Genomic DNA, 115,343 nt, shown 5'->3' on the forward strand with positions numbered 1-115,343 from the left:
CCTACGTGAGCGACGATGTGGTTGGCGTCGAAATTGGCGGCGCGGTTAAGAACGTCGTTGCCGTCGCTTGCGGTATGATGACTGGCGCAGGTTTCGCTGAGAACACCCGCGCAGCTTTGATCACGCGCGGCATGGATGAAATGAAAACGATCGCCGATGCCCTTGGTGGCCGCCGCGAGACCGTGACCGGTCTGTCCGGCGCGGGCGACTTAACCTTGACCTGCTCTAGCCCGACCTCGCGCAACATGTCGCTGGGGACGCAATTGGGGCAGGGGATTCCCCGCGGGGAATGTTTCGAAGGCCGCCCCGTGGTGGTCGAAGGCGAGGTTAATGCCCGCTCTGTCGCCCAACTGGCGGACAAGCTGGGTCTGGACCTGCCAATCTGCAGGGCTGTGAACGCCATTCTGCACGAGGGCGCCCCGCTGGGGCAGACTTTTGCCGAATTGTGGTCGCGTCCGATCGAGGCGGAGCCGCGTGCGATGGACGTCTTGTTCGACCATCCCGCCAACCCCGCCGCAATTGCCAACTTAGCCGAGAGGATTTCATGACTGACACCCTGACACTGGACCGCCCGAAGATCGCAGAGAAAGACTTTGTTCTGGCAACCGATCTGGATGGAACGTTTCTGGGGGGTGAGCAGTCGGATCGCTCTGCCCTGTATGACTGGATCGAGGACAACCGCGACACCGTGGGTTTGATCTTTGTCACTGGCCGCGATCCCGAGTTCATCTTTGAACTCTGCGAAACCCAAGGTGTGCCGCGCCCCGAATACGTCGTGGGCGATGTCGGCACCACAATTGCAGAAGTGACCGACGACGGCCGGATTGCACCGATCCCCGAGTTGGAAGAAGAAATCGCCGCTGCCTGGGGCGAAAACACCGCGACACGCGTGCGCATGGGTCTTGACCCGATCATGGGGCTCAAGCTGCAGCCAACGAAATTTCGCTATCGGATGAGCTTTGACTACGACCCGCTGAAATTCGATCCGCTCGCGTTCGAGATTGTCGACCAACTGGGATTGGATCACCTGATCAGCGCCGAGCAGTTCTTTGACGTGCTGCCGAAGGGCGTCAGCAAGGGGCCGTCGATCCTTCGCCTGCTGGAGCATCTTGGGATCGAACAGCGCAAGACACTCGTGGCTGGCGATACCTTTAACGACCTGTCGATGCTTCAGACTGGCTTGCCCGCCGTAGCTGTTGGTGGCTCTGAAAAGGGTCTGCTCGAGGCCGTCAAAGACATCGAGAGCGTTTACCAAGCCACCGCAATTGGCGCGGCTGGCATCCGCGAAGCCATTCGCGAAATGAATATGCACCCCGCGGCCTAAGACCCGCCGACCTTACGGAACAGAGGAAAGGACGCCCAAATGCAATCCGATCTCGTGATCGTTTATCACCGCCAACCCTACGAAGAAGTCGAGGAAAACGGTGAAATCGTCTTCAAGGAAAATAAAAGCCCCAATGGCATTGTCCCCACGCTGAAGAGTTTCTTTGGCAACGTGGACAAGGGCTCTTGGGTCGCTTGGAAACTTGCCGAAGACACTTCGAACCCTGATTTCGAACCCGTGGTCGAGATTGAGGATAAATACGGCAAGTACAACGTCACGCGTCTGCCGTTGTCCGCAGAGCAGGTGCGCCAGTTCTACCACGTCACCTCGAAAGAGGCGTTTTGGCCGATCCTGCACTCTTTCAAAGAGCGCTATGACTATGACCCTGTGGACTGGCCTAACTTCCGCGAAGTGAACTGGCGCTTTGCTGAAGCGGCCGCCGCCGAAGCCGCGCCCGGTGCCCTGGTTTGGGTGCACGACTACAATCTGTGGCTCGTGCCCGGCTACTTGCGTCAGATGCGTCCGGACGTGAAAATCGCCTTCTTCCATCACACGCCCTTCCCCAGCGCGGACGTGTTCAACATTTTGCCGTGGCGCAAAGAGATCGTCGAAAGCCTACTGCACTGTGACGTCGTCGGCTTCCACATCCCGCGTTATGCCGCAAACTTCGTTTCTGTGGTGCAGAGCCTCACCGATGCTGACGTAACTGAGCGTGTCCGCGTCGAAGATGACCTGATCTCCGAAGGTACTGCCCTGACCGAACGCGCTGTGGCGACTAAGCTTTCCATCGACGACCGCGAGGTCATCGTGGGTGTGGCGCCTGTGGGTATCGATATGGACTATATCCAACAGGTTGCTGGGTCCGAAGATGCAGCCAAGAAGAAAGCTGAAATTCGCGAGGAATTGGGCGACTGCAAGTTGGTTCTCTCGGTGGGTCGTACAGATTACACCAAGGGCGGTGTCCAGCAATTGAACAGCTTTGAGCGGTTGTTGGAGCAGCACCCAGAGTTGCGGGGTGAAGTGCGCCTGCTGCATGTGTCGGTCATGGCGAACCGTGCAATGACCGTTTACCAAGAAATCCAGTCTGAGATCGAGGAAACTGTAGGTCGCATCAATGGCCGGTTCGGAACTTTCGACTGGACACCGGTGACCTTGGTGTCACGTGCGATCCCGTTTGACCGCCTGATTGGCTATTACCAAGCGGCGGACGTGGCGTGGATCACACCGCTCGCGGACGGCATGAACCTCGTTGCCAAAGAGTTCGCGGCATCCCGCCTTGATGGCGATGGCGCTCTGGTCCTGTCGGAATTTGCCGGCGCTGCAGTAGAGCTCAGCAGCGCGGTGCTGGTCAATCCGTTCTCGAACCGTGCAATGGACGAGGCGATCTATATGGCTCTTCAGATGCCCGAAGAAGAACGCCGAATTCGCATGAAAGAACTTCGCCGCGTGGTTGATAAGTACGACATCGCCGAGTGGGGCGAAGAGTTCGGTCGCCAGATGTCGCGAGTTAAACGCGGGCTGCCAGACGCCGACCGCAACGCCGCATAACCGACAAGGGGCCGATCAAGCGGCCCCTTTTCTTTATCCGAAAATGAAGTCGGAGTTGGCCAGATCGTCGACATCCGTCTCCACGAAGATGACTTTACCCTCGCCGTAATTCAGGATTGCATGATCGCCCTTTTGGCGGAAGGTCAGGTCGTCGAGGCCGTCTGTCGAAATATTCTGCAGCAGAATGCGGTCGAGCCCTGCTTCGAAATCTACGACCCTGTCGCGCCCGTCATAGGCGTTGAAGACAAAGGTATCGCGACCTGCGCCGCCAAACAATTTGTCGTTGCCGGTGCCGCCGGTCAGCGTGTCTCGTCCTGCATTTCCCTTCAGAATGTCGCGTTCGGCGCCGCCATCGAGCCAGTCGTTCTGTTTCCCACCAAAAAGGCGGTCTTTCCCTTCGTCTCCAACCAGAGTGTCGTGCCCCGCGCCGCCGAATAGCTTGTCGTTTCCGTTCAACCCGTAAAGCTCGTCGTCACCAGCACCGCCGATCAGGCGATCATAGCCACCTTCACCGAGCAGCGAGTCATTGCCGGCGTTGCCAATCAGCGTGTCGTTGCCGCCGTTGCCGATGATCAGATCATTGCCTGCAAAACCATCTAAAGTCTGGCCGGAATAACCTTCGTTAAACAGCAAATCGTTGCCCGCCAATGCCAGAGGAACGATAGAGCTAATCCCGTCCATATGAGCCTGCACCGACGCTTCGGAGAGGCCGGATTGCGACGCATAAATCAGTCCGGCTTCGTCCCAAGTGTCCAAAGGTTCCCAAACATAAAGGATCGAAGTCACTACCCCGTTGTTGCTCTGGTTGTCAGACAAGCCGTTGCCGATCAGACCAAGCACCTCATCATCGCTCTGGTACGCCAGAACTTCATCTGCTGAGAGTTCGATTTCGTAAGTGATACCGCCGAACTCCAGGGTTTCCACGTCGGTCCCCCCAGGCAAAACAGACGGCGCGGTGTCGCCAACCCATGACGTGGACGGAGGGACAAGCGCATCTGAGGTAATGTCCATGCCATAGACCGTGACGACAGATGAGAAGACGTCGAATACTTTGATTGTGGCCAAAATTGCCCCCTTGAGAAGCGTAAAATGCGCTGAGTTTTTCGTCTATAAATTGTAAAGACCCACCACGCAAATCACGCTTTTTGGGGGTTGGCGGTGATAGCAGGCCAATGAAATGGCCATCCGCCAGTCAGAGGAAGCTCATGTGATTGTCGAGAGAGATGTCGTCCACCGCGATGTCCCACAGCAGAATGGTGCCTTTGCCATAGTCGATCAGGACGTCTGTCCCCTGCTGTTGAACGGAAATGTCTGATGCGCCTTCTGCATTCTTCCTGAACACCAGAATATCGTCGTCTGTGAAGTCTGTGATGGTGTCGTTTCCAGCGCGGCCTGTGAAAATGAATTTGTCTGCATGCTTGCCGCCGGTCAGGAAGTCGTCCCCTTTGCCGCCTATCAGAGCGTCGCGACCAGCGCTGCCGTAGAGCGTGTCATTCCCGCCTTGGCCTAAAACGCGGTCCTTGCCTGCATTGCCAACGAGCAGGTCAGCGCCGCGACCGCCTGAGATGTTGTCTTTGCCTCCCATCCCCCAAATGCTGTCGTTCCCTGCGCCACCGCTGAGGGTGTCATTACCCGCACCAGCAACAACCGTGTCGTTCCCCTTGTTGCCGCTGATGACATCGTGCCCGGCGTCACCCCAAATCCCATCGGCGCCTGCGCCGCCAATTACGGTATCGTTTCCGTCCTGCGCCAGAACTGTCACGCCCGGTCCTGCGATCAAGATTAGGTCGTCGCCCGACAGGACCTCAGGCGTGATTTCCTCTCCCGCGTCCAGATGGCCAAGCAAAGTTTGCTCGCTGACAGGATCTTTGGACACAAAGAGCATGGAGTAGTCGCCATTGTATGCTGCGAACGATGTCATGGACCCATTGTCATCTTCATCATCCGAAAGCGCACTGCCCGTGATGTACAGGGACTCGTTTCCAGCGACGAAGCCGATTTCTTCGTCATAAGAGAATGTTACACGATATGTATCGCGCCCAACTTCGTAGGTTTCGTCAATCGTCCCACCCTCCCAAACTTGAGGAGAGGCGCTGTCATCCCATCCGCGGGGAAAGGGAACAAGGTGCCTGTCTGTAATGCTAGCACCAATGGTTAGAATAGCGGTATCGGCGACGTCGAGGACGTTGATAATGGACATAAAATGAACTCTCCAAACAAAAAACAATGTAAACTACTTGTTAAACTTTTAAGCCCGCAGCTGCTGCTTGGCAAAGTTCCCAGAGCGGAGGGGAGGTAAGGATTCCATTACCGCAATCTCTGGCTGGACCTTGGGCGCCGTTTAGATAACCTGCGCCAGAATTTTCGGAGGAGGTCACCATGGCACAGCAGTCGGTAGATTTTGACGGGCTCGTTTCGGCGGCATCAGAGCGGCTCACGCTGCCTGGACGCCAGTTCATTGGTATTGCGGGCGCTCCGGGGTCGGGCAAGAGCACAACCGTCGAACGGCTTTACGATGCGTTGATCACAAAGCAGCCCGATGCTGTGGCGATCCTGCCGATGGACGGTTTTCATTACGATGATGCTGTGCTGCATGACATGGGCCGCCGTCCATGGAAGGGCGCGCCGGATACTTTTGATGTGGGCGGCTTCGTCTCGGTGCTAAAGCGTCTGCGCGACCCGAATGAGACCCGCGTAGCTGTCCCTGTGTTTGATCGGGATCTGGAGATTTCGCGCGGGAGTGCGCGGATCATTCCGGACGATGTGAAACTGATCTTGGTCGAGGGGAATTACATTCTACTCAATCGCGCCCCTTGGAACGCGCTGGAGAAGTCATTCGATCTGACAGTGATGATTGATGTCCCCGAAGACGAACTACGTCGCCGTTTGCGTGCGCGGTGGGAGCATTTTGGTCTGAGTGAAGACGACATCGCGCATAAGCTGGATGGAAACGATCTGCCCAACGGGCGGGCTGTGATCCATGAAAGCCGCGCGGCGGATCTGGTCTATCAACAGCTGTCGGACAGCGTTTAAGCGCCAATACATAATGTGTCCTGCCGATCGGTGGAGATAACCGGCAGGACGGAGGGGAGCCTTTAGCCGAGCGCCTTTTTGGCGGCTGCGGTGATTGCTTCGAGCATGACGTGGGCCGAGGCCGCACCGGGATCGACGTGACCGATCGAGCGTTCGCCAAGTTTGGCCGAACGGCCACGGCGGCTTTCGATTTCAGCGGTGTAGTCACGGCCGGACTTGGCGCCTTCGGTTGCGGCGGCCAGACAGCCGATCGCGTCCGCGTTGTCGGCCAGAGCCTCTTTTGCCTTGGCAACAGCAGGAACCCACGCGTCGATCATGGTTTTGTCACCGACCTGAGCGCCGCCACGGGCCAGAATACCTGCGCACAGGCCGTCTACCCAAGCGACCATCGCGCCAGCATCAAGGTTCAGGCGATCTGACACACTTTCACCCGCTTTGCGGAATGCCGAAGCGTAGAGCGGGCCCGACGACGCGCCGACGGCATCAAGGAAAGCCTTGGCCATGATCTCGCAGGTCTGGCTGATGGTTTTCTCGTTGTCGTCGGTCACCAGTTTGCCGCGAACGGCGGTCCAGCCGATGTCCATGGTCACGCCGTGGTCGCCGTCCCCGATCACGCCATCCAGCTCGGACAGCCAGTCGCGCTTTTCGTGGATGGCGGCCCCAGCAGCCAGCATCATGTCCTTGAACATTGCGGGGGTGATCGGCCCGTCCGCGTTCAGTTTGCTGGTGTCGATCGTCTCTTCTTCTTTGGCGACATCCGCGTGGCGGCGGGTGCGGGTGCCCTTGGGCTCTAGCGAGCCGGCGACGGTCAGGCCGGGGGTGCGGCACGGGGTGTCCAGAAGGGTCTGCAGGTCATCGTCCAGCTTTATCAGAGTAATCGATGCGCCTGCCATCTCCAGAGAGCTTACGTATTCGCCAACCCAACTGTGGTGGATGTCGATACCCTTTTCGCCAAGGATTTCGGCCACGCGGCGGTGGATGATGTAGAGTTCCAGTTGGCCAGTCGCGCCGAGACCGTTGACCAGAACAGCAACTTTATCACCCGATTTCAGACCCATATCGTCCAAGATCGGCTGCATTAGCTCGTCCGTCACCGAGTCTGCGTTTTCCAGCTTGCCGCGGCGGATACCTGGTTCGCCATGCACGCCCATGCCGATTTCCATCTCGTCATGGCCGATCTCGAAGTTCAGCTTGCCGGTCTGGGGCATGGAGCAGGCGGTCAAGGCAACGCCCATGCTGCGGGTGTTGGCATTCGCAGCCTGAGCGGCGGCATAGCACGCCTCTAGGTCACGGCCATGTTCAGCAGCTGCGCCTGCGATCTTGAACACAAAGAAGTCACCCGCGATGCCGCGACGCTCGTTCTGGCGCTCTTTGGGGGCAGAGGCCACATCGTCGATGACCTGAACCGACTTGGTGGGGATGCCCATGCCTTCGCACTCTTCGGCAGCCATGTCGAAGTTCAGCACGTCGCCGGTGTAGTTGCCATACAGGAACATCACGCCAGCGCCGCCATCGACGGCGCGTGCCGCATCCATGATCTGCTCGGGCGAGGGCGAGGCAAACACGTTGCCCACAGCCGCTGCGTCCGCCAAGCCGCGGCCGACGTAGCCAGCGAATGCAGGCTCGTGGCCCGAGCCGCCGCCGATCACGATGCCGACTTTGCCGTCCCGAGGGCCGTCCACAGCCACGACCGCGCGGCCCGTGGGGCCTTCGACAGTCAGGATATCGGGGTGCGCGGAAACCATGCCTGCGACCATCTCCGAGATGATGTTCTCGGGGGCGTTAATCAGTTTTTTGGTACGGATATCTTCGGTCATTGGTCGTTCTCCTCTTAGCGGCCTTTGACGAATTCTTTTGCAGCAGCAACGGTTTGCTCGATCCAAGGCTGCTCTTGTGCGCGTGCCTCTTCCAGACCGGCGCCGATGGGCAGCCAATGTTCTAGGAGAACGCTCATGTCTGCGGGGCAGTGGGTCAGCTGGTCCAGAATCCACGGGATCGGCGCGCGGCCCTGACCCAGCGGGGTGCCGTGGATGCGGAAACCAACGCCATAGGGATCAGGTGTGATCTCATAATCCTTGAGGTGCAGGTTGATCGTGTAGGGCGCAAGCATCTTGATGGTCTCTTCAGGCCATTCGTTCGCACAGATCGAGTTCGCAACGTCCAGACACACCCCCAGCGTCTCGTCGTGGATGGTGTCGAGCAGTTCGACCATCCGCGGCGAGGGGTAGTTGAAGTGGTTCTCGATCGCGATGCGCATGCCAGCATTGCGGGCCTTGTCCAGCAGGGGGCGCAGCTGTTCCGCCAGATCGGGCACAGACATGTGGCCATCGGCTTCGTCCAGCGCGACGCGCATGATCTTTGCGTGCAAACGCTGGCCGATTGTCAGGTAGCGCTCGACTTCATCTGCGTCGAAACACTGTGTGCCGAGCTCGAGCGCGATCCCTTTGGACTGCGCGACCTCGTACAGTTTGTGATGATCCGCTTCGGAGTATTTATCCAGCGGCATATTGTCGGCATATTGCACGACCTCGAGCCCTAGTGCCTCGGCACGATCCAAGAGATCGAATGCGTTCAGCGGCGCGGCAGGCTGTTGGTCCTTGATTCCGATAGACCAGCGATAGGCATAGCTGCCCAAACCCAATTTCATTGGTACTCTCCTCCTCGTCGCACGGGAAAATGCCGCGCTTTCGTCGTCGCAGAGTGTTATCGCGTGGGCGGAACGGGGGGAACGGGCCTTGTTTTAAGAATTCCTAAAAGGTCTGTTAAGCTGAGTTGTCACAAAAAGACCCTGCCGCGAGGGCAGGGCAAGTTGGGGTCGTCCGTTGGGGAGGTTGGAGTTGGCTCACATCAGAAGCAGGGGCGCTTCGTGCGCTTTGACCGACTGGCGAGCCAGCGCGGACATCTGCATGCCTTCGCCGTCCACATGGGCCAGTTCGGGGAACAGTTCCAGAATTTCGTCTTTCGACGCTTGGGACAGGGTGTCCATCGCCTGCATGCCGGGGTGGAAGCTCTCGCTAGGGCAACCTTCTGCAAAGACGATCTCGTGTTGGTCGAACAGCATGTGGTGATAGCCGATCAGACCGCCGCGCTGCTGGGTGATGCCATTGTGGCCGACCAGAAACTTGGCGGGCACCAGCACTTCGTGATCCCCCAGCATCAGCTCTGCCTCGGCCGAACGGATCCACATCCGGTGGTTTGGGGAGACAACAAGCTCGCGCTCATTGCCCAAAGCACCCGCGGGGATATGGATCGGTGCGTTCTTGCCCGTTGCACGCACGGTACGGTTTCCCAGCCAGCGCACTGGCTTGTAGCCATTGTCCATGGTCAGGATGCGATCATCAGGCAGCAGCAGCTCGATCGGGATGGCGCCACGCTTGGTGGTGATCAGAGTTCCCGCGCCAAAGCAGATGACTCCGGTGGTTTCAACCGTCAGCTCGGTCGAGGCAACCGCCGCTCCCCCCAGTTCAAGGCGCAGGTTAATGCCGGCGATGATGGCGCTGTAGTCGGTGCCGTTGATATTACCGTCCAGGGTGCCGTCTGCTTGGTCCGCCTTCAGCATTCCGAGTTCGGTGGTAAAGCTGTCGGTCCCGACTGCATTCACGGCTGCCAGAGTAGAGGCATTATAGAAATCGGTTAGGTCGACGAAGTCATTATTGGTCGCGTCACTATCCAGCGCGTCACCGGTATCGTTGCCGAAGTCTGTGATGGTGTCTGCGCCTTGGCCCGATGTGTAGACAAAAGTGTCGTCGCCATCGCCGCCTGTCAGAGCATCATCGCCAGCACCACCGTCGATGGAGTCATCGCCCGTACCGCCGTTGATAACATCGTTATCGTTGCCGCCGTCAACGACATCATTTCCGCCACCTGCAGTGATCGTGTCGTCGCCGTCGTTGCCATTGATCGTGTCTGCATCGTTCGTGATGACATCGCCATCGCCGTCAATGTAGCCAACTTCCATGTCTTCGCCGGTGTTGTCACCGTTTACGATCCCGTCCGAAGCCGTGCCAAGGTTAAGGCTAATGTTCGCGTCTAGCTCGATTGAGTTGAGCAAGCCACTCGCGAGGGGAAGATCCTCTGGGACGTAGAAATACACGCCAGCGTTTGCGCCGCTGGCGACCTCTAGAACGTAGAGTTCACGGCCATCAAGAACAACGCGAATAGGGAACGAGACGATCGAAGTCGCGATGATCCCGCCGCCGATGTAATTCGCGGCGGTGGCTTCGGTATCACCCTCGAATTGGATCGTGAGATCGGTATCAGTCGAAGAAGCGGTGTTGTCTCCGCTAGAGAGCGACGCGTCGCCGGCGAACGTAAGATTGCTAAGTACGTTGAGAGAAGTAATCCCTCCAACGCCCAAAGCTGCAACAGAACCATCAAACTCGTACAAACCACTCAGAAGATACTGTGCCATACGCCAGACCCATCATTTGATTTGTTATAACGGTCTAACGGGTGCCTGCTTTAGATAGTTTCAGTATCTTTGCGTTTTTGTAGATCAAAAGATTGATGCTGCCGCTCAGGGCGTCAGAATTTCAAGTTACAGGTGCAACTTTATGGTGAGCTTTAGGTTCGTGCCTAGTCCAATGTTATAACGATTATATTTCCATATATCTGATTTTGATGGGAAAAGTGTATGTCATCACTTAAAGTAACTTGACCTAAGGTTGAAATGGAGTCGATTGCAAAAATCGAACTTGAAAGGTCCAAAAGGAAAATTTTCTTGTTGTGCATTTTTGGTTTTACGTAAATGCAAAAATATAGCGCTCTCTTCGGGGTGGGTTGGGTCGCAAAATGAAAGTTGAGCTATCTAATAAGGCGGTGGTTTTTTGGTCGTAAGAAAACGGCGCGCAGGGCTCGCGCGCCGTTTAATCGATGTTGGTGACGGTGAGAGCTTAGTTCAGCGGTGTGACCGGACCTAGGTTCATGAAAAACGTCTCGCCCGAGCTGTCATCTACGCCATCATTATCGGTCACGATCAGCATGTTTCCTTGGCCGTCAAAGGTCAGGCCCTCGACTTTATCGACCACGTACCCAGCAGGAGCCTGCAAGTCGGGGATCAGATCGCGCACAACCTCTTTGCTGACGACCGGCAATTCGCCACCGAGCAGCGCGGGCTGCAGGTCAGCGACCGCCACGCGGGTGACTTGCTTGATCTTGGCTTCGGCACCGATCTGGTTATCACGCTCGATCAGGTAGACGGCGTCGCCATGCAACGTGATTTCCGACAGACCAACCCAGCCGGTTTCAGCGGCTTCTTTGGGGTAGTGGACTGCGCCCCATTCCTCGGTCTCGAGGTTATAGGACACCAGCTTGGTCATGTTTTCGGGATCATCTTTCCACTCGCGCTGAACCGCCATCCACAGAGTGTCGCCAATCAGCGTCAGTCCTTCGAAGCCAAAGCGCTTCTCGACTGCCATCAGTTCTGCGGGCAGGCCAATTTCGTCCTCGATCTCGCCTTCGGCGTTCACGTGATACAGGGCATGAGGGATGACGCGGTCGGTGCGGCCTTCGCTTGCGATCCAGAAACCACCTTCGCCGTCAGTGGTGATGCCTTCCATGTCCAGCTTCTGGGCGGGCTTGCCCGCGCGGGTCACGCGGATGGCTTTCTCGATCTTTGCGGGGGATTGGGTCGCGTCGATCTGAAAGATGGTGGGCTGGTAGCCATAGAAGCTATCGTTGACCGCGTAAACCTTGCCATCGGCGTAGGTCATGCCGGACAGCGCGCCCCAGCCGATCAGCTCGTCTGCGCCCGCCGATGTGATGGTCGGATAGGCTGCAGGGGCATCTTGGTATTCAAAGATGGTCACGTGGGCGCGGGCGCCCCCGTCCTCGATCAGGTCCGCCTCGTTCGCGGTGGCCAAGATGCCCCGCTCGGGGATCGCGACCGCACCTTCGGGGCTGATGCCCGAGGGCAGCATTTGCTTCATCACAGGGTTCGCAGGATCGGTAACGTCATAAACCGCAGCCAGCGATGCCCGCTCGATCAAGACAAAGGCGTAGGTGGTGTCGCCAAAGGTCGCGACTTCCATGCCCTCGGGCTCTGCGCCTTTGGAGTCAGAGCGTTTGTCAGGGTAGTGGCCGGTCTGGATCACGGCGTGCTCCATTGTGTTGCCGCTTTCCCAGACGACGGTGCCGTTCTTGTGGAATACGGTCACGCCGCGTGCGCCGCCATCCATGTCGCCTTCGTTCGCGATAATGAAATGGTCATCGTCGATCCACCCAAGGCCATCGGGTTCGCGCAGGCGGCCCATCTGCTCTTCGGTGAAGATCAGAGCGCCGCGCTCGTCAGTGGCGTCGATGTCGGTCAGGTCTACTGCGCCCGCCGAGAAGTGGTTCACGACCGTGCCATCAGCACCAATGATGACAATGGCGTTGTTTTCTTGCAGGGTTACAGCGATCTCACCCAGACCGTTCACGTCCGCAAATTCAGGCTCTGGGTCGTTCGGCGCAATCTCGGTCAGGCCGGTGACCTCAATCTTTTGCAGGCCATCACAAACAGCTGCGTTGTTCTTAAGAGGCAGCTTGACCATGAAGCCCGCAGGTTCCTGACCCACGCGGCCGTCGCCTAGATCTTCGTCGCGCTCGTTTTCGATGGCGAGGGTCACAAAGGAGTTGTCCGCCGATTTTGCGATCGAGTCCGGCTGGCCACCCAGATCACATTCCGAGATGATCTCGCCCGAGGCGACATCCATCGTCACCAGTTTGCCCGAGGGCTGTGTGTAGCTTTCGGAGGTGTTCACGCCGATCAGTGCGGTTTGTCCTGCAACGACGACAGAGGTTGGCTCGCCGTTCATTTCGACGTTGCCAAGGGGCTTGGGCGCTTTGGGGTCAGTGATGTCGATCCGGCCTACGACGCCCAAGGGGCTGTCGGTGTAGACCAGAGTCATGCCGTCTTCGGTTGCCGAAATAATCTCGGCCGAGGTTTCGCGGCTCTGATCTTCGCCTTCGGCCATGTTCAGCGGTGTGGCAAAACTGGCAATGCGATTGAAGTTCATTTCAGCGGCAGCTTCGTGCGCAAAGAGTGCGATGGCCGCCGTCAGGCAAACGCGTGTGCGGTGCATTGGAGTATCCCCGTTTGGACTTGTAATCGCAAAGTCCTTGGCTGCGGGGCGTATCGCTGGCGTTAAGCTTTTGTGAAGAATAGGTGACGATCCACGCGGCTGCCGCGTTTATTGGCGGGCGTCATCGATATCGCGGTTCAGGATCGTGCTTTCTTCTTCCTGAATGGTGCAGCCAAGGCTGCGCAGCATGTCAGCTGTTTTGTCGTCATGGGCGCTGCCCTCTTTGCGCATCCATTCAGAGAAGAGCCTGACAATACGTCGGTTCGTGTGGCGCGAAGGGCAAACCAGCCAGTAGGTCGGCACCTTAATCACTGCAAAGGCGCGGGACAGGGGCACCAGATCGCCGCGCTCGAGCTCGTTGATCGCCAACGTTGCGCTTTCCAGAACCACGCCTGCGCCGTCTGCTGCGACCTGAATCGCCATATTAGACCGGTCGAAGCGCAGCGGGTAAACCATGCGTCCCCCCATCGCACCGTGCCGGGCCAGCCAGAAATCCCACCGGAAATGGGTTTTGACCGAGTCGATCAGACGGGCTTTTAAGAGCTGGCCAATCGGGTCGCCTGACTGCTCCTTGAGTTCCGCCAGATAAGAGGGTGAGCACATCGGCAGGACGAAGTCGTGGACCACGGCCTCTTGGTGCAGGCCGGACCAGTCGCCCGCGCCGTAGCGCAAGTCCAAGTCTACAATCTCTGTCTCGAAATCCGAAAAGTCTGGCGCGCCATCGACGCGCAGGTCCCAACCCGGATTTGCATCCAGAAACCCCTTGAGCCTTGGGGCCAACCAGCGCACGCCGAAACTGGGGCTGACGCGCATGATAAAGTGTCGGTTTTCACGCTGGCGCACGATGGCGCTGCGCACGTCGCGCATCATGCGAAAGGCTTGGGTCGTGGTTTGAAACAGACGCTCGCCATCCAGTGTCAGGATCAACCGGCGTTTCTCGCGGCGAAAGAGACGCACGCCGAATTGTTGTTCTAACTGCCGGATCTGCTGACTGACCGCCGAGGCCGAAACGCCTAGCTCTTCGGCAGCCTTCGACACCCCGCCCAAGCGGGCGACGGCCTCGAAATAGTTCATGGCATTTAGGTTTAGATCGTGACCCATGGCGCCCTCCGGATGGGCGGCTTATGGCACGGATCAGCGCCCGATGGCAGACCTTATTGCGATACGCGCTGGCCCCGTAGAGCAACGATCTGGCCGACAGCGCTGGCGGGTGACACGGTTCGGAACATATCCGAAAGCATTCGGAGATCGGCGCGGATGCCCGCAAATGGGCCGTATTTCTGTGCCTTGAACGGGCTTGCGACATTTGGCCAACGCACCACAGCGACCGAGAGTCCCTTGGCAATCCATAGGCGATTCAGGAACACCTCGAGTCCGAAGCTGCGCAAATTGGCGATCCGGTCTATGTGATCCACCAGCAGTGCACGCGGCATGATCCGCTCACCCGAGATGTAATCAAGACCGATCCAATGCCACAGGCGCGGAGCATTTCGGCGCAGGGACAGGGCGACATCTGACTGCCCCTCGCGCACGGGAGCGATCAGTGCGCTCAGCTCTGTTTCACTGAGCCCAACCAGATCGCTGTCCAGAAACAGCAGGTGCGCGCCCTGCGCAATTGCGACACCCGCAGCGACTGCGCGAGATTTGCCGCCATTCTGGGGCTGTCGGACCAAGCGAAATGCCGGATGCCCTTTTGCCGCCTGCTCCGCAATTTCGGAGGTGCCATCTGTCGAGCCATCATCAATCACGATGACCTCTGTGATGTCGGGATGTGGCAGGACAGCGCGCAAAACGTGCGTGATCCGGTCCGCTTCGTTATAGGCAGGGATGATGCATGAAATGCTCATTTGCAGGCCCTCAGCCGGAGCATCCATGCCGCCAGCGCGATGGCCATAGCAGCCAGCACCGCGAGAGAGGCATTTGAAAGCCACAGATAGATCAGGCGATAGGTGTGCCCGATCAAATACCCTAGTGCGACAAAGGCCAAGGTTTTCGGGATCGTTGCCAAGGTATTATAAAGCATAAAGGCTGCAAAAGGCATTCGGGCCAGTCCGGCGGCTACCAGCACCGCCGCGCCTGCCACGTGGGTCAACTTGCCTAGGGTCAAAATGCGACCCCCCTGATGGCCGAACTTGCGGGACATAAGCCGCAGGCGGCCTTCGCGCAGACCGACGCGGCGCAGCCACGTCGCAGGCAGCAGGTGCAGGCCCCAGCGCCCCAATGCATAGAGCAGCGCGTCACCCGCTAAATCTGCCAGTACGAGGACTAGGATCAACTGAGTTAAATCGAACAGCCCGCGCTGCGCCAGCCATGCCGAAATTACCGAGACAATTGGCCCTTCGAGCACCGCGATCGGCGCGACCACCCACAGGCCGTGGGTCGCGATCAGGATCTGGATCGTGGTCAGGTCGATCATGCGCGGCTCGGTTTTGCCGGATGACTGACGCGGTTTCCGCGCCAGATCAGTTCCCTTTGCGTCCACGTTGCGGCCCAAATCACTGGGATCAAAACGTCTCGCAGAACAAACGCCGCAACATCGCGAAACGAGGCAGGCCAACGCGCCAGCCATGCGAGCGCCCATTCTGCGCCATACCAGACGGTCAGAGTCGCCAGCAGCGCCCAAGCGGGCAGGGCGCCAGACTCCACCAAACCTGCGCAGATCAGCGTAGGAAGCAGGGGGCCTTGGACCATCTCCAAGAGAAACAGAGGCAAGAAACCTTGTCGCCGGATCAGGGACCAGCGCAACTGCCGCGCCCACACTTGCCCGAAACTTTTTGTCCCGATCGGCTGCACATAAAGCCGCTGAGCAACGCGAACGCGCTTGCCCTGATCACGGATCAGTTTGGTCATCGCGACATCCTCGGCCAGGTCGCGGCCCAAGGCCTGCAAGCCACCGCCCGCATTGATGATCGAGCGCTTCCCGTACAGTGTTTTACCCTGCGCATACCCCAAACCGATTGAGTCTGCGGCCAGTTGCCAGCGGCCTTGATGCGTGTTCAGAAACGCGCATTCGACAGCAGACCACAGGTTTTCGGCATGGCTCCCTGCTGCAGGCGACGTAATGAGCCCCACCCGATCATCCTGCCAGCGGGCAACCAGCTGTCGCAGGTAATCGCGCGGTAGCAGTAGGTTGCTGTCTGTCATCACGATGTGGTCGGTATAGGCCGCCAGATAGCCCTTTTGCATGTTGTTAATCTTGGGGTTGCCGGTGATGTGGGCCTCTCCGACCATTAGTTTAGCGGGCACGTGGGGGAAGTTGGCGATCAGCTTTGTGACCAGAGCACAGGCGGGGTCATCGGCCCGCGCGGCGCAGAAAATGATGTTGTAGTCGGGGTAATCTAGCAGGAACGAACTGCGCAGCGTCACTTCGTCAAAGGCATCAAGCCCGCAGACGGGGCGCAGCAGAGTTATCGGGGGCAGGTCGGTATCCGAGTCAGTCCGCCTTGGCGGGCGGGTGTAACGCAATCCGGCCAGAACCACGGTGGCCAAGTGCAGTGCCAACAACGCACCGAATGAAATCATGAGAAAAAGTGTCATCCTGCCACCTCGGCCAGTACGTCTTCGGGTTCAAAGGTTTGTGCCCATAGCGCGTGGGCGATGGGCGAATAGTCCAGCAGTTCGAGTGTGCCGTCGAAGGTTTCGATGACGGCGGTCATGCCATCCACCCAGTCTCCACAATTGGCAAAAGTCTTGCCCTCCCAATCGCGTAGTGCTGGTTTGTGCGAGTGGCCGCAGACAACGCCATCGGTGCCTGCCTCTGCTGCCAGCGCCAGCGCCTTGTGATCAAAGACATAGCCTGTGCTCATCAGCTTGTTCGAGGTCGCGATGATCCACTCTACGGGCGTGCTTTGGTCAGGGCCAATCGACCAAACCTGCCGGTACCCGCTGTCGAGCCAGCGCAGCCAGCTGTCCAATCGGCTGCCGAGCCGGGTCATGAAGTGCTGCCGCAAGAGTCGGTTGTCACACTGGTCGCCATGCAGAACCAGATAGGTGCGGCCATCGGCGGCCTCGTGTACCAACTCGTTTTTTATGTCCCACCCGCCATCTGGCGCATCTGCGCCCGCTCGCATCGGGGCATCGTGATTACCGGGCAGATAGGTGATCTGCGTGCCGGTGCGTGCTTTGCGGCGCAGTTCGGCCAAAATAGCGTCGGCCGTGTCGCACCAGTGGATGCGGCCGCCATGCCAGATGTCCAGAATGTCGCCGACCAGATAAATCCGTTCAGTCGTCAGGTTTCGCAGGGCGGCAAGAATAGTCGCCGGATTGGCGGCGCGCGCCCCCAAATGCCAGTCAGACAGGAAAATGCTGCGGCAGCGAATATGAGTGTCGGGCTGGATTTCTTTGAACGGTAGCATCGTGTTTCGCGAGCTCGGTCAGGGAAAGGATCGGGTCTGCTAGCGCTCTTATCCCCCTGCGTTGTATCGGGAATATGACGATTGGCGTTCACACGACTGTCACATGGGCCGCGCGGGTGCAGGCGCAGCGCCGGCCCGCGCGGCCTCAGGCGCCGACTGGCATGCGGCTTGCAAGATACCCGCGACCCATTCGGCTAGGTTTCTAAAACTCTACGCCTCGCGCCGTTTGCCCAACTAAGCCTCGCGTGATGGCGCCGATTGAAAGACGAAGGAAGAACAATAATGTCCACGGCAAATGATGCCCTCGTGACCAAAGACGTATCTGCAGCGCTGGACCTTCTGTCCTACCCTGTGATGATCTCTGATGCGGACTTGATCATCCGCTTTGTGAACAAGGCCGCCTACGAGATGTTCGGTCTGATCGAGGCTGACTTGCGTGCGGCGCTTCCGGCTTTTGACACAAGCGACATCATTGGGCGCTCGATCGATCTGTTCCACCGCGCCCCCGCCAACCAGCGGAAAATGCTTGCGGGTCTGCGCAAAACCCACAGCGGCGCATTCAAGGTTGGTGGCAAGGCTCTGGCATTCAAGGCGACGCCACAGTTTGATGAAAATGGCAAAACGCGCGGGTTTTACGTGGAGTGGTCCGACCGCACAGAGATTGAGCGTGCGCAGTCCCAGACCCAAGCCTTGTTGAATGGTGTAAAGACCCTGACCGAAGCCCACGCTGCAGGTCAGCACAGCAAGCGCATCGAGCTGAATGCCCTAGAAGGTGAGTATGCGGACCTTGCGGCTGCAACAAACCTCATGCTGGACGGCCACGGCCAGATCAAGCAGTCGATCATCGAAACGATCGAGGCCTTTGGCCAAGGCGATTTCGATCATCCCTTCCCCTCACTTCCTGGCGAAGGTGGGGCGATCACCACGGCGATCGAGCGCGTTCGCGGCTCCTTCCGGCGCGTGATCTCTGAAATTGACACCCTCTCGAATGCACTGGTCAGCGGTGATTTGACTCGCCGCGCCGATGCGAGTGCCTACGAAGGGGCTTACCGCCAGATCATTACGAATTTCGAGCGGTCCTTCGATGCGCTGAACGCCACCATCTATTCGGTCAAAGAGCAAGTCGCGCAAGTGTCCGAGGCGATCACGCAGGTCACCCGTTCGGCTGGTAGCTTGAACGACAACGCGCAGGCACAGGCTGCCGCACTCGAAGAGATTTCGGCCACTGTTGAGCAGACCGATAACATGGTGCGCTCCAACGCCGAGGCGTCCAAGAAAACCGTGACCTCTGTCGGGTCGACTTTGTCGATCATCACGTCAGGCGAGGGCCGCGTGACTGAAATGGTCACCGCCATGGAAGACATCCAGAAATCTTCGGATGACATCAGCCGTATCATCAAGGTTATCGACGATATCGCCTTCCAGACCAACCTGCTGGCGCTGAACGCAGCGGTCGAGGCTGCGCGAGCGGGCACACATGGTCGTGGCTTTGCAGTCGTGGCCCAAGAGGTTCGGAACCTTGCGGGGCGGTCAGCCAAAGCGGCCAAAGAGACCGCCGAACTCATTGAGGATTCGACATCCAAGGTAAACTCGGGCGTCGAACTGGCCAATGACACGCGTTCTGCCTTTACCGAGATTTCGACCAACATTCAGGAGATCGAGAGCGAGGCACGCCGTGTGCAGGATGGCAGCATGGATCAGGCGCGCGGTACACAGCAGATCGCGCAGGCGCTGGGTGAGCTATCCATTGCCGGATCGCGGATTACCAATCAGGCGGACGAGTTGAATGCCGCGGCGATTCAGATGCAGGGCGCAACCCGTAACATGTTGGACAAGGTCGAGCACTTCAGCCTGCGCCCGACCCGCAGCACGGCCACTGCAGGTGCGGCGATGCCGGACTTGTCGCAACTGACGCCCGAAATGATGGCGCAGATCCAGCGGATGATGGCCGCGCGCTAGGCGGCTTTAGCGCGACTGCACCTCGAGCCTGAAGGACTGCGCGCCGACACCCAAGCCTTTTGGGGCGGGCGGGAAACGACCCGCCCTCTCGACCGCTAGCAAAGCGAGGCGGTCGATCTTTTGACTTCCGGACGAGTTTGCCAGCGCGGCGCCCTGTAGGCGGCCATCGGCCCCGATCGTCACACGCACAGTGGCGGCGCCGCGCCCCGCGCCCCGCGGTACATTCCGCGCAATCCGCGAATGGATCGCTGCACCCCATTCCCGCATCAGGCTTGTTTTCTTGGATTTAGACAGGCCAGCTTGCTCTGACGTCTTCGCCTGTCCTGCTGCTGTTCCGCCCCCTTGGCCCGCTGCCTTGGCCGCATTCGAAGCCCGCGATGACACGCTGGCGGTTTTGCGCTCTGACTGCGGCTTTGGGTCAGGCTTTGACGCTTGCTTCGGAGCGGGCGGTTTGGGTGCAGGCGGCTTTGGGCGCGTGATGGGGCGCAACGCTTCGGTAATCGCGGGCTCGGCCTCTGGCGGAGGCGGCGCAGTTTTCTCGACCTTGGGCAAATCGGGTGTGGCTGGCGATTCTGTCATCTGCGGCAGGGCAATCCCCGGTGTCTGCACCTGCGGTATCTCTGGCAGGCTCGTCTCTGGCAGCGAAGGGGCAGGGGGCGCAACAGGGGCGGCAATGGTGAGTTCAGGCACAGTGACGTCGGGCGGTGTTTCCCATTCCTCGATCAGCATCGCGACGGCTTCGGAACTGGCGGTCAGGTACAGCAATTCGGTGCCTTGGTTGCCCGCCGCTTGCGGCGCGCCCTCGGGCATTTGAAACACAAAAGCAAGGGCATGGGCCCCCACCGCAATCGAAAAGAATGCCGTAAACTCTGCCAGTCGTCGCATGGATTAAGCCCTTGCTCCTGCCATTTGAGGAAGAATGAATGTGGATTGGTCTGGCGGCGCGACCCCGACCCGCAATGGGCAGCCATAAGCGTGACTGAGGTGGTCATCGACCAAAACCTCCCGCACCAGCCCTTGGGCTGTGATCTGACCGTTGCGCATCAGGATCATGTGATCCGCGAACATGGCCGAGAGGTTGAGGTCGTGCATAACCGCAACCACGCCGCCGCCTTGGTCCGCAAAGTCCCGCGCGATTTGCATGACCAAGAGTTGGTGCCCGATGTCCAGACTGCTGACCGGTTCGTCAAGGATCAGCCAACGCGGGGCACCGTTGGTGCTGATCGGCTGCCAAACCTGCAAAAGAACGCGCGCCAATTGAACGCGCTGCTGCTCTCCGCCCGACAGGTCACTGTAAAAGCGGCTGGCGTAGCCCTGCAGGCCAACGCGGTGCAGCGCATCAAAGGTGCGGTCTGGACCACCCGCGCCGATCCCACCCATCTGCCCAAGGCGGACCACTTCGGCCACCGTGAACGGAAAAGCGAGGACAGTGGACTGCGGCAGAACTGCCCGCATCGAGGCCAACTTCCACGCGGGGGTCTGGGTGATATCATGCCCGTTCAGTGTTATCTGGCCATCGAACGCAGTCTCTGCTGTCAGGGCACGAAGCAATGTCGTTTTACCTGACCCGTTTGGCCCGACAATCACCGATAGCTGAGCGGGGGCAAAGCTGGCGGAGACGCCGTGCAGAATTTCTTTGGACCCTAGTGTGACGTGAATGTTTCGGGCGATCAGCATCTTATCCTCCCATCAGGGCGCGGCCGCGCAGCAGCAGCCAGAGGAAGAAGGGCCCGCCCAAAGTTGCGGTAATGATGCCGATGGGCAGCTCTGCTGGGGCCACGATCACGCGGCTGATCAAGTCCGCCAACAACAGCAGGCTCGCCCCCAGAAGCGCGGCATTGGGCAACAGCTCTTCGTGGTCGGGGCCTGAAATCAGGCGCAGCAGATGGGGCACGACGATCCCGACGAAGCCGATCCCGCCGCTCACCGCCACGGCAGCTCCGGTGGCAGCGGCGGTCGATAGGATCGCCAGACGCTTCAGACGTTGGACGGGCAGGCCGATGTGATAGGCGGCTGCCTCTCCCAGAGCGAGGCCGTTCAGCCCGCGCGCCAAAGGCCGCGCGCAGAGAAGACCCGCGATCATCAGGGGCGCGGCAGCCATCAGCTTGGTCCATGTCGCACCGGCCAGCGATCCGAGGCCCCAGAAGGTCAGGTCGCGCAGTTGGGTGTCGTCGGCAGCATAAATCAGCACGCCAGAGAGCGCTCCGGCGAGGGCGGAAATCGCGATCCCCGCCAACAGCAGTGTGGCGATTGTCGTCACCCCACGCCGCGTCGCGATCGCGTACAGCACCATGATGGTCCCCCATGCTCCGAGTGCGGCAGCAAGCGGGACGAGCCAAGGGCCGAGCGCGCTCGCAAGCCCAAAAGGCAGAGCCGACCCCAGCACGATCGCGATGACAGCGCCCGTCCCTGCACCTGCGCTGACCCCGACAATTCCAGGGTCGGCAAGAGGGTTGCGGAACAGACCCTGCATCACTGCGCCGGACACAGCGAGCGCAGCCCCGACGACAATCGCCATCAGCATACGCGGCAGGCGGATGTCCCATAGAACCACCTTGGCCGCCAAGGGCAGCTCTGCGGGGGTGACAGCTGCGACGAGTGCGTCCCACAAGGTGACGCCTGTCGCGCCCGTCGTCAGGCTTAGGACGCAGCAGGCCAGTAGTGCGACCCACAGCACACTGCGCACGCGAACCGCGATGGCGCGGCGTGGGGCAATATTGTCAGGGAAAGCAACCATCAGCCTGCCTCTTTGACCGAGTGTGCCAGTTGACGCGACAGATCACGGATGGCGTCGGGGGTGCGTGGGCCAAACCCCAGCAAGTATACGCCGTCCATGCGGATGATCGCCCCATTCTGCGCCGCTGGAGTCGCACCCAGAGCTGGGTGGGACTGGATCGCAGCGTCGTTGATCGCGTGCTCCCCAGCGCGGGCCATCATCAGGATCACGTCTGGGGCGGCGGTCAGGACTGCCTCGTCGGTGAGCTGCTTGTAGCCGTCAAACGCCGTAATCGCGTTTTGCGCACCGGCGAGGGTGATGATGCCGTCGGCTGCGGTTTCGCGGCCCGCTGCCATCACACGGCCCCCTTGCAGGGACATCACGAACATGACGGATACATCATGATTTGCAGCGTCCGCTTGGGCTGCGGCCAGTTGTGTCTCGATACGGTCCGCAAGTGCATCGCCCTGATCCTCTAGCCCCAAGGCGTCTGCGATCACGTGGACCTTTGCAGGAATCGCTGCTGCGTCGTAGCCGCTGGGAACCGTCACCCACGGGACACCTGCGCCAGTCATCAGATCAACTGTTTCCGCTGGACCCGCGCCGGATTCGGCCAGAATGAGGGTGGGATCAACGGAAAGGATACCTTCGGGGGCCAAGCGGCGGACGTATCCAACGTCAGGCAACGCCTCGGCCTGCGCGGGATGGGTCGAGGTTTGATCCCGTCCAACCAGCAGATCACCTGCCCCCAACGCATAGACGATTTCGGTTACCGCCCCGCCAAGAGACAAGACGCGCGGGGTTTCTTCGGCCACTAGAGTGGTTGGCAGCAGGGCAATGAGGGCAAGCCAGCGCATCACAGACCCTCCGCCGCTGTGGGCAGGTCACGGACGATGTGGTTCCAGCCCTCGTAGAAATCCTCATCACGGGTTCGGACCCCGAAAATTTGCAGGATCAGCCCTCCCATGGCATCAAAAGCCTCGACCGACAGGGCAGTGCCGCGACGGGTGGGCTTTTCGACAGCGTACACCTCGGCGATGGGGTCGGTCTTGAGGTGCAGGTTAAAGCCGGGATCAAGGATGTTGAACCACGGGCCCATGACCTTGGTGGTTTGCGGGGTGCCTGTGTGGATCTGGATACAGCCGTGGTTCCCGACAAAGGTCATCACTGGCACTTCTTGGACGGCACTTTGTTCTAGCGCGGTCAGAACGGCACCGGCGTCCAATTGCCGGACAAAGGGCGCACCCGCGACACGATATGCCCCAAGGCGGTTCATCTTTAGCCGGTCAACGAGGCCCAGAAACTGATGGGTGTCAGTCATGGCTGCCCATTGCTCGCGCAGACGGTTGGCTTTGTCGTGGTTCTCTTTGGCAGGCTCAATCGCGCGACGCGGCTCAAAATCCCCCACGGGGGCCGCAACACGCAGCTGTTCGACTACGTCGGCCCATGGCTCGGCGTCCGAGGCGGCGGTCAGATGGACCTTGTGCATTGCATCGCCCGCCGCATCAAAGAATTGCAGCGAATGACGCGGCCCATCGTCGGTGTGACGCTCGACCGCAAAACCGCGCACAAAATGGCGGGGGAAATAGCGCATGTCGATCGGGCGGTTCAGGATCATGCCAGCGCGTTCTCCGGCGCGGTATTCGCCATACTCGCCGTGCACTTCGCTGACGACATGCTCATTGCGGGTCAAAGCCATGACCTGTCCGAAACGCGGCACTTGGGCTAGCGCGGCTGTCAGATCGGCGGTGATTGGCGTTACACCCTCGCCGATATGGGCGTCGAGCACAGCGGCCTCTGACAGTCCATGGGTGGTGGCGAAGTCGCGGATACGCTGGTTCGGGTTTTCCGTGCGCAGGGATCGGATGTCTGCGGCGGTCAGGTGAATGTCTTTAGGCATGAGAAGGCACCCCGTAGAACGGTAGATTGGATTAAGTGCCTAGCTTCGCCGCTGTGCATGAGGGAACACGGGCAATGCGGGGTAAATCAATAGTTGACAATAATAGTAAGAAAAAATATCCGGCGCAAGTCTGATCCGCAAATGATGCGGATCACATCCATGATATCTTTCACTGCCAGCCCCGTGCCAGCGCTGTAACCTTCTGATCAAAGGGGACTGCTCTATGCGGACTTCTCTCTCTGTACGTGTGGCATTGCTGGCCAGCTGCGCGATGTGTTTTTCGACTGGCGCCTTGGCCCAAGACATCACTCTGGACCCTGTCGTTCTGGCCAAATCCAAACGCGAGGTGCAAACCGACACCGCCATTTCCGAAACCGTTGTGACCGAAGAAGAGGTCGAGGACCGGCAGGCCGGCACGATCGCTGAACTGGTGGATACTGTGCCGGGCGTGACTCTGGTCAACGGCTCTAGCCCCCAAGGGTCGGGTATCAATATTCGTGGCTTTGGCGCGAACGGCACCTATGGCAGTGACCAAAAAGTTCTGATTCAGGTGGACGGCGCGAATGTCGGGTCCGAAGAACTCTACCGCATCGGTACACAGCTCTACACTGATCCATCGTTGTACAAAGAGGTTACGGTTGTGCGCGGCATGGCGGGAACCTTTGAGTACGGTTCGGGCGCCATTGGTGGTTTGGTGCGTCTAGAGACTAAGGACGCCTCGGACTTTACCGGCGGCGAGCCGGGCTTCAAACTGCGCCAGACCCTGCAATTCGGATTGAACGGCGGGCAGTTTGCGAGTTCCAGCGTGCTGGCGTGGCAGCCGTCCGAGGATCTGGAGCTGCTTGGGAACTACACCTATCGCAGCCAAGAAGCGCAGAAGGACGGGAATGGCGACAATGTCAGCGATGACGGCTACGAATTGCCTTCTTGGGCGGTCAAAGCGCGCTATCGCTTTGGTCAGGATCGCGCCCACGCCTTAATGTTCTCGATGGCGGAAACCACGTCCGAAGAGACAGACGTGCCCTACAACAGCTTTGCCAGTGCAACAGACAATTTCGGCAATGTGGACCGAAGCGTATTCTCGGAAACCCGCACTCTGCGCTACACCTATGATGCGCCAGGCAATGACTGGCTGAACCTGACGGTTGAGCATTCGCGGGCCGAACAGCAGATTGAGTCCAGCTACGTGTCGGGCAGTTCTGTGCTCGAGGCGAACCCCTTCGTGTGGCCGAACTTGCAGCCGCTGGTGAATGCAGACCAGCACTACGTCACCGCCAAAACTACGGTGAAGAACCAGTCGCTGTTCCAGACTGGCGTGCTGAGCCACGATCTGCGCTACGGCTACGAGCACATCCAGAAAGACCGTCTGGATGCCTCGTCTGCGCCGGGGGGTAACGATCTGCGCGATGCGTTCTTTGTGGTCGATGACATTCAGTGGGGCGGCCTGACCCTGACGCCCGCGATCCGCTATGAAAAACAGGCGATCCGCAGCGATTACGGCGACTACGCGAACGAGGCGCTGATGGGCGGGCTGTCTGCGCGGTATGCCTTTGACAATGGGATGACGGTGTTTGGCAGCGCGTCCTATTCCGAGAACCTTCCGATCCTCGACGATCTGACCAATGCCGATTACATGGAGCGCAGCGAAAAGGCGCACACCTTTGAACTCGGTGCGGCTTATGAGCGGAGCAGCCTGTTTTCTGGTGGGGATAGTGCGGCGATCAAGCTGACCCACTATCGGACCGAGGTGTGGGATGTGACCAGCTACTCGGGCGTGACCAACATCGCTCTGCAGGGCTACGAGCTGGAGGGCTCTTACAGCACGGACAGTGGGTTCTACACTGACGTGAACAGCACGTGGAGCTTTGGCCGTGACACCACTGACGGTGCCGAGAATGATTGGCAATACACGCCCGCAAACACGCTCAGCGTCGCTGTTGGCAAGCGTTGGGGGCAGGAGTTCGACCTAAGCTGGGAAGTGGTCGCAAACGCTGAGCGCGAATTTAACGACGTGACCACCGACCAAAGCGTCGTCCACAATCTGCGCGCCACCTATCGCCCGCAAAGCGGCGCAATGGAGGGCTACGAAGTGCGTGTGGGGCTCGAAAATGCGGGGGATCTGGACTACACGCCTTACCTCGCGACGCGGTCTGCCCCCGGTCGCAATCTGAAGCTTACACTGACCAAGACGTTCTAAGGTTGGCCCCATACCTGACCACGAAAGCCAGCATTACACGTGCTGGCTTTTTGTTTCTGTATGAAACAAAGACAGTGTCTGAAAGGCAATAAATACGGGCAGATGACGCCATCTTTCGTTGACGGATGCTCGCCCACAGACCAATCTCATAGCCAAAGGATGCAACGGGTCTCAACGAGGAGGGGCCCCTTGTAGCCAATTTTGGGATTGGAGGATTTTTAATGAATATTCAAGCCACGATCGGGAAAGACCAAGAGTCTGTGGCCGGCGTTATTTCTTACCTGACACGCATCGAATTCGGCGAGGGCGCTCTTGCGAAACTGCCCTCGCTCTTGAACGAACTGGGTGTGACCAAGCCGCTCATCTGCACGGACAAGGGGCTGGTGGCCACTGGCTTGATTGCGCGCGCCACTGCAGAGCTGAAGCACCACGCTGTCTATGATGGTACGCCCGCCAACCCAACCGAAGAGGCCGTGTTGGATGCTTGGGACGTGTACCGAACCAATGGATGTGACGGGATCGTCGGAATTGGCGGCGGGTCCTCTTTGGACTTGGCCAAGGGCGTTCGTATCCTGACAGGCCATCCGCCGCCTTTGGGGCAATACGCAGCGATCAATGGTGGCGTCACCCGTATTCACGGCAAAATCCGACCGCTGATCGCCGTGCCCACAACCGCGGGCACAGGCTCCGAAGTGGGGCGAGGGGCTGTGATTATTACCGCAGATGGCCGGAAATTGGGGATTTTGTCGCCGTACAATCTGCCTTCGATCGCGCTGTGCGATCCAGAGCTGACCTACGGGCTGCCGCCAATGTTGACGGCCGCAACAGGCATGGACGCGATTTCGCACTGCCTCGAGACGTATATGGCACCTGCCTTCAACCCTCCGGCCGAGGCGATTGCCCTGCATGGTCTGGACTGCGGTTTGCGCTCGATCGAGGCGGCCACCACCAATGGGCTGGACCGTGAGGCGCGCCGTGACATGATGGTTTGTGCGTTGGAGGGGGCAATGGCCTTTCAAAAGGGGCTCGGGGCGGTGCATGCTCTGACCCACCCGCTCGGCGCCATCCGCGAACTAAACCTGCACCACGGCACGCTTAACGCAGTTCTGATGCCAGAAGTCTTGCGCTTTAATCGCCCCGCCATCGGTGACAAGTGGGACGAACTGACAAAACGGATGGGCGGCGATCCCGCTGAACAGTGCGCAGCGCTGAACCAGCGGCTTGGCATGCCGTCGGGACTATCTGAAATGGGCGTGACTCCGGCGATGATGGAAAAAGTCTCTCAGGATGCGCTCAAGGATCACTGTCACGCCACGAACCCACGCAACGCAACCCAGCGCGATTATCTAGAAATCCTAGAGCGCTCTGCCTAAGCGCTAGGGGGCGCGCGTCACAGCGCCCCCGATTGACCTTGGTCGCCGTTCCGTCAAAGATGAAGAGACCCCTGCGCCAGTGATTTTGGCGCGACTGACATGACGGCGGAACAGGCGAATGGATGCTGGCAAGGTTGTTGTTTGGGTATTTGGTGCGACGATTGCTGGCCTAACGGCCTATAATTTCCGATACGAGATCGGGGATCTTCTACATTTTGAACGGCGCGAGATTTCGGCAGAGATCACGTTAGATAATCGCTGTGAATTCCGCGACTCCGTGATGATCGTGCGCGACCAGGACACCGATGCTTTTGCCAAGTTCTACGGGGGTGTCGCGATCCTGAAGACCAAAGAACGAAATCGCGTGCGGCTTGAGTTCGACCCCAAATACGACGACGTCGAGTTCTTTGGCACAGAGTTTCCGGCTCAAGAAAAGTTGACCTTAATCGCGGACTGCAAGAATGCCCGCAAATACATCTTCTTCTGACGGTTTAGCTAAAGAAGCGGCCTCTGGCGTCGATCACACATTTGATCAGGATGACGACATAGGCCGTATCCACTGCGATCAGCAGCAAGAAGGGGCGAGTGAACAATACACCGATCCCGACCACGACCGCGAACATGAACAGAACAATCAACGGCCGCGGGACGCGGAGTCCCTTGGGTGACAGGGTCTTGAGTGTCGAGATCATCAGCAGCGCCGAAAACGCTGTCCAAAGCGCCACAAGGATCGGCACCGCGTTGGTGTCGACGACTTCGCCAAGCCAGAGGAAGAGGGGCAGCAGAGCCAAGTACGCACCGCCGGGTGCGGGGACCCCGATGAAGTGGGTGCTGGTCTTTTCGTCGTCCAGCGCCTGCCCCTTCATCACGTTAAAACGGGCCAATCGCAGGCAGGTCGCGGCTGCAAAGATCAGAACGAAAACCCAGCCAATTGTGCCAAGCTGGTTCAGGATGGATTGATACAGCAGGACACCGGGCGCAACGCCAAAACACAGGAAGTCAGAGAGAGAATCCAACTCGGCGCCCATCTTGGACGTCGCATTCAAGCGCCGCGCCAGCAGGCCATCCAGCCCGTCCATCAAGGACGCGAGCAAGATCAGGCCCACAGCCCCGATGTAGTTTTCGTCCATAGAAAACCGGATCGAGGTCAAGCCAAAGGCCATCCCTGCCAGCGTGACCATGTTCGGCAGCAGCAGCAGGAAGGGGACTTTTTCGGACTGAACCGGGGGGCGTGGGCTGTGATCTGTCATGGGATCAGGACTTTGCGTTCAAATCCGCGAGAACGGTCTCACCGGCGATCATAGTCTGGCCGATTTGCACCTTGGGCTCGACGCCGTCGGGCAGGTAGATGTCCAGACGCGATCCAAAGCGGATCAGGCCAAAACGCTCGCCGGTCGCCAGCGTCTGCCCCTCTTTGGACCAGCACAGGATGCGGCGTGCCACGAGGCCCGCGATCTGTACGACACCGTAGCGGCGACCGTCTTCGAGTGCGACTGTCAGGCCGTTCCGTTCGTTGTCCTCGGACGCTTTGTCGAGCGAAGCGTTCAGAAACTTGCCGGGACGGTACGCGACCTTTTCCAAGGTTCCTGCTGCGGGCAGACGGTTCACGTGGCAGTTGAACACCGACATAAAGACCGAAATGCGGGTCATCGGCTGGTCGCCCAAACCCAATTCAGCGGGCGGCACAGCGGGTTCTAGCAGCGAAATGATCCCGTCCGCAGGCGAAATCATCAGGCCAGGCTGCGATGGGGTGACGCGCACCGGATCGCGGAAAAAGTAGTAGACCCAAACGGTCAGACCGACGCCGATCCAGCCAAGCGGCTCCCAGATCAGAAAGAGGATTACCGTGATCGCGGCGGCAATCGCCACGAATTTGCGCCCCTCGGGGTGCATCGGTTTGACAAAGGTCGAGAGCATGGAAACAGACATCGGGGCCTCTGGTGCTGCGGGTTTGCGGCGTCCTAGCCTAAAATCTAGCGGGATGTTAGTGGGTTTGAACAGAATGCGGCAGAACGAACGCAGGCGCAATCAGTTGCAAGGGGCGATAATGCACAGAATCCCCGACCCCGCGGGATCGTGAACTGTGTTCATGGGCTAAGCTTGGGGGAAATGGCACGAGATTCGGCCAACCCAAGTGCGGATTGGCCGGAAATCGAGTTCTTTAGCCGCGACCGGCGAGCGTTTTCATCGCATAGTAAAACTTGTCGCCTGCCATGCGGCGCGCCTGAAGTTTGACTTTGGCCAGAAGCGCTGCCGATCCTTTGGAGCCGCTTGCGCTGCGCATCCGGATCGGGCTGCCGTCGTGGATCATGCTTTGCGTTGCCACGCACAAGACAGGACGCTGCGAGATTTTCTGAATCTCGGCTGCGTCGTACGCCTCGCTTTCGATGAAGAGGTCAGCGCCGGTTTCGACGTAGATTCGTGCCTTGAACGCAGGCGAGTTCGCTTTCTCTTCGTCGGTCTGGGTCATGATCAGCTTGCCGTAACGCACACCGTTGTCACGCATCCACGCCTCGGTTTCTGCGCGGTATTTTTCGTGGCGGCTTGTCACCAGCCACGCAATCTCGCCGGAGGTGGCATGCAACTTCTCAGAGGTCTGCAAGAACTTGCGATAGGCTTTGCCGTCATCGTCCTCGTGCGCCTCGGGGTTGCGGCAGAGCACGCCGTCAATGTCGACGCAGGCGTTCTGAAGCACGGCGTGGTGCATCATGTTCCACTGGCACACCGGAGACAGTGAATTGGTTTCCAAAACCACATCCACATCGGGGTGTTTAGCGACCTGCGAGTAGACCGAGCAGAACACGATATTGCCAGGGACTCCTTCGAGCGCGACCCGCGCCTTTTTGAAAGCGCGGCCCGAGCCAACAGTATCGTCAATCACCAGCACTGTCCGCTGCTCTGACATGGCTTTGTCCACGTCTGGTGCGTCTTTGGTCGCGCCATAGCCAAAGACTTTGCCTGACACGAGTCCGTCCAGATCGGTAAGGGGCAGGTTCAGCTGTGTCGCGAGCATTGTCGCAGGCAACATGCCTGAGCGGGGAATCCCGACGACCAGATCAATTTTGTCAGGCAGTTTGCGTCGGTTTGCTAAAATCGCAGCCGACATGTCCTGAACACTAATAAATTTCATAAAATCGCTCCTGAAAAACGCGAAGCAGACAAGAATAAGCCAGTCAACCTTAGGTGGTGCGTCGATCTATTGCAATTTCAAACTCGGGGACAAGGTGTTTAGTACAGCGCTTTACTCGCTTTGATGAGATCACATCGGAACTGTAGCGCGAGGCCAGACGCGATGGCTCGTAAGGTATAACGCGTCTGGATCAAGATTAAGGCGCTGTGATATATACAGTTTCTCTTGGGAGATGTCAGCGTGCGCTTGCCACGAGCGTTGCTGCGATGTCCATTTCGGATTTGCCTGCTGCTGCTGCAATTGCGCTCAAAGTTTCATCTTCGGAGTTTACGGAGTATCCTGCGCTTTCCAATGCGGCGGTCAGATCTGCCGAGTCTTGGTGCAGAACAGATGCAACTTCAGCGACAGAGCCCTTCATCACCATTGCAGACAGGGTAAACGCGGCGGGGCGCCCGCCTCCGCCTTCGCCGCCGACGGGAACCATAAAGATTGCTGCTGCCACGATCGATACGCCCATCGCGATGCCAAAGGCCGCGCGCTTGAAATAGGCGGTCATGGGGCGCCAGTTTTTCCACATGTGCAGCACAAAGGGTATGATCAAAACCATGCTCAGCCATTCATGCATCCCGTGAAAGCCGGACGGCCCGATGTGAAAGAACAGAGCAACCCCTGAAATCAGGGAAACAAGGAAGAGGCCGGTAATAAACGGCGTGGCATAGCGCATCAGTGTCGATTTCATAAAAACGATCCTTCTTGGGTGCGGGAATTGCTGGCTACCGCCAAAAATCAGGTTGTTTTGATGAAACGCGCAAAACTGGACTTTCCGTCGCGTATCGCGCGGAAATGTCTGCTTAACCTGCAGATAATATTCAGGTTTATGGACCTTCGGTGATCTGGAAGGACGTGCTGGCGCTGCGCCCTTTGGCGTCAATCACAGTCAGCCTGCTGAAGCCCGCACCAATTTGAGGCACCGTAATTTGCCGTGCACGCGGATTCACGTCTACCGGCGCGCCATTGGCGAGCCACGTAAACGGCGGTGCTCCGTCCTGAAGTTTGGCAAAGAGCCCTTCGGGAAGAGCGGTGAGCTTTGCGCCTTCGGGTGGGAAGATAAGCTTTGGGGCGTCGAAATCCGGCAGAACACTGCCGTTGCGCGGAACAAATTCGCGCAGGTTCGGCGGCAGTGCTGCACCCGACAGTCGCAGCGTGTCCGGCGGTGCAGGGCGCAAAGGCGTGGGCCGGTTCGTCGCGCGTTGGTAGGCCGAAAACAGCAATGGTGCCGCGAGATCACCGCCAAAAGCGCCGGGCACGGGGGTACCGTCTGGTCGTCCCATCCAAACTCCGACCACGAGTGCCCCGTCAAAGCCGATGGCCCACGCATCCCTGTGTCCGTAGCTCGTCCCTGTTTTATAAGCGAGCGTTCTGCGCGGCGCTCCGGCGGGCGGGGGCAAATCCGCCAGAATATCTGCCACCTGCCATGCCGCACGCGGTGCCATCAGTCTGTGAGCCGACGCCGGAACATCGGCTTGCCGCCAATGGAGGGGCATGGGCCGCCCCAACCGTGCGAGCCCGCCATACAAGGTTACCAGATCCTCGAGCGTCAGGCCGATGCCGCCGAGGGCGATCGCCAGTCCAGCCTGCCCTGACGGAAGTTTCGGATCGGTCCCCGCGGTGCGCAATGCAGACATCAGGCGGGCGGGGCCAATCGACTCGGTCAGGGCAACCGCGGGGATGTTCAGTGAGAGCTGCAGAGCCTTGCGGAGTGGCAGAGGTCCACGGAAAGACCCGTCGAAATTCTGAGGGGCATACTGGCCGAAACGCATGGGCCGATCGTCAAACATCGTCTCGGGATGGGCGATGCCTTGGTCGAAGGATAACCCGAAAATCAAGGGCTTCAGGGTCGATCCGGGGGATCGAACCGCCCGCGTCATATCCAGATAAGCTGCGCCGCCGATTGCCTCTTCGTATCCCGCAGAGCCAACAGAGGCCAAGACTGCGCCTGTGCGGTGATCGGCGACCACGATTGCCAAGGACACACCAGAATGTTGGTTTTTGACAGCCTCTTTGGCGAGTTGTTGGAGTTGCGCCTGCAGGTCAGCACGCAGCGTAGTGCGGTGGATCGCAGCGTCCGGTCGTTCCAAAACGGCGCGGTCCGCGAGATGGGGCGCCAGCATAGGCATGGCCGCCCGCCGCTGCGGCAAAGGTGCCGCGCGGGCGGAGGCGACCTGTTCGGGCCGCAGTCTTCCTTCAGCGAGCATCCGGTCGAGGACGCGGGATCGAGCCGCGAAGGCCGCATCGTAGTTGCGGTCGGGGCGCCGCGTCTCTGGCGATTGGGGCAGAGCAACGAGCAAGGCGGCTTCGGATGGAGTCAGGCGTTTGGGCGGTTTCCCGAAATAAAGGCGCGTTGCGGCGGCGATCCCTTCGATGTTCCCTCCGTAAGGCGCGCGGGTCAGATACAGGTTTAGGATGTCATCCTTCGTCATCCTGCGTTCCAACGCCCACGCCACACGCATTTGCCGCAGTTTGCCCTGCAAATGGCCTGTCCCGCTGTTCTCAATGAGCCTCGCGACCTGCATCGTTAGGGTAGAGCCACCAGAGACCACGTCGCGATGCCAGATGGCTTGGCCGAGTGCGCGCGCCATGGCCCACAGGTCGACCCCCTTGTGCTGATAGAAACGGCCATCCTCGTAAGCAACGAGCATCTTTAGAAAATCTGGGTCGACCCCGGCCACGCTGGCCTCAAGCCGCCAACGTCCGTCATCCACGGTATAGGCGCGTAGCAATTGCCCGCTTTCGTCCAGTACCTCTACAGAGGTTTGCTGCACTAAGGGGGGCAAAACTGTGTCTGCAATCCATTGGTCAAAGCGGTCGCGCACCCCTGCGAGCAGGGTTAGCACGACGGCTAATCCCAGCAGCGCGTATCTCATGGTGTGACAGTGATCCGGGCGGTTTCAGAGACTGCGCGATAGCGTGGACGGTACATGTCCTGCACGCTCGCGGCCGGGGCGTGATAGCCCCCTGGGGTGACGGCGCGCACGATATAGGCCAGCCTAAATCGTTCGGGGCGTGTCCAGTCAACTGCCGCGACAAAGCGATCGCTGCGGAACTGTGTCATGCGTGTGTCAATTGGCTCGATCCAAGACAGGCTACTGACATCCCCGCTGCGGATCAGGCTTGGATTGTCGATCTCGAATCCAGCGGGCAACGGATCATCGACGATCAGGCGGGCCTCGTGGGGCTCGGTTGGTGTGACCTCTAACACGACTGCGTAACGATTACCGGATACAAAGCTGCCCGTTGTGACCTCGTTCCCGTCCAGATCAAAGATGTGCCGTGTGATTTGGTAGCCATAGCCCCCGGCAGGGAAGGGAACTTCTGGCACCCCGAATGTAGTCAGCGTCAGGGGCGTGTCCGCGCCTGTGTTCGTGATCTCGACTGGATCGGTTTCTTCGTCGCCCTCTGCTAATTGCACGAGGGGGCCACTGACGGGCGCACCATCGATCTGAAGCGCATTTGTTTCGGGGTCATCGACCAAAGCATGGGCCGCGAGCAAGGTCCAAGCCGCCTCTTGGGTCGAGCGTGGGTCCGAGGCGCGGGTGACAGCCATGGTCAGCGCCTCTTTGTCGATGACGGTGCTGCCCGCTTCGGTCGCGAGCGCGAGGAGGGCCGCTGTATCCCGCAATGTGGTGCCGTAGTCGCTCCGCATGGCGGTGGTGACTGCGGCCGTGCCAATCATCTGGGCCGACTGCCGGAACATCTGGTCCGCGCGGGTTTGATCGCCGTAGGCGGCCAAAGCGGCACCCAGCTGCGCTGCCGCCAGCGGGGTGGCGAAATCCTCGGCCTTCACGTCCGCATAATAGCGCAAATCACCCATATTCGCGGCCCCTGCGCGGGCCAACACCATAAGGGCGTAGGCAATATCCTGACCGCCCTCGTCAAAGTCGGTAGCGTAGTTCACCTGATTACGTAGGTTATCCAAGGCGGAGCGCAGAGCGCGTTGTGGCACGTCGTGGCCCGCCATATCCGCGCGAGTCAGGAAGTCGGTCACGTAGGCATCGAGCCAGAAATCCCCGCTATCGGCATACCACAAGCCAAAGCCACCATTGCTGGACTGGCGCGTCAGAATCTCGGTGATCGCGTGGTTCACTTTGGCGGATAAATCCTCGGCCTCGGTCATCTCAAGAGCGTTCGCCACTTGATCGAAATAAAGCAGTGGCAGCGCGGCAGAGGTGATTTGTTCAGTGCACCCATAGGGATAGCGGTCGAGGGTGGCGAGCAGGCCTGGCGCGTCAAAGGTTGCCAGAGGACCAGCCGAAAGCACCGCGCGGCCCGTGCCCTTGCGAAGCCCCGCAAAGACGTCATCGCTAAAGGTGAAGGTGTCCCCAGCGGCCAGTTCAAACCGGCGCGTTGTCGCAACCTCTGGGTCGTTTGCACGCACGGGCATCCGAAGCAAACGTTCCAGCCGCACTCCATCCGGCGTGGTCAAAGCAACCTTTATTTCGGGATCGCCGACGGCAGAGGCGCTCAGCAGGATACTGATCGACTTGCTGTCTCCCTCGCCGAGCGTGATGGTCGCAGGGTAATCCCCCAGCAGAATACCTTCGGGGGCGGTGACCTCTAGCGCCATCTCGCCTGATGTGCCATCGGTATGGGTCAATTCCAGCAGCATGGTGCTGGTGTCGTTCGGGGCCAAGAAGCGCGGCAGGCTCGCACTGACCACCACGGGATCGCTCAGCGTGACATCGGCTTGGGCGCTGCCCACGCCTTGGGCCCCCCACGCAATCGCCATGAAGCGCAGTTGTCCGTCAAATGCAGGGATGTCGAAGGTCACCTGCGCTTTGCCCGTCTCGTCCAATTCGACAATTCCTGTGAAAAAGGTCACAAGATCTTCGGTCGGGGGCGGGCTTTGCATCGACATCGCGCCAGCGGCGTCGCCGCCGCTACGGACCGTTCCGCTCGCGCCGTTCAGACTGTCGATCAAGCGGCCGTAGATATCACGGATTCCAACGCCAAGGCGGCGCTGGCCAAAGTAATGCGCTTCTGGATTTGGCGCGTCGTATCGGGTCAGGTTCAGAATACCCACATCAACCGCAGCGATTGTCGCATAAAGCGGCTTGTCGCCCGCATTCTCGACTTGCAAGTCAACGGTCAGAGGGGCTCTGGGGCGGGCGGTGTCGGGCACGCTCAGGGACACTTCGAGATCGCGATCTTCTGGATCGACTCCTGCATGGGCCAGTCCTAGAGCGCGAGTGGGCATCAAGCTTTGCTCTGAGTCCATCGGGCGGACGACGCTGGCGGTCACATAGGCGCCCGCCCCCCAACCAGATGTCACTGGCAACGAAACTATATTTTCGCCCTTTTTGACTTTGACCGCCTTCATGTCGATCAGCCCTTCGCCAAGGACGGTAATCAATGCGGTGCCTGCGTAGCGTGGCACGAGCCGTAGCTTCGCCGTGTCGCCTGCGGCGTAGCGCTCTGCGTCCAAGGACAGTTCGAGCGTGTCGGGCGTGCTGGCGGCATCGGCGGCGGCGTACCATCCGGCGTCAAAGGCAACCGAGGTCTCTAGATAGCCCGCGCCATCATTTCGGGAGACCACCAATTCGTATTCGCCCCATGTGATGGGGTTTGTAATCTCAACTGGCTCTAGCCCCAGTTCGGCTGTCCCTGCGGCGATGCGGGGGCGCGTGGTGATCGGCTCCCAGTTCCAGTCACCATAGAGCTGGTACCACTGATACGTCGTCTCGATCCGGTTCAGGGTCCACGTGACCGGCATGGGCATAGGCTGACCGCTGGGATTGAGCGCGATCACGTCAAAAGCCGCTTCGCTGCCCTCGGACAGAGTGCCGTCAAAGAGGGGCTTCACGCCGATCAAAGGCGTGGCAGGGGCCAGATCACGTACGATCTCGCGCTCGACCGGTCGGCCTGACCCTTCGGTCATCTGCGCGGTGACTGTCAGTTTCAACGGGCGATCTGCGGCCTCAACCGACGGGAGCGTTATTGGCAAAGAGGCCATTCCCTCGGTGTCGGTGCTCGTTCCGTTTGGCAGGGCGGCATAGGCGGGGGGCAGGGGTTCGTCATGGCGGCCAAAGAAATAACCTGGATAGTCTGCCAGACCGTCGCGGGCAGTCACACGAAGCGTTCCGCTGATTGGCAAGCCGCTCGCTGGCGCGCCGAAGAGATACATTGCATCGACATCCAGATTGGCCATCTCACCCGCCCGCAAGAGCGGCGGCAGACTAAGGCCGAAGTCGAAGCGTTCGGGTAGAAAATCCTCGACCAGAACCTTGGTGCTGGCCAAGGCTGGAGCATCTGGATCGCCAAAAATTTGCAGTTCCCATGTTCCGCGCGGCGCAGTTTGACTTATTGGCAGGTCAAAAACATGCCCGCCCGCTGCACCTACCCCTGACAGAGTCCGGCTGTATTCGACCCCGTCAGGACGGCGCAGAAGCGCGGTCAGCGGCAGGTTCCAGATCACTTTGGCTTCTTCGTCACGGGCTAGGGCGGTCGCGCGAATTCGGTCGCCCGCACGATACGCACCACGATCGGTCGCTAGGAAAAGGTCAACTGGGCCCGCAGGTGGCCGCCCCGCGACCCCCCTGTCTGACAGGTCAAACTCTGGATCGAGCAAAGACAAGAAAGCGATGTCGCTGTTGCTACGCGCCATGACAAGCGCAGGTTCGGCGCCTGACGTGCCTCGGAGCAAACCACTGGCAAACCGCGCGTAGCCGTCCTCGTCCGTTTGAGCGGTGCCAAGAATGGCGTTTGACCGCGAGATGAGCGTTAACCTGACTCCGCGCCGCGCCGTGCCATCGGTCAGGCTACGGGTAAAGACATGCAGGCCGTCGACACCGCTCAGTGTTGTCAGTCCCATGTCGGACAGGACAAACCACTGGGTTGCGGCAGCTTCGGGATCGCCTTGGATACTGGCTTGCAGGGCGTAGATACCCGTGGGCTGACCCGCCAGAGCCGACTTCATTGGCAGGCGCGTGAGGACGCTCTGGTTCAGTTCCATCCCAACCTCTGCGCTGCCCTCCCAAATCTTAGCGCCGACGCCGTTGGAAAGGCGGCGTTCTTCGTATCCGTTCAGCGGGCGCCCGAAAATCCGGTCCTGAATGGCGGGCATCAGATTGCGATCGCTCACGTGATAGAGTGTCAGGTCAATAGACTGGGTGTTAACCGTTGTGATCGGAATGGCTGGATCTGCGCCGCGTGGCAGTACATAGGCACGACCGGTAAAGGCCAAAGACGGGCTGCGATCGCGTACGTACATTGTCAGATCAACATCGCGCTGTAGTGTTTCGCCGCTCGCGGCTGGCAGGCCTTCGCGCAGGGTGATCCGGTAGCGCGCGCCGTGGGTCACGCCTGTGACGCAAAGGCGATTGGCATCCGCTTCGGCGGCAAGGCCCTGCGTCGCGCTTCTGACAAAATTGGCGTAATCGACACCGCCCTCAACCAGTGGCTCGGAAAATTCGGCACATATGCGTGGTTCAGCAAGATCGCTCTCGACCGTGTTGCCCGTGATCCGGAATCCGTACCGGTTGATCGCATGTTCCAGTAGATCGGCGGCTTCGTCTCGGGGCTGTGCGTCTTGGGCCAGTCGCAGGGCAGGGATCATGCGGCGACCTTCATACATACCCTCGAGCGCAAGCGCCATTTGATACAGGGCGCTGGCGCGCGTGCCCGCGTCTGACGCATAGAGGTATCCGTTGATCGCAGCGCTCAGCGCGTCACTGCGCAAGCTCGCGCCGCGGCTGCGCTCTTTCTCTGCGGCGATCAGCGTGAGGCGCGCGTACTCGGTCCAAAGGCCCGCGCGGTCCGTGAGGGCGATCGCGGAACCGATAAACGACATCGCAACGGCGATCTCTCCATTTTGCTCGCGCTGCGCGGCTGAGCGCGTGTAATCCTCGACCGTGAAGTTGCCAGGCGCGTAGCGTACCCCAATGTCTAACGCGAGTTCCGTCGCGCGATTCAGCATCGTCTCGTCCAGAAAGGCTAGATCAGCGCGCGCCGTTTCAGCAGCAATTAATGTCGCGGCTGGGGTAACAATGACCTTGGCCGAAAGCGCCCCGTCATAGGGAGACTCCTGGGTCACTCCGGTCTTTGGAAAGCACGATCCCGTGCGCGTATTAAATGTCAAAGCGATACATTGTGGATTGGACAAACAGGCCCTTTGGCAGGAGTCGAAATCCGTATCGAAGACAGCCTGCAAATCACCGCCATAGTAATCGACGTTTCGCGCGACGTTCAGGCGGCGCTCGGGCAACGCTTCGGCCAAGGCGGTCAGAGGGATCATCAATCCCAACAAGAGAAGAATTCCTCTGAGCATGTTCTTACCTTTCGCTCCCCACCTTTTGCACAATCGTCTCATACAGAGGTTTGCGAAGGCAAGTCATGAAGACTAGACGCAAAAAATCTACTTTATTTTATTGACGATTCCGAACTCGAGGCGGCAAAGGCGCCGGATTGGTTTCTGACCGTTAGTACAGCTTATGCGTGTTTTGAAGTTTCGCGGTTCTTCGAGAGTATGCAGGCAGAGATTGGCTGGAATTTGCGATCCGGCTCAAAGCTAGGTGCGCGGCCGAAGTCCGCGCTGCTTTGGTCCCAAAGGAATGCTTCCAGAGACGCCTTGTGCTCAGGCCCTGCGGTTAAGGTGGCTTCTAAGCACCAAGGCAGTCCATCCGTTCTACCTCCATGTGATCGCCACGGGTGAGATATGCCCAAATCGAACGCGTGCGAATCTCTGAGTTTGACTGACAGGACCGTTTCGCCACCGTGGACAAAACTCGCGTCTTCGCTGGCGTCAGTTTTTGATCAGGCCTTGGAGGTATTTTCCGTACTCGGTTTTTTTGTAGGTTTCGGCGTGCTGGCGCATGTGGTCGTCGGTGATCCAACCCTGCAGGTAGGCGATTTCTTCGGGGCAGCCGGATTGCATGCCTTGGCGGACCGATAGGGTCCGGACAAAGTTGCCTGCATCGAGCAGGGAGCCATGTGTTCCAGTATCGAGCCACGCGTAACCCCGGCCCATCTTTTCGACCGTTAGAATTCCCTCTTTGAGATAGCTTTCAAGCAGGGTGACGATTTCCAACTCACCGCGAGCAGAGGGCGCGACTTGGCGGGCGCGGGCAGGGGCTTCGCCGTCGAGGAAGTAGAGTCCGGTGACCGCGTAGTTCGAGGGCGGGACCGCGGGTTTCTCGATGATTTCACGGGCAGTGCCATCGGCGTCGAAGTCGACCACACCGTAGCGCTCGGGATCGGCGACGTGATACCCGAACACCGTGCCACCCTTTGATTGAGCGTCTGCGCTTTGCAAGACTTCCGGCAGCCCGTGGCCAAAGAAGATGTTATCCCCAAGGACCATAGCCGAGGGCGCGCCGTCCAGAAAATCCTCGGCAAGAATATACGCCTGAGCGAGCCCGTCGGGTGAGGGTTGCTTGATGTATTCGAGGCTTAGTCCCCACTGACTCCCGTCGCCGAGCAGGCGCTGGAACTGGGATTGGTCTGCGGGGGTGGTGATGATGCAGATTTCGCGAATGCCCGCGAGCATCAGCACTGACAGAGGGTAATAGATCATCGGCTTGTCGTAGACGGGCATCAGCTGTTTTGACACAGCGAGGGTCAATGGGTAGAGCCGCGTGCCGGAACCGCCGGCGAGGATAATGCCTTTGCGCTGGGTCATTCGATGACGTCCAATTCTTCTAAAACGGTGTTCAGAGCCGCTTTCCAGTCGGGGCGGCGCAGGGTGAAATTCCGCAGGCTATCGCAGTCCATCCGCGAATTCAGAGGGCGCTTGGCAGGGGTCGGGAAATTAGAGGTTGGAATATCGTTGATCGCAACATTCCGGCCCGCCTGACGGAAAATCTCGCGGGCGAAGTCGGCCCAAGATATATCAGGGGTGCCCGAGAAGTGGTAGGTGCCGGTGCGGGTTGGGTCGACCATGAGTGCCTCGGCCATGGCCATGGCGGCATAGGCGATGTCGCGGGCGGGCGTCGGGCCGCCGATCTGGTCCGAGACCACGTTCAGCATGTCCCGCGTATCCGACAGGCGCAGCATGGTTTTGACGAAGTTGTTCCCGTGCGAGGAAAACACCCAAGAGGTCCGCATGATCGCGTGGGCACAGCCACTGGCGCGGATGCCCTCTTCGCCGACCAGTTTGCTGCGGCCGTAAGCGTTTGCCGGAGCGGTAGCATCGTCCGGACCGCGCGGGTCGGTGCCGCTGCCGTCGAATACATAGTCGGTCGAGATATGGACCAGCGGGATGTGCAGCTCGTCGCAGGTGCGGGCCATGGCAGCGGGGGCGTGGCCGTTGATGACCGTGGCCAGCTCTTCTTCGCTCTCGGCCTTGTCGACGGCGGTGTAGGCCGCCGCGTTGATCACCGCACGGGGGCGGTTGTAGAGGATCGCGTCGATGCAATTGGTCGGCGCGCTCAGGTCGCAGGCCGCGCGGTCCAGAAAGGTCGCGTCGGGGATCAGCCGCCCCAATTCGCGCGCCACCTGTCCCGATTGGCCGAAGACAAGGATCATGCCTTGACCCCCAAACGCTCGCCCACCCCGTGGCGGTCCTGTAGGGCACGCCACCAGCTCTCGTTGTTCAAATACCAGTCGACGGTCTGCCCCAGACCCTCTTCGACGGTGACACTGGGGCGCCAGCCGAGTTCCTCGCGGATGCGCGAGGGGTCGATGGCATAGCGCGCATCATGGCCCGGACGATCAGTGACAAAAGTGATCTGGTCCGCGTAGCTGCCCGCCTCTTTGGGGCGCTTCTGGTCGAGAATGGCGCAGAGGGTTTTGACCAGCTCCAGATTGGTGCGCTCGTTCTCGCCGCCGATGTTGTAGCTGCGGCCCTCGGCGCCCTTTTCCACGACCAGCAGCAGGGCATCCGCGTGATCCTCGACATAGAGCCAGTCGCGGATGTTTGAGCCGTCGCCATAGATCGGCAGGGCTTTGCCCGCGAGGGCGTTCAGGATGATCACGGGGATCAGCTTCTCGGGGAAGTGATAGGGGCCGTAGTTGTTCGAGCAGTTGGTTAACACCACCGGCAGGCCATAGGTCTCGTGCCAGGCGCGAACCAGATGATCGCTGCTGGCTTTGGAGGCAGAATAGGGGCTGCGCGGATCATAGGGCGTGTCTTCGGTGAACTGCACGCTGGGATCATTGGGGAGCGATCCAAAGACCTCATCGGTCGAGATATGGTGGAAGCGGAAGCTTTCGGGCTTGCCCTGAGCAGTCCAATAGGTGCGCGCGGCCTCCAGCATGTTGAAGGTGCCGGTGACGTTCGTCTCGATGAAGTCCGCCGGGCCGTCGATGGATCGGTCTACATGACTCTCCGCCGCCAGATGCATCACCGCATCTGGCTGGTGCTTGGCAAACACCGCATCCAGCGCGGCGCGGTCACGGATATCCACCTGCTCGAAGGCATAATCGGGGCTGTCCGCCACCATCGCCACATTATCGAGGCACGCAGCATAGGTCAGCGTGTCCACATTCACGACTTGATGGCCACGGGACATGGCCAAGCGCACCACGGCAGAGCCGATAAATCCTGCACCGCCTGTGACGAGAAGCTTCATGGGAATTCCTTGGTCTTAAAAAGGGGTTTTGAACTCGGAGAGCGGCACGGCGGCCGCGTCTTTCTCGGACAAGACAGGGTCGATCCCCACATCGGGCCACTCGATCCCGCAGCTGTCCCAGCGCACGGCGCCGTCACATTCGGGGGCGTAGAAATCTGTGCATTTGTATATAATCTCGCTGTCCGGCTCGAGGGTCATGAACCCGTGCAGAAACCCTGCGGGGATCATAAGCTGTTTGCCATTCTCGAAGCTCAGCTCGACCCCGAACCACTGCCCGTAAGTCGCACTGCCCGATCGCACATCGACCGCCACATCAAAAATCCGCCCACGCCCGCAGCGCACCAGTTTGGCCTGCGCATGGGGCGGGCTTTGGTAATGCAGCCCCCGCACGGTCCCGACCTGCGACGACAGCGAATGATTGTCCTGCACAAAGGCGTAGTCCAGACCCTGCTCCGCAAACGCCCGCGCGCTCCAGCTCTCCGAGAAAAAACCGCGGTGGTCCCCAAATCGACGAGGAGTCACAAGGATCACGTCGGACAAAGGTGTCCGCTCAAAATCAGTCATAAAAAAGGCCTGTCTTCTCACTCAGGTCAGCTTGTCGAAAAAAGCTTCCACCTTTCAACAGCATAACTCAACAAAAATACTGACAGTTTTTAAATTCCGTTTACGCGACAGAAATACTGTATTTTGAATGTAACTATCTAAAATATCATAATGAATCCGGCCTTTTCAAAGGCCGCGTGCTGATGCTTCGGATGGATGCGCTTGCACGGGGGTTTTGCATGAAGGTCGGGTGCAGGGCTTTTTGTAAGTCTGATTAGAATAAAGTACTCCGGCCTAATTTTTGCCGTATTTTCGCCCTGAACGCGCCGAAACATTGAGGCGATCTACAAGGGATTGTTCCATACCGTTTCGGTGTTTTTGTGTAGGTTGGCCATGTTAGGCGGATTGGTTTCTGGAATTATTGCCGTGTATTCTTCTGCGCTGCTTCTGTGGTGCTTGGGAATTGCGTTCGGCACCACCGGTCTGATCGCGAGCGTCTTTGGCGGCGCGGTCTTTGTGATCGTGTCATTGCTGCCAAGGCGGCGCCCTTCCTCCGCAGAATCAGAAACAGTCAGTTGCCCGCGCATACTGTGATGCGCAGGAGCGGAATTATGCCTTTCAGTTAGCCGCTCGCCGGAGGGCTTGGCGCTTGCGCCGGGCTCTCCGGTACTTTCTGGCAGGGTTCTGAAAACCCGCTCTTTTCCAATAGTAGTCGATGCTGATAGACCGTTCCCGATGCCCGTGAACATGAAAGACGGGTCCAGATTTGAAGACGGGATACAAGAGATGAAATTTGTTGTCGCTGGCATTGGGTATGTGGGCTTGTCGAACGCTGTTCTGTTGGCTCAGAACAACCCGGTCGTTGCAGTCGATATCTCGGAACAGCGGGTGGCAGATGTGAACGCCCGCAAAAGCCCGATCGTCGACGCAGAGCTCGAAGAATATCTGGCCAGCAAAGACCTCGATCTCACGGCGACCACAGACCTGTCGGGCGTAGCAGCGGATGCGGATTTCGTCATCGTGGCGACGCCGACCAACTACGATCCCGTCAACAATTACTTCGATACAAGTAGTGTCGAGGCAGTGATCAAGACCGTTCTTGCCGTCAATACCAAAGCCGCAATCATCATTAAGTCAACGATTCCAGTGGGTTACACCGATCGTCTTTCTGCGGAACTCGGCACGGATCAGGTCATCTTCAGCCCTGAATTCCTGCGCGAGGGCAAGGCGCTGTATGATAACCTACACCCCAGCCGGATCGTTGTGGGTGAGCAAAGCGAACGGGCAAAGAAATTCGCGGACGCTCTGCTCGAGGGCGCGATCGAGAAAGATGTCGATGTCTTGTTCACCGGTTCGACCGAAGCTGAAGCGATCAAGCTTTTCGCGAACACGTACCTCGCGATGCGCGTTGCGTATTTCAACGAGCTTGACAGCTATGCGATGGCGCTTGGCCTCGACAGCCGTCAAATCATTGAGGGCGTCGGCCTAGACCCTCGAATCGGCAGCCATTACAACAACCCAAGCTTTGGGTATGGCGGCTATTGCCTGCCCAAAGACACCAAGCAGTTGCTCGCAAACTATTCGGAAGTGCCGCAGAACATCATTCGCGCGATTGTAGATGCAAACCGGACCCGTAAGGATTTCCTATCCGATAGCATCGTCGCCAAAGGCCCCAAAATCGTGGGTATTTACCGACTGGTTATGAAGGCTGGATCAGACAACTTCCGCCAAAGCTCGATTCAAGGCATCATGAAGCGGGTGAAGGCCAAGGGGATTGAGGTCATTGTTTACGAGCCTGTGCTGGAGGAAGATACATTCTTCCACTCGCGCGTGGTCAATGATCTGGATGCCTTTAAGGCCGAGGCAGACGTGATCGTGGCGAACCGTATTACGGACGATATTTCCGATGTTGCGGATAAGGTCTTTAGCCGCGATCTGTTCGGTTCTGACTAAGCTACCCTAAAACGGAACGAAGTTTGGCAAGCGGGTCAGGCTTCGTTCTATTAAATCCTGTAGTCTGGCATCTGCTTGCGCGATGACTTCTTGCGGATAGATCGGTGTCACATAGCGGACCAAAGCGCCATCGGTGCGGCCTTGGATGAGGCTATCGCTCAGGACAGACAGCTTTGCCTTAAAATCGTTGGTGAGCCGTTTGCCACGCTGTTCGAACCAGTAGTAAACGAGTTGCCGTGCGGTCCCGTTCTGGATGATCGCGCGGTTGACTGAGAATGCCCCATACATTCCCGTAGTTTGTAGCGTAAAGGGCGCAATCTCGTAGATTTCCCAACCTGACGAAGGCAGACAAACCTCGGGGGAATGGATGCCTTGGCCTTCGGTCTGGCGAGCATAGTATGCCACGAACATGTTCGCTGCGCGTCCTGTGTCCGAGGTAACGAAATGCGCGTTCAGATAGTCGTCTGCTGCAAGCACACGCTCAATTTCGGGCTCGAGCGTCGAAGTGCTCCCATGCCAAGGTCCGATCTCTCTTGGAAAGAGGACGAATGGCTCGCGGTGGATCGTTGTCGTCGCCGTGCTTGGCCAAAGGACCCAAGTCGCGGCTAGCCCGATCGTCACCGCCGTGATCCCGTAGACTGCGCGCGATGCTGCAATCTGGGTGACGCGACTGGCAATTGGCAGCAGTCCGTCGAAATCTAGATCAAGCGCATCAAGAAGGGGGCGGGGTGTATGTTCCGTCCTCTGCAAAAGCCACGCCATCGCGAAGAGGATAGCGATACAGGTCAGAAAAATGACCCAGCCTTCGAAAAAGTGCAAAAAGCCTTCGGCTTGCTCGATGCCATAGCTATTGACCAACAACCCAATGATCCCGATCCGCACGGAATTCATAGCGACCGTCAGCGGTGCAGCAGACAGCAAGAGTATGGCTTTGTGCCAGAGCGGCCCTTTGTACAGGATTGAAAAGAGGTACGAAAAGCTCAGAATTGGGAACAGATAACGCAGGCCAGAGCAGGCTTCGGCAACCTGCAGTTTGTAGACCCCAAGGTCGATGATGTTGCCCTCTAAGTAAACAGGGACACCAAACGCACGCACAATCCAAACGCCCATTTCAGAGCTAACGCCCTGCAAGAATGTCGTTAGGTTCCAGTATAGGAACTGCGGTAGGGGCAGCATAAAGATCAGATGAAACACGGGCAGCATGTGCAAACGCCCACGTCTTGCGCCGAAATAGGTCAATACGAGTCCCGCCATCCACAGGATGAACCCATAGGTGACGATATCGGGAATTCGGGTCACATTTCCAAGAAGGGCGACCAATAGCGCAGCGAGCGTCACGCCGATCCCGAGCGCGCGGTCTTTTGGTGCAGGGTCAGCAGGAGGCAGCTCTCGCAGTTCGCGCAGGAACAGATAGAGCGAGATGATCGGGATCAGTGGCCCGTGGCTGTATTCAGGTCGGCTCCAGGCGTCCAATAGATCCGCAAATCCAAGCCAGAAGATTGGCAGCGAACTGAGCGAGAGCAGGAGAATTCCCCAAAACCCGCCCGAAAAGCGGCTCTGCCCGCCGCGCATAGCGCGTGCTTCTGTCGATGAAAATGCCATCGTGCCTACCCGAAAAAACTCATAAAAAACGCAGTCACCCTAACAGAGTAGACTGACTGCGCCTAATGAAACCGGAACCAATGTTGCCCCATCAGGCAAGATTGTTCCTAATATTCGGTTAATGTAGGATCAGTGGCTGAACGTGAAATCGCGGCTGATCTGCATGTAGACCTTGTTTGAAATTGCGTCATCAAGGCCTTCTTGCATGTTGCGTCGCTGGCTGACGCCCGTTGTCAGAACCCAGTCGCGTGTCAACTGGTGGTCGTAATCCAGCGACAGATCGGCCTGCCACGATGTTGGGTTGCTGCCGTTCAGGTAATCAACCTCTCCATAGTTTCCGTTTAGCGACAGTTGTGACAAGCTGTTGATTTCGTGGGTCCACGCGGAGCCAAGGGTCGACACGACGCGGTCGCCGCCAGTGTCCGTGGCACTGACGTCACGCATCAGGTTCATCCCGAAGGTGCCGCGCTTGAACTCGCGGCTGTAGGTCATCTGCCCGATCCAAGTGCTATCACCGGATTCATTTTGGCTCAGGCCGAATTCGCCTGCCAATGCAGCGCTCGGCATTTCGAAGGTGCGCGTAAAAGTCAGGGCATCGCGCGCGCCCGTGGCGGCGATCTCACGATCGAGATCGATACCAATTTTGCCGCGGATCAGTTCCTTGTCGTAGCCAAGGTTGAAGGTCGCGCCCGCTTCCTCCTCTTCTAGGCCAGAGGCCGTGGTCGAGACCGTGGTGTATCCCGTGGCAAAGTTGAGTGTGCTCGTCGGGTCGATGGCATAGCTGATCCCAGCTTCGCCGCTGCGGGTCTCGCGTTCGGTGTTTTGCAGGTTGTCGGCCTCGTGGTACTTGTACCGAAGCCGCGCGTTCATCGTAGTGACCGGAGACAGCCGAAGTCGCGTGGCCAAGCTTCCGCCAGCGGTGCTGCTGTCGTAATAGGTCGGCGCGGTTGTGTCGTAGTAGCGCACATCCCCGCGCTCGGCAGAGATGTCGAGCTCAATCGGCATGTCCTTGAGCAATTCCAGCGTGACCGACTGATTCAGGAGACGCTGCCGCCCGTCGTCCGGCGTGATCGTGACTTCGCCTGTTTCGGGGTCGTAAATCGATGAGACCGAGGTGACGTCCTGCTCTTCGGCACGGCTAACGGCGCGTAGAGTACTGCCAGCGCCCTCGCGCTGGTAGAACAGACGCAAGCTCGGATCTGTGACATCTTCAACGGAGTCGTTTGGCTCTTCGGAAAAGGTCAGAGCGGCAGAGCCGTCGATGTCCAACTGTTCGATGCTGGTCCGGCGGCTGATGCCCGCGCTTAGGGTCGTGGCAAAGGTGTTGGTGTCGCCCTCGGACGGGCGGTCCATCGCGGCATTGCTTTCGCTGCTTAGTTCAGAGGAGATGCCAAATCTCGTCTCATTGCCCAACGAGCCGTCCTCTTGAGCAGACGCCGTACAGGCCAGAAGTGTAACTGTTGAAAACGAGAATACTTGATAGAGCCGCTGACTCGACCTCATCGCCTGAACTTTCCTATGCGCAGGTGATCGCACTGGATCGACCTACTATGCTGCCTCAAACGCCCTAATTTCCAGAGCTCCCGCTATTTTGCGGGTTTGAAGCAACTTTATTCGAAAAGCCGCCGTTCGGGAACCACAATTACATCTCCTTCTTGGAGAGGTGTTGCCCCAGAGATACCCCGCCCCCGTTTGTAGTCGAAGATATACGTCGTCTCGAGGCCCGTTTTGGGATTAACGCGGCGCAGTTCGATACGGTTTGTCGCTGCGAAACGGCTAAAGCCGCCGGCGGTCGCGATAGCCTGCAGGATGGTAACGCCTTCTTTGGTGTCGATGTCCAAACGGCCAGGTGTGTTGATTTCCCCCATAGCGTAAACACCGTAGGTCCGGATGATCGGGACGGTTGGTGCGCGGGGTGGAGCTAACGACGCGACACTGACAAAAACGTTAGGCGAGACATTAAAGTTCGGCGCTAGTTGCGATACGATCGCAGATTGCACGGCGCCGACGGTTCGTCCTGCAGCACGGATCGTTCCCGCAAACGGAAAGGTTATGTTGCCGTCAGGTAGAACCAGAACCGGACGGCTCAGGTTTGTATCTTCGAGGACTTCGATCTGGAGGGTGTCGCCGGCTTTGATCCGGTAGTTATCAGCAGTCGCGCCTGACCCGATGGCGGAGAACGCCAGTACAAAAGCCAAAAACGCGAGGCGCAGGACACTGCGCAGGGTCCGGAGAAATGCCATCTTTTTTCCTCGTTAAACACGGCGGGGATGAGAAGAGCGCTGTGGCAGATCGCTGCAAAGTCGCCGCTTTACCTAAACAAAAGCCTTTGCAAGTATACGTTATATCAGCTTTCGAATAAACAACTTAGACGCAAGCCTCGCCGCTTTTCTGCAAATCTGCGATGATATTTGCTTACTCGGTGACGATCTCTGTCGGGGCGGCTGCCAAAGAGGCCAGCGCGGCTGTCACCAGTGCCTGTAGTTCTGGCATTTCGTCCTGATGATCCATCAGCAATTCGGAGGCATATACCAAGGTGCTTTGAGCGCTTTGTGCCTGACCCGCCGCGACATACGCCATGCCCAAATGGTATTGAACGGTTGGATCGCCGTTCAGCGCAGAAGCCGCCGGCTCCAGATGCTCCAGAGCCTGCGCGACTTCGCCCCGTTTCAGAGCGATCCAGCCATACGTGTCCTGATAGGGGGGGTAGGTCGAGCCCTGCAGTCGACGCGCGATCAAATAGGCACGATTCAGGCTGTCCGTATCATCGCGTTCGGTGGAAAGAAGGCTTGCCAAGTTGTTTGCGATCATCTCTTGGCCGCTGTCTTGGGCGTATAGGTCTTCGTAAATGGCGATTGCCTGATCCGTCTCGCCGATCGCCTGCATATGGCTTGCGTGTATCCATTTCAGACCCGCGTCTTGGGGCAGATGATCTAGTGCCTCTTCGATCACCGAAAGGGCAGTTTTCATCTCACCAGCGCGCTGGTGCAGATTGTACATGGCCATCCATGCGTCTCTGAGTGTTGGGTCATCTGTGACCAACGAGCGAAAGAGCGCGATGGCCTCCGCGTCCTGATGGATGTGCCCTAATGTGGTTGCATAAAGGAAAGAGGCAACCGGATCCTCTGGCTGTGCGGTGTAAGCCGCCTTGGCGTAGTTCGCAGCTTCGGCCATCTGATTGTCTAGGATCATGCTCCGGATCACCATAGCGGCACCGGTCGTGTCGTTGTCCAATTGGTTCTCGACAAACTGCATCAGCTCTTTGGTCTTGCGGCGCTGGATCAACTGCTGCCCTTCGAGCTGGTCTGCAAGGTGTGCCGCCGCGTCGCTCCGAAGTTGTCGCATGCGGTGAATATCTTGCGTGACGCGGCCCCAATCCTCCATCGCGATGTGGATTTCCGTGAGTGTGCCAAGGAGTTGGAGATTGGTATTTTGACGGCGCAACGCTTCCAGCGTCAGGTTTTCGGCGGCGGGCAATTGGCCTTGGGTCCGCAGCACCTCCACCATCTTTAGGGTTAAGGCGGGATCGTAACTTGCAGACTCAACCGCCCGCATGAGTACGTCTGACATTAGGTCTTGGCTGCCTTCGCGCTCGTATGCGCGCGCAAGGGTCGCCAGAACCAGCGCGTTATCGGGTTCTTGATCCAACGCTTTGCGCAGCGTGATTACCGCGTCGCCTGTCTTGTCCTCATCAATCAACCAATCGCCCTGCATGCGCAGCGCATCAACCTGTGCTGGGTCGTGCTTCAAGACTTGGGTCACAAGCTTTTGGGCCGCGCTATGCTGCCCCGTTTCACTCAGGATAGCGGCAAGGGCGATGCGTGTGCGGTCGGTAGCTTCGCTTTCGGGGGCGTCTTTGAGCAAAGCCTTTAATTCCAAGGTCGCCTGGTCTGTCTCACCCAATTCATAGCGCAGAGCCGCACGAAGCGCCTGAAAACGCGCGCGATGCGCAGCGATGTCGAAGGCCTCAGGTTCGGAGGAAAGTGATTGGTTCAAGTCGGTCAATGCGGCCTCTGGTCCGCGGGTTTCCTTGATGTACGCAATCAGTAATTCGCGTGCTTCCGGCTCGGTCCCCGTTTGCTCTCTTAGCCAGCGTTCTGCGTCGGCCAAGCGACCTTGGCGCGTATACCAATTCACGAGCTTCACACCTAGGCTGGGATCTTCGGGAAAGTTCTCCGCCATTTGGAGTAAGGCGTCTTCCATCCCTCTCAGATCCCCGAGTCGTTCGAGCGCCATGAGGCGCGCGCGATGGATCGGTAAGCTTTTTGAATGAAACTCTAGGGTCGCATTTGCTTGATCAAGCAATCTGGACCAGTGTCCCCCCTCGATCAGGCCTGCCATCACTGTTTGGGCGGCATAAAACTGGTCTGGGTGATCTTGAAGAATTTGATCGGCACGCGTGATCGCGCTCTGCTGTGTCTGCGCATCTTTCGCGCGGAGGGCAAGTTGGTAGTCGACAGCCGCGTCGATCGCTCGCGCTTCTGGGGTGTCGGGCAGCAACGTGGCCGCATTGGACGCGTACGGCTCGGCTTCTTCGTATGAAAAGCTTTCCATCAGCAGACGCGCAGTTACAAGTTGCGCTGCGCCATCCTCCGGCTGCTGCTCGACCAAGCGCATGTACTGCGCCAGACCCTCGGCCACTTCGCCTGCCGCGATTACAGTGTCCGCGTAGAGCCGCCGTGCTTCCAAATGAGTGTTCTTCAGCTTGAGTACATTGCGAAGCTCAATCAGCGCTCTTGGTGAATCGCCATCGGCCAATAGGGAGAGGGCGTTTTGGTAATGCTCTTCAGCGCGTTCCTCGGACGAGTCACAAGCGGTCAAAGTCAGGATGAGAGAAAGGGCAAGGAAAAGTCTGATCACTGAAAAGCGTCCCTGAAGAATGTCTATTGGGGGTCAGACCCCGGTCCCTCTCAGCACGACGAAAATAGTACTGAAAAGAAGGCGAAGATCGGTACGAAAGCTGAGTTTGTGCAGGTAGGCGTCGTCATACGCAGCCCGATCGATAAAGCTGGTGCTGTGCCTGTCGGACACTTGCCATGGACCAGTGAGCCCGGGACGAGTCAGATAATACGCGCGACCGGGATAAAAGGCGGACTGTTCCACCATCATTGGGCGCGGACCGACAAGGCTCATTTCACCACGCAGGACATTTAGCAGTTGAGGCAACTCGTCGAGCGAGGTTTTGCGAAGAAACCGGCCAACCATCGTAATGCGAGGATCGTAGCGCAGTTTCTGATGGGTTTCCCACTCTTCGCGCGCATCCGGATTGCGCGCCAAATAGTCTTCGAGCCGCTTATCTGCGTCGTGCACCATGGTGCGGAACTTGAACATGCGAAAGATCCGCCCGTGCCGCCCGACCCGGCGTTGAGTGTAAATCGGATTGTATCCGTCAAAGGAGATGAGCGCGCTCAGTCCCAGCGCGATGGGAAGCAAGAAAGGCGCAGCCAGCAACAGGAGCATTCCTGTGAGCCAAATGTCGAAGGCGCGTTTGTAATATAGGGCATACGTTTGATCCGGCCTTAAGTAGGCTGGTGGAGGACTGCTTACGTAGCCCAGAGGCTGATCTTGGGAGGCCGAAAAACTGTCTGATAAGATCATGACACCCAACTCATTAAACACAAAACAGGACCAGCGACGATGCTCGCCCGATAGAAATCGATACGGAGCCGACACAATTCGTGCCGAGAAACATGCAAATTTGGTTAACAATGAACCATAAATGTACTAAAATAGTATTTGCGGGTATGGCCGCATTTAAATCCTCTGATTTTACGTCTGATTTTTCAAGAAATTTTCGGATGAACGCGTTTCTGTGTTGAGTTTTCGGGCTGCGTGAGGCCAGAAAATTTAAATTAAATCAGATGTTTGTTGGATTTTTGGTGCGCTGTGGTCCAGCGAGTTTGGGTCCAACCGGTCAAGATAAATCGCGGCGTATTTAGATTTGGTTAATGGCGTGATTTCAGAGCGACTGTTTTCTTTGAGTTATCAATCAGAGACACTATGAAATTGATATTTATTTGCTCTGTTGCATTAATTGTAAGTTAAGCACAATATTGCCTTGTTATTCGTGTGTGTTTCGCGGGTCAGTGTCGTGGTTGTTTTGTTTCTTCGCCATAGGGATTTGAATGCTGCGCCTGATCTGGCGCTGCCATTCCGCATTGGGTGGGGCGGCTACGCCTGCAGGACTGCGACCGACTATCGCCTTCCGTATTCTCGGGCGAGGTGACGTGTTAGCTGATTTTTCCAAAAGGTTTTTGTGTATGTCTTCCGGTGCCATGTACGCTGCCCATTTCGGGTTGAAGCAGCGCCCGTTCACCCTGCTTCCTGATCCCGACTTTTTGTTCTGGTCCCCTGAGCATCGCCGTGCGTATTCGGTTCTCGAAATCGGAATTTTGTCACGCGCGCCGATCACGCTGGTCACGGGTGAAATTGGGTCGGGAAAGACCACTTTGCTGCGACAGTTGATGAACCGCATGGAAGAGGATCTGTCGGTTGGTCTCATTTCGAATTTTGCCGGTGCGCGGGAGGACCTGATGCGCTGGGTGCTGAATGCCTTTGGCCTTCAGGTGCCTGAAGATCATCCGGACGATGTGCATCGGTATCAGGTTTTTGTGGATTTTCTAGTGCAGGAGTATGCGAGCGGACGACGTGTCATTCTGATTATCGACGAAGCGCAGAATTTGTCCGTCGACGCGCTTGAGGAGTTGCGCATGTTGACCAACGTGAACTCGGTTCAGGATGAGGTGTTTCAGCTGATCCTCGTGGGTCAAGCCGAACTGCGTGATCGCATCCTGCGCCCCAAGCTCAAGCAGGTCGCGCAGCGGATTGCCGCGAGTTTCCACTTGGGGCCTATGCGCGGCGAGGAAGTGCAGGATTACGTGCGTCACCGGCTGCAGTCAGCTGGCGGATCTGGCGATGAATTTTCGGACGGCGCGCTGGTACTGATCCACAAAAATACCGACGGAATTCCGCGCTTAGTCAATCAGTTATGCGATTTGTCCCTGATGTACGCTTGGACGGATGACGAAGAAGTTGTGTCGGCCGAGACGGTCGAGGCGGTGCTTCAGGACAAGGTGTTCTTTGGCGCGCAACTTTTGGGTGGGGCTCAGAAGGAGCAACAAGCTTGATGCACGAAGTGAAGTACGCGTTTGCGATCTTTCTCAGACGATTGCCATGGTTTTTGGTGGTGGCAGGGGGGATTTCCACCCTCGCTATTCTCACTGCAATCAGTTTGCCGCCGGCCTATGTGAGCCAGGTGCGACTTCTGGTCGAAAGTTCGCAAATCCCAGGAGATCTGGCCGAATCGACGGTTCAAACCTCGGCACAGGAGCAATTGCAGATTTTTGAGACGCGATTGCTGACACGGGCAAACTTGCTCGAGATATCGCGCAGGATTCAAGTGCCTGAAAATGTTGGTGAAATGTCGCCGGATCAGATTGTCGATGCCATGCGCGCGCGGACGAGTATTCGCATCTCAGGCGGGCGCCAGGAGGCGACGCTGATGCTCATCAGTTTTGAGGCAACTGATGCGCAGAAGGCAGCAGGTGTTCTGAACGAGTATCTGACTCTGATTTTGCGCGAAGAGGCGCAGTACCGCACAACGCGTGCGGGGCAGACCCAAGAGTTTTTCGACCAAGAGGTGAAGAGACTAGGATCTGAACTGAGCGCTCAGAGCGCGAAAATCTTGAGCTTTAAGAACGAACACGCCGATGCCTTGCCGGAAAGTCTGGAGTATCGCCGAACAGTATTGCTGAACCAGCAAGAACGGCTGCTGCAAATTCAGCACGAGATTACCAGTCTGAGTGAGCAGAAAGAACGGTTGGTACAGGTCTTTAACTCAACAGGCCGGGTGGAGACGGGGGCGGCGCAAACGCCTGAAGAAATGCGTCTTAGAACGCTAGAAGCGGAGCTGAGCGGCCTTTCGTCGATATATTCCGACAACCACCCGCGTGTGCTGGCGCTGAAGGCTCAAGTCGCCCAAGCGCAAAAGTTGGTGAGTGCTGGCATCGATCAGGACGATGCGGCGGATCAGGATCCGGCGCGTGCCATGTTTAGCTTGCAGATGGAAGAAGCGGACACACGCCTTGCCTTCTTGGAAGAGCAAAAGGCGCAGTTGGAGGCACAGATGCAGACTTTGACCGAGAGCATCGCTGTCACTCCAGCGAATGCGATCGCGCTAGATGCATTGGAGCGCGATCACAGGAACATTCAAGAACAGTATAATCAAGCGGTGGATCGTTTGGCGCGTGCCTCGACCGGCGAGCGGATTGAGGCGCTGTCGCGCGGGCGTCGGATCACGGTGGTCGAACAACCAACGGCTCCCTCAGCTCCGACCAAGCCGAATAGGCCGTTGATCGCGGGCGGTGGCACCTTCTTGGGCATCGCGGTCGGCCTCGGGCTTATCTTTGCGCTAGAGATGCTGAACCGTACGGTGCGTCGCCCGGCTGACCTCGTTCGGCGCTTGGGGGTCACACCCATTGCGACCATTCCCTATTTGCGCACACGCCGCCAGAGGATGATCCGGCGGCTGTCCTTTGGGGCTGCGGTTTTGGTTGGGGTCACGGTGATTCCGGCGATGATCTACTTACTGCATGTTCATTACCTTCCGCTCGACCTGATTGCGGCGCGGGTCATGGACAAACTGCATCTCAGAGGCTGAGGAGACGGCGATGGAACGACTACAGGCCGCCTTGCAGAAGGCGCGAGCACAGCGCGAAGGCGGAGCGGCAGAAGCGCCCCGCCGCAAAGCGCGCGGGAGTGTGATACCAACTCGCCGTCGCCGTTCCTCGGTGATCGACGACGTTTGGCAGACTCTGCCAGAGCTAGAGGTGAATACTGACGTGTGGCAGCTTCACCGACTTTTCGCCTTCAAGGGCGGGGCGGACGCAGCTCCGTTTGACCTGCTTCGAACGAAGTTGCTGCGGCTTGTGCGTCAACATGGCTGGAAACGAGTCGCGATCATTTCCGCGAACGCGGACGCGGGAAAATCGACAACGGTCGCAAATCTGGCGCTGTCCTTTTCCCGTCAAAAAGACCTGCGGACTTTTGCTGTCGATTTCGATCTGCGGCGGCCTTCGATGGCGCGTCTGCTGGGCCAGCATCTGCAGACCAACATGGGGCAAGTGATCCGCGGAGAAGTGGCGTTCGAGCAGCATGTCCGTCGGCTCGGGACAAATATGGGCTTTGCGATGAACGACCTGCCGGTCCACCAACCCGCGGAACTACTGCAGAGCGCAAGGACGGCGGAATTGATCGGTCACATTGAGGAAAAATACTCTGCCGATCTGATCCTGTTCGACATGCCGCCGATGATGGTGGCAGACGACGCCCACGGTTTTCTGCGCTTGGTTGATGCGGCTCTGATCGTGATTGAGGCAGAAAAAACACCTCTTAAGCAGATAGATATCTTGGAGCGTCAGGTGGCAGATCTGACCAACGTGGCGGGGATCGTCTTGAATAAATGTAACTATTCCGACGAGTACACCGGCTCTTACCATGACTATTACTAGGCGACCCTTCGCCGCTGTAATCATTCCCCATTTCAATGATCATGAACGGTTGCAGCGGTGCCTTGGGGCACTTTGGCATGCTGGCGTCCCAGAGGACATCGAGGTGATGGTCGTGGACAATGGTTCGTCACCTGCCGTTGTGGTTTCAGGTGAATTTCCGGGGCTTCGATTGGTGGTAGAGCCGCTCAAAGGTGCCGCAAACGCCCGCAATCGCGGCGTCGCAGAGACGACCGCACCGCGCCTGTGGTTCTTGGATGCTGATTGCGTTCCCGCGCCGGACTGGCTGGATCAAGCGCGTGTGGTGTGTGATCGCGCGAGTATTGTCGGAGGCGAGGTCGAGGTTTTTGATGAAAGCGTGGGCCGCAGAAGCGGCGCGCAGGGGTTCGAAGCGCTCTTTGCCTTTGATTGCCAGGCATATGTCGAACAGATGGGCTTCGCTGTGACAGCGAACTTACTGACAACGCGAGAACTTTTCGAGCGCGCGGGGCCTTTCATCGATGGCGTGCCAGAGGACAAAGAATGGTGCTATCGCGCCATTCAGGCGGGCGCGAACATTGTCTACGAGCCGCGTTTGCGCGTGGGGCATCCTTCGCGGTCGGATTGGACGGCGTTGCGGCGGAAATGGCGGCGTTTGACGCAAGAAGCATGGTCAGATCAAAGGCGAAAGCCCTACGGAAAACTCCGATGGGCAGTGCGCTCCGCGTTGGTCATGATTTCAGGGATCGCGCATCTACCCCGAGTTGTGAGCACTGACAAACTCTGTGTGTCTGAAAAAGTTCTCACGGCTCTAACGCTGCTTCGCCTGCGTGCGGTGCGTGGGCTCTGGATGATTGGGCAAATCACTGGCGCGCAGCCGTAGCGCGCGGCGCCTTTTTTGCCGCTTAAGAATTCTTCACAAACACTCTGCTGGATTTCCAATGCCCTTGCGGCAACAAAGAGGTGCGGCATGCAGATTTCAGTAGGCGCTAGCGTTTCAACTCACCGCCACGTTCAGGCCGCCGTTCGGCCCGCCGTGTTATTGGCGATGGGGCAATCCAACATGGTGGACCGCTCAGGGGCAGATACAACAGCGGTTTGGCCAAGTCAGGTCCAGGTTTTTGATCCTTCGTCAGGCGCCTTGGTGCCGCCGACCAAGAATCTGACTTGGTTGCCAAGTGTCCCCGGTGCGACCACGGATTTTGACAGGGGACCGGGCCATGCGGTGCGCGTCTTTGCAACACACTGGTGTCAGGCTCATCCGGATCGTCCGCTCTACATTTTGCCAGTTGCGCGAGGCGGTACGGGTTTCAAGGACGAGTGGTACGCGGATGGTACCGGGCCGCTCTACAATGAAACAACGCGACTGTTGGATGTGCTCCTTGCTCGGCACCCAAAAGCTGAAATCATTGCCGGCATCATGCAAAACGGAGAGCGGGACGCGGGCCAGAAGAATGCGTGTTATCAGTGGAATGCGGTGGAATTGATTGCACGGCTTAGGGAGCGCTATGGAGCGGAGTTGCCATTCGTTTGGGGTGAACCAGGGAACTTTAGTGGCACGTCCAGCTCTGATTTTGACCGAGTGCGCGCGCAGATCAGAGCGCTGCCCTACTGTGTGCCTGCCCTGTCGACAGCGCGAGCGCAGGATGGGGCGCAGTATGACAGTTTGACGGACATCGGCGATGGCATGCACTTTGACCGCGCGGGGCAAGAAGCGTTAGGTCAAATGTATTTTGAAGCGCTTTCAAAGCTGTCTGGTGCGGTGTCGCATGCGGCTGTCGCTTTGGTTTGGCAAAGTGCGGGCATCCCCGATTGGAACAGCTTTGACGTTGCCGCGTATGACATCCAGTCGGGTGACCAGCTTCTCGTTCTGACAGCGGCGCACCGATCAAGTGGCAATGCCTATCCCGACAGTGTTTCGTTGAACGGTCAAACGACGCAGGTGCTCTATCGCGGTGTTCAAGAGGTCACGACCCGTGTGGCGCTCTCTGCGTCAGTGGTGACGCTTTTCGAGACGCCAGAAACGCCTCTGGTTTCCTTACAATGCAGTTGGGAAAAGCAGCCGTTAGGCGGTGCAATTTCGATTTGGCGCATTCGGGGGCGTGAAATCGGACTGCCGCAGTTAGATATTGGTACGGGTTCTTTGACTCTGGAGGGTGCGAGCGGAGGAGTCGTGGCAGCATTGGCATATGGTGTTGATACCGCGGGCGAATTGGGGTTTTCGGGTCTGGATCACGTTTCGGTTGAAGGTGCGGGAAACGTCTACGCAACCTCTTTTGCGGCGGGTCTGGTGGCTGCCGTTGGCACCGTGACAATCACACCACAGAGAATACCGAGCCATGGATGCGGGGTGATTGGCGTTCCGATCACATCCTGACGTTTTAGCCTTTTTTTAACCAAGGCAACGCAGTCTTTGACCGGAGTTCCCAGTCGGAGGCTGCACCCTTGGCGATTTCCTACAGACCAGACATTGATGGGCTTCGAGCAGTCGCTGTGGTGCCCGTTGTTTTGGGACATGCCGGTCTGCCGGGTTTCGCGGGTGGATTCGTCGGTGTGGACGTTTTCTTTGTCATTTCAGGCTTTCTCATTACCGCGCTGCTCCGTGATGAGTTGCGCGAAGGGCGATTTTCCCTCGCAGAATTCTATCTTCGGCGCATGCGACGGCTCTTGCCCGCACTATTCACTGTACTGGTCGCGACGGTTTTGATGGGCTGGCTCTTGTTGCCACCCAAAGGGCTAGAAGCCCTCGGGCAGTCTGTTCTTTCCGTCCTGATGCTGGGGTCCAACGTCTGGCTTTGGCAAAACACCGGCAACTATTTCGGCGCGGCTGCAGAGATCACCCCGCTGCTTCACACATGGTCGCTTGCGGTCGAAGAGCAGTTCTATCTTTTCTTCCCCATTCTGCTCATTGGGCTGCTCCGTTTCTCAACCAAGACAGCCGCTTTTCTGCTTCTATTCCTGACCGGGGCCGGCTTCTTGGGGGCTTGGGAAGTCACTGGGAAGCATCCCACAGCGGCCTTCTACCTGATGCCCGCTAGGGCTTGGGAATTCGGCGTGGGCGCTCTGCTTGCCATAGCCCCGGCACGACTGGGACACCGGGTTGCCGCTGTCGCGGTTGGCACCGGTTTGGCGATGATCTTTGGTGCGGTCATTGCTTTTGACGCAGGCACAGAGGTGCCCGGCTATCACGCACTCTTGCCGGTCTTTGGAGCTGCATTGGTGATTGCAGGCGGGGTGCGCGAAAACAGCGTATCCAAGGTGCTGGGAAGCACCGCTTTTGTGGCGATCGGCCTGCTATCGTATAGCCTATATCTCTGGCACTGGCCGGTGCAAGTTGGGCTCCGGCTGCTCACAGGTATCTACCATCTTCCCATCGTGCTAGGGCTAGTGTCGATCGCTATCTCTTTTGCCCTAGCATACCTGACCCGCCGCTGGGTCGAAGAACCTATGCGGAGGCACCGCAGTTTGCCCGTGACAGCGGCTGTTTTGGCCCCAATTTGCGTTTCGCTAGTGTGTCTTTCTGTGGCTGCATTGCGCAGTGGTGGCGCGCCCGCTCGGATCCCTTCAGACGTGTTGGCGGTTTACGAAGCAGCGACACAAGCGCCCGCGCTGCACGCCGATTGCATGTCACGCGGCGCGATGGACGCGCCATGCACTCTGAATTTTCCGCAGCGAGTGCCCCGGGTTTTGGTCTGGGGCGACTCCCACGCGGGCGCTGCGCTGCCTGCATTCTCGGAGTGGGCAATCGTCACGGGGCGCCCGACCGTTGCAGCGACCAAAGCAGGGTGCCCTCCCATCCTTGGCGTGAACCGGAGTGACCGTGCTTCTGAGCATGGGTGTGCTGCGAAAAACGCCGCGCTCATGGCTTGGCTGCGCCAGAACCGGTCTGTAGAAACCATCATCATACATGCGAGATGGCCGCTGATGCTTACCGGTGGACGCGCGCCCGGAGAGGCGGGCGGAGAGTTCCGCCTCGCATCGTCTGATGGTCAGCGTATCGAGGCTGCATCGGCGCTCTCTGCCACTGTCTCGAACCTCCGTATGATGGGCAGGCGCGTTGTCCTAATCGGTTCTGTGCCCGAGCTTGGGCTGGATCTGCCGCAAGCCTATCTGGCGCACAGCAGGACGCTAGGAAGTTGGAGTGAGGTAGACTTGCCCCATAATCCGATGCCTCGCTTGGCTTCAGCCGATGCCGCTCTGGCAAGAATCGCAAGAAAGCACGGAGCTGAATTCATGAGCCTCCGCGCGCCGGATGAAACAGCACAAGACCTCACCAGCCTTCCATTACTGTATGCGGATGATGACCACCTGAGCCCAGAAGGTGCGCGGCAGCTTGTCTTGCCTGCTTTGATGAACGCTTTGCCAGCGTCTCAGCCACAGTCGCCACCGATTGCGGTCCTGTCGTCCGTCCGCAAGGCAGAGAACGCTGCACAATTGTTTGGACCCCATTGATTTTAAGGCATAAGCTCAGCCCATTGTTTCTCATTTTCCGGCGGGTATTTTCCCGCGTCGGACGGGTGTCCAGTTCGATGTTTCAAAACTACCGACTGATCTGGGGCGTGCTGCAGGGCGCAGAACGAAAGCGTTTCCTAACCCTGATCGCTCTGTCGGTCCTGATGGCTGCGTTCGAAATGGGTAGCTTTGCCGCGATCTTCCCTTTTCTGGCGCTTGTCGGTGACCCGAGTTTGATCGCAGAGCGCGGCGAATTTGCCCGTTTGGCAGAGATGACTGGGATCGAGGACGCGAAACGTTTCACAGCTATGATCGGGTTGGGTGTTCTTTGCGTCCTCTTGCTAGGCATGGGGTTTCGCGCCCTTGGGTCTTATGCTCAAACCAAATTTGCGATGATGCGCGGGCGCTCTATTGCGCGGCGCCTTCTCGCACTGCATTTGCACCGGCCATATGATTGGCATCTAGGCCGGACATCGGTGGATCTAAGCCAGTCTTTGCTGTCCGAGGTCGATCTGGTGGTGCAGCAGTCCATTCTGCCTGCCATTATGCTGCTGACAAACGTGGTCGTCGCGCTCTTGATCGCGGCAGTCTTGTTTGTCGCAAACCCAACTGTCGCCGCGACTGCCACCGCACTGCTCGCATTTGTTTACGGTTTGGTCATCCTCATTTTGCGCCGACCCCTGAAAGAGGCAGGCGCAAAAAGAGTAGAGCATAATCAGGCGCGCTTTCGACATGTGTCGGAGATCGGCGAAGGGATCAAAGAGCTCAAAGCAAGCGGGAGAGAAAAGGAAGCGCTGGAGGGATTTCGCGGCCCTGCTAAGGGTATGGCCGAGGCACACACCAGTGCTATCGTTCTAGGGCAGCTGCCAAAATTCGCCTTGGAAGCGGTGATCTATGGCGGCTTCGTGACGCTCGTTATGACCAGTTACGCCACTGGCAACGCCGCTTTAGCACAGCTCATGCCGCTCTTTGGGTTGTTCGGGGTCGCGAGCCTGAAGCTTTTCCCGGCCCTCCAACAGATTTTCGCTGATATCAGTCTCCTCCGATTTTCACACGATGCGCTCAAGCGCGTCCATCGCCAATTGAACGACGACACGCCGTCGCGTCATCTGGCCAATCAACGGCTTCGACTAAAGCGTGACCTACGTGCAGAGGGCGTTGGCTATCGGTTCACTGGCGCAATACGGCCTGCAGTGTCTGACGTGTCAATTTCCATTCCTGCGGGGTCTTCTTTGGGCATCGTGGGGGGGACAGGCGCTGGAAAGAGCACATTGCTCGATATCTTGCTTGGGCTTTTGCCAACTCAAGGGCGTGTGTTGGTTGACGGAGTTCCCTTGAGCGAAGGAAAGCTCGGTGCTTGGCAACAGAACATCGGTTATGTTCCTCAGGCCATCTTCCTGAGCGATGATACCATCGCGGCGAACATTGCGTTTGGCGTGCCTGAACAGGACATTGACCCGAACCGTGTGCGACGCGTCGCTCAGCTTGCGCAAATTCACGAGCATATCGTGACGAATTTACCCAAAGGCTATGCTAGCCAAGTCGGCGAAGGGGGCGCGCTCCTGTCAGGTGGTCAACGGCAGCGGATCGGCCTGGCACGGGCGCTGTATCACGATCCAGACGTTCTGGTACTGGACGAGGCGACATCTGCTTTGGATGGGCCGACGGAACAGGCCGTGATGAACTCTGTTCGCGGACTATCAGGCGTGAAAACGGTGATCATGATCGCCCATAGGCTGCCGACCGTTCGTGCTTGCGATCAAATCATTATGTTGGACAAAGGCCGTATTGTCGCTCGCGGCTCATATGATGAGCTTTTGGAGACGAACGCAGACTTTGGAAAGCTTGCATCGGCCTAATATTAGAGCGCACGGCGATAGCCAAATGCGTACAAAGTTTCGTCGCGTAGGGTTCGGCCGCGGCGTATCAGCCGAGCGGTCGCCGTGGCCAGACGTGATTTGTCCCGCAACACATTATGCAGACTGCGTACGCTTTCGCGGTGATCTGGCGCCACATTCCGTAGCTCCCCTGTCCAAGACAGATCTGCTTCGTAGCCCGCGTCGACGAGCGCACTTACCATGTCCGGATGGCTTTGAAGTTGGGCGGCGATCCGTGGCAGATCGCGGCGCCATGTACCGACGCTGCTGTCGCAGACGGATCGCACCCCCTTCAGGGCGAGGTTTGCGCTGTCGGTGGTATGGCACACTCGCTCGAATTCAGAAAAGCTGTGAAGCGGGTTGAGAAAAGAGAAAGCTTCAGCAATCCGCTCTTGCTCTGCATCCGGATCTCGAACGAGCGCTTCATAGCGACACTCGTAAACCCTCGGATGATTCCCAATCTTGTGACGCAGCGCTTGATTCCGACGCCAGACATCAAAGTCGCACCAATATTCTCCGGGCCGGCTTCCGTGTTCTGACACGATCACGTCCCGAGGATCGCGCTGCATGTAAATCACGTGCAGCTGTGGGTCCCAGCGCAGGACACGTGCGGCGTGGATTAAATCGGTCGGCTTTTTCGACGCATAGGGTCCGGTGATCGTGCGCGGCGCGCTGAAAAGGCTGACTTCGTGGTCTCCGATCTTCTGAATGTCGAAGCAGGCAGAGATCAGTTCAAACAGCAGAGTGGTGCCGGATCGAGGGGACGATCCGACGATGTGCAATCTGGGAGATTTCATATTTCAGCTTTGACCATTCCAAAGACGACGTTGCGGAAGTGGCGGGCGCGATCCGATGCCCCTTGGGCGTGCAAGGCCGAGCGCAGGCTCCAGAATGCGGCGCGCGACAGGTTGAAACCAAAGAGTATCGCCCATGCTGCTGCCGCAGACCCAGCGCCGCCGTGTTTCCTGTGTAAGCGGATCGTTGCATCCGTCAGCATAAGATCACGGCGGTGGTTAAGCTTACGCGCCGAGGCACTGCCGTAATGCACGATCTCTCCGACTGGCGCGAACTTGAGCTGCCATCCAGCATCGCGCATGCGGCGGCACCAATCGGTTTCCTCGCCAAAGAAGAAGAAATCCTCATCCAGCGGGCCGACGCTTTGCAAAACCTCTCGGCGCACCATCAGGTAGCATCCAGATATAACTTCAACATCTCGTTCAGTGTCCCGCTTCCAGTCGGTCATCTGGTAACGGCCGAAGAGCTGTGGCTTTTTGAGTTTCCAAAGCCCAGAAGACATGAACACGAGATCCAAGAGACGCGGCCACATCGAACAGGTGCGCTGCATGGTTTTGTCCGGGTTCAGGACGCGGCAACCCATCGCGCCGACCTTGGGGTGGGTATCCAGATATTGGACCGATTGCAGTAGAACGTCAGACAGAACATAGGTGTCGGAATTCAGCAGCAGCACATGCCGCCCTGAACAGTGCTCAAACCCTTGGTTGTTCGCAGCAGCAAAACCGCGGTTGTCGGTGTTCTTGAGCTGGATAACTTGCGGGAATTCGGTCTCGACCATAGCGGGAGAACCGTCGGTTGAGGCGTTGTCCACGACGATCACTTCCAGGTCCAGACCGGCGGCGTTGTCATATACGGACCGCAAACAATCCCGCAGCAGATCAATGGTATTCCATTCGACGATCACGATCGACAAATCTGGTGTGTTCATGAGGTGGCTCTTTCCAGCTCGGGCAGAGGTCTAGGGTGAGCTTGCGCTATGATTTGTGTGTAAAAGGTTAACATCAGATCAGCTTTGTCGTCCCAGCTGCCAAAAGACTGCAGGCGTGCGCGAGCTCCGGCGCCGAGCTGTTGGCGTAGGTCAGGGTTCATCGCAAGCTTGCGGACAGCATCCGCAATTCCCCGCGAAAATTGATCGGGGTTCGTGACTGGAACCTTGATCCCGCAACTGTCATCAATCAAGAAATCGGGCCCGCCGTTCGCGGCGGTGATAATGGGTAGACTGTGGGCCATCGCCTCGAAAAAGACGCCGCCCATGGGTTCACGAAAGCTGGGAAAGCAAAAGACGTCGGCGGCGGCATAATGCTGCTCGACCGCGCCTCTGGGGATGCGGCCCAAAAACTTGATCCGGTCCGCAACGCCAAGGCTTTTTGCTTCGGCGCGGCAGAGGGGCAAGTCCTCTCCGTCGCCTGCCGTCACCAAGCGCACGCCAGGCAAATCACGCAGATGCGCCAGGGCGCGGATCGTGTCGCGCAGTGCTTTAGTGCGGATGACCCTGCCGGCGTGAAAAAGGGTGAGCTGGCCCACAGCGGATTGGCGGGTAATCTCTGGTGCAAAGTTGCCGTATCCACGCTCCGGCAACGCATGGAACCGCTGTAAGCCAACCTCGGCCAAGCGATCTTGGACATATGGTGCGACGCCTAAAACCAGAGCGGCTTTCTGATAGGTCCTGCGGAGGGCAGGGTCGTGTCTGAGCCGGAAGTCATCGAGATCGCGTAGCCGGCTCGCCAATCCACGCGAGGCATTCACCTCGGCCTCGAAGCCTGTGGGCGTTTTTAGACCGCCCCCCAAAGGTCCGATAACATAGGGGATATCAAAATCCGCAAAAGCTGAGGCGTGGCGCATGCCTTGGGGCAGGATTTGATGGCCCACATCGAAGCGTTCGCCATTGGCAAGCGCCGCTTTGATCCAACGGCGGCATTGGCGCACGAAGAAAGGCAGGCCAGGTTTGGCCATCGCGTTGAACCGTTCGAATTTCTGGTAGAGCCAGCGGATTTCTGGCCATGTGATCACGCGCGCCAAGGGCAGCTGTTTTTCCAGTGGCACCGCGCCCTCGCGCGAGGATGCCAGAACCGTCACATCTGCTTTGCGCGACAACGCCTCGACCCAGCGATAGGCCCATTCGGGCTCGCTCAGATCATTGCCGTCCAAGGAGGGGGCAATCACCAGTACTTTGAGACGTCGCTCAGCTGCGTGCTGCGCTTCCACGTGATGCATCCCTTAATCAAAAATTACGAAATAAAAACAATGGGATTTCTATATAGAGCACACGTTATCCGCGAACTTTTTGGAAAACAAGAAAATCAGAGCCGAAAGTTTGCGAGATTTCGTTGGGGTTGCAGAGTGATGCTGGATTGGGCCTTTCGATTAATTTATCACAATAGAGCAGTATATATTTGGTTAACAGAGTTACATAAATTCAGGCTCACTGAGATATAGGTGAACATTTGTGTCATCGGCTTGCGTAATCGCCATTTCGATTTGCCCGGTGATTTGGGCGGCCTCGGAGATTTGGTCCCAGGTGATCGGGATGTCATCTTGTGGCGCGGCCCGCTCTAGATCGTCCTGATGAGGTGCAAAGCGAAAACTATCGCTCACTGGGGTTGGTGGCAAAAGCCGGCAGATGGTCGTGTCTGAACTAACCAGTTCCAGAGTTGCGGGGGTTGCGTCGCGGGGTTCAATATTGTCGTAAACCTGCCAGTCTGATTGACCTTTGTCGCCCCAAATGTCGGTCACGAGGTTCCCTGCAATCGTCACATCGCTTGAAACGGGATCGACCCGAATGCGCGGAAGCGCACTGTCTTCTGCCTGAGAAGCGGGATTGAGCACGGTGTTCTCCGAAACAACAAGATCGCGCGCGCCACCCACGTATATGCCATTCAGGTGCTCAAGGAGTAGGGTGTTTCCAGAAATCTCGAGGCCATCATAGAACATCTCTTCGCCAAAGCCTTGGGCCAGAGCTTCGTTTCCGATGAAAATGCCTTGGGTCGGGTCGCCATCTGCAATCATTAGTGTGTTGTTCAGGATGCGGATGTCTGTGGTCGGCGTCACGTTTCCGTTCGTCCAAAACTGGATCATGTCGGCATGGTCACCAGCCGTGGGGCTGCGGAGAAAATCGTGGATCGTGTTGCCCGCGATCGTAACGTTCTGCATCTTGGTGAATGTCAGGCCGTCGATGCGCATTTCGCTGATGTCGTTTCCGGTGACACTGACATTCGTGCTGTTTCCGAAACTCGCGCCGATCATGAAGCCGTGCAAGGCGCTGTCTGTGAGGGTGAAGCCGTCGTTGCCTCTGACCGAAAGGCCAATTCCAGTGCCAAACCCGTCTGCCTCGGGCGAGAGATCCGTCGCCACGTCTCCGTTGAATGTTACCTGATCCAGCTTGATATTAGTGCAGTCAATAAACTCGAACGGTCTTTTGTAGGTGGGCTGTCCGACTCTATAGTCGTAGTCGAAAACGACATCGGAGATGGTGAGATTGGAGACACCCTTCGCCTCAAAATTATGAATGACTGCGGGGGCGCTCGGGTCTGCGGATGCGAGTGTGACGCCGTGCAGGTCTAAATCGATTCCGAGACCGTACCATATCGCGATATCATCGTATTCTCCGGCCACTAGGTAGATGTGTTGTCCCGCTTTGGCGTGTGCCAACGCCGCATAAAGGTCCTCGGCCGAGGACACATAAAGGTCAGTCATATCCGGTCCCACCCGTCTTGCACCTGCCCCACGCAGACAGGCTCATTGACCGGAGAAATCAGACCTGAAATGTGGCAGACAAGCGGCATCGGCGCGGGAGACGCGCTTCCTTTGATCCATAGTTGAAATGGTTTTTAAGAAGTGGCCGATTGGGGCTGCGCCATATGCCGAAAGCGCGCGCTATTGGTCATCAGGTGGGAATATGTCCCGCACTCTGCAATCGTACCCTGCTCAAGAATCATGATCTGATCGCAGTCGCGTAAGGTTGTAAGGCGGTGCGCGATCATGATGACAGTCACTCCGTCCAACGCGTGAATGGCGTCGATAACCGCGCGCTCGGTAATGTTGTCGAGGGCAGAGGTCGCCTCGTCGAGGATCAGAACTTCTGGCGTATTATAGAGCGCGCGGGCGAGCCCGATCCGTTGGCGTTGCCCCCCGGATAAACTGGACCCACGCTCACCTGCCTGCGTGTCATAGCCCGATGGCAGGGTGTCCATTACAAAATCATGGATTTGCGCTATCTTGGCCGCGCGGACAACTCTGTCCATGTCGATCTGCTCTGCACCAAAAGCGATGTTTGCCGCAATGCTCGTGTCACTCAGAAAGATGGATTGGGGTACGTATCCGACACAGCGCTGCCAAGCTGCGAGCGTCTTGCCGTTTATTGGGACGCCATCCACTTTGACATCGCCTTGATCGGGATGCAGCAACCCCAGAAGGATGTCGATCAGCGTGGTTTTGCCCGCTCCCGTCCCGCCAACAAATCCTACGGAACTGCCCGCTTGAATATCAAGGGACAGGGTCTGCAGCGCAGGCCCATCGGCATCTGGGTACTTAAAGGATACGTGATCAATCCGAATACCTTTTTTCACCTCCAGCCTGCCGCCATCGTCTTGATTTGTTCGTAGTTTCAGCGTCCGTGCGGTCTGACAAAGGTCCTGAAAAGCGGCATTGGAGAACTTGATGTAGGCAAGGTTTCCGTAGATCTGCTGCAAGGCGGGGAACAATTTCATGCTGGCCACGCCGATCAAACCGAACAGCGGAACCAGTTGCGATAGATCCCGTTCGGAAAAGACAATCATGAGCAGTACAATTCCGACAAAGCCGCCATAGATCGCCGCCTCGATCGCAAAGCGCGGCAGGCGCGTCAGGATCGCGGCGGTGCTTTGGCTTTGCGCCATTCCAAGGGCAGGTTTATCAAAGCGCGTGATGCTAAAATCCTCAAGGCCCATGACCTTGATTTCCTTTAGGCTTTGACCGATTTCGCTGACCGTTTGAAAGCGGGCGCGGTTGTGTTGAACTCGGGCGCGGCCCATTTCGTCAAGCTGCCCGCGCAGGCCCGCGTAAAGGCCCAGATAGAGCGCGGTCAGCAAACCCGCCGCGCCCAAAGCAACATAGGGATTGGCCAGAAACAGCGTCAGGCTGATCAGCGCGACGACAGTCACGTTTGATATGAGCAGCACGGCGGGTAAAAACGTGCGACGAACAACTTGATCGATTTCAGAAAGCAGCGACTGGCCGAACTCTGCCGTGTTTCGCTGCAAAAACCAGACATAAGGCTGTGACAGGATCAGTTCTAGCAAGCGCAAAGACAGCCCGTAGGCGCGCATGATGCAGAACCGCGTCTGCGCGTAGGTGCCTGCCCCCCTAACGACCATCCCTGAAAGTAACAAGATGAGTACGGTCATTCCGAAGGTCAGAGTCACTTGCCGCGGATCCTCTGACCCGGTCAGGTTCGCGAAAGCGGAAATCAGGGGGTCGGTCTGAGCCAAAGAAGGATCGTTGATCAAGGACAAAAGCGGCATAATCAGGGCGACGCCCGCGATTTCGAACAGTGCCATACAGAGCGTCATGCCCAAGAGAAGCAGGAACTGCCTCCGCTCGGATTGGGTCAGAATTCCCCAGATATCTCGATAAATTTGTAGCACCGTAAACGCTTTCACAGTAATTTTGACCAAGGATCGCTGTATGCGAGCCATGTTGAATTGTATTGTTTTAATTAGTTTTACCGCGGGGCAATCCTTTGCAGTACGGTGATTTTATCAGTGTCATCATCCCGGTCTACAATCGTGCGGCAACCTTGGCGCGCTCGGTTGGCAGCATCTGCCGGCAGACCTATCCCAATCTTGAAATTCTGGTCATCGACGACTGTTCGACCGACAATATCGAAGGGGCGGTTGCTGCGCTGAACGACCCGCGTGTTCGGCTGGTCACACGTACGCAGAACGGGGGCGCAGCGGCGGCGCGCAACACTGGTGTCGCTTCTGCTACTCACGATCTGATCGCGTTTATGGACAGCGATGACGTCAGTCTGCACGACCGGTTCGAGCAAGAGATGCGCCTGCTTTGCACGCTGCCAGAGGACTATATCGGCGTCTACAGCGCGGCGATCGCCCACACGGACACGACGGAACAAATGCGCAGCATGGCGGCTGCGCGGGTGTTGCCGCCGCCCCATCGCCGGATGCTGAGTGGTGATCTGTTTGCCGAAACGCTGCGTGGTAATTTCATCGACATGCCAACCATGCTGTTGAAAAAGGATGCAGTTCTGGCAGCGGGGCGCTTTGACGAGCGGCTCAGGAATAACGTGGACTGGGACTTTACCTTGCGGCTGACCCAACAGGGCAAGTTTGGCTTTGTGCCACAGCCACTTTACGTCTTTAGCTATGTCCCGCGCGTGAGCCATGGAAACGACCACATAAGTCACAACCCAAGGTACTCGGTGCTGAGCTATTCCTACATTACGGGCAAGTTGCGCCGTGCTGGGCACAAGGGCCCAGAAATGGCTGGTCACTACGCTGCGGCGGGTAGTTACCTGATGCGGATCGGGCGTCCGGCCTTGGCACGTCGATACTTTGAGGCGGCGCGCTGCATCACGCCGCGCAACCCACGGCTTTGGGCTCACCTCGTGCTGAGCCGTCTGCCCGTCTTGCACGGCTGGGCGCGGGGCCGTGCCGCGCGGTTTAGCTGAAGAGACGGTCATAGGCGGCCAACAGCTGCGGCACAGAATGATCCCACGACAGGGCCTCGAACACCCGTTCGCGCCCGCGTCTGCCCATCTCGCGGGCCTGGTCGGGGTGATCCATGAGCCAAGCGATCTGGGCAGCGAAATCGGTGGCATCGTTTGCCTTGGCATAGCGCGAGGCGGTCCCAGCCGAAACGCGACCTTCGGTCAGATCGAACTGAACAACGGGCTTCTCCAGCGTCATGTACTCCATGACCTTGTTCATGGTTGAGATGTCGTTCATCGCATTCTTCGGGTCTGGCGCGACCCCGATATCGCAGCTGTTGAGCGCCCGGAGCAAATCATCCCCGTAGAGCGCGCCGGTGAAAGTGAAGTGCTCTGTCAGCCGGCGCTGCTGCACATCGGTTTTGATGGTGTCCAGTTCTGGGCCGAAACCCACGATGATGGCATGTACGTCGGGGCGCTGCGCACGGTTCACAAGGTGATCAACGGCCTCAACCAGCAGGTCCATGCCTTCTTGCTGGCCGATCACGCCAACATAACCCAGCACGGTGCCGAATCCTTGGCGCAGGGCAGGGTCGGCGGGCCGGATCTCGAATTTCTCGACCTTGGGAGCAGATCGGACGACGAAGACATCCTGTGCCTTCATCTTCCCACGCCTGATCGCAATTTGTCGGAAGCTCTCGTTGGTCGCGATTGAGGTCTTGGCGCACGCAAAAGTAAGCCGTTCCCACAGAAGCATCACATTGTACAAGAGACCCTTTTTGCCGAACTTAGCCACAAAGAGTTCTGGGCAAACATCGTGATGATCGAAGAGGTAGCGCACCCCGCGCGGACGGTACGCTAGTGCCAAAAGCCAGACCAAATCGGGTGGATTACAGCCATGGATCACGTCAAAGCCACGCTCTTTCCAGATCTTTCGCGCCAATCGGAACATATGCCAAAGCGCCAGAGTATACTCGACAGCATAGGCTTTGGCGCCGCTGTGCGCCTCTGGCGGGGCTGGGTAGCGGTAGATATGTACGTCGTCGATCACTTCGAACTCGGCATCCCATCCACGTCCTGTCGGGCAGATCACGGATACTTGGTACCCCGCGGCTGTCAGCGCCGTCGCTTCGAGCCAGACACGGCGGTCCAGCGGAACGGGTAGGTTTTCGACAACAATCAAGACACGACGGGACTTTGGCTCAAACGACGCGGGCGAAGAGGGCATGAAACGAAAAACTCGATAAATCAGGTGTCTCGGACCAAGGTCCGAAGAGGGTCAAAATATTAACAGCACTTAAAAATTAACGATGTTTTACCACCGTGCGGTGAAAAAACCCGCTGGGAAGAATGGTTGACCAGAAATGTTGCGCATTTGCAAACAATCAGAGCAAGAGACCATGGATCCTTTCAAAGACTACAGCGATAGCCTGACTTCGCCCATTCGTTCGGCACAGAGCGTTACACCCAATGACGCAGCGGACCTGACAGTGTTGCCACGCGCCTTATACGTAGGGGCGGGCGGTGATCTGCATGTGACGATGGCTGGCGGGCAAGAAGTGACCTATGCGGCAGTCCCTGCAGGAACGCTGCTGCCCGTCCGTGCCGCGCGTGTTTGGGCGACAGGGACCGAAGCGAGCGCGATCCTAGCGATGTGGTAGTCAGGGGGCGTCCGGCCAGATGTACTCTGCCACCAGCGTGGTGCGAAAGCTAGAGTTGTCGTTGTCGGACACCAGCGTGATGTGCAGAGGGGCATCAGGGGCGGGTCTCCACAGCGCCATACCCTCCATATTTCCCAAATCTCCCGGGCGGGTCTCTAGCATGACCTGCCCGTTTTCCCAGTCCGGTAGGCCATCGGCGGTTAAGGAAAATCGCCGGATGCGACTGGAAAAACCTGTGAAACCGATTGCGCGCTCCAAAACCCAAACCGAGCCGTCATCCGCAGTATCTGCCGCAGAGATCGCCCACCCGTCCGACATCGGAATCCAGCCGCCGCTGGTCAGTGTCGCATAACCGCTTTCTAGGCGCCGGTCAGGATGGATGTGGACAACGGGGATTGAGCTGTCATCACGCGGCGCTGAACCGAATGCAAAGAGTTTGAGATGCTGCGGGCGCTCTTCTGGGATGGCAATAAAACTGCCGTCAGGCAACCGCGCCAGCGCTTCGAAAAGACGGTTTCCTTGGGCACGGACAAACGCATCAGGGTTTACCAAATTTTCGCGTGTGACGTGATCTGCCCCTAGACGCGCAACCTGACCGTATCCCTCGAACGAGACATATATCGCCCCGTCAGGTCCATAGGCTAAATCCTCGGCGTCATTTGTCATCTGTGCCACATTGGCATCGGGATGACCTATGCGGAGATCATAATTGCGCACCAATTTGAGTTGTTCGAGCTGCCCATCGTCGGCGCGGTCAGCTTGTAGCTCCGTCAATGTGCCGCGATCACTGACCATCCAGAACCCGTCGCCATTGTTGATCGGGAGGATTCCTGATTGCCCGCCTGTAATCGGCGCCTCTATGGGGATCCAGACACGGCCCGCCGGTTCCAGTAATGCGGACCCTACAGGATTATAAGGCGTCAGGCCGCCCTCAATAATACGGGGTGCGGCGCACGATGCCAAAGGAATCAGTCCGAGCAGAAAAGCGACAAGAATTTTACGACGGGTTAACAAAATAGCCCCAAAAACGCTGAAAATATGGGGCCACTCAAAGTCTGTTTTGTCCTGAGGGTCAAGCAAATGTGCCTGACATGTCGTAACGCCCGCGCGAGGATGCAAAAAGTGTCTTTGCTTTGTGCGGAATGGGGTAGGGTGCCCGAGGTATTGTTTCTTTATTGTGGAGAATACTTTGAATTCTTCTGCCCCTTTCTCCGGCCCTGCGCATAAAATTCGGTTGAGCAAAGGCCAAAGGTTCTGGCGTTTGCTGTCAGGCGTACTCGACCCCAGAGCATGGTTGCATCTGTTGCGGATCGTGAATCATTACAATCACACGCATGTGGCGCCGCGGCGGCAATTGACACTTGGGGCAGGGTCGCAAATCAGTCCGACGACAAGCTTTGCCAATCCCGAGCGCATAACTGCGGGACGGGGGCTGCATTTGGGCGCAGAGAGCACGCTATGGGCGGGCCCTGCCTTTGGGGCGATCCATATCGGAAACGACGTCCTGATGGGACCAAGCGTGTTGGTCACGGCAGCGAATTACCGCTTTAATGATGGGCAGCCCGTAACCTCGCAAGCGATGGACGAAGCCGATGTGGTCATTGGCGATGACGTCTGGCTCGGCGCGCGCGTTATGGTCATGCCAGGCGTCACAATCGGGGATGGCGCGATCATTGCGGCGGGTGCGGTTGTGACCAAGGACATTCCCGCCTTTGCCATCGCCGCCGGAGTACCTGCCAAAGTCGTCGGCGAAAGAAGGCTTGAGTCCGCTTAGGCCGCAGAAAGCTTGGCGACAATCCTCGGCTGATTTGTTAAGTTAAGTCACAGATTATTAATGATTTTACCATTTTGATCCATGTTTATGGGTGTTTTGTTTGGGCTTTGTTGAGATGGGCTATCGCGCTGATATCGATGGCTTGCGCGCTATTGCGGTGCTGTCGGTGCTACTGTTCCACCTCGGGGTGTCATGGGTGCCGGGTGGCTTTGTTGGCGTCGACATTTTCTTTGTCATTTCGGGCTACTTGATCACCCGAATTCTGATGCGCGACCTTAAGGCAGGGCAGTTCAGCCTTGTCGGGTTTTACCGAAAACGTGCGCTTCGGATATTGCCTGCGCTCTGCGTCGTCTTGGCCGTAACGACCCTCGTCGGCTCACGTGTCATGTTGCCGTCTGAAATGCGCGAGATGGGTCAGTCCATTATCGCGGCGCTGCTTTTTATCTCAAACCTCCATTTCTGGTCTCAAGTCGATTATTTCACGCCGGACGCCAAAGAGAACCCGTTGCTGCACACTTGGTCCTTGGGCATTGAAGAGCAGTTCTACATCATCTTGCCGCTTATACTTTGGCTGATGTGGCGCTACGCACGGCCATGGCTTTTACAACTGGTTGGGCTAAGCGTGGCGATCAGCCTTGGGCTATCGTTCTACGCAAGTGATCAGATGCCCCGCGCCAGCTTCTATCTTTTGCCAACGCGCTATTGGGAGTTGGGTGCGGGTGCACTACTGGCACTCTTTGCGCCGCGCTTGCCAAAAGGCGTGGCAGAAATCAGCGGTCTGGCAGGTTTTGCGCTACTCGCAGTCGCAATCTTTGGCTTGAGTGAAGACACAGTGTTCCCCGGCGCGGCGGCGCTTCTGCCAGTCGTCGGTGCGGTTTTCGTTATTGCGGGGCATGGGGGCTCGGTCTCTCGGGTTCTATCTTGGCCAGTACCAGTTTGGCTCGGACGGATTTCGTATTCTCTGTATCTCTGGCACTGGCCCGTGATCGTTCTGTGGAAGCTGCGCACCGATCCGGTTCTTGATTTGTCCGAAATGATCGCGCTGGGAGCGGTGTCCATTGCACTTGCTGTGGTCTCCGCGCGCTATGTCGAGCGGCCGTTCCGCTCCATGCCGTCGAGCGTGACGAACGGGGCAGTTCTTGGGCCAGCAGCGCTGGCCATAATCGCGGGGATTGGCGTCGGTTGGGGGTTGAGTGTGTCCCCGACAATGCTCCGAGGCTATGTGCCTCAGGTCGCTGAGTTGGACAGGTACGACAGCTACTTCGATGCCCCGTCGTTCAAAGCAAGTTGGCGATACGATACGTGTCATCTTGATCCGCACAGTGGGGGATTTGAGGCTTATGACAAAGCCGCTTGTCTCAAAAAAGACGAGCGCCCCGCGCTTCTGCTCTTTGGAGACAGCCACGCCGCGCATTTGTGGCAGGCTTTGGCGGCTGCGCGGCCCGATTTGAACGTCATGCAGGCGTCCTCAACCAATTGTCGTCCCCTGCCGGATCCCAATGCGACAGATTTTTGCACTGATCTGAGTAGATTCATCTACCATGACTGGGTGCCCAACCACCGGCCCAAAATTGTTGCCCTCAGCGGTGTCTGGCGACCGTCAGAACTAAACTCTTTGGTAAAGGGAATTCACCATCTGCGCGCCAGTGGTGTTGAGCAGGTCGTCGTTCTGGGAGACACGGTGACATACACTGCTACGCTCCCGAAAATATTGGCCAGAGCCGCGATGTCGGGGGCTCCCATTCAGGCGCAGCAGGCTGTTCATCTTCAACCCGATTTGTGGTCCCGGGACAGAGCATTGCATGAGCTGGTTGAGCAGGCTGGCGCCACCTATGTATCGCTCTTGGATGTCGCGTGTCCGATGGGAGAATGCCTTGCCGAGGTTGACGGCGTGCCGTTTCTGTTCGACTCAAACCATTACACTTCCGAAGGCGCAGCCTATGTCGCACAGCGCATTGCGGGGCAGTTCTAGATGCGATGGCTTTTACTCTTTGTAATGTTCTGCTTGCCCATGAACCTCTGGGCGCTGGAGATTTCCGTGCAAGATCGTGCTTCTTTGTTCAAGGCGTTGAAGCAGGCGAAAGGCGGCGAAGTCTTATTGCTGGCAGCGGGTGATTACGGCGAGCTTGATCTTTGGGCTGACGGGCCGGTGCCGCCAGTCTATGCAGAGCCCGTGATTTTGCGAGCTGCAGCCGCCTCGCCGCCGATCTTTACGCGGTTGAAACTTACCGGCGCCCGCAATCTGGCATTTGAGGGCGTGCTGTTTGACTACATCTTTGCTGCCGGAGACGCGCCGGGTCAGACCCGTCCCTTTCATATCAAAGACTCGACGAATATCCGATTTACCGATGTGATTTTCGACGGCGATGTCGCGTCAGGGCGCGGCCCCGAGGATAACGGTTATGCCGCTGGCATAGGCCTAAGCGCTCGGCACGTGACACGTTTCACTCTTCAGCGCAGCGAAATCCGGTCGTTCTACCGAGGTTTGGTTGTGGGTGAAGGGACAGATGTCTTGATTGCCGAGAACGACCTCCATGACCTGCGGTCGGACGGCATGAATTTTGTCAAAGCCACCGGTTTGCGGGTTGAGGGCAACGTCATCCGTGATTTCCGCCGCAGTTTTGCATCGCGCGACCATGCTGACATGATCCAGTTTTGGTCAATGAATGCTGATTATCCGACCACCGATGTTGTCATTCGGCGGAACTTTTTGACGGTCGGAAATGGGGATCATACGCAGTCGATCTTCATGCGGAACGAAGCGGTCGATATGCAGGGTGGCGATCTGTCGATGTACTACCGCGATATCTTAATCGAAGAGAATCTCATCCTGAATAACCATTTTCATGGAATCACCGTGGGGGAGACCGATGGCCTGACCATCCGACGGAATACCTTGATTCGTGTGCCTCGTCGCTCTGAGCCGGGGATTCGGGGCACTTTTGCCAATATGCCTGGAATTCAAGTCGCCGACTCGTCTCGGAATGTGACTGTCACAGCCAACATTGCGTCGCGCGTTCCAAAGGTTCAGGCCGGCTGGAAACAGGTGGGAAACGCAATTGTACAAGACCTCGAGGCGTTTGAGGGCGGCTACTATCCCCGCGTTTTTGCAAACCCCTTCGCTGGAAAACCCTATCGACCTGAGAATTTTAAGCCTGTCTCTGGGGCGCTGTTGGATCGCTCAGAGCTGGGTGCACCGTTGTCTATATTTCGCTGGGGGGAATAACTGGACGCAATGGTAAGTCTAAATCCTGAAACCACGCGCTCTTTTGCACCTGCAGTCCCCGAGACCGGAACGGGCGCGATATGGCTGATGCGACTGTATTTGATTGCTTTGTTTCTGCCGGTCGACTTTCAACTCGGGCCGTTGGCGATGAATGCACTGAGGTTTTACCTCTTGTTAGTGACGGGGCCGCTCTTTGTCCGGTTGGTGATCGGGCATTTTGGACGCGTGATCGTGACCGACGTTTTGTTTGTGATGCACTTATGCTGGGTGAGCCTGTCGCTGGCGGTCAATAATCCGGCCTCCCTCGTTTCCGCGACGGGGTCCGCATCCGTTGAGTTTCTAGGCGGCTATCTGATCGCGCGCGCGTCCATCCGAGACCAGAAGAGCTTTGGCGCATTCTGTCGGTTCTTTGCTGCCATTGTTGTCCTCAGCCTCGTGCCTGCTCTGATCGAGGCGCTCACGGGGCGTGCCTTGGTGCCAGAACTGATTGACCGGCTTCCGTTTTTTACTGCTTCGCTCCCTTTTGAGATGGACCCGAGGATGGGGCTGCACCGTGTGCTGGTCGTGTTCCCGCACCCCATTTTATACGGACTCGTTTGCTCGACCGCGATCTCGTTGGTGTGGGTTGGTCTCAAGCAGGATATCGCGCCGACCCACCGGCTCCGAAATGCAGGGCTTGTGTCTTTCGCCACGTTTCTGTCGCTATCCAGCGGAGCGCTGCTGGCAGCCGCGTTGCAGTTTATGTTGATAGGATGGCAATGGGTTTTCCGTACCGTCCGAGCCCGCTGGCTGATTTTCCTTGGGTTGCTGGTGTTGTCTTATATCGTGGTAGACATCGCCTCTAGTCGTTCTCCGATGCGCGTGTTTTTGACATATGCAACCTTCTCAGCGCATTCGGCTTACACACGGCTCTACATCTTTGATTGGGGTATGGTGAACGTGTGGACGAGCCCGCTGTTTGGGATTGGTCTGAATGACTGGGTGCGTCCAGCCTATATGGGAGCAAGTGTCGATAACTTTTGGCTTTTAACGACGATGCGCTGGGGGATCCCCGGGTTCATGACCTTGGCTGCCGGCGTGCTGTACTTGGTACTGCGCGTGGCGTTCCGACCGCTACCAGAGGGCTCGTCGCTGGCGGATAAACGGCGTGCTTGGGTGTTCACGATTTGCGGGCTGTGCGTGACCTTGACCACAGTCCATGTGTGGGCAGGGAGCTATTCCTACATCGCGTTTTTGTTCGGTGCCGGGGCTTGGTTTCTAAGTGTATCGCCGGAAAAAGAAGATGAACCTGTGGAGTGGAGAACGCAGGAGGATCGGCAAGGGTCCATTTACCGTCGCGAGATCGCGCCAACACCCTACACTCGGAGCCCTGTTCAGCACAGGCGCGACCAAATCTGATTAACTTTGCAAGAACATGATTTGCCCGTCGTTAATTTCGACGGCAGTGAGCGGTCGGCCGGTGTAGGCGCCTGTGTCGATCGAAATGCGCCCATTCTTGATCCGCGGCTCTTTGACGATGTTATGCCCGTGAACGATCCATTGTCCGTCGGGGCGTCGCACTTTGCGAAAATCACTGTGCCCCCAAATCAGGTTATCGTCCTTTTGATCCGAGAGGGGCGCAGTGGGATCTGCACCCGCGTGGACAACGCCAACATTGCTTTCTTCCCAGAAGGTTGGCAGCCCCTGAAGCCAGGCAAGTAGATCCGGGCCTAGCGCCTGGGACAACTGTTCAGCGATGGCTGTCAGGCTATTTAACTGCCCGCCCCAAGTAACGTTAAACGACTCGAGTGTGTTAAGGCCACCTGCCTGAATCCAGCGAAGACCCGCCGACTCAGGCTTTGCGAGAAAGTCGAGCATCATTTGCTCGTGGTTCCCCTTGAGGCAGGTCAGGCGGGACCCTGCCACACGTTGGAGCGCGATGAGGCGCTGAAGCACGGCAGAGGAGTCCGCCCCGCGATCGATCATGTCGCCCACCGTGATGATACGCGCATCATACCCTTCGGCCTGCCAAATTTTCTCGAGCAAAGTCTCCAGTTGATCGTGGCATCCGTGAATGTCGCCAATGACGAACAGTGGTTCTGAGAGCTGCGGGCTCGATAGTTTGGAGTTTGCAGGTTCGACCTCGCGGCCGAAAAGGCGATTGAAGGAAAACATTTAAAACCGAGGATACGATGATCTGAGATTAAACTTTATAGTAAAGAAGCCGGCTAGGGAAGGAATTGCGATGAGAGTTGATGAATATTATTTCTGGAGATCATTTTCGAAACTTTAGAGTTTTTAAAAATATCAAAAAGGTAAAAAAATGACACGATGAGTGATTGAGTAAATGAAAGGATATGCATTGCATTAATCGACGTTGCGCAAACTTTGGGGGCGTTTTGGGTAAAATAGAGTCACTCGGCACAATTTTGCCTTTTTCGCTTTAAACGCTGGTGGTGAGAGAGTATGTCTATACACGATTAATGAAATGTCTTCTTGGACATGTAAATTTAGAATTTTTATCGGCTTACATTTCTCTACTGCCTTTTTGTAAGTGAAAATTTAAGTATTCCGAGGTGTCTTTTGCGATACTCAACCGGTTCAAAGTTCCTGCGCGTTGCGGGCTTTTCGATCGCTTCGTTCTCTCTGTTAGTCTCTGGCGCTGTGGCTGACTCGTACCGCTTGGTTGCGGGGGACACGCTAGAGTTCATGTACTCGGGTTTGGGCGAGCCGGCCGAGGTCAAGATTGATATCAATGGCCAGATGCGCGTCGTGAACGTTGGCGGTGTGACCGTTGCTGGTCTGACGCTCGATGAGGCTGAAGAAAAGCTCGAGGCGGACATCATTAACTCTGGCATGTTCATTGAGCCGATTGTGAGCCTTCAGTTGACAGAGTATGCGCCTGTTGTCGTGGCAGGGGATGTGGCGCGACCAGGTCGTTTCGAGTTTACTCCTGGCATGACGGTCGCATCGGCGCTGGCGTTGTCGGGCGGCAGTGAACTGGCGGGGATTTCGCGATACGAACTCCAAACCACGCGTAGTGACTTAGAGGCACGGATCAAAACCGCTAACTTGGAAATTGCGACAACAGTGGCGGACATTGCGCGATATCAAGCCGTGCTAGATGGCACGGATGTCGTTGAATTGAGCCCTGAGCTTCTGGCCCTCATTCCTGCGAAAGACGCCGTCGATCTGGGCGAAATTATGAGCAAATCAAACCTGATCCTGCAAGCAGAGGCCGCGCAGGAGAAAGAGTTGATGTCCGTTTGGGCTGAAGAGATCGCCTCGATTGAAAAGCAGATCCAGCTTTTTGGTGAACGCATTCAGGTCCAGCAAGACATTGTTGCCAGCGCTGCCGATGATCTGGCCAAGGCACGGGATCTGCAGGCGCGGGGCTTGCAGACCAACGTTGGCTTGGCCGCCGCCGAGCAGCGGGACGCCGACGCGCGGTCGCGCGAGATTGAGTTGGAGTCGGCACGCGTCCTTGCGACTCAATCGGTGGCTGATGCCAAAGCCGAGCGTAGCCAGTACCAGAGCGCTCGCCGGACTGAAGCGTTGACCTTCCTCAAGGAGGATCAGGTTCGCGTGGATTCTCTGTCCTTGCAGTACTCGAATATCCTCGAGCAGTTGGCGTTGCTAACCAGCGGTAGTATCAGCGCGCTGCTCAATTCTGACACTGTTAACCTGACGTATGTGCTGCAGGGACCGCGTGCAGACCGTGTTGCCCCTGAGGATATCAGCGACGCGACTACACTGCTGCCTGGCGATACGCTCGTTGTGTACCTAGAGGGGATGGATCTCTCTCCGGTCGTAGCGACGGCAGAATAAGGACAAGGACGTGAGTGGTAACGAGTTTGGCCGTGTAGCGATTATTCACTACTGGCTTGTGGGAATGCGCGGCGGCGAAAAGGTCATTGAGGCCCTCTGCCGTATGTTTCCACAAGCCGACATTTTCACGCACGTGGCCGATCCCGCAAAGTTGAGTGCTACGCTTACCAAGCACAAGATTATTGAGACCCGGGTGGGCCGTTTGCCGATGGCTACCAAGATGTACCAGAAATACCTGCCTCTGATGCCTCGGGCGTTGGAAGAGTTGGACTTAACTGGGTACGACCTTGTTATCTCTTCGGAATCTGGCCCCGCGAAGGGCGTGATCGCGCCGCCGGATACGCCTCATTTGTGCTATTGTCATTCGCCCATGAGATATCTGTGGGACCAGTACCATGTGTACCGAAATGGAGCAGGGTTTATCACACGGATGGCAATGCCTTTGCTTGCGCATTCATTGCGGCAATGGGACGTAACGAGTGCCGCACGTGTTGATGGTTTCGCTGCCAATTCGGGACACGTGGCAAACCGGATTAAAAAGTACTGGCGCCGTGACGCCGATGTTGTTGCGCCCCCCGTTGCGGTGGACGATTTCAAGCCTGTTGCATCGTCCGAGCTTGGGAATTTTTATCTGTGGGTCGGAGAATTGGCGCCTTACAAGCGGCCCGATCTTGCGGTTGAAGCATTCAAGAAATTGGACAAGCCGTTCGTCGTCATTGGTGGTCCAGACGAGACGGTGAAAAAGTTGCAAGCCATCGCCGGTCCTAAAACCAAGTTCCTAGGCAAAGCCCCCTTCGATGTTTTGAAAGACCATATGGCGCGGTGCAAAGCACTCATCTTTCCGGGAGAAGAGGATTTTGGAATCGTACCGGTTGAGGCAATGGCATCTGGTCGGCCCGTAATCGCTTACGGGCGCGGAGGCATTTTGGACTCTGTGGTGGAAAACGAGACTGGTCTGTTCTTTAAAAATCAGACCGTTGAGGAGTTGGTGGACGCGGTTGAACGGTTCGAGAATGCCGGTCTTGATGCCGTTGATCCTCAGATTTGTGTCAACCGCGCCCGTCTGTTTGACGAAAACGCGTTCCGTGAGGGCGTTTACGCTTCGCTCGCCAAAATTATGTGATCAAGTCCGCGGTAGAACTGCGAACAAGAAGATGACCGACGCTCCGATCAGGCTGTAAATCGGCAAGGCCCACCAAAGTGAGATGCCGAGCTCTGCAATCACCCAAGCGGTGAAAACAAGCGATACCGGAATCGCAAAGAACGCAGCGCCAGGTAAAACAGCGCGCGGCTTCTCACCTGACACATCACGCTGATCGTGTTGCACCTTGGCTCTCGAAGCCGTCTGCTTTTTTCTTATTATATTTGCGCTGAACATCTCATCTACCATCGCTGTCTATTGCAGAAATATAGGTGTATCAAATGCGGTTCAACTCCTAAATTTGATATAGACTTTTTGCCGGTGGAAATCCGCATTCACTCTTTTGAAATACGGCCAAATGTTGCCGACGTTTAACTGTTTGGCGCAAATTGATAGAGCAGTGTTCACAATCCGTTGTTCGGATTGATTAAAATCGCAATGTACGAGGCGGCAAACTTGGGTGCTGTAATCTCACGGGTAACTAATTTACAATGCTTTATGTAAGTATAAGTTATTTTTCGACAATCCGCAAACCCGATTTTGCAACTCGTGAGTGAAAGAGATTGCATTTTTATAAAGTTGCGAGCCGGGCTCGCCCGCTGCTGCGCGCGGAGCGTTATCTCATCCCTTTAGAAGAGATAAGGTTTCTGACGCATGTTGTACGAGTGATTTGCTAAGAGGTCCGATCTAGCGGAGTTAGTCCGACGGCAAATCGTCTAGAACGCTGAGGAACTTGTCAGATGCACGAGCCCAAGTGAACATTTTCGCGCGCTCTCGTCCTTGCTCCCTCAATTCGTCTGAGAGAGTGGTGCATTGCTCCAGATTCTCCATGGCTTTTGTCCAAGCACCTTGATCGGAAGGGGACACGCTGATGGCTGCACCTTCAGTCACTTCGGGGATCGCTCCGCCCGTGGAGGCAATCACAGGACATCCTAGCGTCATAGCTTCTGCGGGGGGGAGGCCGAAACCCTCTGTTTTCGAAGGGAATACGAGCGCAAAAGCGTTTTCATAGAGCGCACGAAGTTCTTCATCGGTAACGCGCCCGAGCATTTTGATGTGCTCGGATTCCCTCAGGCCATTGGCGCCAAAAACGGCTGCATTTCCACCGCCTGCAATCACCAGTGGTCGTTGCTTGTCTGAACGCGCGTTGGATGCGTCGACGAGCATTTTCAAATTCTTGTGGGGGGCGAGACTGCCGATCGCCAGAAAATATCCGCCAGTGCTTAGGCTGTGCCGGTCAAGGATACGAGCGTCGGCGGCAAGCCGAAGGATGTGATCGGCACCATTCGGGATGACGATAGCTTTGTCTTTCGGAACCACGCCAAAGTGCTCAAGTTCCCTTTTTGAATGCTCGGAGACGGTCAGAATAGTCTGCGCGCGATGCCCCAGACGGGGTTGAACGAAGTGGTAAAAACTGCGGAAAGCGCGAGAATAGGTCTCTGGCTGCCGAAACGCTTGCGCGTCGTGCATCATAACAACCTGCTTTTTCCTCAAAACAGGTCCCATGTTGCATAAGCTGATCAGCCAAGACTCAGGGCTTTCTTTGGCAAGCGCCAGTTGCTCCCACGGGTGGCCAGTCAATTTTGATGAAGAGGTGCTGGTGATTGATAGCAAATCTTTGGGGCGTTCACTCGCCGCGACGACGGCGCCCTTAGGGCGGACGGCCAAAATATCTTTGAAGCGAGAGGGAATGCCTGCGTCCAGCGATGCAGAGATAAGTTCGGTTGCGACGCGATCGACGCCAGTGAGCGGGCGCATCAAGAAACGCGCGTTCAATACATAACTATTCATAAAGAAATACCGTGACTGAGAATAACCAGATCCTGCTATCTCTACCTAACGCTTTTGGACCAAAAATGAGACTACGGATATCGAGATTTAGACCGAACTTCTTTGTTCAGCGAAGCTGTTGCAAGGCAAAAATCCCAGATCAGAAAAAATGATCCAGAGGGAAACTATTTGCAAAAGCAAACGCCAATATTTGTGCGGTCATTTGTTGTGCAGGTCCTATTTTAATGGCCCAAGACTTCGCTAACTGTGGCATGCTGAAAATATGTTGTGTACAAGGTGAGAGAGGTCTGAGAGTGCCGGGCGAAACACCGTGCTTGGCCTCGTAGAATTTTAGTATTTCTATTGTAGTATTTAAAAAACACTGAAGGCGTTCTTCTGATGAATTCTGTTACTCCGGTTATCTTGTGCGGCGGCTCAGGTACACGGCTCTGGCCGCTGTCTCGAAAGAGTTACCCGAAGCAGTTTGTACCGCTTGTGGGTGGGAGCACCCTGTTCCAACAAACAGCAAAACGGCTGAGTGGCGTGGGCGACGGGATCGCTTATGACAAGCCGCTGGTTGTGACCAACTCTGACTTCCGGTTCATTGTGGTCGAGCAATTGTCTGAGATGGGAGTCGATCCCGGCCCTGTTCTGATTGAGCCGTCGGCGCGTAATACTGCGCCTGCCGTGCTAGCCGCCGCGATGCATTTGTATGCGTCAAACCCTGATGCGATCATGCTGGTGGCTCCGTCTGATCACATGATGCCTGATTCCGATGCGTTCCGCAGTGCTGTTGCGAAGGGTGTCAAAGCAGCAGAGAAAGGCAAACTGGTTCTGTTTGGAATCCGCCCTGACCGTCCCGAGACCGGTTATGGCTATCTGGAGCTGAACGGCCAGACCGAGGACGGTGTGACCTCGCTCAAGTGCTTTGTCGAAAAGCCTGACGCAGAAAATGCGCAACGGATGGTGGATGCTGGTGGGTTCTTGTGGAACGCGGGCATCTTTTTGTTCCGTGCGGCGGACATCATTGCAGCCTTTAACGAGCACGCACCGAATCTGATCGCTCCGGTCGAAAAGGCTGTCGCAGACGCCGTACCTGACCTCGGTTTCCTGCGCTTGGCGCCAGAGGCGTGGGAGCAGGCCGAAGATGTCTCGATCGACTATGCCATCATGGAGAAGGCTTCGGATCTGGCAGTTGTACCTTATGACGCGCTTTGGTCGGATCTTGGCGGTTGGGACGCTGTTTGGCGCGCAATGGACCGGAACGACGATGGCGTTGCGACCACTGACGGTGTGACAGCAATCGACTGTAAGAACTCCGTGCTGCGGTCAGAGTCTCCTCAGGTCGAACTGGTTGGCATCGGGGTTGAAGATATCGTAGCTGTCGCAATGAATGACGCGGTCCTGGTTGCGCACAAAGATCGTGCGCAGGACGTGAAGAAAGCGGTTTCCGAACTGAAGAAAAAGTCTGCACTGCAGGCAGAAGCTTTCCCCAAAGATCACCGTCCGTGGGGTTGGTTCGAGAGCCTCGTCGTCGGCTCGCGTTTCCAGGTGAAGCGGATTCAAGTGCATCCCGGTGCATCTCTTTCTCTCCAAAGCCACTTCCATCGCTCCGAGCATTGGATCGTGGTTGAAGGAACCGCCAAGGTGACCGTCGATGACGAAGTGCGTCTGGTGACCGAGAACGAGTCGATCTATGTGCCTCTTGGCTCTGTCCACCGGATGGAGAACCCCGGCAAGGTGCCGATGGTCCTGATCGAAGTCCAGACCGGCTCTTACGTCGGCGAAGATGATATCGTGCGCTACGACGATGTGTATTCCCGTGGACAGGGCGCCAAGGGTTAAGTCGATTTTTGCTTAGTGCACTGGGGCGCCCTTGGGGTGCCCCTGAACCGTTTTGTTTTCCAGTACATTTTATTGCGAGCAGGCCAATGCGGAAGCTGTTAATCAACGGACGTTTCCTGTCCGGCGGCGAAACGGCCGTTAATGCTGTTGCCAGAGAGTTGAGCGCTGCGTTGCATCGGCACAGTATCGCGCACCCGAATGGTTGGCAGGTCGAGCTCGTGGTGCCTCAGGCTCTTTTGTCAAAGGCAGAGGCGACCGGCATTCCATCGCGTGCTCATGGTCGTCGATCAGGTATCATTTGGGAGCAAACCGAACTTCCGAGTTTGCGGTCCGATGGCGTAATCCTAAGCCTTTTCAATACGGTGCCGGTATTTGGGCGCGGCTACGTGACAATGCTTCACGATGCGCATGTCATGACGTCTCCGAACTCTTATAGCCGTCTGACGCGGATATGGAGAGAGTTTCTTTCTCGAAGAGCGGGGGCCAAGGGCAACTACGTGCTGACCCCTTCAGAACACTCCAAGGTCAGTCTATTGAAGCATGGGATCGGACGAGCTGAGCACTATGGCATTGTACCCAACGGCCCTGGGAATGTTGGTCGCGTCCAGGGGAATCGCGCAATCTTCGAGCGGTTGTCGTTCAACGAGGAAACCCCATTTTGCGTCGGCCTCAGTAGCCTGCTGCCACACAAGAATATCGGTGATCTTTTACGCGCGTTCGCGCGGCCAGAGTTGGCGAACATTCAGTTGGTTCTTTTCGGCAAGGCGTCTCGCGCGGACTTTGTCGCAGCGGGCCATGACGTTCCTGAAAATGTGCATTTCCCTGGTTTTGTGTCAGACGAAGAACTTGCCGCACTTTACGACAAGGCGCTCGCGGTTTGTGTCCCTTCCTTGGAAGAGGGGTTCGGTATGCCCGCGCTAGAGGGCATGGCGCGTGGGGCGATTGCTGTTGTTTCGCCCTGCGGCGCGCTGCCAGAAGTGGTCGGGGAGGCTGGCCTCTTTGCCAAAGTCGGACAGCCCGACCAGATCGTATCCAATATCTCTCGGATCAACACCGATCCGGCGTATGCCGAGGACCTGCGAGCGAAAGGGCTTGCGCGTGCTCGGGCTTTCACGTGGGAAATCGCCGCTGAAAAGGCCTTTGCACACCTAGAGGCGTGGGGCTTGGCAGAGTAGGCCACCAGCGTCAGCTGATGGCCGATAGCCTTTAGCGCGACTCAAAAATGCTCATTTCAAGAACACTTGAGCGGATGCCGATGTAAATTGTCGGCGCTGCGAGGATCAACGTGACCAACGTGATCAGAACAAAGCGAATTTCTTGGCTAAATTCAAACGCGCCAATCGCGAAAATCCCAGTGATGACGGCGATCCCGTAGACCCCAAGAAGCCCTAAGCCCATGAAAAGCGGCGGCATTGCGCTGCTCAGATCAATCCGACCCCAGTATTTGAACACCAGCAAGGACCCGATGAAGGAGAGGATCTGGACACCCGCCTGCGCCCACGCGATGGTCTCAAACCCCATGGGGGCAAAGACGACAATCGTCCCCAGCATTAACGTGGTCCAGACGAGGTTGGTGTGCAGTGTCACTTGGGTCGAACGTCGGGCTGCGAAAACCGGCTCGATCAGGTCATTGCCAGAGCGCGCGACTGCCCGAAGGGCAAAGGCATAGAGGGTTCCAAGCGCCGCTGCATATTCGGGGCGGAAGAATGTCTCAATCAATCCACCGCCCAACGCTGAAATTGCGATCGCAAAACCGCCCGTCAGGAAAACAGAGCCAGCGAGCATGATTTTGAAGATCGGATCCAGAGGTTGAGAAAAGCGGGACGCGGCGCCAAAGAGCTTGATGGCGAAGCTGCGCAAAGGCTGCGCGATGATGTCCACGGTGCCGGTCGCCAGCCTGTTGGCAAAGCGGTAAAGGCCAGCCTCAGTTGTGGAAAGCGCGTAGGCAAGGATCAGGTCCGTGCCGAAATTGGCCAAAAAAGACAGGAATCTAGAGCCATAGAGACCGCTAGAGAATCGCAGACCTTCGTAAGCAATCTTACGATCGAATCGGAGTGTAGGGCGCTTGGGACATGCTGCGACAAATAGGACAAGCTCTAACAGGGTGCGGATACCGCGATAGGCGACCAGTGCAAAAAGCGACTTCCAGACGACTAGAATAATGCAACCGACCAAAAGTCCGCCCAAATTTCCTGCAATCAAAATGAGAAAGTACCGCTTCATTAATCCCATGCGCGTAAGCACCGCTGAAGCCCAACCTATGATTGAAACAAACGGTTGAAATATCCCGAAATAGCGTAGAACCTCTGCGAGATCGGGCGCATCAAAGAGTCGGGCCAGCCACTCACTGCCTAGATACATGGCAGCGCCACCCACTAAGCCGATTGCCAACATGATCCAAAAGACAGTCGACAAAACTGCAGTCTCGTCCTTCTCAGAATTGACGAGGAAATGAAAATATCCGCAGTGAGTCAGCATAATTACAAACTCAACTGCGATAATAGCAATGGTGTAGGTGCCGTAATCGGCCGCTGTCAGAAATCCTGCAGCTAATAGGGTAATAACAAACGATGCAATTTGTTGGGATGCGAGGCCAAAAACGGATATCGCGGCTGTGCCACCTGTTTTTGCAAAAGATGACTTTAGCTTACTAAAGAGCAAAATATCACTCCGATAATATATCTTACGGAAACAAAAGAGGGCGGAGGAGGAAAGGCGCCCAAAGAGGAAAAATTGTGATAATTAAGAGATAGCGCTCTTGTCAGCCGTGGCGCAACCATGTTCTTTAACCGTAACCCGAAGGTGTATTTGTTCGGATAAGTGCACAATCGTGCATTTTTGGAGTTTCTATTTATGACTGATTTTGGCACCCAAAGCCCACATTTTTCGGCGCAGGTTGCTGGACGAGCCATGGGCGACTCAGATTTCATTCGCCCGGAAGAAGATGATCGGGCAGATTTGAGCCGCATGTTGCGGTCGGTTTGGGTTCGTAAGAATATTATCCTTGGTTGTATCTTTGGCTTTGCTGTTGTGTTTTTCCTGTCTGCTTATATGCAGCCCAAGAAATATACGGCGCACACAACCATCATGTTGGACACACGGGGCCAGCAGTTTGTGTCTATGCAAGAACAGGTCGTTGGCGATCTGAAGCTGGATGACGCGCTGCTAGAAAGCGAAGTGACGGTCCTGCGGTCGATGGCGCTACTGAGTGCAGCAGTGGAGCGCATAGGGCTGGATCGCTTTGATATACTAGCTGGCGAAGATGGATATGAGTACTTTGACGACAGTATCGTGTCGCGTGATCAGCAGCGCCTTAAATTCGTCGCCGAAGAGCTACAGAACGGGATCAATGTTTACCGTGTTGGTGAATCTTATGTGATCGAAGTCTCTGTGACGACAATTGATCCGCAGCTTTCAACTGTTGTCGCTGATACACTTGTAGAGGTCTACATTGCTGATCAGCTGAATGATCGTCAGGCGGTGGCAAGCAACGCGACGCGCTGGTTGTCTGATCAGGTTGAAGTCGCACGCCAAGAAGTGTTGGCCGCCGAGGCGCGTGTCGAGGAATTCAAACGCGAAGTCCTCCAGTCTAGCGGTGCGTCTGAAGATGTTCTTGAGCAGCAGTTGGGTGAGTTGAACCAGCAACTCGCGCTCGCGCGCTCTGAACGCGCGACCGAATCTGCAAATTTGCGACAGACCCAACTGCTCAAAGACGCGCAAGGCGCAGTCGCGGTCGCGGATTCGCTGGATGTGCCCTACGTAAAGGCGATGCGAGAAGCACGTCAGGAGCTTCTGCGCGAAGATGCCTCGCTTTCTTCGGCTCTCGGTGAAAACCACCCAACGCGTCGGAACATCGCCAAAGAAATCGCAGAGATTGACGCGAGCATAGCCCAAGAAGTCGACAACATTATGCGAGGCTATGAGACACGCATCAATGTACTGGCGTCGCGCGAGCTGTCGCTGAGCGAAGACGTATCGGACCTGCAAGACAAGCTCTCTAACTTATCGAACTCGTCTCTGCGCCTTCGTCAAGTTGAGCGGGAGGCAGAGGCAGCGCGGCTGCGATTTGATGAAATGCTCACCCGCCTCGGGATGACACAAGCGCAGGTCGAAATTCAGAGAGCTGACGCAAAGGTCATCAACCCAGCCTCTTTCCCACTGGTGCCCTCGTCCCCGCGCGTGAAGCTGTTGACCGTGTTTGGCGCAGCGATCGGAATGACAGTAGGATTGGTCGCAGTGTTGATCATCGAGATGACCCGTGGGGGCTTTGCAACTGCGCGTCAGTTAGAAAGCGCGACAGGTCTGCCTGTCATGAGCGCGCTGCCCCGCGCAGAGGTCACTTCTCCTAAAGACGTCGTAGGTCTATTGAATAGCCGTGGCTATCACCTTTTGAATGAACGGATCAGGCAGTTGAGGGCAATTTTGCCGATCGCCACACGGCAGCGCAAGAATTGCTACCTTCTCTTGTCGTCGGCACCGGACGAGGGGAAGACCTCTACCGCTGTTGCGCTCGCGCACGCCAGCGCAATGGCAGGTGTCTCGACAATCCTTGTCGACTTGGACAATCGCCGAGGCACGTTGCAGGCAGAATTCACCGAAGGCCAAATGGTCGATCTATCGAATTACTTTAAAGGTGAAATCACAATTGATGAGGCAATCATCAAGGGGCAGAAAACTCTATTTGATATCACCGGCGCGGGCAAACACCAGTCTCTTATGGCTGATGGCGTGAATGGAGAGCAGCTTCGTGATATGGTGGCAGAGTTGAAAGAGCGCTACGATGTGGTGGTAATTGACGCACCGCCCATCCTAGCTGTGTCTGACGGGCTGCAGATTGCCACTGTGGTTGATTGGGTGCTGTACCTCGTACGCTGGCGCCATACCTCTGAGAAATCGGTTAAATATGGGCTCGATACGCTCGAAAACGTGGGTGTGAACAATATTGGCCTTGTGATGACCATGGTCGATGTTAGGGAAGATCCCGATAGCTATGCCCAGAAATATGATTACGCATAAGCTATATGGTAATTTGCAAAATTTGAATTTATATAGTGCCCATTGCTATTATTTTGATTGTGTTTGATTTGAGTCTGCTCTGTGAATTTATGTGCTAATTTTGACAAATTTCATGGAAAAGTTTCAATTAATATGTAATTTAGTTAGCAAGTTATATTTTTCAGGCCATCATTTCCTTGGCCATCAAAGACTTAGGTCGCGAGTCGCGGCAACGTTTCGCCAGATTTTATAAAACAAGACTTTAACCGGGGGCCATTGTGACAAATACCTCTACTTCAGCTGGAAATCGCGGGGGACCTGCCGGGTCCGGTGTCGCCTATCTCCTGAGATATGAAGGTGCGTTGAAACGCGTCGCCGACATTATTCTGGCAATCCTACTCCTCCCTATGCTGCTTCCGATCATCGGTTTGCTGTATCTTATTATCCGCTCTGACGGCGGACCTGGCTTCTTTGGCCACAAGCGTGTGGGCCGTGAAGGCAAAATCTTCAAATGCTGGAAGCTGCGTAGCATGGTGCCGGATGCCGAAGAGCGCCTGCGTGAGCATCTTGCCAATAATCCTGCGGCAGCCGCCGAATGGGAACGGGATTTCAAACTGCGTGACGACCCGAGGATCACGCGTTTGGGGGCATTCATCCGTAAAACAAGCCTCGATGAGCTGCCCCAGATCTGGAATGTTCTGCGCGGCGAAATGAGCTTGGTTGGCCCGCGTCCCGTGACCTCTGATGAATTGTCGCGCTACGGCGCTCATCAGTGGGCCTATCTGATGATGCGTCCAGGCGTAACTGGCCTGTGGCAAGTCTCGGGCCGGAACGACATTAGCTATGACGAACGTGTGGCGTTGGATACGCGTTACTGCCGCGAGGTGTCTGCGGTCCAAGATGCGATCATCCTGTTCAATACGATTGGTGCGATTACAAAACGCACTGGTGTTTAAGTCCTAAATCTCCTTCGACCACACCCAAGGCGCGGGCGTCCATCCCCTTACGCTCGCGCCGTTTTTGTATGAACACGAGTGCGATTAAATATGCGAATTTCAGTCATCATTTGCTCCGTCGGTCGTCCAGAGGCCATCGAGTCGGTGCTGCCCTTTATCGCCCGTCAAACCAAACAACCCAGTCATGTTCTGATCGTTGTGACGAAACCCGAAGATTTGCCGCCCGAAAGCGCGTTGCAATACAATCTTCCGATTCAGGTTCTGTATTCTCCCAAGGGGCTGACCAAACAGCGCAACACCGGTTTGGACGCGATTCAGAACGAGTGTGATGCGGTCTTCTTTATTGATGACGATTATCTGCCCGCTCAGGATGCGCTGGAAGTGCTTGAGAGTGGCTTTAGCAGGTTCAAGGACGCCGCGGGTTTGACGGGTACGCCCTTGGCCGACGGGATCAATACCGCAGGGGTCTCCGTATCCGAAGCGCGTAAACTGATAGAGGCGTACGAAGCGAAGCCGCGAAATACGACTGCCATAGCCGCTCAGCGCAAGCTTGTTGGGCTCTATGGGTGCAACATGGCCTATCGCTGCAGCGCGATTGGCGCGGTGCGTTTCGATCCTCGGTTGCCGTTGTATGGCTGGCAAGAGGACACGGACTTTTCTTACCGTTTGGCCGGCGAGAAAATCCGTCTCGGCAACCTAGCTGGCGTGCATTGTGGAACGAAGTCGGGCCGTGAAACGAGCGGCGTCTTACTGGGGTATAGTCAGATCGCCAACCCAGTGTACTTGATGCGAAAGAGGTCTTTGCCGCTGCAATTCGGCCTGACTTTGATGAGTAAAAACGTTTTGGCAAATCACGGAAAGATACTGTTTCCAGAGCCTTGGATCAATCGCAAGGAACGGGCGAAAGGCAATTGGCTGGCTTTCTTCGATGTCCTTCGGGGGCGCCACGATCCAGAGCGTATTTTCGAGCTAGGTGCCCGCAGGGGCTAAGAACGCATTATTCACAAGAGGGGCGCCGGCGGAGAAACCGCCAGCGCCCCTTTTTCATTCTTGATCGCATGCGCAAAGCGGGTTCACGAGCTTGACTCGGAAATCACCGTTGTAGAGTTGCGGCATTTCTGACGGACCAAAGATCACCTTCACCTCCTTGCCTTCGGGGACGGCGTAGGGGCCAAAGCTGCTTTGATCACTGCCAGAAACAACCGTCGATACCTTGGTTTCGCCCGCGACAATGATGTCCAGAGTGACTCCGCTCGATGACAACATATTCAGCTTTACGTCGGTCTCGATGTTGATCATCTGCTCTTTCTCCGAGATGTGCTCCAAGACGACACGCATGTTCTCATCTTCGCCGCCGACGATGTTGAAGCCCGTTGGAATCCACGCAAAGTTCCAGAGGTTCGGCTCTTTTGTCGTGCAGAGGTACGGACGCCACGGTACGCCGCCGCGTTGTTGGCCAGGACAGGTTTCCAAGTCCACGATCCGGTCATCAGATCCAACCAGCAGATAGCGGCGGAAACCTTCGACACCGTCGGCGGTCCGTGCGTTTTCTCCTTCTGCAGGTCGGAAAAACTGATAGTAGCTGTCGGCGACGATCGGTTGCGCTCCTAGATCAATGTCCAGTTCCAGATCAATCGGTGCGCCGTCAGTGTGAAAGAAGATCACACGATCCCGCATCAGTTCTAGCTCACGATCATATTCACGCATATCGCCGCGGCGCGGCTCCATGTCATGACGTCGGATCGCCACATCGCGCGGGGCGCCCCAAATTACCGCGTCACTGCCGCCGAAAACACAGGCAAAGGTAAAAGGATCAGGCTGGTAAAACTCTACTGGCTTGCCCTGAAGTTTCGTATGCGCGTAGGTCAAGGCTTGTCCAAGCGGAGTCAGCGACATGTCCGATTGTAGCACCGGTGGATAGTTGTCCCCGCGCTGCGTCAGGGGATACCAGACTGCACGCTTTACACCCGAGGCTGCCATTGTGCAGTAGTTCCGCCAGAAAAAGTCTGGCGCACTGGCCAAATCGCGCTGCCCGAATTCGGTAATTTCGATGTCCATATCCTTCATCTTGGGGTGGCGGCGTAGGACAGAAAGCTCAGCTGGGATGTGCTCCGGCTCTGTTGTATATGTGTGGATTGAGACGGCATCCATGTAATCGGCTGCCCCTAGATCCAACATTTCCCAGATATAGGCGCTTGCGATCGAGTGAGCCGAGGCCCCGATGATCCGCGTATTCCGTACGTTTTCGTGCTCGTTCAGCGCCTTTAGGTAATCGACCTGCACTGCGGCCAGTTCCTGCGCGGATTTCTCTTTGATCGGGCCGTAAATGAAGCTCGGAGAATTGAACTCGTTCCCAATCTCGATAGACCGCACGTCAGGATAATGTTCGAGGTAGGCAGACACAAACTCAGCGAGCGCGTCGATTCCCTCGGACTTCAAAACGGTATTTCCGTCTTCGTAATTGGCATTGTCTGCCCAAATGATAAGCGATCCCGCGAGACCCGCGCGGTTTAACTCATCCACACCCTTCTGTTGGTCGACACCGAAATTGTACTTACCTTTCTCGGTTTCGATATGAGCCCAAACGGTGTTATCTCGCAAATCGTTGATGCCAAGCGATTGCAATCTTTCGATCACGCGTGTGCTGGGAACCAAGAATAAACCTGCGTCTATGCCAAGAAGGGGCGCTGTATTTTCCTGTGCATACAGGCTGTTCGCGGTAAAACATACCGTCGATGCAAGGGCGGCGGTAATGTTTTTGAAAAAATGCATTGGAAAACTCTACTATAAAAGAAGTTAAAATACTTGTCTTATAGTGTTGGTGTTTGGGTCCTCGATCAAGCAAAGAAAAAATATCATAAAGAGGTGGTATCGTTAAGCGCTCGACATAGGGTGACTGTGGGGCTGAAGCGATAAATCGTATGAATGTGTGTTGCGAATTTGGTGAATTCGGTTAGATACAAGGCATTGATTTAGTAATTTTCGTGTCGCTGCGGCGCGTCATTTTATCGACGGCTAGTTTGCTATGCAGGTATTCGCCACAACGCCTCTGGCGCTGTTTATGTTGCTCTACATCATGGTGCGCGGACCGGTTAAAGGTTTGTGGTGTCTGTTTTTGGTCCTGCCGATGGGTGCGGCGGCGGCGATGAACGTCTCTGGCCTTGGGTCGATCTACATGGCAGACTTCGTCATCATGGCGATGTGGGCGTCGCTCCTGCTGTTCCCTACCGGTTTTTCCGAACTTTTCGCCACACTGAAGCCGGGCCGTCCAGGTTTTATCCTGCTGCTTTTGTTGATTGTGTCGCTCTTGAGCGCGTTTTTCATGCCGCGCTTCTTTCGTGGTGACACGGAGGTGTTCATGCTGGTCAAAGTGCCCGATTGGGGCATGGCCTTCCGGCTTCGCCCCCTCGAGCCAACGACGCAGAACATCAGTCAGCCGATCCGCTTCATGATCTCCATGTCGGCCTTTGTCATCCTTACCACGCTCTTTCGCAAGCATGGCAGTGCGATGCAGATTCACAAGGGCATGATCCTGGCGACTTGGGTCAACGTGCTGCTCGCGTTTTTAGACGTTGCTTCGCACGCGGTCGGCTTCAACGACCTGCTTGATGTGGTGCGGACCTCGAACATGGCGATGCTGGATGATCAGCGGATCATGGGGATCAAGCGGATCGCAGGCGGCTTTGCCGAGGCGTCAGCCTTTGGCTTCTACACGATGGGGCTCTTCGCTTACTGGATGCGTTATTGGTTCTCGGACAAAACCTCTTGGAAGAGCGGGCTCATAGCGCTCTTGATGTTTGCCCTAATCATTCGTTCCACCTCAAGTTCGACCTATCTCGCGCTGATTGCCTTTCTGGGGCTGTACTTCCTCTGGCACTTCCGCACGATGTTCAAGGCGCGCCGAGCGCTCCTGATCTACATCTCCACGATTGTCGCGGTGCCCATGATGATGATCGTTTTCATCATGCTGTTTACATTGAATCCGATCCTTTCTGGGATGCTGGACGAGATTTTGTTGACCAAAATGTCCAGCGATTCCGGCGTTGAGCGTATGATGTGGAACACGCAGGCTCTGACGGCGATGATCGACACCTACGGGCTAGGGGCGGGTATCGGGAGTGTCCGCGCCTCCAGCTTCCTGTATGCATGTTTAGGAAACATCGGGATCGTTGGGACTGCGTTGTATCTGGTATTTATCGCGCAGTTTTTGCTCGCCCGGCCGCCAAAGTCAGAGCGAGACACGCATACAGCCGCTGTGATCGCGGGCTTGCAAGCGTCGTGCATTGGGTTCCTGATCCAAGCGATGATGTCAGCACCTTATCCGAACCTTGACGTGGTATTCTTTGCCCATGCAGGTCTGGCAATGGGGCTGCTCAGGCGGCAAGAAATACTTGTGCGCCGCAAGAAAAGGCCAACGCGTGCACGACCTGTCAGGATGGGTGCAGCACGCAGCATGGCGTGATCGCGGGCAAACAGGTGGTTGAAGACTCAGAGCAGTTGATCAACTGTTGGCATCAACAGAGCAGCTGAAAGGTGCCAGAAGATGTCCCAGTGGATCCGATTCCTGACCTTCGCCCTGTGCGTCGCGTTTACGTTGATTTTCGCAATCGCTGCGGTCTGGGTGAGTTGGCTTGGATTGCTTGCGCTGGTCTTCGCAGGTCTGACGCTGGTTGGTGTTAGGGACATGCTCCAGACCAAGCATGCCATTCTGCGCAACTACCCAGTCATCGGCCATATCCGCTTTATGCTTGAGGACATTCGTCCCGAAATTCGCCAGTATTTTGTCGAGAGCGACGAGGACGAAGTGCCCTTTTCCCGCGAAGGTCGCGCGATCGTGTATCAGCGAGCCAAGAACGTTGAGGACAAGCGCCCCTTCGGCACTAAACAGCGCGTAAACGCCGCAGGCTATCAGTGGCTGACTCACTCGATCCAGCCGCGCAGAATCGAGAACAAGGATTTCCGTGTTAAAATTGGGGGACCTGCATGCACCCAGCCCTATAATGCGTCATTATACAACATATCTGCGATGAGCTTTGGTGCATTGTCCGCCAACGCGATCTCCGCGCTGAACAAAGGTGCAAAGAAGGGTGGGTTCGCCCACGACACTGGCGAAGGCGGGATTAGCCGCTACCACCGCGAGGGCGGAGGCGATCTGATCTTCGAGATCGGCACGGGCTATTTTGGCGTGCGTGACGACGAGGGCAACTTCGATCCTGAGAAGTTCGCCAAAGTCGCGGCCGATGATCAGGTCAAGATGATCGAGATTAAACTCAGCCAAGGTGCCAAGCCGGGGCAGGGCGGGATGCTGCCTGCCTCAAAAATCTCTCCTGAGATCGCTGAGGCGCGCGGCGTTCCGATGGACAAAGACTGCATATCGCCCGCGTCGCACAGCGCTTTTAGTACGCCGCTTGAGATGATGGCCTTTATCCAGCAGTTGCGCGAACTGTCGGGCGGCAAACCTGTCGGCTTCAAACTGTGTATTGGTCACCGCCGCGAGTTCATGTGTATCGTGCGTGCTATGCTCGAAACGGATATCACGCCGGATTTCATTGTCATCGATGGCAAAGAGGGCGGCACCGGGGCGGCTCCGCTGGAGTTTGCGAACCACATGGGCATGCCCTTGGTCGAAGGGCTGACCTTTGCCCACAATACTCTGCGTGGTGTGAACCTGCGTGACCGGATCGCGATCGGCGCTTCGGGCAAGTTGATCCACGCTTTTGACATCGCGAAGGCGCTTGCGCTTGGAGCGGACTGGGTGAATTCAGCGCGTGGGTTTATGTTTGCTGTCGGATGTATTCAGGCGCAGGCTTGCCACACCAACCACTGTCCGACGGGCGTTGCGACCCAAGATCCCCGGCGTCAACGCGCGCTTGTCGTGCCGGACAAGGCAGAGCGCGTCTACTACTTCCACAAAAACACGCTCAAGGCGTTGGGCGACATGGCTGGCGCTGCGGGCTTGGATCACCCCTCGTCTTTCTTGCCGCATCACCTGATGATGCGTGAGAAAGAGCGCAACATGGTCACTGGCGAGGAAATCTATCCCTATATGCCAGAGGGTTTTCTGCTGCGCGAGGACGACGATCGGTTTGGTTACCTGCAGCGATGGCGCCGCGCTGCCAGCGCGAGCTTCGCGCCATTTGATCAAGGCGTTTAACTGTATCTTGCGATTTTCGCGGTGTTAAGTAGCATCAAGTCTACTCTTTCGGGTGTATGAATACCCATTCGGACTGGTTTTTCAGCCCGAAGATAAATTGAGCGGTCAACGGTTTTCTCGTTTGTGTGGGCTAGTGTTAGGGCGATGCGCTTGAGCGTGTCGGGTCGAAGGGGAACCTCCGATCTGAGCCCGCTTGAGTTACGTGAAGGTCGTGGGGTCAATTGTGAGAAGCGGAGCACCCGAACAATTCAGCGCCAGCGCGCAGGTCATGAGTCCCGCGCGCGCTGCCGAACTGTCCCGTGACCAAGGCTTCGTCTTTCGCGATTTCGAAATTTCCAAGATCCGGATGATTACCGAGAGCATCCGTGCATATCCGGTCCGGATGACACTGGTCTATCTTGCTGTGATCTTGTTTTGGACGGTCTTCATGTCCTACGGGTCCGCGTTGCATGGACCCAATACCATTGCAGTGAACCTTAGCCCCCAGGTCTGCCTCTTTACGATCTGCGTGGGACTGTTGCTGTACCCAAGGCACCTGCTCTGGGTTCCTGTTGCGGCGCTGTGCTTTATGTACTTCGTGCCCTTTGTGCTGCCCTTTACGGGCAAGCCGATCTGGTTGATCATGCCAGAGGTCACCCCAAGTTTGATCCTTTTCTTCCTGATCACCAACCTGATTGCGGGCTTGGTCATTGGGGTGATCGCACGCTCTGTCTATCGGCGGATTGGACGTATGTTCCGGCCCAATGACACGGATTTGCTGATTGGTTGGGTCATCACCATCAGTTTTGCGGCAATCTGTTTTATACAAGTCCACATTGCCCAAGCCTATGCGCAACTTTTGCCCGCCCAAGACCTGAAGGCCTTGGGCTTTGACGAGAATTTCGTCGATTTCTCGATGAACCGTGTCCTGCGCGGTGCGTCAGTGGTGGTCGGGTTTTTTGTTGCGGTGCTGTACACGGATCGTTTGAGCGCAGTGGTGCGTTACCTCCCTGCGATGCTAATCTTCCCGCTCCTCGCTATTCTGCACCGCGCGGGGTATTTGGGCTATCCGATGCTGGATACGGCGATTGTCGGTCTGGTCTACGCGATGATCCTGCCAGCGGGCGCGGCGCCCGTCATCGTGATTGGCGGCATTACCATTTATTCGGCGCTGACCGGCCAATACCTGACAGATACGCCGCCGGGCGATGTGGAGTCAGCCTTGCTCGAGATTTATTCGATCGGCTCGCTCTTCTTGATTGTGGCCACGATGGCGTTGCGCGGGCGGGGCCGTCATGAAAGAGAGCAACGCTCCGCCAGCTTGCGGCGTCTGTCCCTGGTGCGGGAATTCGCGGGTGTCGGGCTCTTTGCGGTAAACATCCCTCGTAATAGCTTCCGGATCGAGGTTTCGGGCCAGACCCTGCTCGGGATTCCCAGCGAAACCACGTTGGATGCCTTTATCGAAACGATCGCGATGGATCATCGCCGTGCTGTTCGTGATGCGTTTGTTGCCGGAAGCGGCGAGACGAGCACTATGGTTGTGCCGCTGCTTCGAACGTTTTCCGAGGGGCAAGAGCGCCTTGTCCGTCTGCATTTGTGGGGCGAAAACAGCATCTGGAAAGAACGGATCGTCTACGGCCTGCTGATCGAAGTCACCGACGAGTACCGCCGTGAAAAGGCTCTTTCGAATGCGCTGAAGGAGTTGTCTTTGCGCCAAGAGCGTCAGAACCAGCTCTTTTCGATCGTGTCTCACGAGGTGCGCACGCCGGCCTCCGTCCTCTCGATGCTCATCTCAGAGCTTGAACGCGGTGAGGATGTCGAAGAGCTGCGCCCGCAAATGCGCGAGGCATCAAATCAGCTGCTAACTGTGCTGGACGATATGCGCCAGGCAGTGAATCCTGAGAAAAATCAGAAGATCAAGATCAGCCCCTACGTCCCAGCCGAACTGGCCGAGCAGGTGTCATCAACCTACCGGATGATGGCGCAGACCAAAAACTTCCGGATCAATATCTGTCTCGGCGAGGGCGCGGATCGGTCGATTATGGGGGATGTGTCGCGCCTTAAACAGGTTCTTGGCAATCTGGTGCGCAACGCAATTATCCATTCCAAAGGCTCCGAGATTTGCATTGGTTACGAGCGCCGTACTGATGACGGCCCTCAGGGGACCAACCTAACCCAAGTCTGTTGGACAATCACTGACGATGGCGTTGGTATTCCGCCCAACGATGTTGCGCGCTTGTTCCAACCCTTCGAGCGGGGCAGCGCGGACGCGCGCAATCAGGCGGATGGTAGCGGTCTTGGGCTGTTCATTGCCAAGCAAATGATCGAACTGCTTGGGGGGCAGCTGAGTTATTTCCCTTCGCCAATGGGGGGTGCAGGCTACCGTATCGTTATGCCAGAGGTCGTGACGCCTGCAGGCCGATCAAAATCTGTCGTAGCTGCTGACAAGGATTTCGACGAACGGCTTAAAACCCTGCGCGTTGTGTTGGCCGAGGACAACATGCTTGTCGCCAAGATTACTCTCAAACAGTTGGGACGCATTTTCGGCAGCATTGAGCACTTTGAAAACGGCGCCCTTGCACTGGCGCGGATCCAAGCCGATCCGCCGGACCTGTTGTTGACTGACCTCTTTATGCCGGAAATGCTAGGTGATGAGCTGATCCAAGCGGTTCGGACAGAGTATCCTGATTTGCCTATGATCGGACTAACTGCGGCGGTTGTCGGGGATGATACACGCCGTTTTGAGGAGGTCGGGGCAACCGCTTATCTGCCGAAACCACTCTCTATCGAAAAACTGAAGACGATCCTTCAAGAGCATCTGCCCTGACGGTCAGGTAGGTGTTGCTATCATCTTAGGTAGACGTTGTGATCCGAACCGAGAGTTTGGGGTCATCTTTGCGGCACACCTTTGGATGCCAGACGCTCGGATTGGACGGCGGATGTGCCGAAAATTGCTCTGCAATTGACCTTATGCGCAGATGAACTGGTGACACTGACTTGTTAGTTTCGTTTCATAAAATGAACGACCAAGGCGTATTAGTCATGACAGTCCCTCCGCACAGAGACGCGCTTGTCTCCCGCTTACAGCAGGAGTTGACGACGTTTGCGCTTGTTCGCGAAGTGTCATCGCAGGATGCCGCCAAAGCGCGTGTGCTGCACAACTGGACCTTTGTGCACAAGCCGAACGTACATGTCGAAGTTTGCGGTACAGCAGGCCAACATGTTGGGCACTGCGATGATTTCGTCATAACGGGTCGAGTGGTGCAGGTGGACATCGACGAAAGGGTCGTCGTCACCACAACGGGTCTCTATCGGCTAGAGCAAAGGCCAGCGAGCGACCGCGCGGCGCGAGACCGCTGCTCAATCAAGGCGGAGCTTTATAAGGTCAAGGAAATGCTCGATGAATACCGAGAGGATCTGAAAACTGTTCGGCGTTATCTGTCCGAGATGATGTCAGAGGACAGCATTCCGGGCGAAGGCGAAAGTTTACGTGCGCTGAAGCATGCCTTGCACTGAACCAGAAAGAGTGGTGGCAGAGCTGCCACAATTAGTAAGATCAACGAAAAAGTAAGATTTACGATACTCTGGGTTTTCACATCCCTGTGATAGTTTTCTGACCGAAGGTTAATAGGGCCCGCTCGGCCCAGACGATCACAGTGAAAACGCAGGAACATTGCATGACGACTTTTACAACGACGGCTTACGGTTGGTTCGAGAACGAGAGCGTTGATCCGACGGACATCTCTGAAGCGCAGATTTACGAGGTTGGCTTTGTCGGGACAAACGACCTGCAGATTTCCTACGAATACACGTACGAAGATGAAGAGTGGCCTTTCGTGGAGATCAGCATCGAGCAAGGCCAGCTTTACAATGTGGTGATCGACGGTGAAATCTATTCGCTGCTCGAAGCGTATTCGAGCTTCGCCACAGTTTCTTTGGAAAACGGCGATACCATCGATTTCGCGACTGTCCGTTACGGCGATTACGAAGGCGAAAGCTATGTGTTCCTGATCCCTTTGGCGGGCGATTACAGTACTTATTTCAATGAAAACTTCGACCTAGACGCACTTGAAAATGTGAGGTCTCTGGTAGACTTCGAAGACTATCTCTTCTCTGGCACATTCGCCGAGGGCGCAACCTTTAGCCTGCTCGATCTGCCCGAAATCGCGGTGTCGCAGGATGACTATATCGCAGACTTCCCCGGATACGACTATATCGTCAGCGGTGATGGCGATGACGAAATCTATGGCCTGTCGGGCAATGACACGATCAAAAGCGGTGCGGGTGACGACTATTTGGTTCCGGGCCAAGGGCGTGACAAAATTCTCGGCGGCGCGGGCTTCGATCAGGTCAGCTACAATGAAAGTGACGGCGTCACGCAAGGTGTGAAAGTGAACCTCGCCAAAGGGTTTGCGATCGATAACTGGGGCGATCGCGACACCGTCAAACAAGTCGAGGCGGTTCGCGGCTCTTCGCTCGACGACACGCTGATCGGGAACAAACAAAATAACTTTTTCCGCGGTCTAGAAGGCGATGACACCATCAATGGTGGGAACGGCTCTGACCAAGTGCGTTACGACCGCGACGCGCGCTATGGCGGCGAAGATGGCGTAACAGTCAATCTGGCCAAGGGATTTGCGATTGATGGCTTTGGGGATCGCGACAAGCTGGTCTCAATCGAACGCGTCTTGGGCAGTGACTACAACGACAAGCTGATCGGCAATAAGGGCAACAACACCCTGAGCGGTTTGGACGGGCGCGATGTAATCCTTGGGGGCTCAGGCGCTGATACCATTGAGGGTGGCGCGGGCAACGACAAGCTCAAGGGCCAAGGCGGAAATGACGTTTTTATCTTTGATCTGGATTCCGGCCGCGACAAGGTTCTGGGCTTCAAGACTGGCAGCGATGTGTTTGACCTGACCGAAGCGGACATCGCCTTTGACGAACTGAGCTTTGAACAGAGCGGGAAATTCGTTTTGGTGGAGTTCGAAGACGTGGACATTCTGGTTCGTGGCTCCAGCCTGTCTGATCTGAATGACGCGGATAACTTTATCTTCTGAGCCTAACCAGTCGTAGGTAACCTTAACGTACTGGCTTTAAAAGAAAAGCGGTAGGAACTGCACGTTCCTGCCGCAAATCGGCACCCATTTTGCCGCGGACACACCTCAGCCTGATCTGTGGTGGAATGTGGAAAGATTGGGTGCGTCATGGGGGACTTCCTCGTGCACGTCGGCTCTGCCTTTGACGAGGCGGATGACGACGATTTTACTGTCCTAGAGGCTCTGCGAGACGTCGCAGTGGTTCTGGTGGACGGCGCACCTATCGCGATATCCTTGACGGGTCCTAACCCCGGCGGATGGCTGGCGGCGTGGGATTTGAGCGCCGACGTTCCGCTACTGCAAAAAATCGAACTTTCTGGCAGCGGTATGGCGGGTGTCGACCCAGAGATCTGGGTCAATAGTGGTGATCAAATCCTGCTAATGGGGATGGGCAGCCATGCTGTCTCTTTGACCGCGCCGACCTCGATCAGCGTTACGGGTGTTTCCGCCGATCTTTCAGACCTGACCCTGATTAACAGTGGGTCTCTCTATGTCGCGTTGTCCGGCGCGTCAGATGCAGGTGTCTATTCCGCGTCCGACTCTGGTTTGGAATTGCTCGGCGATCTAACACACACTGATGGCTTGGCGCCGACTTCGCTGGCCTCGTTCGGGGGAACGGTGATCATGGGCGGCGTCGGTGATACGGTTCTGGCGGTGTACAAAGCTCAAGCTGATGGCAGCTTGAACCCAGTGTCCAATCTCGTGGCCGAGGACAATCCTGGTATCGCAGGCTTGGTGCAGCTCGCGACGACAGTTGTCGGGGGAACCCGTTTTGTGATCGCTACGGGCGCTCAGAGCAATTCGGTGAGCGTGTTCAAGCTGGACGGTACGGGAACTTTGCAGGTCACGGATCATCTGAACGATACCAATACATCGCGTCTGGCATCTGCTCAGGTGCTAGAAGTGGTCGATGTGGGCGATCAGGCTATGGTGATCGTTGGTGGTAGGGATGCGGGCCTCAGCTTCTTTCGTCTCTTGCCGGATGGCACGCTCCTGCACGAGGGGGAAGTGGAGGATACCCTCGAGAGCGCTTTGACAGGTCTGACGGCGCTGTCGGCATACCGAACTGACGATGGGCAGATCGGCGTTATCGCAGGCAGTGCATCGGAGCAGGGCATCAGCCAGTATCAGAGTTCCAACTCGCTCGATCGTCAGACGATTTATGCAGTAGGGGCAAGCGCTGAAGGCGACGATACCCCTGCAGTTCTTATGGGGAGCTCGGCGAACGATCGTCTGAGAGCTGGTTCTTCGGGGGATATCCTGCGCGATGGCGCCGGCGAAGATACCATGTATGGCGGGCGAGGGGTGGATGTCTTTTCGCTCGTTTCGGACGGTGCCAGAGACGAAATCCGCGATTTTGACATGAAGAATGACCGCCTCGATCTGTCTGGTTGGGCGTTCTACAGAAGCCCCGACCAGCTGGACATCACGGTGACAGAGACGGGTGCGACAATCTCATACAGCTTGTTGGACCGGACCGAGACGTTGATCCTGTACAGCACCCATGGCGGGTCGATCCCTTGGTCTCGGATCATGGCCAGTTTGGTGACCGGCCCAACTCGTACACTGCAAAGTTGGGTCGAGCCGCTGGTGGAATTCTACGCTGTAGACGAGCCAACAGACAAAAGCGACCGTATCAAGGGGAGGGATTTTGGCGACTGGCTGAATGGCTTGGACGGTGATGACTGGCTGAGCGGGTTGGGTGGACATGATCGTCTGTTTGGCGGTGCTGGTGACGATACATTGCTCGGTGGCAGCGGGAATGACGCATTAAACGGTGGCGCAAACAATGACGTTTTGCGTGGTCACGGCGGCGATGATGTGTTGTCCGGCGGCGCGGGCAAGGACCTATTGGTTGGCGCCAAAGGCGAAGATACATTGGACGGCGGAGGCGGCGCGGACAGGATCCTTGGTGGTGCGGACGCGGATGTTGTGAACGGCGGTGGCGGGAACGACACCATCCGATCTGGCGGCGGTTCCGACCATGTTTCCGGCCAGAATGGCAAGGATGTGCTGATCGGGGGAGGCGGAAACGATACCATCATTGCGGGCGGCGGCGCCGATCTTGTCAAAGGCGGCGGTGGTGTGGACCAAATTTCCGGCGGGGGCGGGCGCGATCGCCTGTATGGTGGGGCCGGATCAGATACGCTGGAGGGCAGCGCGGGCAATGACAGGCTCTATGGCAATGGCGGGTCAGATAATTTGGCTGGCGGAGGCGGCAAGGACTTGCTGTCCGGTGGTGCGGGACATGACTTGCTGGATGGTGGGACCTATCCTGATCGCCTACTTGGTGGTGGAGGGCGCGATACCCTGCTCGGTGCCGAAGGTGGTGATGTCTTAGAGGGCGGCGGTGGGAATGATGCGCTTGATGGGGGCGCAGGCAATGACACCCTGAGCGGTGGCAAGGGACGGGACACTCTGATCGGAGGCGCCGGTCGTGACACCTTTGTCTTCGTCGGAGGGCACGACCGGATCGAGGACTTTGACCCAAATTTCGATGAGTTGATGTTGGATCGCGGGCTCCAGCCTGCGCACAAAAGCCTAGAGATATCGGAGACGAAAACGGGTTATCTGTTCGACTGGGGCAAAGCGAGGGATTTGCTCATCGTAGGGGATTTGGACCCCGATCAAATTCTGGATGATCTGGGCTGGTACTAGCCCGATTCTCCTGTGTCGCGCACAGCCCTAGGGGCAAAATCGCGCCAACCGTTCAGGATTTAGAAATAACCGTCATCCTTTGCGATATATTTTTCACGCCACAGCTTAGGGAATTGTTACTTGTGCTGGCGCAAAGGTTGACCGGTATCAGCCGTTTGTAAGAATTGGTTTTGAGCGCGGATAAGTATTTTCCGTTTTGCTCAATAAAAACAGTTAATTGATATGAAATATTTCTGCTTTAGTGCAGCGGTATTTCAACGAAGATAATCCGTTTTGATATCAGGGTTTACGACTCTCTCTTCTTGGTCGCCTACCATGTTTTTTCGTGACTGATTGGCACGGATCAGGCACTTGCCTAGAGTGAGGCAAAAATTTCCCCGACATTCCATATTCAAAGTGAGATAGAACGTGGCGACGGATTCATACATTGGCACAGGCGATGCGGACAGCATCAATGGCGGCAGCACCGATGACACAATGATCGGATATGCTGGCGCGGATACCCTTCGGGGCCGAGGCGGCAGCGATACAATCATTGGTGGGTCGGGTAACGACGTCCTGGATGGCGGGACGTTCGACGACACCAACGATGTGCTGGATTACTACGACGAGGGCGGCGAGGGCGCTGTCAATGTCAACACTTCGACAGGATCGGCCACCGACACTTACGGCGACACCGATAGCTTCACGCGGTTCGAGACGATTTACGGCACCGCGCTTGGCGACATCTTTCTGCTAAGCGGCGGCGACGAAGTCACGATCTGGAGCGCCGATGGCGACGACACCATTCGCGCGGGCAACGGTCTTGTGACACTGAACTATTACCGCGACTATTCGCAGGTCGACGGTCGTACTGGCATTGATGTGGACTTGGCGAACGGCACGATCACCGACGGCTTCGGCGATACCGACACGCTGTTCGGCGAGGTCGCCGAAGTGCGCGGCACGATCTACGCAGACGAGATGAAAGCCGGCGATTGGGGGGTGTCCTTTGTGGGTTCTTACGGCACCGACACTCTAATCGGTGGCGATGGGGATGACACTCTGAATGGTGGCAGCGAAGATGACTCCCTCGTCGGGCGCAGCGGCGACGACTACATCGTCGGAGAAGCTGGCGACGACACGATCAAAGGCGGCGGCGGTTCCGACACCATCGGCGGCGGCGAGGGCGAGGACTTCATTCGCGGCAGAGCTGGCGGTGACTCCCTGACTGGCGGCAATGGCGACGACCTGATTTATGGCAACGGTGGTAACGACACCATTGGCGGCGGGTCTGGCCACGATACGATCTTTGGCGGGAACGGCGACGACACGGTGAATGGCGATTTCGGCGATGACCTGATCAAAGGGGGCAGCGGCAACGATACCCTCATTGGCGGCGGCGACGACGATACAGTCTACGGACAGCGCGGGAACGATGATCTATTGGGGTCGTCGGGCGATGATGTCATCTATGGCAATGCCGGCAACGACGTGGTCGATGGCGGTTCTGACAATGACAAGGTTTACGGCGGCGCGGGCAATGACAGCGTGATCGGCAACGACGGCGACGACACGCTCTTTGGTGGCAATGGCGACGATTTGGTTAGCGGCGGTCAGGGCGATGATAAATTGCGCGGCGGCAGTGGCGCAGATACCTTCTACTTTGTCGCCGGAGAGGACAGCACGAACCACGACATTGTTGTCGATTTCGAGGATGACATCGACCGCATGGCAATCGAACAGACGCTGATCGGGGACTATTCGCAAAGCGCTTTAGAGGACTACGCCGCACAGGTCGGCAATAACGTCGTCTTCACCTTCTCCACGGGGGATACGCTGACGGTGCGCAATATCTTGGTCGATGATCTGATCGACGACTGTGCCTATTTCTGACGGCAATGGGGCGGCCACGGTCGCCCCTTCTTCTTGGTCGGTCAGATGCTGTGAACTGTCACAGCGCCGCCGCACACCTCTTGGGCCAAGTCGACCACATGTTTGTGATGGGTCAGGTAAATGGCCTGTCCGGTCTGTCCGATACGTGCCATCACCTGACAGGCGGATCGCGTACGATCCTCGTCAAAGGTTTCAAAGATATCATCGCAGAAGAATGGCAGGGTCTGGCCTTGGGCCGCTAGTTGGTCAAAGGCCGCAGCGCGCAGCGCCAGATAGAGCTGGAATCGCGTGCCCTTGGACATGTCTTTGGCCTGTTTTGCCTGCCCTGCAGCGTCATAGGCGATCAGTGTTTCTGACTGGCCAGATGGCACCGTGTCGAGCCGTACATAGGCACCATTTGTAAGGGTGGCAAAGGTGGCTTCGGCAGCCTGCATCATCCCGCTGCGATGGGTGTCGCGGTAGCGGCGGATGGCTTCTTCGGCCAAGCGATGCCCGAGCCGCAATTCCAGATGGCGCCGTGCAACCTCTTGAATCTCTAGCTCTATGATTGCCTTTTGTTCGGTCAGAAGCGCAATGTCGCTATCGCCCGTGACAGCCTTTAGGGCGTGTTCGGCCCGCCCCCGCTCTGCGCTCGCCGTACTGAGCGCTGTGTCCGCTTCATCAATATCGCGCCCAAGCTGGTCAATCTGATCTGCCAATGTTTCAGCGGTATGCCCCTTTAGGCAATCGCGGACTTGCGCGAGATTCTCTACACTGAGTTTATCCGTCAGCGCGTGTTTGCTTCGTGAGAGGGTCTCGCGCTGCTCCAAGACCTTCTCTGTGGTCGCCACGGCGCGGCGCAGGTCCGCGAGAGTCTGTGTTTCGATTGATGCTGGGAAAATCGCCGCCAGATCTGCGACGCGGCGCTCAATCTGTGTGAGTTCGGCCCGTGCAGCCGCCTTGTTTTCTTCGAGCTGCCGCATTTGTTCGCTCAATTGTGCGAAGCGCTCCTCGGCTGCTTGGGCTTGGGCCGCGAGAGCTGAAAGAGACTGGTGCAAGGCATCTGCATTTCTTTCTTCAGGCAGCGCATGCTGCGTCGCTAAGTCCTGCAATTTTGCCAGATAGAGCGCCTGATCCTCTGTCATCCCATTGATTTGGCGGGAGAACTGCTGACGCTTGATGTCGTCCTCGCGCAGCGACTGTAGGGGCGTGAGCCCGTTTTCCAGCGCCTCTGGTGCGATATGACCTGAAAAAGAACTTGCGATCAGGTCACGCCACCGCGCTTCCGCTGCGCTGAGGGCGTCTTGCGCAGCTTGCACCGTGGCCTCGCGGTGGCGTATCTCAGCCGTGATGGATCGCATTTCCGCAGCGTGGTTCTGCTTGGCTTCTCGGTCTTTCTGTTGGCTTGCTGCCTTGCGCCGTGCTGTGTCAACCGCGTCGTCTAGGGTTGGTGAAACCAAGGCGGCTGCCTGCGCAATAACTTGAGTCAGCGTCTCTGTGCGGTTCAAAGTGTCTGCTTGTTCTGCGCGCACCAATTCCAAAGAGTGCTGGGCTGCGCGGGCAGCTTCTGCCGCTTTGATCCATTTGGGCAGCGAAGCCGGATCTAGGGCCTCTCGTAATCCAGCGTGTTGGCAAACCGTCTCGGCCTCTGCGATCGCGGCATCGTGGTCTGTCTGCGCTTGCACCAAAGCATTGCCCGTTCCAGTGCGTCGCGCTTTGGCCTCGGCGAGGTCGGCCTCTACTTGTCGCAATTCCCCCAGATCTCGCGCGTGGCTTAGGCGCTTGTCTGCAGCATCGTCAACCGCTTGCATCGCAGCTGCGAAATCCTGTGCGCTTTGCGCGTTCAAGACCTGTAGGTGCATGGACCACAGGGTGTCACGCTCTTGCTTCAACGCGCTTGCTGCATCGTCGCCGATGACACCGCCCCCGTCCTTCAAGTGGTTAATTTTTGCAGTTTTCGCGACGATGTCGCTGTCTTGGTCCGCGGCGGTTTTCTGTAGCTCCGACAAGTCATGGCGCAGGTCGCGAACCCGGTCAGCCAACGCTTCGGCGGCGTCAGAGGCGATCGGGACAGTCGGTGTCGTGTCGAACTGTTGATCCGCAATGGTCAACGCAGCCAGACTGTCAGAATACGTGCGCTGGGCCTGAGCGACGCTGTGGCGCGCTGTTGCATGCGCCGTAAGCAAACGATCCGCCCCATATTGCTCTAGCAATGCGGTCCAGTCGGTCGCTTCATCGGATGTTACCGGGGCCTGTGAGTGCAGGGCTCTTTGACGGTCTTGGAGCGCTTGCAAGTCCCCCGTGGTCCCCTCGGCCTGTCGCCGCGCATCGCGCAAAGCGGTCCGAGCACCTTCGATCGTGGTCATCGTGCCTTCGTCAATCAACAGGGCATCCAACCCATCAGGAGTGGCGCCCAACTGCCGCGCGATGGACGTCATTTCCGCTGTGATATCTGCGTTTTCGCTCCGGCGGCGGTCCAGATCGCGCAGAGCCCCCAGATGCCGCGACCGCAACTCTTCGAGCGCTTGAAGCGCGTCGATCAGAGGGAGATATTCGGGGTGGCGTTCAATCGCTTCCAGATCGACGCGAGCTTTGGCCAGAGCCTGTTCTGCTGTGTCGATCCGAGAGGTATGCTTGCTTTGCTCTTCGATCAGGCCGACCAGCTCTTCGGGGTTAATATCGAGTTGTTCGGGGTAGTCATCCGTCCCAGCCAGCAAGGCCGAGAGCCTATCGACCTCTGAAAGCATCGGAAGGGCGTTTGCCAAGGTTTCGGCGTCGGCCCGTGCACTGCGCAGTTTGGCGCGTTTCCCAACCAGATCCTGCTCTTCGCTCTGAGCCGCTTCCAACGCCTGTTTTAGCTTTCGATAGGCACTCGCAGGAACGTCGAGCTCTTTGATCTGCTTGTCGAGCGCCTCGCGTTCTTTCTTCAGAATTGCGAAACGCGTTTTAGAGGCGCGGGCGCGGTGCAGGTCATCCGCTTCGGACTGGACTTGGTCCAGCACGGCGGTCAGGTCGCTAATCCCTGCGGCGGCTGAAAACAGCAGCCGACCGATATCACCTTTGCTGCTGGCAATCTCTTCTCCGCCCTTTTCGATCGTCTCATCATCAAGGCAAAGAAGTTTGCGATACTCGGTCTCGTCCAATCCACCAAGGATGCCTGCCATTGCGTTTTCAGGCAGGGCAACGCCGTTTTCGTCCGTCAGCGCTCCGTCGCGTTGGGGCAGCCGCGTGAAATGGCGCGTTTGATCACCAATCTCCAGAGTGCCAGAAATGCTCAGGTTCTTGCGTTGGTGCTGAAAGCCGTAGCTGTCTTGGTGCGGGAACCCGTAGAGTAGGCGCAGGAAACCTTCCATCGTGGTGGTTTTTCCGGCTTCGTTCGGGCCGTAGATCACGTGGAAGTCGCCTGACGCTGAGGCGGGGCCAAAGTCATAGGTTTTGCCCGCGAAGCGGCCAAACCGGTCGAGCGAGAGATTGCGTAGACGCATCAGTCAGACGCTCCCTTCATCCGTGCGAGGATATCTGCGGTGCCTGTTTCTGTGAGCACACGGGCGAGGGATTTCACCGACTCTTCGTCCGGAGCGAAGTCGGGCCGTAAGGCTGGGGGCAGATCATTCAGCATCGACACTACCTCGGCCTCAAGGGTGGCGGCGAAGCCTGCCTCTCGGGCGATCTGGGTCATCAGAGTTTGCAGTTCGCCTGTGGCTGACGTGTCGGTGGCGTCGGTTTCGCCGGTGATATCAAGGCTGACCTTTTCAACCCAGACAGTGCCCGTTTCCGATGCAATGTCCTGCACGGTCTGTGTCCAAGTTTCCGCGTCGCGCCGGATTTGCCAGTGGCGCGGCGTAGAACCGGTCAAAGTCACGCGCAGAATAGCTGTGTCAGAGGTGAGTTGGTCAGCAAATTGCGACAGGCTTTGGCGCAGGCGGCTGCGCAGATCATCGTCCGTAGGGCATCCGGCGCAATCGACCGACACCGCCGCAAACTCAACGACAGAGGTCGGGATGGTATCGATGGACAGGGCGCCATCGTCGATTTGGATGAGCGTCGCGGACTGTGGTCCCGCTTCGCCGATATCGCGTCCTTGGGGGATGCCGGGCATGACAATCCAAGGGGCTTGGCTGTGGACCTGCCGCTTGTGCACATGCCCGAGCGCCCAATAGTCGAACTCCATGGCCCCAAGGTCGGTCATCGAACACGGCGCATAGGGGTCGTGCCCCGCAGCCCCCGCCAAAGAGGTGTGAAGCATGGCAATGTTCACAGCATCCGGCACGGGCGCGGCAAACTTTGGCAGCAGGCTTTCGGGTGCATGTTTCCCGCTGAAGCTGACCCCGTGCACCCAAACTGGACTGTCTGCGATCTGCACTCTACCCGCGCGGGCCCCAAAAATATGGACGTTCGCGGGCAGTGCGACTTCGCCAGTGATCGGGTTCTCGGCGTCATGATTGCCCTTGATGTAGAAGACTGGGATCTCGGCCTTCTGCAACCGCTCCATCTGGCCGGACAAAAAGGCTGCAGTCTTGGCGCTGCGCTCGGCCCCGTCATACAGATCGCCGCTGATCAACAGGGCAGAGACCTCGTGTTCCAGCGCTGCGTCCACGATACGGGTCAACGCCATACGCGTCGCAGCCTGAATGCGCGCTTGCAGAGATTCGTCCCGCAAGGCCAGCGATTTGAGGGGCGAGTCGAGGTGGATGTCGGCGGTGTGCAGGATCTTCATATATGTCTCATGATCTAAATGGAGAGTGGCCCGCAATCGGACCTTCTGCAACCGGATTTCCTGATCTCCCTTGGGCTGTGCTTGTGCCGCCTTGCAGAAGCGTTGTTTCCAGAGTGTTTTCAAGGGTGCCCGCGGAAAACCTTTTAAAAACAGACGTAAACCTCAGGATGATGGCCCTGCAACCTGCGATTTAGGGCGTTCTGGTGCAACTTAGCGGTGATGGATTTGGGTAGGTCAGGCGGCGCAGTGTCTAAGCCAACGGCACGTCACACACCCTTTCACGGCCGTTTCAACTTCACTGCTTACCTGCCTGAAAAGGATCTTCGAAATGTTCAAGAAAACCCTGACCGCCCTCGCTCTTGTCTCTACCGTAGCCACTGCTGCCTTTGCGTCTGATGTCATTCTAAATGACGAGAACGCCGCCAAAATCCGCACCATGCTGACCGAGCAAGGCTACGAGGTCGGCAAGATCAAACTCGAAGACGGCCTGTACGAAGCCTACGCCCGCAAGGATGGCATGAAATACGAGGTGTTCATGAACGGCGCCTTCGAGGTCGTCAAAGTCAAAGAAGACTAATCTGGCGCCGCGGGGGCCACGTGCCCCCGCCCCACCTGCCATAGGAGGACCTCATGCAGAATATAAAAGTCTGGGACCCAGCGGTCCGCCTGTTTCATTGGAGCCTTGTGATCGCGTTCACGGCGAATGCTCTGATCCTCGATGACGATAGCAAGCTGCACCAGTATGTCGGGTATGTTGTCGTTGGCCTTGTTGCCTTTCGTGTGCTCTGGGGCTTTGTCGGGTCACGGTACGCGCGGTTTAACAGTTTCCCACCAAGCGTTGCGGGCGCGACCGAGCAATTGTCCGATATGGCCACCGGCCGGACCAAAATTCACGTTGGCCACACGCCCCTTGGCGCCTTGATGATCTATAACTTGCTGGCAACGCTGGCGATCATCGGCGCTTCGGGCTATTTGATGACAACCGACATGTTCTGGGGCGTTGAATGGCCCGAAGAAGTTCACGAGTTGTCCGTTGCTTGGGCCGAATTTTCGGTCGTGTTGCATATTGCCGCTGTTATCTTTGAATCCCGCCGGACCAAAGTGAACTTACCGCGGGCCATGATGACAGGCGTCAAAACCGTTCCCGACGCCAAAGGAGGCTGATCGTGCTGTTTTCCATGCGAACGTCGCAAAGCAAGGCTGCAGCTCTATTCGGACTGATGATTGCGCAGATCTTCTGCGCAGTCTTCTTTGTATTGGATGTGATTGCGGACTACCGCGAAGCGGGAACCGAGGCGGCCTATCACCTGCATCTTTACGTGGAAACACTGGCGACCTTCAGTCTGGTCTTTGCGATCGTGTTCGAGGGTAAATTTCTGCTCGCAATGCTGCGGCGGCAAGCACACTTGGAAGAGAGCCTGAGCAACGCGCGCTCTGCGGTGCAAGAGATCATGGAAGATCGCTTTGGCGAATGGGGGCTAACCCCGTCGGAGCAGGATATTGCCACCTTTCTGATCAAGGGCTTCAGCACATCGGAAATCGCAGATCTGCGGGGAAGTGCGGAGGGGACGATCAAAACCCACCTCAATTCGATTTACCGCAAGGCGGGCGTGCGCAATAGAACAGAGGTTCTGAGCCTTTTGCTGGACTGCATCATGGTGACCGAGCGGCCCGCCGCCTGAGGGCCGTTTTAAATTTTCTGCCGCCCGATCACCGGCTTCGCGTGCGGTGTGGTTGGGCCCTTGGCTTGGGCCCGACGCTTGATATTTTGGACGATCAGGCAAAAGCGTATTAGTCGGAGTCGAAACTCCACAGCAGGATGTTCACATCCGTGTCCAGCAAGGTCAGGCTGTTACTAGGATCGCCCGCCAAGCTGATGACGACATCCGCGCCGACCTGCGTGGCGGTTTCGCTGAACGCAAAGCCTGAAGTGATCGTACCGTCCCCATAGAAAATGACATCGCCCGCCTCGTAGTCCGTGATCACGTCGTGGCCGCTCTGGAAGTGGAACGTATCCGCGCCGCCTCCACCGGTCAGAGTGTCATTGCCGAGCCTGCCGTCCAACTCGTCGGCCTGAGAGCCGCCATTCAGATTGTCAGCTCCGCGGCCACCGTTCAGAGAATCTTCGCCAGCGCCGCCCTTCAGCGAGTCTGCGCCCTGCGCACCGATCAGCGTGTCGCGTCCTTGGCCGCCGTTCAGGGTGTCGTCGCCTTTGCCAGCGAGCAAAAGATCGTTGCCTTGGTTGCCGAACAGAGAGTCGTCCCCAGAGAGTGCCTTGATCGTGTCGTTTCCGCCGCGGCCGTACATGTGGTCGGCGGCGTGGAAGTTGAAAAAGCTGTCGGACGTCTCAGTTCCCGTCAGCCGGTCGTCGCTGCTGAGCCCTTCGAACAGATAGATCGCAGGCGAGGGGGCCACATCGCCGTCGTCGTAGGCGGTCACAACGGAGGGATAGATTAGCGCCGTATCTTCGTAAATCGGGACATAGGCCTCATCCGCATAGACGAAATACAAGGCGTCCGTATCGTCGATGCCCGCGTCTTCAACACTGACCAGCATGTCCGAAGTGACGATCAGCGTGGTCTCTCCGAGGGGGAGGAAGAACACAACTTCCGGAGCGGTGGTGCTCTCTTCGACAGCTACGTCACCTGATTGATCTTCGCTTTGCAATAATATGAGTTCAGTTGTCATCAATGCGCCCTAAGTATCAAATAGAAAGAAATAATATTGCATAAATCTTTGCCTGCGCTGAGTCTGTCAAGGTCCGGAAGTCTTTTGAGCGCACAACTGTGGTGCAACTTTCGGTCGAGATTAAGGGTGCCGCGTGGCGGGCTCGTAGATGCGAAATTCAAGGCCTTCGGACTTTATAATTGATTTATAGACGCATCGGTCTAATAAATTATGCATGACGACCGAAACACCCGATTCCAGATCGAACCAGACTGAGCGCCGTAGGGGGCGTCCGCGCCGTGATCCGGCGCAGGCCGAGGCGCGCAACCGACTGCTCCGCAGTGGGCTGGAACACCTGACCGAGAGTGGATATTCGGCGATCGGCATCGACCAGATCCTGCGCCATGCGGGTGTCCCGAAAGGCAGCTTTTACCACTATTTTCGAGATAAAGAGGCGTTTGGTCTGGCCCTGATCGAGGCGTACCAGACCTATTTTGTCGATCTGCTGGACAGCGCTTTGGATGACGAGAGCCTTGGTCACGTCGACCGGTTGCGATTGTTTGTGCGCCGCGCGACGGACGGGATGGCACGACACGACTTTCGCCGCGGGTGTCTGGTGGGCAACTTGGGCCAAGAGATGGCCGCGTTGCCAGAGAGTTTTCGCGCCGAGTTGATTGCCGTCTTTGAGGATTGGCAACAACGCACCGCTCGGTGTCTGTCGCAAGCACGGGCTGCCGGCGAAATTCCACAGGCGGCGGATCCGCAGGCCTTGGCCCAGTTTTTCTGGATCGGATGGGAGGGCGCGATCTTGCGCGCCAAGCTGGAACAGGGACCGGAACCGATCCGCCTGTTCGCCGATCTATTCTTTTCCATGCTCAAAGAGGGGGAGCCAAACCGATGACCCAAGCCGTTGTCATTGATAAGACCGAGGACCAACAAACCGTCACCCTGCGCGATGTCAGCGCCGCTGACTTGCCCGAGGGGGACGTGCTGGTCGACGTGGCCTATTCCACGTTGAATTACAAAGACGCGCTGGCGATCACGGGCGCGTCCCCTGTCGTGCGCAGCTTTCCCATGGTGCCGGGCATCGACTTTGCCGGAGTGGTGCGAGACAGCAGCCATGCGGACTTCAAGGCTGGCGACAAAGTCATCCTGAATGGCTGGGGCGTGGGCGAGAAGCATTGGGGCGGGCTGTCCGGCCAAGCGCGCGTTTCCGGTGACTGGCTGATCCCGCAGCCCGCAGGCATGACTGCGCGGCAGGCGATGGTGATCGGCACCGCGGGCTATACGGCGATGCTCTGTGTGCTGGCGTTGGAAGAGCGTGGGGTCACGCCCGACAGCGGAGAGATCATTGTCACTGGCGCAGCGGGCGGTGTTGGCAGCGTCGCGACCATGCTTCTGGCGGCCAAAGGCTTTCAGGTCGCAGCCGTAACGGGTCGCGCGTCCGAGGCGGACTACCTAAAGAGCCTTGGCGCGAGTTCGATCATCGACCGCGAGGAATTGTCCGGCAAGCCTCGCCCCTTGGCCAAA

The 115,343-nt window shown here is 57.1% G+C and carries 88 protein-coding genes (2 of these 88 cut by a window edge); 41 read left to right on the forward strand and 47 right to left on the reverse strand.

Going from position 1 to position 115,343, the window contains the following annotated elements:
- The 3 genes in view from BM225_RS11955 to ggpS are tightly spaced (at most 39 nt apart) and all read left to right on the forward strand, a layout consistent with a single transcriptional unit that may run on beyond the window.
- On the forward strand, window positions 1-548 hold the final stretch of the coding sequence (locus tag BM225_RS11955) for an NAD(P)H-dependent glycerol-3-phosphate dehydrogenase (protein WP_245780471.1). 556 nt of this gene lie to the left of the window's left edge; the window shows 548 of its 1,104 coding nt (coding positions 557-1,104); its start codon lies beyond the left edge, outside the window; it ends in the stop codon at window positions 546-548.
- Window positions 545-1,324, forward strand: a complete 780-nt coding sequence (locus BM225_RS11960; RefSeq protein WP_092464511.1) for an HAD family hydrolase — start codon at window positions 545-547, stop codon at window positions 1,322-1,324. Before BM225_RS11955 ends, BM225_RS11960 begins: the two co-directional genes overlap by 4 nt.
- Before the next feature lie 39 nt (window positions 1,325-1,363).
- Entirely contained in the window at window positions 1,364-2,872 is a 1,509-nt protein-coding gene (gene ggpS, locus BM225_RS11965) for a glucosylglycerol-phosphate synthase (RefSeq protein ID WP_092464513.1), read from the forward strand.
- Between the two features lie 33 nt (window positions 2,873-2,905).
- Here ggpS and BM225_RS11970 read toward each other — a convergent pair whose 3' ends face one another.
- Window positions 2,906-3,937, reverse strand: a complete 1,032-nt coding sequence (locus BM225_RS11970; protein WP_092464515.1) for a calcium-binding protein — start codon at window positions 3,935-3,937, stop codon at window positions 2,906-2,908.
- A gap of 127 nt (window positions 3,938-4,064) precedes the next feature.
- Complete coding sequence (locus BM225_RS22310) at window positions 4,065-5,072, reverse strand: calcium-binding protein (protein ID WP_092464516.1); 1,008 nt, start codon at window positions 5,070-5,072, stop codon at window positions 4,065-4,067.
- 179 nt (window positions 5,073-5,251) lie between these two features.
- Here BM225_RS22310 and BM225_RS11980 point away from each other — a divergent pair, with 179 nt between their 5' ends.
- The gene (locus tag BM225_RS11980) at window positions 5,252-5,905 is read left to right on the forward strand and encodes a nucleoside/nucleotide kinase family protein (RefSeq protein WP_092464518.1); all 654 of its coding nucleotides are present in this window, start codon (window positions 5,252-5,254) and stop codon (window positions 5,903-5,905) included.
- A gap of 62 nt (window positions 5,906-5,967) precedes the next feature.
- Here the strand turns inward: BM225_RS11980 and dhaL are convergent, their stop codons facing one another.
- The 9 genes from dhaL to BM225_RS12025 form a co-directional block, all read right to left on the reverse strand.
- Window positions 5,968-7,722, reverse strand: a complete 1,755-nt coding sequence (dhaL, locus tag BM225_RS11985) for a dihydroxyacetone kinase subunit DhaL (protein ID WP_092464520.1) — start codon at window positions 7,720-7,722, stop codon at window positions 5,968-5,970.
- Between the two features lie 14 nt (window positions 7,723-7,736).
- Window positions 7,737-8,552, reverse strand: a complete 816-nt coding sequence (locus tag BM225_RS11990; protein WP_092464522.1) for a sugar phosphate isomerase/epimerase family protein — start codon at window positions 8,550-8,552, stop codon at window positions 7,737-7,739.
- A gap of 195 nt (window positions 8,553-8,747) precedes the next feature.
- Window positions 8,748-10,316 carry a Hint domain-containing protein gene (locus BM225_RS22315; RefSeq protein WP_092464524.1) on the reverse strand — a complete coding sequence of 523 codons (1,569 nt, stop codon included), beginning with the start codon at window positions 10,314-10,316 and terminating at the stop codon, window positions 8,748-8,750.
- A 481-nt stretch (window positions 10,317-10,797) separates the two neighbouring features.
- Complete coding sequence (locus BM225_RS12000) at window positions 10,798-12,966, reverse strand: esterase-like activity of phytase family protein (RefSeq protein WP_092464526.1); 2,169 nt, start codon at window positions 12,964-12,966, stop codon at window positions 10,798-10,800.
- Between the two features lie 108 nt (window positions 12,967-13,074).
- Window positions 13,075-14,067 (reverse strand): LysR family transcriptional regulator, encoded by a 993-nt coding sequence (locus BM225_RS12005; protein ID WP_072702611.1) that lies wholly within the window; start codon window positions 14,065-14,067, stop codon window positions 13,075-13,077.
- A 53-nt stretch (window positions 14,068-14,120) separates the two neighbouring features.
- Window positions 14,121-14,813, reverse strand: coding sequence for a glycosyltransferase family 2 protein (locus BM225_RS12010; RefSeq protein WP_092464528.1), 693 nt, complete (start codon window positions 14,811-14,813; stop codon window positions 14,121-14,123).
- Window positions 14,810-15,382 carry a DedA family protein gene (locus BM225_RS12015; protein ID WP_092464530.1) on the reverse strand — a complete coding sequence of 191 codons (573 nt, stop codon included), beginning with the start codon at window positions 15,380-15,382 and terminating at the stop codon, window positions 14,810-14,812. Before BM225_RS12015 ends, BM225_RS12010 begins: the two co-directional genes overlap by 4 nt.
- On the reverse strand, window positions 15,379-16,503 hold the full coding sequence (locus BM225_RS12020) for a ceramide glucosyltransferase (protein WP_092464532.1): 1,125 nt from the start codon (window positions 16,501-16,503) through the stop codon (window positions 15,379-15,381). The genes BM225_RS12015 and BM225_RS12020 overlap by 4 nt, the downstream gene beginning before the upstream one ends.
- Window positions 16,500-17,321 (reverse strand): UDP-2,3-diacylglucosamine diphosphatase, encoded by an 822-nt coding sequence (locus BM225_RS12025; RefSeq protein WP_092464534.1) that lies wholly within the window; start codon window positions 17,319-17,321, stop codon window positions 16,500-16,502. Before BM225_RS12025 ends, BM225_RS12020 begins: the two co-directional genes overlap by 4 nt.
- 282 nt (window positions 17,322-17,603) lie before the next feature.
- Here BM225_RS12025 and BM225_RS12030 point away from each other — a divergent pair, with 282 nt between their 5' ends.
- The gene (locus BM225_RS12030) at window positions 17,604-19,280 is read left to right on the forward strand and encodes a methyl-accepting chemotaxis protein (RefSeq protein WP_092464536.1); all 1,677 of its coding nucleotides are present in this window, start codon (window positions 17,604-17,606) and stop codon (window positions 19,278-19,280) included.
- Between the two features lie 6 nt (window positions 19,281-19,286).
- On the opposite strand, the gene tolA is transcribed toward BM225_RS12030, so the two are convergent.
- From tolA to BM225_RS12055, 5 genes are read right to left on the reverse strand one after another with little or no spacing between them, the layout of a single operon-like run.
- A complete protein-coding gene (gene tolA / locus BM225_RS12035) occupies window positions 19,287-20,165 on the reverse strand; it encodes a cell envelope integrity protein TolA (protein WP_092464538.1) in 879 nt (292 codons plus the stop codon).
- A gap of 3 nt (window positions 20,166-20,168) precedes the next feature.
- Window positions 20,169-20,957 carry a heme ABC transporter ATP-binding protein gene (locus tag BM225_RS12040; RefSeq protein ID WP_092464540.1) on the reverse strand — a complete coding sequence of 263 codons (789 nt, stop codon included), beginning with the start codon at window positions 20,955-20,957 and terminating at the stop codon, window positions 20,169-20,171.
- 1 nt (window position 20,958) lies between these two features.
- Window positions 20,959-22,017, reverse strand: coding sequence for a FecCD family ABC transporter permease (locus tag BM225_RS12045; RefSeq protein WP_092464542.1), 1,059 nt, complete (start codon window positions 22,015-22,017; stop codon window positions 20,959-20,961).
- A complete protein-coding gene (locus tag BM225_RS12050) occupies window positions 22,017-22,853 on the reverse strand; it encodes a heme/hemin ABC transporter substrate-binding protein (RefSeq protein WP_092464544.1) in 837 nt (278 codons plus the stop codon). Before BM225_RS12050 ends, BM225_RS12045 begins: the two co-directional genes overlap by 1 nt.
- Complete coding sequence (locus tag BM225_RS12055; RefSeq protein WP_092464546.1) at window positions 22,853-23,896, reverse strand: hemin-degrading factor; 1,044 nt, start codon at window positions 23,894-23,896, stop codon at window positions 22,853-22,855. The genes BM225_RS12050 and BM225_RS12055 overlap by 1 nt, the downstream gene beginning before the upstream one ends.
- 223 nt (window positions 23,897-24,119) lie before the next feature.
- Here BM225_RS12055 and BM225_RS12060 point away from each other — a divergent pair, with 223 nt between their 5' ends.
- The 3 genes from BM225_RS12060 to BM225_RS12070 all read left to right on the forward strand — a co-directional run bounded on the left by BM225_RS12060 (window position 24,120) and on the right by BM225_RS12070 (window position 27,953).
- Entirely contained in the window at window positions 24,120-26,093 is a 1,974-nt protein-coding gene (locus BM225_RS12060) for a TonB-dependent receptor plug domain-containing protein (RefSeq protein ID WP_092464548.1), read from the forward strand.
- A gap of 221 nt (window positions 26,094-26,314) precedes the next feature.
- Complete coding sequence (locus tag BM225_RS12065) at window positions 26,315-27,466, forward strand: iron-containing alcohol dehydrogenase (RefSeq protein ID WP_072702642.1); 1,152 nt, start codon at window positions 26,315-26,317, stop codon at window positions 27,464-27,466.
- 118 nt (window positions 27,467-27,584) lie between these two features.
- On the forward strand, window positions 27,585-27,953 hold the full coding sequence (locus BM225_RS12070; protein ID WP_092464550.1) for a hypothetical protein: 369 nt from the start codon (window positions 27,585-27,587) through the stop codon (window positions 27,951-27,953).
- Window positions 27,954-27,957: 4 nt separating this feature from the next.
- On the opposite strand, the gene pssA is transcribed toward BM225_RS12070, so the two are convergent.
- From pssA to BM225_RS21595, 11 genes are all read right to left on the reverse strand, one after another.
- Window positions 27,958-28,716 (reverse strand): CDP-diacylglycerol--serine O-phosphatidyltransferase, encoded by a 759-nt coding sequence (gene pssA / locus BM225_RS12075; protein WP_072702648.1) that lies wholly within the window; start codon window positions 28,714-28,716, stop codon window positions 27,958-27,960.
- A gap of 4 nt (window positions 28,717-28,720) precedes the next feature.
- Window positions 28,721-29,395: a phosphatidylserine decarboxylase gene (locus BM225_RS12080; protein ID WP_092464552.1), complete on the reverse strand. Its 675-nt coding sequence runs from the start codon at window positions 29,393-29,395 to the stop codon at window positions 28,721-28,723.
- A 232-nt stretch (window positions 29,396-29,627) separates the two neighbouring features.
- Entirely contained in the window at window positions 29,628-30,596 is a 969-nt protein-coding gene (locus BM225_RS12085) for a phosphoribosyltransferase (protein ID WP_092464554.1), read from the reverse strand.
- 235 nt (window positions 30,597-30,831) lie between these two features.
- Window positions 30,832-31,335: a DUF4405 domain-containing protein gene (locus tag BM225_RS12090; RefSeq protein ID WP_092464556.1), complete on the reverse strand. Its 504-nt coding sequence runs from the start codon at window positions 31,333-31,335 to the stop codon at window positions 30,832-30,834.
- Window positions 31,336-31,471: 136 nt separating this feature from the next.
- Window positions 31,472-33,520: a penicillin-binding protein 1C gene (gene pbpC, locus BM225_RS12095; RefSeq protein WP_092464558.1), complete on the reverse strand. Its 2,049-nt coding sequence runs from the start codon at window positions 33,518-33,520 to the stop codon at window positions 31,472-31,474.
- Window positions 33,517-38,919 carry an alpha-2-macroglobulin family protein gene (locus BM225_RS12100; protein ID WP_092464560.1) on the reverse strand — a complete coding sequence of 1,801 codons (5,403 nt, stop codon included), beginning with the start codon at window positions 38,917-38,919 and terminating at the stop codon, window positions 33,517-33,519. The genes pbpC and BM225_RS12100 overlap by 4 nt, the downstream gene beginning before the upstream one ends.
- Window positions 38,920-39,393: 474 nt before the next feature.
- A complete protein-coding gene (gene rfbA, locus BM225_RS12105) occupies window positions 39,394-40,269 on the reverse strand; it encodes a glucose-1-phosphate thymidylyltransferase RfbA (RefSeq protein ID WP_092464562.1) in 876 nt (291 codons plus the stop codon).
- Window positions 40,266-41,114: a dTDP-4-dehydrorhamnose reductase gene (gene rfbD / locus BM225_RS12110; protein ID WP_092464565.1), complete on the reverse strand. Its 849-nt coding sequence runs from the start codon at window positions 41,112-41,114 to the stop codon at window positions 40,266-40,268. The genes rfbA and rfbD overlap by 4 nt, the downstream gene beginning before the upstream one ends.
- Complete coding sequence (gene rfbB, locus BM225_RS12115; RefSeq protein ID WP_092464567.1) at window positions 41,111-42,160, reverse strand: dTDP-glucose 4,6-dehydratase; 1,050 nt, start codon at window positions 42,158-42,160, stop codon at window positions 41,111-41,113. The genes rfbD and rfbB overlap by 4 nt, the downstream gene beginning before the upstream one ends.
- Before the next feature lie 15 nt (window positions 42,161-42,175).
- Entirely contained in the window at window positions 42,176-42,724 is a 549-nt protein-coding gene (rfbC, locus tag BM225_RS12120) for a dTDP-4-dehydrorhamnose 3,5-epimerase (protein ID WP_092464569.1), read from the reverse strand.
- 323 nt (window positions 42,725-43,047) lie between these two features.
- Complete coding sequence (locus BM225_RS21595; protein ID WP_143095376.1) at window positions 43,048-43,452, reverse strand: hypothetical protein; 405 nt, start codon at window positions 43,450-43,452, stop codon at window positions 43,048-43,050.
- 37 nt (window positions 43,453-43,489) lie between these two features.
- On the opposite strand from BM225_RS21595, the gene BM225_RS12130 reads away from it, so the two are divergent.
- Window positions 43,490-44,656 carry a nucleotide sugar dehydrogenase gene (locus tag BM225_RS12130; protein ID WP_092464573.1) on the forward strand — a complete coding sequence of 389 codons (1,167 nt, stop codon included), beginning with the start codon at window positions 43,490-43,492 and terminating at the stop codon, window positions 44,654-44,656.
- Between the two features lie 6 nt (window positions 44,657-44,662).
- Here the strand turns inward: BM225_RS12130 and xrtD are convergent, their stop codons facing one another.
- From xrtD to BM225_RS12155, 5 genes are all read right to left on the reverse strand, one after another.
- Window positions 44,663-46,258, reverse strand: a complete 1,596-nt coding sequence (gene xrtD, locus BM225_RS12135) for a VPLPA-CTERM-specific exosortase XrtD (protein WP_245780472.1) — start codon at window positions 46,256-46,258, stop codon at window positions 44,663-44,665.
- A 129-nt stretch (window positions 46,259-46,387) separates the two neighbouring features.
- Window positions 46,388-47,761, reverse strand: coding sequence for a hypothetical protein (locus BM225_RS12140; protein WP_143095377.1), 1,374 nt, complete (start codon window positions 47,759-47,761; stop codon window positions 46,388-46,390).
- Window positions 47,762-47,868: 107 nt separating this feature from the next.
- Window positions 47,869-48,501: a polysaccharide biosynthesis/export family protein gene (locus tag BM225_RS12145; protein ID WP_245780473.1), complete on the reverse strand. Its 633-nt coding sequence runs from the start codon at window positions 48,499-48,501 to the stop codon at window positions 47,869-47,871.
- 172 nt (window positions 48,502-48,673) lie between these two features.
- Window positions 48,674-51,118: a tetratricopeptide repeat protein gene (locus BM225_RS12150; protein ID WP_092464579.1), complete on the reverse strand. Its 2,445-nt coding sequence runs from the start codon at window positions 51,116-51,118 to the stop codon at window positions 48,674-48,676.
- 33 nt (window positions 51,119-51,151) lie between these two features.
- A complete protein-coding gene (locus BM225_RS12155) occupies window positions 51,152-51,856 on the reverse strand; it encodes a sugar transferase (RefSeq protein ID WP_083595531.1) in 705 nt (234 codons plus the stop codon).
- Window positions 51,857-52,518: 662 nt separating this feature from the next.
- On the opposite strand from BM225_RS12155, the gene BM225_RS12160 reads away from it, so the two are divergent.
- From BM225_RS12160 to BM225_RS12190, 7 genes are all read left to right on the forward strand, one after another.
- The gene (locus BM225_RS12160) at window positions 52,519-53,385 is read left to right on the forward strand and encodes an ExeA family protein (RefSeq protein WP_092464581.1); all 867 of its coding nucleotides are present in this window, start codon (window positions 52,519-52,521) and stop codon (window positions 53,383-53,385) included.
- A gap of 374 nt (window positions 53,386-53,759) precedes the next feature.
- Entirely contained in the window at window positions 53,760-54,917 is a 1,158-nt protein-coding gene (locus BM225_RS12165) for a GumC family protein (protein ID WP_143095378.1), read from the forward strand.
- A 10-nt stretch (window positions 54,918-54,927) separates the two neighbouring features.
- Complete coding sequence (locus BM225_RS12170) at window positions 54,928-55,767, forward strand: CpsD/CapB family tyrosine-protein kinase (RefSeq protein WP_092464585.1); 840 nt, start codon at window positions 54,928-54,930, stop codon at window positions 55,765-55,767.
- Window positions 55,754-56,626, forward strand: coding sequence for a glycosyltransferase family 2 protein (locus tag BM225_RS12175; RefSeq protein WP_092464587.1), 873 nt, complete (start codon window positions 55,754-55,756; stop codon window positions 56,624-56,626). The genes BM225_RS12170 and BM225_RS12175 overlap by 14 nt, the downstream gene beginning before the upstream one ends.
- An 87-nt stretch (window positions 56,627-56,713) precedes the next feature.
- The gene (locus BM225_RS12180; RefSeq protein WP_092464589.1) at window positions 56,714-58,120 is read left to right on the forward strand and encodes a sialate O-acetylesterase; all 1,407 of its coding nucleotides are present in this window, start codon (window positions 56,714-56,716) and stop codon (window positions 58,118-58,120) included.
- Window positions 58,121-58,188: 68 nt separating this feature from the next.
- On the forward strand, window positions 58,189-60,195 hold the full coding sequence (locus BM225_RS12185) for an acyltransferase family protein (RefSeq protein ID WP_092464591.1): 2,007 nt from the start codon (window positions 58,189-58,191) through the stop codon (window positions 60,193-60,195).
- A gap of 77 nt (window positions 60,196-60,272) precedes the next feature.
- Window positions 60,273-62,054 carry an ABC transporter ATP-binding protein gene (locus tag BM225_RS12190; protein WP_092464594.1) on the forward strand — a complete coding sequence of 594 codons (1,782 nt, stop codon included), beginning with the start codon at window positions 60,273-60,275 and terminating at the stop codon, window positions 62,052-62,054.
- Between the two features lie 2 nt (window positions 62,055-62,056).
- On the opposite strand, the gene BM225_RS12195 is transcribed toward BM225_RS12190, so the two are convergent.
- The 5 genes from BM225_RS12195 to BM225_RS12215 all read right to left on the reverse strand — a co-directional run bounded on the left by BM225_RS12195 (window position 62,057) and on the right by BM225_RS12215 (window position 68,401).
- On the reverse strand, window positions 62,057-62,869 hold the full coding sequence (locus tag BM225_RS12195; RefSeq protein WP_092464596.1) for a sulfotransferase family protein: 813 nt from the start codon (window positions 62,867-62,869) through the stop codon (window positions 62,057-62,059).
- Entirely contained in the window at window positions 62,866-63,795 is a 930-nt protein-coding gene (locus BM225_RS12200) for a glycosyltransferase family 2 protein (RefSeq protein ID WP_092464598.1), read from the reverse strand. The genes BM225_RS12195 and BM225_RS12200 overlap by 4 nt, the downstream gene beginning before the upstream one ends.
- On the reverse strand, window positions 63,792-65,072 hold the full coding sequence (locus BM225_RS12205; RefSeq protein WP_245780474.1) for a glycosyltransferase: 1,281 nt from the start codon (window positions 65,070-65,072) through the stop codon (window positions 63,792-63,794). The genes BM225_RS12200 and BM225_RS12205 overlap by 4 nt, the downstream gene beginning before the upstream one ends.
- A 201-nt stretch (window positions 65,073-65,273) precedes the next feature.
- Complete coding sequence (locus tag BM225_RS12210; protein ID WP_092464602.1) at window positions 65,274-66,560, reverse strand: right-handed parallel beta-helix repeat-containing protein; 1,287 nt, start codon at window positions 66,558-66,560, stop codon at window positions 65,274-65,276.
- Window positions 66,561-66,694: 134 nt separating this feature from the next.
- Complete coding sequence (locus BM225_RS12215) at window positions 66,695-68,401, reverse strand: ABC transporter ATP-binding protein (protein WP_177218612.1); 1,707 nt, start codon at window positions 68,399-68,401, stop codon at window positions 66,695-66,697.
- A 182-nt stretch (window positions 68,402-68,583) separates the two neighbouring features.
- Between BM225_RS12215 and BM225_RS12220 the strand changes: the two genes are divergently transcribed.
- Complete coding sequence (locus BM225_RS12220; protein WP_092464606.1) at window positions 68,584-69,531, forward strand: glycosyltransferase family 2 protein; 948 nt, start codon at window positions 68,584-68,586, stop codon at window positions 69,529-69,531.
- On the opposite strand, the gene BM225_RS12225 is transcribed toward BM225_RS12220, so the two are convergent.
- A complete protein-coding gene (locus BM225_RS12225; RefSeq protein ID WP_092464608.1) occupies window positions 69,524-70,738 on the reverse strand; it encodes a glycosyltransferase family 4 protein in 1,215 nt (404 codons plus the stop codon). The two genes, BM225_RS12220 and BM225_RS12225, sit on opposite strands and share 8 nt — an antisense overlap.
- 172 nt (window positions 70,739-70,910) lie before the next feature.
- Here BM225_RS12225 and BM225_RS12230 point away from each other — a divergent pair, with 172 nt between their 5' ends.
- The gene (locus BM225_RS12230) at window positions 70,911-71,171 is read left to right on the forward strand and encodes a spike base protein, RCAP_Rcc01079 family (RefSeq protein WP_072702808.1); all 261 of its coding nucleotides are present in this window, start codon (window positions 70,911-70,913) and stop codon (window positions 71,169-71,171) included.
- Here the strand turns inward: BM225_RS12230 and BM225_RS12235 are convergent, their stop codons facing one another.
- On the reverse strand, window positions 71,172-72,413 hold the full coding sequence (locus BM225_RS12235) for an esterase-like activity of phytase family protein (RefSeq protein WP_245780475.1): 1,242 nt from the start codon (window positions 72,411-72,413) through the stop codon (window positions 71,172-71,174). It lies immediately after the preceding gene.
- A 196-nt stretch (window positions 72,414-72,609) separates the two neighbouring features.
- Here BM225_RS12235 and BM225_RS22145 point away from each other — a divergent pair, with 196 nt between their 5' ends.
- The 4 genes from BM225_RS22145 to BM225_RS12255 all read left to right on the forward strand — a co-directional run bounded on the left by BM225_RS22145 (window position 72,610) and on the right by BM225_RS12255 (window position 77,569).
- A complete protein-coding gene (locus tag BM225_RS22145; protein WP_245780476.1) occupies window positions 72,610-72,945 on the forward strand; it encodes an acyltransferase in 336 nt (111 codons plus the stop codon).
- A 100-nt stretch (window positions 72,946-73,045) separates the two neighbouring features.
- A complete protein-coding gene (locus BM225_RS12245; RefSeq protein ID WP_245780477.1) occupies window positions 73,046-74,917 on the forward strand; it encodes an acyltransferase family protein in 1,872 nt (623 codons plus the stop codon).
- A gap of 66 nt (window positions 74,918-74,983) precedes the next feature.
- Window positions 74,984-76,171, forward strand: coding sequence for a right-handed parallel beta-helix repeat-containing protein (locus BM225_RS12250; RefSeq protein ID WP_177218615.1), 1,188 nt, complete (start codon window positions 74,984-74,986; stop codon window positions 76,169-76,171).
- 108 nt (window positions 76,172-76,279) lie between these two features.
- Complete coding sequence (locus tag BM225_RS12255) at window positions 76,280-77,569, forward strand: O-antigen ligase family protein (protein WP_177218616.1); 1,290 nt, start codon at window positions 76,280-76,282, stop codon at window positions 77,567-77,569.
- On the opposite strand, the gene BM225_RS12260 is transcribed toward BM225_RS12255, so the two are convergent.
- A complete protein-coding gene (locus BM225_RS12260) occupies window positions 77,570-78,325 on the reverse strand; it encodes a metallophosphoesterase (RefSeq protein WP_092464616.1) in 756 nt (251 codons plus the stop codon). It lies immediately after the preceding gene.
- A 408-nt stretch (window positions 78,326-78,733) separates the two neighbouring features.
- On the opposite strand from BM225_RS12260, the gene BM225_RS12265 reads away from it, so the two are divergent.
- Entirely contained in the window at window positions 78,734-79,978 is a 1,245-nt protein-coding gene (locus BM225_RS12265) for a polysaccharide biosynthesis/export family protein (RefSeq protein WP_143095380.1), read from the forward strand.
- A gap of 10 nt (window positions 79,979-79,988) precedes the next feature.
- The gene (locus BM225_RS12270; RefSeq protein ID WP_245780478.1) at window positions 79,989-81,101 is read left to right on the forward strand and encodes a glycosyltransferase; all 1,113 of its coding nucleotides are present in this window, start codon (window positions 79,989-79,991) and stop codon (window positions 81,099-81,101) included.
- Here the strand turns inward: BM225_RS12270 and BM225_RS12275 are convergent, their stop codons facing one another.
- Both BM225_RS12275 and BM225_RS12280 read right to left on the reverse strand, forming a co-directional pair.
- Entirely contained in the window at window positions 81,102-81,305 is a 204-nt protein-coding gene (locus BM225_RS12275) for a hypothetical protein (RefSeq protein ID WP_143095381.1), read from the reverse strand.
- A 510-nt stretch (window positions 81,306-81,815) separates the two neighbouring features.
- On the reverse strand, window positions 81,816-82,895 hold the full coding sequence (locus tag BM225_RS12280; protein ID WP_177218617.1) for a glycosyltransferase family 4 protein: 1,080 nt from the start codon (window positions 82,893-82,895) through the stop codon (window positions 81,816-81,818).
- A gap of 393 nt (window positions 82,896-83,288) precedes the next feature.
- On the opposite strand from BM225_RS12280, the gene BM225_RS12285 reads away from it, so the two are divergent.
- Window positions 83,289-84,734: a mannose-1-phosphate guanylyltransferase/mannose-6-phosphate isomerase gene (locus BM225_RS12285; protein WP_092464624.1), complete on the forward strand. Its 1,446-nt coding sequence runs from the start codon at window positions 83,289-83,291 to the stop codon at window positions 84,732-84,734.
- Window positions 84,735-84,820: 86 nt separating this feature from the next.
- Entirely contained in the window at window positions 84,821-85,909 is a 1,089-nt protein-coding gene (locus BM225_RS12290) for a glycosyltransferase family 4 protein (RefSeq protein ID WP_092464626.1), read from the forward strand.
- Window positions 85,910-85,940: 31 nt separating this feature from the next.
- Here the strand turns inward: BM225_RS12290 and BM225_RS12295 are convergent, their stop codons facing one another.
- Window positions 85,941-87,395, reverse strand: a complete 1,455-nt coding sequence (locus BM225_RS12295) for an oligosaccharide flippase family protein (protein ID WP_177218618.1) — start codon at window positions 87,393-87,395, stop codon at window positions 85,941-85,943.
- A gap of 249 nt (window positions 87,396-87,644) precedes the next feature.
- Here BM225_RS12295 and BM225_RS12300 point away from each other — a divergent pair, with 249 nt between their 5' ends.
- The 3 genes from BM225_RS12300 (at window position 87,645) to BM225_RS12310 (ending at window position 91,675) form a co-directional block, all read left to right on the forward strand.
- A complete protein-coding gene (locus BM225_RS12300) occupies window positions 87,645-89,750 on the forward strand; it encodes a GumC family protein (RefSeq protein WP_177218619.1) in 2,106 nt (701 codons plus the stop codon).
- A gap of 341 nt (window positions 89,751-90,091) precedes the next feature.
- Window positions 90,092-90,685 carry a sugar transferase gene (locus tag BM225_RS12305; RefSeq protein ID WP_338060991.1) on the forward strand — a complete coding sequence of 198 codons (594 nt, stop codon included), beginning with the start codon at window positions 90,092-90,094 and terminating at the stop codon, window positions 90,683-90,685.
- A 90-nt stretch (window positions 90,686-90,775) separates the two neighbouring features.
- Entirely contained in the window at window positions 90,776-91,675 is a 900-nt protein-coding gene (locus tag BM225_RS12310) for a glycosyltransferase family 2 protein (RefSeq protein ID WP_092464632.1), read from the forward strand.
- A gap of 54 nt (window positions 91,676-91,729) precedes the next feature.
- Here the strand turns inward: BM225_RS12310 and BM225_RS12315 are convergent, their stop codons facing one another.
- The gene (locus tag BM225_RS12315) at window positions 91,730-93,457 is read right to left on the reverse strand and encodes a hypothetical protein (RefSeq protein ID WP_092464634.1); all 1,728 of its coding nucleotides are present in this window, start codon (window positions 93,455-93,457) and stop codon (window positions 91,730-91,732) included.
- A gap of 253 nt (window positions 93,458-93,710) precedes the next feature.
- On the opposite strand from BM225_RS12315, the gene BM225_RS12320 reads away from it, so the two are divergent.
- The 7 genes from BM225_RS12320 to BM225_RS12355 all read left to right on the forward strand — a co-directional run bounded on the left by BM225_RS12320 (window position 93,711) and on the right by BM225_RS12355 (window position 106,450).
- Entirely contained in the window at window positions 93,711-95,147 is a 1,437-nt protein-coding gene (locus tag BM225_RS12320; RefSeq protein ID WP_092464636.1) for a hypothetical protein, read from the forward strand.
- A gap of 81 nt (window positions 95,148-95,228) precedes the next feature.
- The gene (locus BM225_RS12325) at window positions 95,229-96,839 is read left to right on the forward strand and encodes an FMN-binding glutamate synthase family protein (RefSeq protein ID WP_092464638.1); all 1,611 of its coding nucleotides are present in this window, start codon (window positions 95,229-95,231) and stop codon (window positions 96,837-96,839) included.
- A gap of 223 nt (window positions 96,840-97,062) precedes the next feature.
- On the forward strand, window positions 97,063-99,645 hold the full coding sequence (locus BM225_RS12330) for a hybrid sensor histidine kinase/response regulator (RefSeq protein ID WP_143095383.1): 2,583 nt from the start codon (window positions 97,063-97,065) through the stop codon (window positions 99,643-99,645).
- A 215-nt stretch (window positions 99,646-99,860) separates the two neighbouring features.
- Window positions 99,861-100,334, forward strand: coding sequence for a hypothetical protein (locus tag BM225_RS12335; protein WP_072702837.1), 474 nt, complete (start codon window positions 99,861-99,863; stop codon window positions 100,332-100,334).
- A gap of 161 nt (window positions 100,335-100,495) precedes the next feature.
- Window positions 100,496-101,878 carry a calcium-binding protein gene (locus tag BM225_RS12340; protein WP_092464642.1) on the forward strand — a complete coding sequence of 461 codons (1,383 nt, stop codon included), beginning with the start codon at window positions 100,496-100,498 and terminating at the stop codon, window positions 101,876-101,878.
- 147 nt (window positions 101,879-102,025) lie between these two features.
- The gene (locus BM225_RS12345) at window positions 102,026-104,575 is read left to right on the forward strand and encodes a calcium-binding protein (protein WP_092464644.1); all 2,550 of its coding nucleotides are present in this window, start codon (window positions 102,026-102,028) and stop codon (window positions 104,573-104,575) included.
- A gap of 408 nt (window positions 104,576-104,983) precedes the next feature.
- Window positions 104,984-106,450 (forward strand): calcium-binding protein, encoded by a 1,467-nt coding sequence (locus tag BM225_RS12355; protein WP_143095384.1) that lies wholly within the window; start codon window positions 104,984-104,986, stop codon window positions 106,448-106,450.
- A gap of 41 nt (window positions 106,451-106,491) precedes the next feature.
- On the opposite strand, the gene BM225_RS12360 is transcribed toward BM225_RS12355, so the two are convergent.
- Together BM225_RS12360 and BM225_RS12365 are read right to left on the reverse strand one after the other, a co-directional pair.
- Window positions 106,492-109,914 carry an AAA family ATPase gene (locus BM225_RS12360; protein WP_092464650.1) on the reverse strand — a complete coding sequence of 1,141 codons (3,423 nt, stop codon included), beginning with the start codon at window positions 109,912-109,914 and terminating at the stop codon, window positions 106,492-106,494.
- Window positions 109,914-111,146 (reverse strand): metallophosphoesterase family protein, encoded by a 1,233-nt coding sequence (locus BM225_RS12365; RefSeq protein WP_092464651.1) that lies wholly within the window; start codon window positions 111,144-111,146, stop codon window positions 109,914-109,916. Before BM225_RS12365 ends, BM225_RS12360 begins: the two co-directional genes overlap by 1 nt.
- Window positions 111,147-111,474: 328 nt before the next feature.
- On the opposite strand from BM225_RS12365, the gene BM225_RS12370 reads away from it, so the two are divergent.
- From BM225_RS12370 to BM225_RS12380, 3 genes are read left to right on the forward strand one after another with little or no spacing between them, the layout of a single operon-like run.
- Window positions 111,475-111,723, forward strand: coding sequence for a PepSY domain-containing protein (locus BM225_RS12370; protein ID WP_092464652.1), 249 nt, complete (start codon window positions 111,475-111,477; stop codon window positions 111,721-111,723).
- Between the two features lie 53 nt (window positions 111,724-111,776).
- Window positions 111,777-112,310 (forward strand): cytochrome b/b6 domain-containing protein, encoded by a 534-nt coding sequence (locus BM225_RS12375; protein WP_092464653.1) that lies wholly within the window; start codon window positions 111,777-111,779, stop codon window positions 112,308-112,310.
- A 2-nt stretch (window positions 112,311-112,312) separates the two neighbouring features.
- A complete protein-coding gene (locus BM225_RS12380) occupies window positions 112,313-112,828 on the forward strand; it encodes a helix-turn-helix transcriptional regulator (RefSeq protein ID WP_245780479.1) in 516 nt (171 codons plus the stop codon).
- Between the two features lie 109 nt (window positions 112,829-112,937).
- Here the strand turns inward: BM225_RS12380 and BM225_RS21600 are convergent, their stop codons facing one another.
- The gene (locus BM225_RS21600; RefSeq protein ID WP_143095385.1) at window positions 112,938-113,834 is read right to left on the reverse strand and encodes a calcium-binding protein; all 897 of its coding nucleotides are present in this window, start codon (window positions 113,832-113,834) and stop codon (window positions 112,938-112,940) included.
- Window positions 113,835-114,048: 214 nt separating this feature from the next.
- Between BM225_RS21600 and acuR the strand changes: the two genes are divergently transcribed.
- The gene (gene acuR / locus BM225_RS12395) at window positions 114,049-114,714 is read left to right on the forward strand and encodes an acrylate utilization transcriptional regulator AcuR (protein WP_092464659.1); all 666 of its coding nucleotides are present in this window, start codon (window positions 114,049-114,051) and stop codon (window positions 114,712-114,714) included.
- On the forward strand, window positions 114,711-115,343 hold the 5' portion of the coding sequence (gene acuI / locus BM225_RS12400) for an acrylyl-CoA reductase (NADPH) (RefSeq protein ID WP_092464661.1). The gene runs 363 nt beyond the window's last position; only the first 633 of its 996 coding nucleotides appear in the window; its start codon is at window positions 114,711-114,713; its stop codon lies off the right edge, out of view. Before acuR ends, acuI begins: the two co-directional genes overlap by 4 nt.

It is taken from the genome of Donghicola eburneus (assembly GCF_900115865.1).
In the GTDB taxonomy this organism is placed as follows: domain Bacteria; phylum Pseudomonadota; class Alphaproteobacteria; order Rhodobacterales; family Rhodobacteraceae; genus Donghicola; species Donghicola eburneus.

What these genes read in the sequence shown, in the direction of transcription:
- BM225_RS11960 (WP_092464511.1), top strand. Translation starts at nt 545, where the DNA reads ATGACTGACACCCTGACACTGGACCGCCCGAAGATCGCAGAGAAAGAC.
- ggpS (WP_092464513.1), top strand. Translation starts at nt 1,364, where the DNA reads ATGCAATCCGATCTCGTGATCGTTTATCACCGCCAACCCTACGAAGAA.
- BM225_RS22310 (WP_092464516.1), bottom strand. Translation starts at nt 5,072, where the DNA reads ATGTCCATTATCAACGTCCTCGACGTCGCCGATACCGCTATTCTAACC.
- BM225_RS11980 (WP_092464518.1), top strand. Translation starts at nt 5,252, where the DNA reads ATGGCACAGCAGTCGGTAGATTTTGACGGGCTCGTTTCGGCGGCATCA.
- dhaL (WP_092464520.1), bottom strand. Translation starts at nt 7,722, where the DNA reads ATGACCGAAGATATCCGTACCAAAAAACTGATTAACGCCCCCGAGAAC.
- BM225_RS11990 (WP_092464522.1), bottom strand. Translation starts at nt 8,552, where the DNA reads ATGAAATTGGGTTTGGGCAGCTATGCCTATCGCTGGTCTATCGGAATC.
- BM225_RS22315 (WP_092464524.1), bottom strand. Translation starts at nt 10,316, where the DNA reads ATGGCACAGTATCTTCTGAGTGGTTTGTACGAGTTTGATGGTTCTGTT.
- BM225_RS12000 (WP_092464526.1), bottom strand. Translation starts at nt 12,966, where the DNA reads ATGCACCGCACACGCGTTTGCCTGACGGCGGCCATCGCACTCTTTGCG.
- BM225_RS12005 (WP_072702611.1), bottom strand. Translation starts at nt 14,067, where the DNA reads ATGGGTCACGATCTAAACCTAAATGCCATGAACTATTTCGAGGCCGTC.
- BM225_RS12010 (WP_092464528.1), bottom strand. Translation starts at nt 14,813, where the DNA reads ATGAGCATTTCATGCATCATCCCTGCCTATAACGAAGCGGACCGGATC.
- BM225_RS12015 (WP_092464530.1), bottom strand. Translation starts at nt 15,382, where the DNA reads ATGATCGACCTGACCACGATCCAGATCCTGATCGCGACCCACGGCCTG.
- BM225_RS12020 (WP_092464532.1), bottom strand. Translation starts at nt 16,503, where the DNA reads ATGACACTTTTTCTCATGATTTCATTCGGTGCGTTGTTGGCACTGCAC.
- BM225_RS12025 (WP_092464534.1), bottom strand. Translation starts at nt 17,321, where the DNA reads ATGCTACCGTTCAAAGAAATCCAGCCCGACACTCATATTCGCTGCCGC.
- BM225_RS12030 (WP_092464536.1), top strand. Translation starts at nt 17,604, where the DNA reads ATGTCCACGGCAAATGATGCCCTCGTGACCAAAGACGTATCTGCAGCG.
- tolA (WP_092464538.1), bottom strand. Translation starts at nt 20,165, where the DNA reads ATGCGACGACTGGCAGAGTTTACGGCATTCTTTTCGATTGCGGTGGGG.
- BM225_RS12040 (WP_092464540.1), bottom strand. Translation starts at nt 20,957, where the DNA reads ATGCTGATCGCCCGAAACATTCACGTCACACTAGGGTCCAAAGAAATT.
- BM225_RS12045 (WP_092464542.1), bottom strand. Translation starts at nt 22,017, where the DNA reads ATGGTTGCTTTCCCTGACAATATTGCCCCACGCCGCGCCATCGCGGTT.
- BM225_RS12050 (WP_092464544.1), bottom strand. Translation starts at nt 22,853, where the DNA reads ATGCGCTGGCTTGCCCTCATTGCCCTGCTGCCAACCACTCTAGTGGCC.
- BM225_RS12055 (WP_092464546.1), bottom strand. Translation starts at nt 23,896, where the DNA reads ATGCCTAAAGACATTCACCTGACCGCCGCAGACATCCGATCCCTGCGC.
- BM225_RS12060 (WP_092464548.1), top strand. Translation starts at nt 24,120, where the DNA reads ATGCGGACTTCTCTCTCTGTACGTGTGGCATTGCTGGCCAGCTGCGCG.
- BM225_RS12065 (WP_072702642.1), top strand. Translation starts at nt 26,315, where the DNA reads ATGAATATTCAAGCCACGATCGGGAAAGACCAAGAGTCTGTGGCCGGC.
- BM225_RS12070 (WP_092464550.1), top strand. Translation starts at nt 27,585, where the DNA reads ATGGATGCTGGCAAGGTTGTTGTTTGGGTATTTGGTGCGACGATTGCT.
- pssA (WP_072702648.1), bottom strand. Translation starts at nt 28,716, where the DNA reads ATGACAGATCACAGCCCACGCCCCCCGGTTCAGTCCGAAAAAGTCCCC.
- BM225_RS12080 (WP_092464552.1), bottom strand. Translation starts at nt 29,395, where the DNA reads ATGTCTGTTTCCATGCTCTCGACCTTTGTCAAACCGATGCACCCCGAG.
- BM225_RS12085 (WP_092464554.1), bottom strand. Translation starts at nt 30,596, where the DNA reads ATGAAATTTATTAGTGTTCAGGACATGTCGGCTGCGATTTTAGCAAAC.
- BM225_RS12090 (WP_092464556.1), bottom strand. Translation starts at nt 31,335, where the DNA reads ATGAAATCGACACTGATGCGCTATGCCACGCCGTTTATTACCGGCCTC.
- pbpC (WP_092464558.1), bottom strand. Translation starts at nt 33,520, where the DNA reads ATGAGATACGCGCTGCTGGGATTAGCCGTCGTGCTAACCCTGCTCGCA.
- BM225_RS12100 (WP_092464560.1), bottom strand. Translation starts at nt 38,919, where the DNA reads ATGCTCAGAGGAATTCTTCTCTTGTTGGGATTGATGATCCCTCTGACC.
- rfbA (WP_092464562.1), bottom strand. Translation starts at nt 40,269, where the DNA reads ATGACCCAGCGCAAAGGCATTATCCTCGCCGGCGGTTCCGGCACGCGG.
- rfbD (WP_092464565.1), bottom strand. Translation starts at nt 41,114, where the DNA reads ATGATCCTTGTCTTCGGCCAATCGGGACAGGTGGCGCGCGAATTGGGG.
- rfbB (WP_092464567.1), bottom strand. Translation starts at nt 42,160, where the DNA reads ATGAAGCTTCTCGTCACAGGCGGTGCAGGATTTATCGGCTCTGCCGTG.
- rfbC (WP_092464569.1), bottom strand. Translation starts at nt 42,724, where the DNA reads ATGACTGATTTTGAGCGGACACCTTTGTCCGACGTGATCCTTGTGACT.
- BM225_RS21595 (WP_143095376.1), bottom strand. Translation starts at nt 43,452, where the DNA reads ATGTTCACGGGCATCGGGAACGGTCTATCAGCATCGACTACTATTGGA.
- BM225_RS12130 (WP_092464573.1), top strand. Translation starts at nt 43,490, where the DNA reads ATGAAATTTGTTGTCGCTGGCATTGGGTATGTGGGCTTGTCGAACGCT.
- xrtD (WP_245780472.1), bottom strand. Translation starts at nt 46,258, where the DNA reads ATGGCATTTTCATCGACAGAAGCACGCGCTATGCGCGGCGGGCAGAGC.
- BM225_RS12140 (WP_143095377.1), bottom strand. Translation starts at nt 47,761, where the DNA reads ATGAGGTCGAGTCAGCGGCTCTATCAAGTATTCTCGTTTTCAACAGTT.
- BM225_RS12145 (WP_245780473.1), bottom strand. Translation starts at nt 48,501, where the DNA reads ATGGCATTTCTCCGGACCCTGCGCAGTGTCCTGCGCCTCGCGTTTTTG.
- BM225_RS12155 (WP_083595531.1), bottom strand. Translation starts at nt 51,856, where the DNA reads ATGATCTTATCAGACAGTTTTTCGGCCTCCCAAGATCAGCCTCTGGGC.
- BM225_RS12160 (WP_092464581.1), top strand. Translation starts at nt 52,519, where the DNA reads ATGTCTTCCGGTGCCATGTACGCTGCCCATTTCGGGTTGAAGCAGCGC.
- BM225_RS12165 (WP_143095378.1), top strand. Translation starts at nt 53,760, where the DNA reads ATGCTCATCAGTTTTGAGGCAACTGATGCGCAGAAGGCAGCAGGTGTT.
- BM225_RS12170 (WP_092464585.1), top strand. Translation starts at nt 54,928, where the DNA reads ATGGAACGACTACAGGCCGCCTTGCAGAAGGCGCGAGCACAGCGCGAA.
- BM225_RS12175 (WP_092464587.1), top strand. Translation starts at nt 55,754, where the DNA reads ATGACTATTACTAGGCGACCCTTCGCCGCTGTAATCATTCCCCATTTC.
- BM225_RS12180 (WP_092464589.1), top strand. Translation starts at nt 56,714, where the DNA reads ATGCAGATTTCAGTAGGCGCTAGCGTTTCAACTCACCGCCACGTTCAG.
- BM225_RS12190 (WP_092464594.1), top strand. Translation starts at nt 60,273, where the DNA reads ATGTTTCAAAACTACCGACTGATCTGGGGCGTGCTGCAGGGCGCAGAA.
- BM225_RS12195 (WP_092464596.1), bottom strand. Translation starts at nt 62,869, where the DNA reads ATGAAATCTCCCAGATTGCACATCGTCGGATCGTCCCCTCGATCCGGC.
- BM225_RS12200 (WP_092464598.1), bottom strand. Translation starts at nt 63,795, where the DNA reads ATGAACACACCAGATTTGTCGATCGTGATCGTCGAATGGAATACCATT.
- BM225_RS12210 (WP_092464602.1), bottom strand. Translation starts at nt 66,560, where the DNA reads ATGACTGACCTTTATGTGTCCTCGGCCGAGGACCTTTATGCGGCGTTG.
- BM225_RS12215 (WP_177218612.1), bottom strand. Translation starts at nt 68,401, where the DNA reads ATGGCACTGTTCGAAATCGCGGGCGTCGCCCTGATTATGCCGCTTTTG.
- BM225_RS12225 (WP_092464608.1), bottom strand. Translation starts at nt 70,738, where the DNA reads ATGCCCTCTTCGCCCGCGTCGTTTGAGCCAAAGTCCCGTCGTGTCTTG.
- BM225_RS12230 (WP_072702808.1), top strand. Translation starts at nt 70,911, where the DNA reads ATGGATCCTTTCAAAGACTACAGCGATAGCCTGACTTCGCCCATTCGT.
- BM225_RS12260 (WP_092464616.1), bottom strand. Translation starts at nt 78,325, where the DNA reads ATGTTTTCCTTCAATCGCCTTTTCGGCCGCGAGGTCGAACCTGCAAAC.
- BM225_RS12285 (WP_092464624.1), top strand. Translation starts at nt 83,289, where the DNA reads ATGAATTCTGTTACTCCGGTTATCTTGTGCGGCGGCTCAGGTACACGG.
- BM225_RS12290 (WP_092464626.1), top strand. Translation starts at nt 84,821, where the DNA reads ATGCGGAAGCTGTTAATCAACGGACGTTTCCTGTCCGGCGGCGAAACG.
- BM225_RS12300 (WP_177218619.1), top strand. Translation starts at nt 87,645, where the DNA reads ATGGGCGACTCAGATTTCATTCGCCCGGAAGAAGATGATCGGGCAGAT.
- BM225_RS12310 (WP_092464632.1), top strand. Translation starts at nt 90,776, where the DNA reads ATGCGAATTTCAGTCATCATTTGCTCCGTCGGTCGTCCAGAGGCCATC.
- BM225_RS12315 (WP_092464634.1), bottom strand. Translation starts at nt 93,457, where the DNA reads ATGCATTTTTTCAAAAACATTACCGCCGCCCTTGCATCGACGGTATGT.
- BM225_RS12320 (WP_092464636.1), top strand. Translation starts at nt 93,711, where the DNA reads ATGCAGGTATTCGCCACAACGCCTCTGGCGCTGTTTATGTTGCTCTAC.
- BM225_RS12325 (WP_092464638.1), top strand. Translation starts at nt 95,229, where the DNA reads ATGTCCCAGTGGATCCGATTCCTGACCTTCGCCCTGTGCGTCGCGTTT.
- BM225_RS12335 (WP_072702837.1), top strand. Translation starts at nt 99,861, where the DNA reads ATGACAGTCCCTCCGCACAGAGACGCGCTTGTCTCCCGCTTACAGCAG.
- BM225_RS12340 (WP_092464642.1), top strand. Translation starts at nt 100,496, where the DNA reads ATGACGACTTTTACAACGACGGCTTACGGTTGGTTCGAGAACGAGAGC.
- BM225_RS12345 (WP_092464644.1), top strand. Translation starts at nt 102,026, where the DNA reads ATGGGGGACTTCCTCGTGCACGTCGGCTCTGCCTTTGACGAGGCGGAT.
- BM225_RS12360 (WP_092464650.1), bottom strand. Translation starts at nt 109,914, where the DNA reads ATGCGTCTACGCAATCTCTCGCTCGACCGGTTTGGCCGCTTCGCGGGC.
- BM225_RS12365 (WP_092464651.1), bottom strand. Translation starts at nt 111,146, where the DNA reads ATGAAGATCCTGCACACCGCCGACATCCACCTCGACTCGCCCCTCAAA.
- BM225_RS12370 (WP_092464652.1), top strand. Translation starts at nt 111,475, where the DNA reads ATGTTCAAGAAAACCCTGACCGCCCTCGCTCTTGTCTCTACCGTAGCC.
- BM225_RS12375 (WP_092464653.1), top strand. Translation starts at nt 111,777, where the DNA reads ATGCAGAATATAAAAGTCTGGGACCCAGCGGTCCGCCTGTTTCATTGG.
- BM225_RS21600 (WP_143095385.1), bottom strand. Translation starts at nt 113,834, where the DNA reads ATGACAACTGAACTCATATTATTGCAAAGCGAAGATCAATCAGGTGAC.
- acuR (WP_092464659.1), top strand. Translation starts at nt 114,049, where the DNA reads ATGACGACCGAAACACCCGATTCCAGATCGAACCAGACTGAGCGCCGT.